Origin of the sequence: Methyloversatilis sp., from assembly GCF_030698125.1 — a bacterium.
Classification (GTDB): Bacteria; Pseudomonadota; Gammaproteobacteria; order Burkholderiales; family Rhodocyclaceae; genus Methyloversatilis.
The window spans coordinates 1-115,343 of the sequence record NZ_JAUYNV010000019.1 but is presented as its reverse complement, the minus strand read 5'-3'; the positions used below and the strand labels follow the sequence as shown (position 1 = coordinate 115,343).

At 63.7% G+C, this 115,343-nt stretch carries 97 protein-coding genes and 1 tRNA gene (1 of these 98 running past the window's edge); 48 read left to right on the top strand and 50 right to left on the bottom strand.

Features of this window, described 5'->3' with window-relative positions:
- From Q8Q80_RS08505 to Q8Q80_RS08475, 7 genes are all read right to left on the bottom strand, one after another.
- Window positions 1-535: the 5' end (the start) of a nucleotide sugar dehydrogenase gene (locus tag Q8Q80_RS08505; RefSeq protein ID WP_305632502.1), read on the bottom strand. The gene continues 746 nt to the left of window position 1, outside the view; 535 of the gene's 1,281 nt are visible here — the first part of the coding sequence; it begins with the start codon at window positions 533-535; the stop codon falls past the left edge of the window.
- Window positions 536-557: 22 nt separating this feature from the next.
- On the bottom strand, window positions 558-3,320 hold the full coding sequence (gene prsT / locus Q8Q80_RS08500; RefSeq protein ID WP_305632501.1) for an XrtA/PEP-CTERM system TPR-repeat protein PrsT: 2,763 nt from the start codon (window positions 3,318-3,320) through the stop codon (window positions 558-560).
- Between the two features lie 53 nt (window positions 3,321-3,373).
- On the bottom strand, window positions 3,374-4,723 hold the full coding sequence (gene prsR, locus Q8Q80_RS08495; RefSeq protein ID WP_305632500.1) for a PEP-CTERM-box response regulator transcription factor: 1,350 nt from the start codon (window positions 4,721-4,723) through the stop codon (window positions 3,374-3,376).
- 11 nt (window positions 4,724-4,734) lie between these two features.
- A complete protein-coding gene (gene prsK / locus Q8Q80_RS08490; protein ID WP_305632499.1) occupies window positions 4,735-6,822 on the bottom strand; it encodes an XrtA/PEP-CTERM system histidine kinase PrsK in 2,088 nt (695 codons plus the stop codon).
- A 118-nt stretch (window positions 6,823-6,940) separates the two neighbouring features.
- On the bottom strand, window positions 6,941-8,287 hold the full coding sequence (locus tag Q8Q80_RS08485; RefSeq protein WP_305632498.1) for a TIGR03013 family XrtA/PEP-CTERM system glycosyltransferase: 1,347 nt from the start codon (window positions 8,285-8,287) through the stop codon (window positions 6,941-6,943).
- A gap of 312 nt (window positions 8,288-8,599) precedes the next feature.
- Window positions 8,600-9,838 carry a pyridoxal-dependent decarboxylase, exosortase A system-associated gene (locus Q8Q80_RS08480; RefSeq protein WP_305632497.1) on the bottom strand — a complete coding sequence of 413 codons (1,239 nt, stop codon included), beginning with the start codon at window positions 9,836-9,838 and terminating at the stop codon, window positions 8,600-8,602.
- A 2-nt stretch (window positions 9,839-9,840) separates the two neighbouring features.
- Window positions 9,841-11,430, bottom strand: coding sequence for an acyl-CoA ligase (AMP-forming), exosortase A system-associated (locus Q8Q80_RS08475; protein WP_305632496.1), 1,590 nt, complete (start codon window positions 11,428-11,430; stop codon window positions 9,841-9,843).
- A gap of 122 nt (window positions 11,431-11,552) precedes the next feature.
- On the opposite strand from Q8Q80_RS08475, the gene Q8Q80_RS08470 reads away from it, so the two are divergent.
- Window positions 11,553-11,804, top strand: coding sequence for an acyl carrier protein (locus Q8Q80_RS08470; RefSeq protein ID WP_305632495.1), 252 nt, complete (start codon window positions 11,553-11,555; stop codon window positions 11,802-11,804).
- An 18-nt stretch (window positions 11,805-11,822) separates the two neighbouring features.
- On the opposite strand, the gene Q8Q80_RS08465 is transcribed toward Q8Q80_RS08470, so the two are convergent.
- Window positions 11,823-13,016, bottom strand: a complete 1,194-nt coding sequence (locus Q8Q80_RS08465) for a hypothetical protein (protein ID WP_305632494.1) — start codon at window positions 13,014-13,016, stop codon at window positions 11,823-11,825.
- 222 nt (window positions 13,017-13,238) lie between these two features.
- Here Q8Q80_RS08465 and Q8Q80_RS08460 point away from each other — a divergent pair, with 222 nt between their 5' ends.
- The 20 genes from Q8Q80_RS08460 to Q8Q80_RS08365 all read left to right on the top strand — a co-directional run bounded on the left by Q8Q80_RS08460 (window position 13,239) and on the right by Q8Q80_RS08365 (window position 38,898).
- The gene (locus Q8Q80_RS08460; protein WP_305632493.1) at window positions 13,239-16,679 is read left to right on the top strand and encodes a VanZ family protein; all 3,441 of its coding nucleotides are present in this window, start codon (window positions 13,239-13,241) and stop codon (window positions 16,677-16,679) included.
- A gap of 184 nt (window positions 16,680-16,863) precedes the next feature.
- Complete coding sequence (locus Q8Q80_RS08455; RefSeq protein WP_305632492.1) at window positions 16,864-17,865, top strand: hypothetical protein; 1,002 nt, start codon at window positions 16,864-16,866, stop codon at window positions 17,863-17,865.
- Window positions 17,862-19,289, top strand: coding sequence for an MBOAT family protein (locus tag Q8Q80_RS08450; RefSeq protein WP_305632491.1), 1,428 nt, complete (start codon window positions 17,862-17,864; stop codon window positions 19,287-19,289). Before Q8Q80_RS08455 ends, Q8Q80_RS08450 begins: the two co-directional genes overlap by 4 nt.
- A gap of 515 nt (window positions 19,290-19,804) precedes the next feature.
- Window positions 19,805-20,452 (top strand): M48 family metallopeptidase, encoded by a 648-nt coding sequence (locus tag Q8Q80_RS08445; protein WP_305632490.1) that lies wholly within the window; start codon window positions 19,805-19,807, stop codon window positions 20,450-20,452.
- A 3-nt stretch (window positions 20,453-20,455) separates the two neighbouring features.
- Window positions 20,456-21,916 (top strand): lipopolysaccharide biosynthesis protein, encoded by a 1,461-nt coding sequence (locus tag Q8Q80_RS08440; RefSeq protein ID WP_305632489.1) that lies wholly within the window; start codon window positions 20,456-20,458, stop codon window positions 21,914-21,916.
- A gap of 58 nt (window positions 21,917-21,974) precedes the next feature.
- Window positions 21,975-23,912 (top strand): hypothetical protein, encoded by a 1,938-nt coding sequence (locus Q8Q80_RS08435; RefSeq protein ID WP_305632488.1) that lies wholly within the window; start codon window positions 21,975-21,977, stop codon window positions 23,910-23,912.
- Window positions 23,913-24,015: 103 nt separating this feature from the next.
- Window positions 24,016-25,110, top strand: a complete 1,095-nt coding sequence (locus Q8Q80_RS08430) for a glycoside hydrolase family 99-like domain-containing protein (protein WP_305632487.1) — start codon at window positions 24,016-24,018, stop codon at window positions 25,108-25,110.
- Complete coding sequence (locus tag Q8Q80_RS08425; RefSeq protein ID WP_305632486.1) at window positions 25,107-26,081, top strand: glycosyltransferase; 975 nt, start codon at window positions 25,107-25,109, stop codon at window positions 26,079-26,081. Before Q8Q80_RS08430 ends, Q8Q80_RS08425 begins: the two co-directional genes overlap by 4 nt.
- A gap of 51 nt (window positions 26,082-26,132) precedes the next feature.
- Entirely contained in the window at window positions 26,133-26,942 is an 810-nt protein-coding gene (locus Q8Q80_RS08420) for a polysaccharide deacetylase family protein (protein WP_305632485.1), read from the top strand.
- A gap of 13 nt (window positions 26,943-26,955) precedes the next feature.
- Entirely contained in the window at window positions 26,956-27,879 is a 924-nt protein-coding gene (locus tag Q8Q80_RS08415) for a glycosyltransferase family 2 protein (RefSeq protein WP_305632484.1), read from the top strand.
- Entirely contained in the window at window positions 27,818-28,816 is a 999-nt protein-coding gene (locus tag Q8Q80_RS08410) for a glycosyltransferase family 2 protein (RefSeq protein ID WP_371132727.1), read from the top strand. Before Q8Q80_RS08415 ends, Q8Q80_RS08410 begins: the two co-directional genes overlap by 62 nt.
- A gap of 8 nt (window positions 28,817-28,824) precedes the next feature.
- On the top strand, window positions 28,825-29,754 hold the full coding sequence (locus Q8Q80_RS08405; protein WP_305632482.1) for a DUF6492 family protein: 930 nt from the start codon (window positions 28,825-28,827) through the stop codon (window positions 29,752-29,754).
- Window positions 29,755-29,918: 164 nt separating this feature from the next.
- Window positions 29,919-30,095, top strand: coding sequence for a hypothetical protein (locus Q8Q80_RS08400; RefSeq protein ID WP_305632481.1), 177 nt, complete (start codon window positions 29,919-29,921; stop codon window positions 30,093-30,095).
- Between the two features lie 51 nt (window positions 30,096-30,146).
- Entirely contained in the window at window positions 30,147-31,109 is a 963-nt protein-coding gene (locus Q8Q80_RS08395; RefSeq protein ID WP_305632480.1) for a sulfotransferase, read from the top strand.
- On the top strand, window positions 31,019-31,999 hold the full coding sequence (locus Q8Q80_RS08390) for a glycosyltransferase family 2 protein (RefSeq protein WP_371132726.1): 981 nt from the start codon (window positions 31,019-31,021) through the stop codon (window positions 31,997-31,999). Before Q8Q80_RS08395 ends, Q8Q80_RS08390 begins: the two co-directional genes overlap by 91 nt.
- Window positions 32,000-32,006: 7 nt before the next feature.
- A complete protein-coding gene (locus tag Q8Q80_RS08385; RefSeq protein ID WP_305632479.1) occupies window positions 32,007-32,855 on the top strand; it encodes a glycosyltransferase family A protein in 849 nt (282 codons plus the stop codon).
- Window positions 32,852-34,522: an asparagine synthetase B gene (locus Q8Q80_RS08380; protein ID WP_305632478.1), complete on the top strand. Its 1,671-nt coding sequence runs from the start codon at window positions 32,852-32,854 to the stop codon at window positions 34,520-34,522. The genes Q8Q80_RS08385 and Q8Q80_RS08380 overlap by 4 nt, the downstream gene beginning before the upstream one ends.
- A gap of 34 nt (window positions 34,523-34,556) precedes the next feature.
- Complete coding sequence (locus Q8Q80_RS08375; RefSeq protein WP_305632477.1) at window positions 34,557-35,783, top strand: glycosyltransferase family 4 protein; 1,227 nt, start codon at window positions 34,557-34,559, stop codon at window positions 35,781-35,783.
- Window positions 35,784-35,838: 55 nt separating this feature from the next.
- A complete protein-coding gene (locus Q8Q80_RS08370) occupies window positions 35,839-37,707 on the top strand; it encodes an asparagine synthetase B (RefSeq protein WP_305632476.1) in 1,869 nt (622 codons plus the stop codon).
- Between the two features lie 3 nt (window positions 37,708-37,710).
- A complete protein-coding gene (locus Q8Q80_RS08365) occupies window positions 37,711-38,898 on the top strand; it encodes a glycosyltransferase family 4 protein (RefSeq protein WP_305632475.1) in 1,188 nt (395 codons plus the stop codon).
- Between the two features lie 41 nt (window positions 38,899-38,939).
- Here Q8Q80_RS08365 and Q8Q80_RS08360 read toward each other — a convergent pair whose 3' ends face one another.
- From Q8Q80_RS08360 to Q8Q80_RS08275, 18 genes are all read right to left on the bottom strand, one after another.
- Entirely contained in the window at window positions 38,940-40,292 is a 1,353-nt protein-coding gene (locus Q8Q80_RS08360) for a putative O-glycosylation ligase, exosortase A system-associated (protein WP_305632474.1), read from the bottom strand.
- Window positions 40,293-40,307: 15 nt separating this feature from the next.
- A complete protein-coding gene (locus Q8Q80_RS08355) occupies window positions 40,308-41,666 on the bottom strand; it encodes a phenylacetate--CoA ligase family protein (protein ID WP_305632473.1) in 1,359 nt (452 codons plus the stop codon).
- Window positions 41,667-41,737: 71 nt separating this feature from the next.
- Window positions 41,738-42,844, bottom strand: a complete 1,107-nt coding sequence (locus Q8Q80_RS08350) for a glycosyltransferase family 4 protein (RefSeq protein ID WP_305632472.1) — start codon at window positions 42,842-42,844, stop codon at window positions 41,738-41,740.
- On the bottom strand, window positions 42,841-44,055 hold the full coding sequence (locus Q8Q80_RS08345; protein ID WP_305632471.1) for a TIGR04063 family PEP-CTERM/XrtA system glycosyltransferase: 1,215 nt from the start codon (window positions 44,053-44,055) through the stop codon (window positions 42,841-42,843). The genes Q8Q80_RS08350 and Q8Q80_RS08345 overlap by 4 nt, the downstream gene beginning before the upstream one ends.
- Before the next feature lie 13 nt (window positions 44,056-44,068).
- Window positions 44,069-45,982: an XrtA/PEP-CTERM system amidotransferase gene (locus Q8Q80_RS08340; protein ID WP_305632470.1), complete on the bottom strand. Its 1,914-nt coding sequence runs from the start codon at window positions 45,980-45,982 to the stop codon at window positions 44,069-44,071.
- Window positions 45,983-45,996: 14 nt separating this feature from the next.
- The gene (locus tag Q8Q80_RS08335; RefSeq protein WP_305632469.1) at window positions 45,997-47,145 is read right to left on the bottom strand and encodes a TIGR03088 family PEP-CTERM/XrtA system glycosyltransferase; all 1,149 of its coding nucleotides are present in this window, start codon (window positions 47,143-47,145) and stop codon (window positions 45,997-45,999) included.
- The gene (gene xrtA / locus Q8Q80_RS08330; RefSeq protein ID WP_305632468.1) at window positions 47,142-48,686 is read right to left on the bottom strand and encodes an exosortase A; all 1,545 of its coding nucleotides are present in this window, start codon (window positions 48,684-48,686) and stop codon (window positions 47,142-47,144) included. The genes Q8Q80_RS08335 and xrtA overlap by 4 nt, the downstream gene beginning before the upstream one ends.
- Complete coding sequence (locus Q8Q80_RS08325; protein WP_305632467.1) at window positions 48,646-49,920, bottom strand: TIGR03087 family PEP-CTERM/XrtA system glycosyltransferase; 1,275 nt, start codon at window positions 49,918-49,920, stop codon at window positions 48,646-48,648. The genes xrtA and Q8Q80_RS08325 overlap by 41 nt, the downstream gene beginning before the upstream one ends.
- 5 nt (window positions 49,921-49,925) lie before the next feature.
- Window positions 49,926-50,987 (bottom strand): FemAB family XrtA/PEP-CTERM system-associated protein, encoded by a 1,062-nt coding sequence (locus Q8Q80_RS08320; RefSeq protein ID WP_305632466.1) that lies wholly within the window; start codon window positions 50,985-50,987, stop codon window positions 49,926-49,928.
- A complete protein-coding gene (locus Q8Q80_RS08315; RefSeq protein WP_371132724.1) occupies window positions 50,977-51,822 on the bottom strand; it encodes an XrtA system polysaccharide deacetylase in 846 nt (281 codons plus the stop codon). The genes Q8Q80_RS08320 and Q8Q80_RS08315 overlap by 11 nt, the downstream gene beginning before the upstream one ends.
- 10 nt (window positions 51,823-51,832) lie before the next feature.
- Window positions 51,833-52,981: a non-hydrolyzing UDP-N-acetylglucosamine 2-epimerase gene (wecB, locus tag Q8Q80_RS08310; RefSeq protein ID WP_305632465.1), complete on the bottom strand. Its 1,149-nt coding sequence runs from the start codon at window positions 52,979-52,981 to the stop codon at window positions 51,833-51,835.
- Window positions 52,978-54,093 carry an XrtA/PEP-CTERM system-associated ATPase gene (locus tag Q8Q80_RS08305; RefSeq protein ID WP_305632464.1) on the bottom strand — a complete coding sequence of 372 codons (1,116 nt, stop codon included), beginning with the start codon at window positions 54,091-54,093 and terminating at the stop codon, window positions 52,978-52,980. The genes wecB and Q8Q80_RS08305 overlap by 4 nt, the downstream gene beginning before the upstream one ends.
- Before the next feature lie 68 nt (window positions 54,094-54,161).
- Window positions 54,162-55,757: a TIGR03016 family PEP-CTERM system-associated outer membrane protein gene (locus tag Q8Q80_RS08300; RefSeq protein ID WP_305632463.1), complete on the bottom strand. Its 1,596-nt coding sequence runs from the start codon at window positions 55,755-55,757 to the stop codon at window positions 54,162-54,164.
- On the bottom strand, window positions 55,711-56,706 hold the full coding sequence (locus Q8Q80_RS08295) for an XrtA-associated tyrosine autokinase (protein WP_305632461.1): 996 nt from the start codon (window positions 56,704-56,706) through the stop codon (window positions 55,711-55,713). The genes Q8Q80_RS08300 and Q8Q80_RS08295 overlap by 47 nt, the downstream gene beginning before the upstream one ends.
- An 8-nt stretch (window positions 56,707-56,714) precedes the next feature.
- Window positions 56,715-58,322: an XrtA system polysaccharide chain length determinant gene (locus Q8Q80_RS08290; RefSeq protein WP_305632460.1), complete on the bottom strand. Its 1,608-nt coding sequence runs from the start codon at window positions 58,320-58,322 to the stop codon at window positions 56,715-56,717.
- A 36-nt stretch (window positions 58,323-58,358) separates the two neighbouring features.
- Window positions 58,359-58,985, bottom strand: coding sequence for an XrtA/PEP-CTERM system exopolysaccharide export protein (locus Q8Q80_RS08285; RefSeq protein WP_305632459.1), 627 nt, complete (start codon window positions 58,983-58,985; stop codon window positions 58,359-58,361).
- A gap of 85 nt (window positions 58,986-59,070) precedes the next feature.
- The gene (locus Q8Q80_RS08280) at window positions 59,071-60,282 is read right to left on the bottom strand and encodes an ABC transporter permease (RefSeq protein ID WP_305632458.1); all 1,212 of its coding nucleotides are present in this window, start codon (window positions 60,280-60,282) and stop codon (window positions 59,071-59,073) included.
- Window positions 60,283-60,288: 6 nt separating this feature from the next.
- Window positions 60,289-61,518 carry an FtsX-like permease family protein gene (locus tag Q8Q80_RS08275; protein ID WP_305632457.1) on the bottom strand — a complete coding sequence of 410 codons (1,230 nt, stop codon included), beginning with the start codon at window positions 61,516-61,518 and terminating at the stop codon, window positions 60,289-60,291.
- A 118-nt stretch (window positions 61,519-61,636) separates the two neighbouring features.
- Here Q8Q80_RS08275 and Q8Q80_RS08270 point away from each other — a divergent pair, with 118 nt between their 5' ends.
- From Q8Q80_RS08270 to Q8Q80_RS08260, 3 genes are all read left to right on the top strand, one after another.
- Window positions 61,637-62,512, top strand: a complete 876-nt coding sequence (locus Q8Q80_RS08270; RefSeq protein ID WP_305632456.1) for a ThiF family adenylyltransferase — start codon at window positions 61,637-61,639, stop codon at window positions 62,510-62,512.
- 27 nt (window positions 62,513-62,539) lie between these two features.
- Entirely contained in the window at window positions 62,540-63,607 is a 1,068-nt protein-coding gene (locus tag Q8Q80_RS08265; protein WP_305632455.1) for a nitroreductase family protein, read from the top strand.
- A gap of 409 nt (window positions 63,608-64,016) precedes the next feature.
- Window positions 64,017-64,862 (top strand): PEP-CTERM sorting domain-containing protein, encoded by an 846-nt coding sequence (locus Q8Q80_RS08260; protein ID WP_305632454.1) that lies wholly within the window; start codon window positions 64,017-64,019, stop codon window positions 64,860-64,862.
- Window positions 64,863-64,965: 103 nt separating this feature from the next.
- Here Q8Q80_RS08260 and Q8Q80_RS08255 read toward each other — a convergent pair whose 3' ends face one another.
- From Q8Q80_RS08255 to Q8Q80_RS08240, 4 genes are read right to left on the bottom strand one after another with little or no spacing between them, the layout of a single operon-like run.
- Window positions 64,966-66,171 carry a nucleotide disphospho-sugar-binding domain-containing protein gene (locus tag Q8Q80_RS08255; RefSeq protein WP_305632453.1) on the bottom strand — a complete coding sequence of 402 codons (1,206 nt, stop codon included), beginning with the start codon at window positions 66,169-66,171 and terminating at the stop codon, window positions 64,966-64,968.
- Window positions 66,171-67,304 (bottom strand): NAD(P)-dependent oxidoreductase, encoded by a 1,134-nt coding sequence (locus tag Q8Q80_RS08250; RefSeq protein WP_305632452.1) that lies wholly within the window; start codon window positions 67,302-67,304, stop codon window positions 66,171-66,173. The genes Q8Q80_RS08255 and Q8Q80_RS08250 overlap by 1 nt, the downstream gene beginning before the upstream one ends.
- A gap of 19 nt (window positions 67,305-67,323) precedes the next feature.
- On the bottom strand, window positions 67,324-68,721 hold the full coding sequence (locus tag Q8Q80_RS08245) for a DUF1302 family protein (RefSeq protein ID WP_305632451.1): 1,398 nt from the start codon (window positions 68,719-68,721) through the stop codon (window positions 67,324-67,326).
- A gap of 2 nt (window positions 68,722-68,723) precedes the next feature.
- The gene (locus tag Q8Q80_RS08240; protein ID WP_305632450.1) at window positions 68,724-69,473 is read right to left on the bottom strand and encodes an ABC transporter ATP-binding protein; all 750 of its coding nucleotides are present in this window, start codon (window positions 69,471-69,473) and stop codon (window positions 68,724-68,726) included.
- 54 nt (window positions 69,474-69,527) lie between these two features.
- Here Q8Q80_RS08240 and Q8Q80_RS08235 point away from each other — a divergent pair, with 54 nt between their 5' ends.
- Window positions 69,528-70,349, top strand: a complete 822-nt coding sequence (locus tag Q8Q80_RS08235) for an outer membrane lipoprotein-sorting protein (RefSeq protein ID WP_305632449.1) — start codon at window positions 69,528-69,530, stop codon at window positions 70,347-70,349.
- 60 nt (window positions 70,350-70,409) lie between these two features.
- Window positions 70,410-71,159: a PEP-CTERM/exosortase system-associated acyltransferase gene (locus Q8Q80_RS08230; RefSeq protein WP_305632448.1), complete on the top strand. Its 750-nt coding sequence runs from the start codon at window positions 70,410-70,412 to the stop codon at window positions 71,157-71,159.
- Window positions 71,160-71,189: 30 nt separating this feature from the next.
- Here Q8Q80_RS08230 and Q8Q80_RS08225 read toward each other — a convergent pair whose 3' ends face one another.
- Window positions 71,190-71,801: a YceI family protein gene (locus tag Q8Q80_RS08225; RefSeq protein ID WP_305632446.1), complete on the bottom strand. Its 612-nt coding sequence runs from the start codon at window positions 71,799-71,801 to the stop codon at window positions 71,190-71,192.
- Between the two features lie 37 nt (window positions 71,802-71,838).
- Window positions 71,839-72,576 (bottom strand): CDP-alcohol phosphatidyltransferase family protein, encoded by a 738-nt coding sequence (locus Q8Q80_RS08220; protein ID WP_305632445.1) that lies wholly within the window; start codon window positions 72,574-72,576, stop codon window positions 71,839-71,841.
- A gap of 145 nt (window positions 72,577-72,721) precedes the next feature.
- Here Q8Q80_RS08220 and Q8Q80_RS08215 point away from each other — a divergent pair, with 145 nt between their 5' ends.
- Genes Q8Q80_RS08215 through Q8Q80_RS08195 form a run of 5 tightly spaced genes read left to right on the top strand, consistent with a single transcriptional unit; the run spans window position 72,722 to window position 77,091 of the window.
- Window positions 72,722-73,735, top strand: coding sequence for a zinc-binding alcohol dehydrogenase (locus tag Q8Q80_RS08215; protein WP_305632444.1), 1,014 nt, complete (start codon window positions 72,722-72,724; stop codon window positions 73,733-73,735).
- Between the two features lie 35 nt (window positions 73,736-73,770).
- Window positions 73,771-74,169, top strand: a complete 399-nt coding sequence (locus Q8Q80_RS08210; RefSeq protein ID WP_257092761.1) for a 6-carboxytetrahydropterin synthase — start codon at window positions 73,771-73,773, stop codon at window positions 74,167-74,169.
- Window positions 74,166-75,227 carry a glycosyltransferase family 4 protein gene (locus Q8Q80_RS08205; RefSeq protein ID WP_305632443.1) on the top strand — a complete coding sequence of 354 codons (1,062 nt, stop codon included), beginning with the start codon at window positions 74,166-74,168 and terminating at the stop codon, window positions 75,225-75,227. The genes Q8Q80_RS08210 and Q8Q80_RS08205 overlap by 4 nt, the downstream gene beginning before the upstream one ends.
- On the top strand, window positions 75,224-76,153 hold the full coding sequence (locus Q8Q80_RS08200; RefSeq protein ID WP_305632442.1) for a hypothetical protein: 930 nt from the start codon (window positions 75,224-75,226) through the stop codon (window positions 76,151-76,153). The genes Q8Q80_RS08205 and Q8Q80_RS08200 overlap by 4 nt, the downstream gene beginning before the upstream one ends.
- Window positions 76,150-77,091, top strand: a complete 942-nt coding sequence (locus tag Q8Q80_RS08195) for a lysylphosphatidylglycerol synthase transmembrane domain-containing protein (RefSeq protein WP_305632441.1) — start codon at window positions 76,150-76,152, stop codon at window positions 77,089-77,091. The genes Q8Q80_RS08200 and Q8Q80_RS08195 overlap by 4 nt, the downstream gene beginning before the upstream one ends.
- Here Q8Q80_RS08195 and Q8Q80_RS08190 read toward each other — a convergent pair.
- Entirely contained in the window at window positions 77,031-77,885 is an 855-nt protein-coding gene (locus Q8Q80_RS08190) for a RibD family protein (RefSeq protein ID WP_305632440.1), read from the bottom strand. The two genes, Q8Q80_RS08195 and Q8Q80_RS08190, sit on opposite strands and share 61 nt — an antisense overlap.
- A 109-nt stretch (window positions 77,886-77,994) precedes the next feature.
- Between Q8Q80_RS08190 and Q8Q80_RS08185 the strand changes: the two genes are divergently transcribed.
- Complete coding sequence (locus Q8Q80_RS08185; protein ID WP_305632439.1) at window positions 77,995-79,119, top strand: GTP cyclohydrolase II; 1,125 nt, start codon at window positions 77,995-77,997, stop codon at window positions 79,117-79,119.
- Window positions 79,120-79,135: 16 nt separating this feature from the next.
- On the opposite strand, the gene Q8Q80_RS08180 is transcribed toward Q8Q80_RS08185, so the two are convergent.
- Window positions 79,136-79,966, bottom strand: a complete 831-nt coding sequence (locus Q8Q80_RS08180) for a creatininase family protein (RefSeq protein WP_305632438.1) — start codon at window positions 79,964-79,966, stop codon at window positions 79,136-79,138.
- Window positions 79,967-80,115: 149 nt separating this feature from the next.
- On the opposite strand from Q8Q80_RS08180, the gene Q8Q80_RS08175 reads away from it, so the two are divergent.
- A complete protein-coding gene (locus Q8Q80_RS08175) occupies window positions 80,116-81,813 on the top strand; it encodes a sulfatase-like hydrolase/transferase (RefSeq protein WP_305632437.1) in 1,698 nt (565 codons plus the stop codon).
- Here Q8Q80_RS08175 and Q8Q80_RS08170 read toward each other — a convergent pair.
- Both Q8Q80_RS08170 and Q8Q80_RS08165 read right to left on the bottom strand, forming a co-directional pair.
- Window positions 81,785-82,678 carry a helix-turn-helix domain-containing protein gene (locus Q8Q80_RS08170; protein WP_305632436.1) on the bottom strand — a complete coding sequence of 298 codons (894 nt, stop codon included), beginning with the start codon at window positions 82,676-82,678 and terminating at the stop codon, window positions 81,785-81,787. The two genes, Q8Q80_RS08175 and Q8Q80_RS08170, sit on opposite strands and share 29 nt — an antisense overlap.
- Window positions 82,679-82,905: 227 nt before the next feature.
- On the bottom strand, window positions 82,906-84,552 hold the full coding sequence (locus Q8Q80_RS08165; RefSeq protein WP_305632435.1) for an NAD(P)/FAD-dependent oxidoreductase: 1,647 nt from the start codon (window positions 84,550-84,552) through the stop codon (window positions 82,906-82,908).
- 355 nt (window positions 84,553-84,907) lie between these two features.
- Between Q8Q80_RS08165 and Q8Q80_RS08160 the strand changes: the two genes are divergently transcribed.
- Window positions 84,908-85,831: a PEP-CTERM sorting domain-containing protein gene (locus Q8Q80_RS08160; RefSeq protein WP_305632434.1), complete on the top strand. Its 924-nt coding sequence runs from the start codon at window positions 84,908-84,910 to the stop codon at window positions 85,829-85,831.
- 134 nt (window positions 85,832-85,965) lie between these two features.
- On the opposite strand, the gene Q8Q80_RS08155 is transcribed toward Q8Q80_RS08160, so the two are convergent.
- Window positions 85,966-87,432, bottom strand: a complete 1,467-nt coding sequence (locus tag Q8Q80_RS08155) for a PEP-CTERM sorting domain-containing protein (RefSeq protein ID WP_305632433.1) — start codon at window positions 87,430-87,432, stop codon at window positions 85,966-85,968.
- 135 nt (window positions 87,433-87,567) lie between these two features.
- On the bottom strand, window positions 87,568-91,155 hold the full coding sequence (locus Q8Q80_RS08150; protein ID WP_305632432.1) for a BTAD domain-containing putative transcriptional regulator: 3,588 nt from the start codon (window positions 91,153-91,155) through the stop codon (window positions 87,568-87,570).
- Between the two features lie 9 nt (window positions 91,156-91,164).
- Between Q8Q80_RS08150 and Q8Q80_RS08145 the strand changes: the two genes are divergently transcribed.
- Together Q8Q80_RS08145 and Q8Q80_RS08140 are read left to right on the top strand one after the other, a co-directional pair.
- The gene (locus Q8Q80_RS08145) at window positions 91,165-91,770 is read left to right on the top strand and encodes a type IV toxin-antitoxin system AbiEi family antitoxin domain-containing protein (protein WP_305632431.1); all 606 of its coding nucleotides are present in this window, start codon (window positions 91,165-91,167) and stop codon (window positions 91,768-91,770) included.
- Window positions 91,767-92,630 (top strand): nucleotidyl transferase AbiEii/AbiGii toxin family protein, encoded by an 864-nt coding sequence (locus tag Q8Q80_RS08140; protein WP_305632430.1) that lies wholly within the window; start codon window positions 91,767-91,769, stop codon window positions 92,628-92,630. The genes Q8Q80_RS08145 and Q8Q80_RS08140 overlap by 4 nt, the downstream gene beginning before the upstream one ends.
- Window positions 92,631-92,903: 273 nt before the next feature.
- Here Q8Q80_RS08140 and Q8Q80_RS08135 read toward each other — a convergent pair.
- From Q8Q80_RS08135 to groES, 6 genes are all read right to left on the bottom strand, one after another.
- Window positions 92,904-92,979: transfer RNA gene (locus tag Q8Q80_RS08135), tRNA-Phe, on the bottom strand.
- 56 nt (window positions 92,980-93,035) lie between these two features.
- The gene (locus Q8Q80_RS08130; protein WP_305632429.1) at window positions 93,036-93,362 is read right to left on the bottom strand and encodes a hypothetical protein; all 327 of its coding nucleotides are present in this window, start codon (window positions 93,360-93,362) and stop codon (window positions 93,036-93,038) included.
- Entirely contained in the window at window positions 93,359-94,873 is a 1,515-nt protein-coding gene (locus tag Q8Q80_RS08125) for a sensor histidine kinase N-terminal domain-containing protein (RefSeq protein WP_305632428.1), read from the bottom strand. The genes Q8Q80_RS08130 and Q8Q80_RS08125 overlap by 4 nt, the downstream gene beginning before the upstream one ends.
- The gene (locus Q8Q80_RS08120; RefSeq protein ID WP_257092676.1) at window positions 94,860-95,534 is read right to left on the bottom strand and encodes a response regulator transcription factor; all 675 of its coding nucleotides are present in this window, start codon (window positions 95,532-95,534) and stop codon (window positions 94,860-94,862) included. Before Q8Q80_RS08120 ends, Q8Q80_RS08125 begins: the two co-directional genes overlap by 14 nt.
- Before the next feature lie 377 nt (window positions 95,535-95,911).
- Window positions 95,912-97,561: a chaperonin GroEL gene (gene groL, locus Q8Q80_RS08115; RefSeq protein ID WP_305632427.1), complete on the bottom strand. Its 1,650-nt coding sequence runs from the start codon at window positions 97,559-97,561 to the stop codon at window positions 95,912-95,914.
- 45 nt (window positions 97,562-97,606) lie between these two features.
- Entirely contained in the window at window positions 97,607-97,897 is a 291-nt protein-coding gene (groES, locus tag Q8Q80_RS08110; RefSeq protein ID WP_069038271.1) for a co-chaperone GroES, read from the bottom strand.
- 640 nt (window positions 97,898-98,537) lie between these two features.
- Here groES and Q8Q80_RS08105 point away from each other — a divergent pair.
- From Q8Q80_RS08105 to msrA, 6 genes are all read left to right on the top strand, one after another.
- Window positions 98,538-99,026 carry a VOC family protein gene (locus Q8Q80_RS08105; protein ID WP_305632426.1) on the top strand — a complete coding sequence of 163 codons (489 nt, stop codon included), beginning with the start codon at window positions 98,538-98,540 and terminating at the stop codon, window positions 99,024-99,026.
- A gap of 73 nt (window positions 99,027-99,099) precedes the next feature.
- Window positions 99,100-99,459, top strand: coding sequence for a YciI family protein (locus Q8Q80_RS08100; RefSeq protein WP_305632425.1), 360 nt, complete (start codon window positions 99,100-99,102; stop codon window positions 99,457-99,459).
- A gap of 79 nt (window positions 99,460-99,538) precedes the next feature.
- The gene (locus Q8Q80_RS08095) at window positions 99,539-99,952 is read left to right on the top strand and encodes a YciI family protein (RefSeq protein WP_305632424.1); all 414 of its coding nucleotides are present in this window, start codon (window positions 99,539-99,541) and stop codon (window positions 99,950-99,952) included.
- Window positions 99,953-99,968: 16 nt separating this feature from the next.
- Window positions 99,969-101,258 carry an RNA polymerase sigma factor gene (locus tag Q8Q80_RS08090; RefSeq protein ID WP_305632423.1) on the top strand — a complete coding sequence of 430 codons (1,290 nt, stop codon included), beginning with the start codon at window positions 99,969-99,971 and terminating at the stop codon, window positions 101,256-101,258.
- Window positions 101,259-101,611: 353 nt separating this feature from the next.
- Entirely contained in the window at window positions 101,612-102,112 is a 501-nt protein-coding gene (msrB, locus tag Q8Q80_RS08085) for a peptide-methionine (R)-S-oxide reductase MsrB (protein ID WP_371132730.1), read from the top strand.
- A 5-nt stretch (window positions 102,113-102,117) separates the two neighbouring features.
- On the top strand, window positions 102,118-102,735 hold the full coding sequence (msrA, locus tag Q8Q80_RS08080; protein ID WP_305632421.1) for a peptide-methionine (S)-S-oxide reductase MsrA: 618 nt from the start codon (window positions 102,118-102,120) through the stop codon (window positions 102,733-102,735).
- Window positions 102,736-103,363: 628 nt separating this feature from the next.
- On the opposite strand, the gene Q8Q80_RS08075 is transcribed toward msrA, so the two are convergent.
- Window positions 103,364-103,930, bottom strand: a complete 567-nt coding sequence (locus tag Q8Q80_RS08075) for a hypothetical protein (RefSeq protein ID WP_305632420.1) — start codon at window positions 103,928-103,930, stop codon at window positions 103,364-103,366.
- A 302-nt stretch (window positions 103,931-104,232) separates the two neighbouring features.
- Here Q8Q80_RS08075 and Q8Q80_RS08070 point away from each other — a divergent pair, with 302 nt between their 5' ends.
- Window positions 104,233-105,315 carry a glycosyltransferase family 8 protein gene (locus Q8Q80_RS08070; RefSeq protein ID WP_305632419.1) on the top strand — a complete coding sequence of 361 codons (1,083 nt, stop codon included), beginning with the start codon at window positions 104,233-104,235 and terminating at the stop codon, window positions 105,313-105,315.
- Window positions 105,316-105,418: 103 nt separating this feature from the next.
- On the opposite strand, the gene Q8Q80_RS08065 is transcribed toward Q8Q80_RS08070, so the two are convergent.
- Window positions 105,419-106,342 carry a PEP-CTERM sorting domain-containing protein gene (locus Q8Q80_RS08065; RefSeq protein ID WP_305632418.1) on the bottom strand — a complete coding sequence of 308 codons (924 nt, stop codon included), beginning with the start codon at window positions 106,340-106,342 and terminating at the stop codon, window positions 105,419-105,421.
- Window positions 106,343-106,681: 339 nt separating this feature from the next.
- Window positions 106,682-107,563: a LysR family transcriptional regulator gene (locus Q8Q80_RS08060; RefSeq protein ID WP_305632417.1), complete on the bottom strand. Its 882-nt coding sequence runs from the start codon at window positions 107,561-107,563 to the stop codon at window positions 106,682-106,684.
- A 95-nt stretch (window positions 107,564-107,658) separates the two neighbouring features.
- Between Q8Q80_RS08060 and Q8Q80_RS08055 the strand changes: the two genes are divergently transcribed.
- Genes Q8Q80_RS08055 through Q8Q80_RS08045 form a run of 3 tightly spaced genes read left to right on the top strand, consistent with a single transcriptional unit; the run spans window position 107,659 to window position 109,698 of the window.
- Window positions 107,659-108,486: a class III extradiol ring-cleavage dioxygenase gene (locus Q8Q80_RS08055; RefSeq protein ID WP_305632416.1), complete on the top strand. Its 828-nt coding sequence runs from the start codon at window positions 107,659-107,661 to the stop codon at window positions 108,484-108,486.
- Window positions 108,483-109,070: a cytochrome b gene (locus tag Q8Q80_RS08050; RefSeq protein ID WP_305632415.1), complete on the top strand. Its 588-nt coding sequence runs from the start codon at window positions 108,483-108,485 to the stop codon at window positions 109,068-109,070. Before Q8Q80_RS08055 ends, Q8Q80_RS08050 begins: the two co-directional genes overlap by 4 nt.
- A 52-nt stretch (window positions 109,071-109,122) precedes the next feature.
- Window positions 109,123-109,698 (top strand): YceI family protein, encoded by a 576-nt coding sequence (locus Q8Q80_RS08045; protein ID WP_305632414.1) that lies wholly within the window; start codon window positions 109,123-109,125, stop codon window positions 109,696-109,698.
- Window positions 109,699-109,784: 86 nt separating this feature from the next.
- On the opposite strand, the gene Q8Q80_RS08040 is transcribed toward Q8Q80_RS08045, so the two are convergent.
- The 3 genes from Q8Q80_RS08040 to Q8Q80_RS08030 form a co-directional block, all read right to left on the bottom strand.
- Window positions 109,785-111,878, bottom strand: coding sequence for a catalase (locus tag Q8Q80_RS08040; RefSeq protein WP_305632413.1), 2,094 nt, complete (start codon window positions 111,876-111,878; stop codon window positions 109,785-109,787).
- Window positions 111,879-111,940: 62 nt separating this feature from the next.
- Window positions 111,941-112,762 carry an alpha/beta fold hydrolase gene (locus tag Q8Q80_RS08035; protein ID WP_305632412.1) on the bottom strand — a complete coding sequence of 274 codons (822 nt, stop codon included), beginning with the start codon at window positions 112,760-112,762 and terminating at the stop codon, window positions 111,941-111,943.
- A 79-nt stretch (window positions 112,763-112,841) separates the two neighbouring features.
- Entirely contained in the window at window positions 112,842-113,387 is a 546-nt protein-coding gene (locus tag Q8Q80_RS08030) for a hypothetical protein (protein WP_305632411.1), read from the bottom strand.
- 229 nt (window positions 113,388-113,616) lie between these two features.
- Between Q8Q80_RS08030 and Q8Q80_RS08025 the strand changes: the two genes are divergently transcribed.
- Both Q8Q80_RS08025 and Q8Q80_RS08020 read left to right on the top strand, forming a co-directional pair.
- Window positions 113,617-113,775, top strand: a complete 159-nt coding sequence (locus tag Q8Q80_RS08025; RefSeq protein WP_305632410.1) for a DUF3309 family protein — start codon at window positions 113,617-113,619, stop codon at window positions 113,773-113,775.
- A complete protein-coding gene (locus tag Q8Q80_RS08020; protein WP_305632409.1) occupies window positions 113,772-115,109 on the top strand; it encodes a sorbosone dehydrogenase family protein in 1,338 nt (445 codons plus the stop codon). The genes Q8Q80_RS08025 and Q8Q80_RS08020 overlap by 4 nt, the downstream gene beginning before the upstream one ends.
- Window positions 115,110-115,343: the final 234 nt, after the last annotated feature.

Below are 115,343 nucleotides of genomic sequence, written 5' to 3'. Positions count from 1 at the left end.
ACACCTTGCGCAGCGTTTCCGGGCTGTCGCCCGACACCACCTTGACGATCTTGGTGACCGTGCGTTCCTTGTCGCCCGGGTTGATGCGCTCGGGCGAATAGCCGACGTTGAAATCCTGCGGCCACTTGAAGCCGGAAAACTTCTCGATGACCGGAATGCACATTTCCTCCGTCGCCCCCGGATAGACGGTCGATTCGAACACCACGGTAGCGCCGCGCTTCATGTGGCGACCGCAGGTTTCGGAAGCCCCCACCAGCGGCGAGAAGTCAGGCTGGTGTGCATCATCGACCGGCGTCGGGACGGCGACGATGATGAAATCCGCATCCTTCAGCGCCGCCCCGTCGGTACTCACCGTCAGCTGCGTCGCAGCCCGCAGGTCCTCCGGGCTGACCTCGCCGGTCGGATCATAGAATTCCCGGTAGGCCGCAATCTTGGCGGCCGACATGTCCACGCCGATGGTCGGCATCTTCTTCCCGAACTCGACCGCCAGCGGCAGCCCCACATAGCCCAGGCCAATCACGGCAACTGTCGTCATCGCACTATTCCCCAATTCAAGATCAAAGATTCTTCATCAGTTCGGACACTTCCGCCGATCGCGTAAACTTGTCACCCAGTGCCACCAGGGGTTCGAGTTCCTTGCGTGCTTCCGATTTCCTGCCTGCCTTGACCAGCCGCTGTGCGAGATTCAGTCGCAGATCGTGTGCGGCCGGAGCGGCGGCGACGGCCTGCTTCAGCATCGTCAGGCCGCGTTCGGTATCACCGCTGTCGAACAGGATGGTGCCGTAGGTGTCGAGCACGGCCGGATTGTCGGGCGACGCCGCATAGGCCCGCTCGGCGTAGTCCATCGCCTTGCTGTCATTGCGCTGCGCAGCCAGCCAGGCCAGATTGTTCAGGACGATGGGATCGTTCGGCACGCGCTTGAGCAGCGCTTCATAACGCTGGCTGGCCTCGTCATAGTGCTTCTGGGACAGCGCGTACTCCGCAAGGTAGGCGGGCACGGCGTTGTCTTCCGGTTTGTCCTTCATCCAGCCATCCACGACAGCCTTCGCCTCCGCAGCGCCATTGCTCGAACGACTGAGCGCGCCGTGCAGCCTTACGACGTTGCGTGCGTTGCGCTCACGCGCAAGCGCCTCGCGATAGGGCTTCACTGCCGCGTCAGTTTTGCCCGACCTGGCGAGCACTTCACCTTCCATCGCATACCCCAATGCCAGATCGGGATTCTGGCGCTGAATGTCCCGCGTGACCTTCAATGCATCATCAAGCGCGCCACGATCGAGGTGGATTGACATCAGCATGTTCTGCGCATCCAGCGACCTGGGCTCCAGTGTCAGCGCCTTGCGTACATTCTGAAGCGCTTCGGATTCGCGCTTTGCGACCATCTGTGTAGCGGCCAGACGCAGCAGCGGCTGCGCGCTCGACGGCGAACGCGCGACCAGCTTTTCCTGCGTCAGAATCGCTGCGTCGGTCTCTCCGGCGAGCGCCTGGGTCGATGCAAGCAATTCAAGCACTTGCGTGTCGTCCGGCAAGGCCAGCGCGGCGTCGTTTGCAGCCGCCAGCGCTTTCTTCTTTTCTCCCATGACAGACAGCAACTGGACGAGCGCTATGCGCGGCGCCACCAGCTTGGCGTTTGCCTTCACCGCCTGATCAAGCAACTGCACGGCTTCTGGCGCGCCTTCCTTGGTGCGTGCTTTCAAGCCGGCCAGCGCGAGCAGCGCATCCGGATGCTGTGGCGTCTTCGCCAATATGCTGCGGAAGCGGGACTCGGCAGCGGCCGCGTCCTTGTCCAGCAAATCCATCCGGGCAAGGTTGGATGCTGCCGGGAAGAATGACGGTTCTATTTCAAGCGCCTTTTGGAAGCTCTCGCGGGCCTTGGCGGAGTCCTTCTTCAACAGGTAGGCCGTCCCCCTCAGATTCGGCGTCATGGGGTCGCCCGGCTTCTTCTTTTCCAGTGCGTCGATTGCGACGAGTGCCTTGTCCGCGTCGCGATTGCGCAGATGTGCCACGATCAGAAGGACATCGGGGCGCGTGTCATCCGCCTCCAGGCGTACTGCATTCTCCAGCGCGGCGATGCCGCCCGTGCGATCGCCTGCCGCCAGGCGGCTCAGGCCCAGTCTGGACTGGGTCGCCGAGTCATCCGGCTTGAGGCGGGCAGATGCCGAGAAGGCCTTTTCGGCTCTTTCGGTATCCCCTGCCATCAGAAATACCTGTCCGGCCAGCGCCTGTACTTCGGCGTTTTCGGGGAGCTTCTGCAACAGCGGGTCCAGGGTCTGCTGCGCCTTCGCGATACGCCCCGTCTGCAGATACGACCCGATCAATATCTTGCGGATGAACAGCGAGTCGCCACCCGCGGCCAACACCTTTTCGCCGAACTGTTCGGCCTGAGCGTACGACTTCAGCTCGAATTCGGTCAGGGCCGCCATGCCGAGTGCCGGAACATAGTCCGGCGCAATTGCCAGCAGCTTGCTCAGCGTTTGCCGTGCCTCGGGGAACTTGCGTTCCTTGACCAGCAGAAAGCCTTCCAGATACAACGCTTCAGGCGCTTTGGGAACCGCCTTCTTCAATTCTGCGAGCTCGGCCCGGGCTTCGGCGAACTTGTCCTGGTTGGCGAGTGCGTGCACGACGATGTAGCGCGCACGAACATTGTCCGGCTTGATTTCATAGACTTTTCGATAGGACGCCAGCGCCTCGTCGGACTGCCCCTTTGCGGTCTTCAACTCGGCGTCGAGGAACCAGGCATTTTCGTCGGCCCTGTCGGCAGCAATCACGTTGTCGAGCAATCGACGCGCACCATCGACGTCCCTGGTGACCGCAGCCAGCCTCGCCTTGCCGAGACTGGCGTAGAGATGCTGACTGTCGATGGCGATCGCCTGATCGAAAGTCGCCGCCGCCGCTTCATTGTTCCGGGTTGCCATATACGCATAGCCGAGCGCCGCCTTCAGATCGGCTTCGGACTGCGGCGTGGGCATTTTCGTCGACGCGAAATTCGAAATGACATCGACGAAGCTTCCGCTTTCCACCATGGCACGCGCCAGCAGGGGAACGACCTCTCCCTCGTCATGGTTCAATTCGCGCGCTCGCTGCAGCTCCTTGATCGCTGACGGCATGTCACCCTGCTTGAAATGGACGCGTCCGAGTTCGTAGCGTGCGGCGGCGTTGCCGGCATCCTGCTGCAAGGCGTTCTTGAGCTGAATGGACGCCGTCTGATAATCGTTGCGCGAGATGGCAGCGCGCGCTTCGGTGACAAGTTCTGCAGGCGGCAGGTTCTTGTCGCATGCCGCAAGCAGCGCCACGCAACACAAGGCCGCCGCCAGGCGGCTCATCGGGACGCGTTCACGCGGTAGAAATCGATTCAAGACAGATACTCCTAGCGCTTTCAGCGCAAACCGAAACGGTTCATCAGGTCATAGAGGGTCGGACGGCTGACTCCGAGCACTTCGGCCGCCTTGACCATGTTTCCATCCACCCGCGCCAGCACGCTGACGACAGCGCGTCGCTCGGCTTCTTCGCGGATCTGCCGCAGATTGAAAAAAGCGTCCTCCTGATCGGCCGGCTTGAGCCCGAGATCGGCCGCCGTGATCTGGCTACCATCGGCCATGATGGTCGCCCGCTTGATGCAATTTTCGAGTTCGCGCACATTGCCGGGCCACTTGTGTGCCTCGATCGCGGCAACGGCCTCGCGTGACAGCGTCAGTGCGCTGCGCCCCTGCTCGCCGGAAAACCGTTTCGCGAAGGAATGTGCAAGCAGCGCGGCATCGCCCTCGCGTGCGCGCAGCGGCGGAATCGTGACGACGATTTCCGCCAGGCGGTAATACAGATCCTCACGGAACCGCGCTTCACCGATCAGTGCCTGCAGATCCTGGTGCGTGGCGCAGACCACGCGCACGTCGATCGGAATCTCGTCGCGACCGCCGAGACGTTCGATGACGCGTTCCTGCAGGAAGCGCAGCAGCTTCGCCTGGAGCGCACCCGGCAGGTCGCCGATTTCGTCGAGGAACAGCGTGCCCTTGTTGGCGACCTCGATCTTGCCGGGCGTCTGCTTGGTGGCGCCGGTAAAGGCACCCTTCTCGTAGCCGAACAGTTCGCTTTCGAGCAGGTTGTCCGGTATGGCCGCGCAGTTGATCGCCACGAAGCGCTCGTTCGCCCGATCCGAGCGGTCGTGCAACGTCTTCGCCAGGACCTCCTTGCCGGTCCCGCTTTCGCCGAGCAGCAGCACCGTGGCGCGCGTGGCCGATACCTTTTCGATCGTCCGCAACACGCGAAGCATGTCCGCGTCACGCGTGATGAATCGCCCTTCGACACCCAGATGCTGGTTGGCCAGCCGGATGTTTTCCGACTGCAGATCGTGCAGTCGGAATGCCCGTTCGATCAGCAGCGCGAGCATGTCAGGCTCGAACGGCTTGGCGTAGAAATCGTAGGCGCCCATGCCGATCGCCCGCAGCGCGTTGGCGCGGTCGTTCTGGCCGGTCAGCACGATGACCTTGGACTGCGGCGCAAGCGCCATGATTTCGCCGAGCAGTGCCATGCCTTCGGTCACGTCGTCGGGCGCCGGCGGCAACCCGAGGTCCATCGTGATCACGGAAGGTTCGTGGCGCCTGATCTGAGCCAGCGCCGATTCGCGGTCGCTGGCCAGTACGACTTCGTAGTCATCGAAACTCCAGCGCATCTGCTTCTGCAGCGCCGGATCGTCTTCGACGATCAACAGTGTCCGCCCCTTGTCTGCCATGTCACTCCCGGTCAAGCAACGGCTGCTTCAGCCGCCTGCAGAGGAAAAACGAGCCGGAACAGACTGCCCCGACCCGGTTCGCTGGTCACTTCTATCCGCCCGCCCAGATCGTGGACGTAGCGAAAACTTTCATATGCGCCGATCCCCATTCCGTTCGCCTTGGTCGACTGGAAGGGCTTGAACAAGCGCTCGCGCATGAACTCTTCGGTCATGCCGCAACCGGAGTCTTCGACCTCGATCACGACACCGGCTTCGATGCGGCGCGCACGGATACTGACTTTACCGTTTTGCGGCGTGGCATCCAGTGCATTCTGCACAAGATGCCCCACAACCCGCTCTATACGATCTTCATGGGCGCGCACCATCAGGCCGCTTTCCGCATCGAGTTCGAGTTCGCAGCCGCTGCGCGCACGGGCCCGATGCAGTCGCTCGAGCAACGGCGTCAGTTCGACCGGTGAGGCCTGCTCGATCGGCTGGGTGCCGGAGCGCAGCTGGAGCAGCATGCCGTTCATGCGCCCGACGGCGTGTTCGATGGTTTCCATCATGTCCTGCTGGAATTCGGGGTTGTCGTGGTGCTTTTTCGCATTGCGCAGCAGCAGCGACAGCTGGGCGATGAGATTTTTCAGGTCGTGCACGACGAACGCGCTCATCTTGGAAAAGGCTTCGAACTTCTTCGCCTCGATCAGCGCCTCCATCGCCTGGGTCTGATTGAGCACACCGGCCACCTGGCGCCCGGCTGTCTTCAACAGATCGCGCACCTCCCAGTTCAGATCCAGCAGCGCACGCGGACGGCACAGCACGACGAAGCCAAGGGGCATGTCCTCGCTGCCGAGCGGGCAGATGAGCCAGACGTCCGGCGTCTGCGCCACCCACTCAGGGAGCCTCAGACTGCCGTACACCCCGGGGCGCGAACGGTGCTCTTCCACATTGATCACCCACATCTTGCCCAGCAGCAACTTGATCAGCGGGCTGTCGGCCGGCTCGCGCGCATCGATCATGGGCACGTTCAGCCGCGCCGCGGGTGCGTAATGACCCGCTTCGCTGCGCAACCACAGCATGCCGCCCGGACTTTCGACCAGATCGGCCATGACGCGGATCGAGGCCTGACGGAGTGCGTCGACGCTGGACGCGCTGTACAGGGTGTCGGCCAGCTTCAGCCACTCGGCCCGGTAGTCGTAGCGCAGGCTGAAGAAGTGCTTGTTGATGAAAACACGCAGCCATGCCCGCACGCTGCCGGAGGCGATCGACGCAAGGAATCCGAGCGCGCCGGCCGCCAGCACAACCGTCTGCAAGGCCTGGCCCCACTCGCCCCCGAAGTAGCGCACGTAATAACCTGCCAGCGCGATGATGAGCAACGCGCCACCCGATATGACCAGTGCCGAGGTATGGAATACCGCGTCACGCGACACGTTCAGCCGGATCGACCACTCGCTGACGCGGGCCGAAGACACGGCGAACAGCGGTATCGCGAGCGCATGCACCAGACCGCGGGATGCCCACAGCGTCGAGTCCTGCTGCCTGAACATCAGCGATTCGGAGAAGAAATAGAGATCGAAGGTGATCGAGAACGCGAGGCCCAGCGTCATCGGCTTGATGCCCCAGCGCCACTGCACAGGGGTATTGCGGTAGAACTGCTCGATCATCACCGCGCCGAGCAGACTCAGTCCGAGTCCGCACGCCATCAGCCACATCACCGATGCCACACCGGTTGGCACCAGCCAGGACAGCACGACATAGCCCGCGCCGCAGGGCAACGCGGAAATCAGTACGAAACGGAGAAGCCAGGACGGCCGCTTGAGCAGTGTGGGCAACGGCCGGCGGCCTTCGGGATCGATGACGCACGCCGCGAGGAACAGCAGGAAAAGCAGTGTATGCAGCGCATCAGCCGCATAGACCAGCGTACGCAATACGGCGTAGCCCTTGAGCACGCTGGCCGCCGCAAGTGCGCACCACACGGCGCCCGACAACATGCAGACGGACAAAAGCCGGGCACGCGGCGACTGACGCGCGCCCATGATCAGCTGCAGCCCGAACAAGGCGAAACCGACCGCTGCCACGCCATAGGCGTACAGCGCAAACGTTACGGGGAAGGATTCCATCGACGGGCCGGTAGCGTGAGGGGTAACCGCTGCATTGTGCCCGCCGGCCGAGGGATCGTCACCGCAGGCGCGTCACCGAAGGCGCCCTGCCGCGCGCCTGGCGACGTGTCGCGTCGATTCAGCGCGCGCCGTCGCCGGTGAGCACGACACGTACCGTCTGCAGCAACACCAGCATGTCGAGGAACAGGGTGTGGTTCTTGACGTAGTACAGGTCGTACTGCAGCTTCTGCACCGCGTCATCCACCGAAGCACCGTAGGCGTAGCGCACCTGGGCCCAGCCGGTGATGCCCGGCTTGACCGAGTGACGCGCGGCGTAGAACGGGATCTGGTCGGTCAGCTGATCGACGAAGTAAGGACGTTCCGGACGCGGCCCGACAAAGCTCATGTCGCCGTGCAGCACGTTGAAGATCTGCGGCAGTTCGTCGATGCGCGTCTTGCGGATGAAGTGGCCGACGCGGGTGACCCGGTCATCGCTGTTGCTTGCCCAGCGCGGCTTGCCGTCCGCTTCCGCATCCAGACGCATGCTGCGGAACTTCAGCACCTTGAACGTACGGCCACCCTGGCCAACACGCTCCTGACGGTAGATGACAGGGAAACCGGATTCCAGCGCGATGGCGATGGCAGCCAGCAACATCACCGGCGCCGTCACGATCAACAGCACCGACGCCGCGAGCACGTCGAACAGCCGCTTCACGACGGTGCGGCCGATCCCCTGGCGGAAGCCGTCGCCGTAGATCAGCCAGCTGGCGCGCAGCGAATCGAGGCGCACCTGACCGCGCATCCGCTCGAAAAAGCTCGACAGGTCATTGACCGTCACGCCGGCCAGTTTGCAGTCCAGCAATTCACGCAGCGGCAGCACACCGCCCCGACGTTCGCGCACTGCAACCACGATTTCATTTGCACGGTGATCGCGCGCCAGCTGCATCACGCAACTGCCTTCCGGCATCACCATGGCACTCGGTACTTCCACTGAAGTGTCTGCCCCGACCGACACGAAGCCGACGATGGTGTGCGTCGCACTGGCCGACGTCGAAACACTGGCCCACACGGAAGCGGCCTCAGAGCCCGTGCCGACGACCAGAATGCGGCGGGTAAACATGCCGGCACCGTCGGCCTGCACGAAAGACGCCGCGCGCAGCAGCAGGATCCCGCCAAAGCCGAGACACAGCGAAACATCGAGCGCCGGCATTGCCATGCTGCCCTGCGGCAACAGCCGGAACACCATGTAAGCCACCGGGAGGCCCAACAGGAAGGCAAACAGCACGCGCCCGACAAGTTCCGAAAGATTGCGCGGCTGCTCACGCTGATACAGGCCGAGCGTGCTCATCAGCACGGTCATCACGGCAGCGAAGACCGCTGCCGGAACCAGCGCCGGCAACAGCGATTCGAGGCTGCCCGGTGCGCTGATCCACGCCGCACCGAAGCCGGCAATCAACAGGACCAACGCTTCGGCAACAAGTCTCATGAGCGTTACGGACGGAACATAGTGACTGAACAACCTGACCACGGTAGACCCCTTTTCGAGCTGCTCATCTTGATTCGCGTCGTGTCATGCAACGGGTTGCCGGAAGCGACGTCTTGAGCGGTGGAGCGCGAACGATATGTGCGGCGAGGCCTTTCGAGCGTGAATATCATCACGAGACGCAGCCGCACCAAGGGGATGTGATAACTGAAGCACGTTGCGAAGCCGTTTCAGGGCGCCACAACGCGCTTCAGGACACAAAAATCCACATAAACAGGGGGTGTTCTACCACTCTGTAGCGGCGACTGGATGCCTTCAGACGAGCAGTTCGGCAGGTTCCGGATGGGCGAGGAAGGCAGCAGGACTGGCGCTGTAGCCGTAGGCACCCGACTGAAATACAGCGATCAGGTCGCCAGGGCCGGCCTCGGCCAGATCGACCTTGTCCCCCAGCACATCAAGCGGCGTGCACAGCGGGCCGACCACATTGACCTTCTCGTTCGCAACGCCATCAATCCGGTTTGCCACGGCTAGCGGAAAGTTGCGGCGGATCACCTGGCCGAAATTTCCCGATGCCGCCAGGTGGTGATGCATACCGCCGTCGACCACGATAAAGATCTGTCCGCGCGAAACCTTGCGATCGAGCACCCTGCATATATATAACCCGGCCTCACCCACCAGGTAGCGACCAAGTTCGAGCACAAGATCCGCACCGGGCAGCTTCATGCGGGCGTCTGCCACCAAACCGGCCAGTGCAGCGCACACGGGTTCAAGTTTCAGCGGTTGCTCACCCGGGAAATAGGGAATTCCAAAGCCGCCCCCGATGTTCAGTGTTCCTGGACATGATGGTGCGTCCGAAGCAAGTCTGAGCATCAGTTCGAAGCTTCGTCGCTGCATGTCGATCAGCGCGTCGGCGTTCAGATTCTGGGATCCGGCGTATATGTGGAAGCCCTCGAACGCAAGACCAAGCGACCCGATGCGCCGAAGCAATCGGGGCACGTCCTCCGCATCGACACCGAAAGGCTTGGCCCCTCCCCCCATCCGCATACCCGAAGAACGTATTTCGAAATCCGGGTTGATGCGTACGGCGACACGCGCTGGCCAGCCGAATTCTTCCGACAGGCTGGCCAGCAGTTCAACTTCGCGACCGGACTCCACATTCAGCAGGACACCGGCCGCCAGTGCCTGTCGCAATTCGTCCGCAGTCTTCCCCGGGCCGGCAAAACTGATGTGCGACGGCGCCATGCCGGCGTCCAGTGCAATTCTCAATTCACCGCCGGATGCCACATCAAGCCCATCGACCCGCGGCGCCATGAAACCGACGAGTGCCGGCATCGGATTGGCTTTCATGGCGTAATGCAGTTGCACGCCGGCCGGCAGCAGCCGACGCAGCAAGCCCACGCGGGCGTCGATCAGGCTGCGGTCGTACGCGTAAAAAGGAGTGTGTCCGGCCATCGCGGCCACTCGGGAAACCTTCTGGCCGTTGATCAACAGTTCGCCGTCAGCGCGCGAAAATGCATTGGCAGGGGCGTACGGCACAGCATGGGTGGCGTTCACGATCAAGGTTTCATTCCGGCGGAAAAATTCAAGCGACGACAGGCGTCGGCTTCGATGGCGGTCCGATCCAGCTTGCCGTTCGGGTTGCGAGGCAGCGCATCGTCGAACACGATGAAATGGGCCGGCACCTGATATACGGGCAGCTGCGCGCGACACTGCGCGCGCAGCGCGTCGATGTCCGGCGCACCGGTACAGTGCACGGCGACGGCGATCACCTGCCCGAGACCGGCATCTTCGACGCCGAAAGCGACGCATTCAGCCACGCAACCGGTCAGCAGCAGCGATTCTTCTATCTCTGTCGGACTTACGCGGTATCCGGACGTCTTGATCATGTCATCGCGACGGCCCACGAAGTAGAGATAGCCTTCCTCGTCCATACGGACCGAATCTCCGGAGAACACCACGATCTCATCGCGCAGCAGGCCGGGGGGATTCACCTCCGCGGCTGCGGGCAAGGGACGGAAGCGTTCGGCCGTTTGCGCGGCATCGTTCCAGTAGCCCTGCGCCACCAGCGAACCCCGCTGTACAAGCTCCCCGACTTCCCCGGGCGCACACTGGCGACCGTCCTCCCGCAGCACGAGTACTTCAGCATTCGGAATGGCACGCCCGATGGAATCGGGCCGCAGATCCACCTGCTCGGGCGGCAGGTAGGTCGCACGGAAGGCTTCGGTCAAACCGTACATCAGGAAGGGCCTGGCGGAAGGCGCGCGTGCGCGCAGCGCGTCCAGCGTGACACGCGGCATGCGCCCGCCGGTACTTGCGAAGTAGCGCAGGTGCGAATCGATGGATTCCGGCCACGGCAACTGAACGATCTGCATATATAGAGGCGGCACGGCGGTCAGTCCGGTCACCCGCTCGGCAGCCATCGCCTTTACGACGTCGCGGGCCATCAGGTAATTGATCAGCACCACCCGGGCACCGCTCAGGAATCCGGTGGTCAGTTGCGAAAACCCTGCATCGAAGGACAGCGGCAGCGCCGCCAGAATCGTATCGCCTGCGTGGTTGCCGAGATAGCCCGCCACACTGCACGCGCCCGAAACCATGTTCCGGTGCGACAGCACCACGCCTTTCGGCTGTCCCGTACTTCCGGATGTATACAGGATGGCCGCCATATCGCTGTCGATCACGCGGTGCATCGCACGCGCCGGCGCATCCATGAAGGAGGCCCATGGCAGGGCACCTGGCGCATCGCCATCGACCAGCACGGTATGCGCCAACGCGGGACATTCGGGCGGAAGAGTGCCGAGCGCGGCAAGCCGGAACGTCGACGTGATGAGCACACGAGCACCGCTGTCGCGCAGGATGTGACCAATCTGCGCCGCCTTGAGTAGCGGATTGATCGGCACGAACACGGCGCCGCAGGCTGCGGCGCCAAAACTGGCCACCACGGCTTCGAAACGCTTTTCGAGGAAGATGCACACCCGGTCGCCGCGACACACGCCCAGTGCCAGCAGGCCATGCGCACACGCCTCAACCTGCTGCGCCAGCATGGCGTAGGAAAAATCGATGCCATTGGCGCGCAGCGCGCAAGCGTTGCCATCGCGTGCGGCTGCATGTTCGACCAGATGGTTCAGCAGGCTTGGAACGGGCATCGAGGGCAATCGGCAGGACGCAAACAAGGCAAAACCTATACTATCGTGCGCCCGGAGCGACGCCCCGGAGTGACAAATTCAAACCACACGCCCTCGAGACGGCGGAATACAGGGAGAGCAGAGTGGATACGCGGCATACCTTGCGCGAACTGCTTCGGCAAGTGCTGGATCTCGGTGCGCGCGCCGACACAATGGCTGACGACACGCCGCTGCTGGGCGCCATTCCCGAACTCGATTCGATGGCCGTCATCGCAGTGATCACGGCGCTCGAAGAGCAGTTCGGTGTGACACTGGACGACGCCGATATCGACGGCAGCACCTTCGCGACCTTCGGTTCGCTGCATCAGTTCGTCACCGAACATCTTGCTGACTGAAGCCGCCGGCAGGACGCGTCACACCGCGGCGACCAACGCCGCGAACGCGGCAGCCATGGTCAACGCGGCAAGTAGCCCGAAAATCTTGCGCCTGCGTCCTGGACGATCAAGTCGGTGAAGCAGCGCCAACAGCCGTGTCCGCAGACGCGGATCAATCAGGTCACCGCCCCGAACATAGTGTTGCGCCAGTTCGGCCACCGTCAGAAACCGCAAGCCGGGCTGCGCGTGCAATGCCGCCGACACCAGATCGCCGATGGCACGAACGCTTTCGGTGCGCTGCGCCGACGCGCCGACGAAGTTCGATCGATGGGTTTCCAGCAACAGTGGCCGTCGCTGTGCCCACTTCGCGGCCAGGCCCGCCAGCCCGCGCTCGGTCCGATGCCCCCGCACCGGTTCGAAGTAGTCATTGCGCACGATGGCGAGCAGACCGGATGCGCAGCGCTGACCGTTGCGATAGTAGACACCTGTATCCACCGGCAGGCCGTCTGTGCCGCGCGTCTCGTAGCGCTCGCCCGGCGTCACCAGCACGGCCAGGCCCTGCTCCGCCCAAGCACGCTCGACGCATGCGTTCCAGACGAAGGTGGGCGGCACCACCACTTCGGGAAGGGCACCAAAACACTGCCTGAACATCGCAACCTCGTCCGCGACGCGGGCGCGGATGTCGCCTTCGTCCAACGCCTTTGAAGGCAGCACGGAAGCATCGGTCCAGCGGCTCTGCAGGGGTGACGGCAGCTGTTCGGTTTCCACGAAGGGCGCGCCGGCCAACCAGACGCGCACCTGCGGATCCATTTGAACCGCGCGCGTCAGCACCGCCGGGTGGTAATGCTCCATGCCGTGCAGCTGCAGATCGAACACCCCGGCACGCACACCCTGGGCCATCGCGGCACAGACCGGCTCAAGCCGCGCATCCTCCAGCGTGACCCGCGCTGCGCCCAGCGCTTCTTCCGGCGTTCCCGCCGCCCCCGGACCCGCCAGGATCACGCCGAGCGTCATCACCGGATGTCGTCCGGTCAGATCACGATGCCGCGCCAGCTCCACCGCGATGTCGCGCAGCGCGTCGGCCTGCTCGAGCGGCCCGTAGCCCCAGTCGTCGCCTTCGAACACCAAGACGGGATGGCGCAGGCAGGGCTCAGCCCAGGCGGGGGCGATTTCGCGCCGCAAGAAGTAGATCGCCACCGCCCAAAAGAAAACCACAGCCAACAACCCGTACATGATGCGCAATCCTCCGGGCGCAGACTTTCTCACAGATCGAATGTGCGGAATGCGCCGAGCGGGTGCGTTCGTGATTCAGGGCACTACCCGGAGCAGGCCCGTCGCCCTAAGCTTCGGGTTGCAGCAATCGGAATCCCCCTCGCAGCCGATCAGCCGCCCGATCCTGCCGCACGGCGCGGCCGGATACTGCGCAATCGCAACGAACGACCTCACCGTCCGCCCATGTCAGACACCCCGAAGCGCGGTCAGATACTTATCGGCTTGCTGGCGTACGCCACTCTGATTGCCTACGGCAGTCTGTATCCGTTCTCCGGCTGGACGACCCACGAAGACACCTTTGCATTTCTGTCCACGTGGAACATCGGCGCGCTTTCACTTCCCGACCTGGTCGTCAATTCGCTGATCTACCTTCCATTGGGCGCAGGTATCCGGCTTGCAACCGCACGCTGGCCGCTCGTCGTTTCCGTCCTGGTCGCAACGCTGATCGGCGGAGCGCTGAGCCTGAGCGTCGAGGCGTTCCAATCCCATCTGCCGCAGCGCGTACCGTCGTTGTCGGACTTCATTCTCAACACCGGTGGAGCGCTCGCCGGCGCAGTGCTCGTCGGGCTGCTGAACCCGCGGGGTCAGCTCTACGCGACAGCGCATGCATGGCGCGTGCGCCGTTTCGAGCCGGGGCACGAAGCCAACCTGGTGCTCGCCGCACTATTCGGCTGGTCACTTTCCCAGCTTTCACCCTTCGTGCCATCGCTCGACGTCGGTTCGATCCGGTCCGGGCTTGCGCCCCTGGCATCCGTGTTGACGGACCCGTCGCGCTTCTCTTGTTCGCGTGCGCTGACCACCGCGCTGGAAATACTGGCGCTTGCGCTGCTCGTGCGCGATGTGCGCAAACACCCGGTACCGGTAGGTCGCACGCTGCGCCGGACCATCTTCGGCGTGCTTGCGCTCAAGGTGGTCATCGTCAGCCGGCAGCTGTCCGCCGAGGCGCTGGCGGGCGCCGCCATCGGCTTGTTGATCGCCCTCGCCTCACCCCGGGCGCTCAAGCCGCATCGCCCGGCAATCAGTCTGCTGGCCATCCTGATGTCGCTGATCATCAGCGAGCTGGCGCCCGAAAACGGCGCGCTGCGAGTGCTGAACTACGTACCGTTCGCGGCACATATGGAAAACCCGATGCTCGGCCTGAGCGTCATCGCCGATACCGTGTGGCCCTACCTGCTGATCGTCGCGGTGCTCTGCCGGCTCGCGCCTGCGTCGCACGCCTGGTCGGCGACCGTCGTGGCGCTGTGCGGGATTTTTGCCTTTGCGCTGGAATGGATGCAGCAGTACGTCCCGGGCCGCACGCCGGATATCACCACGGCGGTCATTGCCCTGATCACCGCCGTGGGTGCCGTCCGCTACCTGGGCGGCGGCGCAAAGCCTTCATCTGCGCCACGTTCCAGGCTTTTGGAAGCAAAACGCGCCTCATATCTTGGCGCAAACCTTGCCGTGATCGTGTTCGCCTCGGGACTGACCACGGCGTGGTCGCTCGGCCGCAGCCCCGACGAGATGGTCATGACGTCCCAGTCGAAACCCATGCTGCCCGCAGCCGAAACCTTGCGGGAACCGGATCTGCCCGGCTTTCGCACAGGCCATCCACGCCTGCCGCATCCCGATGCCCGCGACATCGCCCGCCTGCGGGCAGAAAACCCGGATTACATCCGGGAGGTTCTGAAGCGGGCCGGCGGCGGGCGCGGAAATCTGAATGACGCAATCCTCGCGGAAGCCCTTTCACCCGGCAGTCAGGATGTACGCGCCATCGTCGAACACGTGCTCCGGCTCCAGCCCACCTGGCGCGGCCACGAACAGACCAAGCCCATCGCCCTGGCCTATGACTGGCTTCACCACCGCATTCCCCCCGATCTGATGCCCAGACTCCGGGACAAGGTGATCGAAGCCTGCAACTACCAGATCAACGTCATCCGCGTCGAGCGGATGTCGCCCTATAACGTCTTCCTCTACAACTCGCCGCTGCAGGCCCTGATGGCCTGCACACTGTCGATCTACCGGGACGACCCGCGAGCGGCGCCCGTCATGGCCTTCACCCACGATTACTGGATCAACCGCGTGCTGCCGGTATGGCGTCAGGTGGGCGGGAAGAACGGCGGGTGGCACGAAGGCGGTGAATATGTGGGTATCGGCATCGGCCAGGCCATCTATCAGTTGCCCGCCATGTGGCGTTCTGCAACGGGCGAGGACTACATCGCCAGGGAGCCCGCCATCCGCGGCTTTCTCGACTTCGTCGTCTATCGGCAGCGGCCGGACAAGGCCGCATTCAGTTGGGGAGACATCGCCTTTGTCGATCGCAAGCCACCGGATGCCGTGGCGTTGGCAGTCGAATTGCGTCACTCCGCGGCCTATTCCGTCTGGGCAGGGCGCAGCGGCCCCCCGAGGCCGACCTCATGGCCCTGGGGCCCCTTGACCGACAACCTTCTGTTCGATGCGACCGCAGACCGCGCCCTCCCACTGAGCCACCATTTCGACGGGCTCGGCGTACTCGTGGCACGCAGCAGCTGGGAGCCGGATGCGACCTACGTGAGCTTCAAGGCAGGCGACAACTACTGGTCACACTCACATCTGGATCAAGGCGCGTTCATGATCTACAAGGCGGCCGATCTCGCGCTGGACAGTGGTTGCTACTGCGAGTACGGCAGCGATCACCACTTGAACTATACGTACCAGACCATCGCCCACAACACCCTCACCGTCACCGACCCCTCCGACACGGCGCCCATGCCTGCTCGCAACGACAAGCCGCCACGCGCCATCGCGAACGACGGGGGTCAGCGGCGCATCGGCTCCGGCTGGGGCGGCGACGCAGCGCCCCTCGACAGGGGGGAGTGGGAAAGCAAGCGTGAGGCCTATCACACCGGCCGCATCAGCCAATTGTTCGAGCAGGACGGCCTGACCGTTGCCGTTGCCGACATCACACCGGCCTATACGAACCCTTCATCCGGAAAGGGACGATTCGCCGAACGTACCCGACGTGTCGAACGGGCCTGGCGCGTCTTCGCTTATGACCGGTACAGCGACACCGTCGTCGTGTTCGACGACGTGGTTGCGACCCGGGCGGATTTCGTCAAGCGCTGGCTGTTGCACAGCCAGACCCGGCCCGTCGTGTCCGGACAGAAATTCACGATCGAACGCGCAACCCCCGCAGGCCCGAGCCGCCTGCTCGGTACCGTTCTTCACCCCGCCGCACCAGTGCTCTTGCCGATCGGCGGCCCCGGGTTCGAATTCTTCGTCGATGACCGCAATCACGACAACAGCGGCAAGGTGCTGCTCGACATCGCCAGACGCAAACCGGGCACGCTCGAAGCCGGAAACTGGCGCATCGAACTGAGCCCGTCACAAGCGAGTACAGGCGACCAGTTTCTGGTGGTGCTGCAGCCGACGCTGGGAGATCAGGTGCCGGCAACGGTGACGCCGGTGAAAAACGGAATTGGCGCCGAAATAAGAACTTCCGAACGTACGCTGCGCTTCACCTTCGAACCGGGACGCATCGGAACGACGATTGAGATTTCCGCTGACGGGAAGACCACCCGGCAGGAGGTTTTTGGCAGCAGCACCCCTGTTGAATCAACGGGATGGATTGCCGAAGTGCTCCGTAGAGTCAGAAGTTTTCACTGAGCGCGGCGGCGAATGCGCTCGATTGTGATCCAGTGCTGAGCGTCCCGTGGCCAAGGTCGAAGACACTCGCGAAGCGGGCACAACGCATACCGCGAAATCAAACCGATCCGGCGTGATCCCGAGTTTCTGGCGGATGACGCGACACGCAGACCTTGCACGCTCGTATTCACAAAACGACTGAACGATGAATGGCATCAGAAGAACGTGGCTTCCGTTCGCGCTTGGAGCGACCCCCTGGATCACTCTGGCACTCCTCCTTGTCTTTGAGTTGGTACTCCACAGCGATGCATGGGTGCTGCGCTATCGATCTGTGTTTGCCGTCGGGCGCGCCAGCGACAAAGTCGATTTCCTGGCAAGGCAACGACCAGAGGTGCTCTTCGTCGGGAACAGCCGTGCCGACAATGGTCTGTCGCCCGAAGCATTCACCGCCGGCGCCGGACTGATCAAGCCCGCGGGAGTTTTCAATCTTGGCGTGCCCGGCGCCAACACGCTGGTACTGAAGGGCGTCGTGGAGCGCCTGCTCGATGAAGGAATGGCTGCACCTGCACATGTCTTCATCACGCTCGACGAAACACTGTTTCAGCATGAAGACTCGCTTGGCTACTACGGATTCCTTGCCTCGCGCAGCGACATGCTCGAGCACGGCTTCTACGGCGCCTTGTTCGGTTCATGGCTTCGCACCTGGTACTACAGCGGCAATCTGCGCCAACTTCGCGAGCCGGAAAAGTTGCTGCGTTTCGTGAGTGCAACGTTCTCGAACATCGACCCCATCGGTGGCAGTGCAGAGCAGAGCCGCGGTTATCGCAGGGGCATCAGCGGGGGCTTCCAGACCCGCGCACAGCTCATTGCCCAGGAGGCAGGCACCCGTGCGCCGCCTGACCCCCGAATGGCGAACGCCCTCGGCGCTCTCGTAGAACGACTGGTCAGTTCGGGTAGCCGTGTCTATCTTGTTGCCGTGCCGATGTTCGAGCGTGCGTCGTCCTTCGGGCCGGCTGCTGCGCCCAGTGAATATTCGAAGGTTCTGTCACTGCTGGAAGCCCGCGGCGCACGCTGGCTCGAAGTACCCCTCGCCAAACGCCTGGGGCCCGAGCATTTCGCCGACCCCGGACATTTGAACGACGGCGGGGCAGTGCTGTTCAGTTCGGCACTTGGAGGTGCCTGGCAGAAGTTGGCTGACAAGCGATGATCTTCAGCCAGCCCATCTTCTTCGTCTTCCTCGCTGCCCTGCTATGCGTCTACAGCCTGTGTCGCACGCACACCGAGCGTGCCGTGACACTGCTCGTCGGCAGCCTCATCTTCTACGCCTCATGGAAGCCTGCCTACCTCATCCTGCTGGTCTTGTCGGTCAGTCTGAATTATCTGTTCTACAGCGCGCTGGCACGCACGCGCAGCAAGCGGCTGCTGGTGACCGCGCTGGTGCTCAACCTCGCCTTGCTCGGGTCGATCAAATATCTCGGCATGCTGATCGACAGCGTCATTGCCTTAGCCGCTTTTACCGGTCATACAGACACCGGGCTGGACAGCAGCTGGACGCATTGGGCACTGCCGCTGGGCATCAGCTTCTATACCTTCCACATGCTGTCGGTGATGATCGACGTGTATCGGGGCGAGTGGAACACGCGCATTTCCTTCCGTGCCTGGTGGCTTTACATCAGCTTCTTCCCGCATATGGTCGCCGGCCCCATCCTGCGCGCATCGGAACTGGTGGAGCAGCTGGAGCGTCTGGAGCCGCTACAAGCGCGCGATCTCAAGCTCGGTGCCCTCATTTTCATGGGCGGGCTGATCAAGAAAGTCCTGTTCGCCGACAACTTCGCCGGCCTCGCCGATGAACTGTGGACAAACCCGGAACGGCTCGACACCGCTACCGCATGGCTGGCGGTCACTGCGTTTGCGCTGCAGATCTATTTCGACTTCTCGGGCTATAGCGAAATGGCGATCGGCCTGGCACGTGGTTTCGGGGTGACGCTGCCGCGAAACTTCCTGTATCCGTACATCAGTCGCAACCCACAGGAGTTCTGGCAACGCTGGCACATCACGCTGTCGCGATGGTTGCGTGATTATCTGTACGTGTCGCTCGGCGGAAACAGGTCGGGTCAGGCACGCACGATCGTGAATCTGATGATCACCATGGTGCTCGGTGGCCTGTGGCATGGCGCGGCATGGAACTTCGTGATCTGGGGTTTCCTGCACGGTAGCTGGCTCGCCGCACATCGCCTTGCCAGGCCATGGCTTCCCAAGCCGCAGTCATCATTCGCAAGAACCGCTTACGCTTTCGCCAGTTGGGCGGTCAGCCTGACCATCGTATGGGTGACCTGGGTATTCTTTCGCGCGGCGGGGACCGACCTGGCTTTAACGATGTGTGCGCGAATGTTCGGATTATCCGCAAGCGATGGCTCGCCCCCGGAGGTGCGCACCTATGTATGGGCACTGACCGCACTCACAGGGCTTCTGGTGCTGCTCGAGCCAAGACTGGTCTCATTCGCCGATGCGAAGCTGAATCAATGGGCTCAAGTGCCGGCACTCGTTCGCAGCAGCCTTTACGCCACCATCATTCTTGCGGTGATTATCTTCGGCGGCAGCACTCAACGGTTCATCTATTTCGACTTCTGATAAATCCGCCGGTGCGACCTCACCCATCCCGATGTGGGAGCGGGCTGCCGAAAGGTGCGATGCGCTGGCGCCTTGTGCTACGCGACTCCAGAGTCACCCCGGCTCACCCGGACAGTGCTGGAAGGCAGACCCGATCTGCTACTGGACGACCGCGCACCTGAAGCGCCAGAAGCACACTTCAGCCGCCGAGCGAAATGAGAAGGCGCGCTCCGTATGGACTCAACCGTTTCACGCGAGCGACTAGGCGGCTCCCAACGTGACGCGCTAGGCGGACCTCCAAGTGGGCACGTGGCATCATGAAAGTAGTCGGTTGCAATGCGCCACAGACCGGATGTCGTACGCTGGAGTAACCGCCCCAGCGCATTGATTTCGCAACAAGACTTCTTCAAACGAGGTAGTCGCCCCTTATACAAGTGATCCGCCGGCAACTCAGCCGCCAGATTCCACTTAACTGGCTTCGAAACAGGAAACCCAGCATTTATGCGACCCGTCGAATGAGAACGCAATCGAACCTAATGGCACTGTCGATTGCCTGCTTTCTGTTTTTTACCCTTTTTTGGGCCTCTCGGCCCACTTGGGCACAGGCCGGACTTTCCGAAGCATATGTCCTAACGGAAGACGATCTGGCGTTCATGCCACAGTTCTGTCGCGCGAAAGTCAGCAAAAAACTACCGAAAAACGTATACGAGGGTTGGAGCAATAAATTCGGCCCCGAAAATTGGTTGCACATGCATCACTATTGCTTCGGACTGAAGGCACTCCAGCTTTCCTATTCGAATTTCCGGGATTTGACCTCTCGCACATACCAGGCACGCGTCGCTGAAACCGAATTCAATTATGTGCTCAGGCATTCTGAGGAAGATTTCTACATGCGTCCGGAGATATTGGTGCAGCGAGGTCGGGCTCAAACACTCGCTCGCGCATACGAACCTGCCAAGAAAAGCTTTGAAGAAGCACTGAAAATCAACCCGAAATCCGTCGACGCCTGGGTTGCCCTCGGAGATCTCTACAGCCTGATCGGTCGAAAGAACGACGCCATAAAAACACTTGAACAAGCAATCGAAGTCACCGGCGAGGAGCAAAACAAGAAAATTCTTCTCAGATTGAAAGATTTGCGCCCTTCTACCGCCTCAGGTAAAAAACCAAGCCTTCCCGCCGAATAATAAATGAGCCTAAAACAATCAATACGAAACAGCTCCAAGTGGCTGGTCGGAAGCAATCTCATATCCCAGATAATACAATTTTTGTTCGGGATAGTTTTGGCGCGCCTCCTGGTACCCGCCGATTTCGGAATGATCGTAACAATTCAAATATTCACTGGATTCGTAAGTCTCGTTGCATCGGGTGGATTAGGTCAGGCACTGATCAGATCAAAAGAAGCTGGAGAGCGCGACTTTCAGGTGGTATTCAGCGTACAACTGGCGGTAGGAATAGCAATCTATGCGGGATTTTTCCTGATCGCACCGTGGTTTGCGAAGTGGTTCGGATCACCGCTGTACGAAGACTTGCTCCGCATATCGGCGATAAGCTTCCTGATGCGCCCATTCCTCAACCTGCACAATGTCTGGTTGCACAGAGAAATGCAATTCAAGGCAACCTCCACCATCAGCTTGGCTGCCAACCTATTAAGCGGTGTTTCTAGCATAGCGATGGCGATGGCAGGTTTCGGAGTCTGGAGCCTTGTTCTGAGCGGTTTGCTGGGAAGCATATTGAACTGTGTCCTGCTCATGCGCATTACTCCAATGCGGACAAAATTTATTTTTGATCGCAGCATCGCCCGACGGCACAGTGGATTCGGAATCAAAATAACGCTCAATGATTTCATCAGCTACATGCGCCATCAGACCAGCAACTTCATTCTGACGAAATTGGCTGGTCCAACGACCGTAGGGCTGTTCAACAAGGGTGACAGCCTGGCCAAACTTCCGTTCAGCACAATCAGCGGGCCGATTTATCAACCTGTTTTCCGGTCAATGGCTGCGGAACAGGATAATCCCGACAGGATCAAGTACCTGTATTTCCGGATGGTCTCCCTTCTTCTGCTGTACACGATGCCGATTTATGTTGGGATGTGGTGGCTGGCGGAACCGCTCATTGTCACTCTGTACGGAACTCAGTGGGCGGGCGCCGCCATTCCGCTCGAGATCCTGTCGCCACTCGGTTTTCTCTATTGCATCGGCCACCCCTGTGGCGCGGTGCTCGGCGCGACCAATCGAGTAGGCCGCGAAGTCGTCGTGCAAACAATCACGTGGATTATCGTTGGCGTAGGTTGCTACGTCGGATTGCAATGGGGCCTGGCGGGAGTTTCATTCGGGATCGTCTTGAGCCAGGTGTATTCGACGACGCATATGTATCTGCTTTCCAATGCGGTGATCAAGGCCACCCCGCGCGAGCTGATATCAGCACTTGCACCGGGGATCATGCTTAATTCAGTTCTGGTGGGCACCATCATCCTGATCGATGCTGTCCTGCCGGCTGGCTTCCGGTCTGATTCGACGGTGTCGTATATCCTTGTAACGGCAGTGCTCGGCGGTCTGGTGTATGCAGCGGTCTTTCTTTTCTTTCCGATGGATGCCCTGCGTGACGAAGCGAACCGCTGGAAAAGAATGCTTCGAATCGCGGTTTGAAACAGCGTTCGAAACCGAATAGATCCGCCTTTAAAGTCAGCTAGAACAAGAATTCAGCATGCCCTCAATTGATTTGACATCGCTTTTCGCCAGACAGAGGGAAGTTGCCTCGGACCGAGGTTCGAAATCTCCTGGATTCAACCGCCTGGATTACACTACGGATTCAGGCGTATCTGTGCTGATTGACAGCTTTGCGGAGAGCACGGCGGCTTGCGTATTCATTCGCTGCACTTCAAGTGGATCGATTCGCTTGTCTCTGGAAGGTGAGTACCGCTTCGCCAGGTGCGCCGCTGGCGGCTGGCTGCTGAAACCATACCGGATCACAGACGATTTCTTCTGGCTTCCGGCGCCCCCCATGAGTCGAAGCCTGGACCACCACGGGCATATTCTTTCTCACAAACCAGCACTTGTCAGCGGCGCGGAAGTCAGCCCGGAATTTGTGTCACTGGAGTTTGAGAACACTGACACGAACGTCGTTGACATCGTGGTGTGGAAATTACCCGAGTATTTATTGGCCGATCTTCAGCAACTTGATCACATGGAGCGTCGTCCGTATTTCCTCTGGAGCTCGCACACTGCATACAAGATCCCTGCCGATGTGTATCTCCATCTGGTTAATGGGCATGTGTATGAAAATCACGAAGTCTGGCCAAAATACTGGCGCGTATGCTCGGAACTTGATGCCTATGCGCTTTACGTGACGCTGTCTGGCCTGTTGCGCGGAACCGGGAAAAAAATATACGAGCTAATGCGACGGCAGATTGTTTTTTCCGTCGTTGCCCGTCAAAGCAGCGACGGCGGCTGGTATCACGGCGAATGGACCGATGAAATGGAGTCGCACTATCGACTCCATGCGGCCGGAATGCTCCTGCTGGCGGCGTATTTCGAAGAAGCACAGGATCCCGTCGTGGGGGAAGCGATCAAGCGAGCATGCGCATTTGCGGCGGCGAGAATCGATCGCATCGATTCGGGTGTCTGGTACTTGCATGATTCGCTTGAGGAGACCGAGGAGACCCTCAAGCGTTATCCGTTCCGCTACGAGATCAGTCGTGCTCTCGGAAAGTCACGCAGCAATCTGATGGTCCTCAACACGCACCTCGACACGAATGTTGCGATGGAGCGATGCCGTCAGGTCACCGGCAGCGAGGAGTTTTCTGTATTGATCGAATCGGCACGTGAAACGTCCGTTGCCGTCTGCGCCCTGAAACCCGCAGAGTGGTTGTACCGCCCGCTTTTCCGTGCGGTTGCTCTTACCTTGCTTCCCCCGAGTGCCGGAGCAGCCTTGCCTTTGCCGCTTCGCGCCATCAAGAGAATCACTTGGAAGTACATCATTCCCCTGTTGCCGCGGATCAAGGCGCGCTTTCCGCGATTGGTGATGCCCGGGGGATTCATCGAACGGGACCTTGCCCAGCATTCTTTTTCGGTTCGTTATCAGCCAGTCAATCTGATGGATCTGGTTCGCACGCGGCGGATTTTCGGTGAAGTGGCGCTAGACCCTCTGCTGGAGGAGTGTTTTGCCTTCACGCAGCACAGCGGCATCAAGGAACGCTGGAAGGAACTTGCGGGCAAGGAAGATGATTCCCTCGGTTTTTGGGCAGAGGCGCTCTATCACATGTGCCTCCTTGAAGACGATCGTCGCTATCGCGCGTGGCTTGCCGATGCTGTGATCTATCTCGACGACGCCCGGCTCGGGCTGTCTCCTTCGTTGCTTGGCTGCAATGCTGAAGCGGTTGCGCCAAAGCTGCAGACCCTGTGCCCACGCCCCTCCGACCCGCGACTTTGCGTGACCAATCTGAGCAAGAGCCCACAACTTCTTGAGTATCTCGTCATCAACCCCAGCCACGACGACATCGTCCTCGAGTGGAAGCTCGCCCCTGTTGGGCCGGTCCAGTGGCACGACAGTGGAGATACTCGCCGCGAAGAGAAAGGCATGGTAGTGCCCGCGCGAAGCTGGGTGCAGGGTGTCACGGTTTCTCCGGTTGAAGTCGGGCGGTGACCTGGTCGTAAACGCTGGATGCGACAGTACGTGGTACCGGCTCGGCTTGCTCTTCATGGACAGGTTTGGTACCGCCCTTCCCTTAACGAATCTGAATCGATCGATGCCTTCAAACACTTCAACTGACTCGCCGCAGCGAGCCCGCCTGATCGCCTTTCACCTCCCGCAATTTCACCCTACGCCCGAGAACGACGAGTGGTGGGGCAAAGGCTTTACGGAATGGACCAACACGGCAAAGGCGGCACCACTCTTCCCGGGGCACTATCAACCGCACATTCCTGCTGACCTCGGGTTCTACGACCTGCGCTTGCCGGAGGCGCGCCATGCGCAAGCCGAGTTGGCCAAAGAGTACGGCATCGGCGGTTTCTGCTATTACCACTACTGGTTCGGTGGACGCCGGATACTCGAGCGTCCCGTGAACGAAATTCTTCTTTCTTCGGAGCCTGACTTTCCGTTCTGTCTGTGCTGGGCGAATCACAGCTGGAACACAGTCTGGCAAGGAACCAATTCGATGCTGGTCGAGCAGGTCTACCCCGGCATGGAGGATCATGCCGCCCACTTCGACTGGCTTTTGAAGGCGTTCACCGACCGCCGGTATCTGACGGTCGATGGCAAACCGATCTTCTTGATCTACAAGCCGGACGACATTCCCGAAATTGTGCGCATCACCGATTTCTGGCGCGAACGGGCCCTGCAGGCAGGTCTTCCGGGACTGTTCCTGATCGGCGTGTCCCATCGCAACGAGAAGTGGGATCCACGCACCCGCGGCCTGGATGCCTCGACGATGCAGGCGCTGCCCGCACGCGACGGACGAATCCCCCGCCGGTATCTCAGCACGAAGATGAAGCTCGCAATGCAGGGCAACAAGCACGAACTCACGATCTGGGACTATCAAGAAATACTGCCCAGCCTGCTTCGCTCGAACAAGCCGGAGTGGAGAGACTTCCCCCTGGTACTGCCGAACTGGGACAACACGCCACGCATGGGCATGCGGGGACTCGTGTTCCACGATGCGACGCCCGAACTTTTCCGGGGTCACCTTCGGGAAGCCCTCGACCGCGTGTCCCCTCATCCGGACAGCGAGAAGATCGTATTCCTGAAGGCCTGGAATGAATGGGCCGAAGGCAACCACGTCGAGCCCGATCAGAAATGGGGACGGGCCTGGCTCGAAGTCATCCGCGACGAACTTCGAGCATGAACGGTTCGGTCGCGGAGCGCCCGCTGATTTCGGTCGTCATGCCGTGCTACAACGCCGGACCCTATCTTGACGAAGCGGTGTCGTCGGCGCTTGATCAGATCAATGTCAGAACCGAAGTTGTGCTGGTGGACGACGGTTCAACCGACGATTCGCTCACCGTAGCCGAGTCGCTTGATGCGCGATATCCGGGGCGTATCACACTGCTGCGCTCGGATCGGCGTGGCCCCTACCCTGCACGCAACCTTGCGCTGAAGCGCGCGCGCGGCACATTTGTTGCCTTTCTGGATGCTGATGACTGGTGGGAGCCGGATGCACTTTCAAAGCTTCTCGATGCAATCAGGGCTGCCGACGCCGATCTGGCCTACTGCGGCTGGCAGAACGTGGGAGATGGCGTGGAATCGCAACCCTACGTACCACCGGCCTACGAACAGGAAGACATGGCCGCCCATTTCGTGCGCACTTGCCCATGGCCCATTCACGCAGCCCTGCTCAAGCGAGAGGTGGTCGATGCGGTGGGCGGCTTCTGCGAAGAACGCTTCTCATCCATGGATTACCACTTCTGGCTGCGTGTCTACGGTCGCACCGAGCGCATCGTACGGGTACCCGAAGTGCTGGCTTATTACCGTTGGCACGGCAGCGCCCAGGTGTCGGCAGTCAAATGGCGGCAAGTGCTTGATGCCCTCTGGGCGCAGAAGGACTTCCTGGCACGTTACCCGGGCCGCGTTGCCCACCTGGCGCCCCAGAAACTACTGGATTTAACCGAAGGTCGCATACTCAGGGAAGCGTATCGGGCACTCTGGAAGCGGGATCTGCTGTCGGCTCACACACTGTTCCGTCACGCGAGCCAGTCGGGGATCGGGAAAATGGCCGACATGCGGTACATCCTCACTGCAAAGCTGCCGCTCTCCCTGTACAAAGCCATATTTTCGCTGCGCGACAAATTCGGAAGCGGCACGCACGGCAGTCAGTGAGGCTCGGCCTGACCTTGGCGCCGCTTGGATGGAACGCACAAAGGAACCGCCGTGACAGCACGGAAGCAGACCGCAGAACGCGTCCCCGTACTGATGTACCACCGCGTTGGCGACACGAGCAACGCATGGGAAGCACGCTACGGAATCCGCCCGGAAGACTTCCGCGCCCACATGCAGGCACTGGCCGATGCAGGCTACCGTGCAGTCACAATAGATGACATGGTCAAGTGGCTTGAGGGCGACCTCACACTGCCGGAGGGTTCATTCCTGCTGACGTTCGACGACGGCTTCAAGGGCGTCATGGATCACGCCATGCCGGTGCTGCAGCAACATGGCTGGCCGGCGACCGTCTTCCTGGTCAGCGATCTCATCGGAAGCCGGGACGAATGGACACGCACATCCAACCCTTCAGGCCAGACCCACCCCCTGCTCGACGCAAACGATATCCGCACGATGAGCGCGGCCGGGTTCAGCTTCCATTCGCACACGCGTAGCCACGCCAGCCTGCCGACGCTGGACGATGATGCCCTGGCTGACCAGCTGGCCGGATCGCGGCGCGTGCTGCAGAACCTGCTCGGTCATGATGTGGATTACATCGCCTACCCGTTCGGCCATCTGGACGAGCGGGTCGAGGCTGCAACGCGCGCTGCCGGCTACAGGGCTGCGTTTTCGACACAGCCCGGATTCAACCGCAGCGACGTGAACCGCCTGCGCATCCGCCGCCTCGACGTGTTCGGTACCGACACGCCTGCGATGCTGCTGCGAAAGGTCAGGCTCGGCAGCAACGATGGCACGCTGGGCAATGCGGTGCGCTATTACTTCCGGCAAATCACCCGACGCCTGCCTGGCGCGAGCCGATAAGGGGCCGCGCGACATGACCCAGCCCCGCTACTCCGTTGCATTGTGTACGCACAACCATGCAGACCGTCTTGAATGGACGCTTGCAGAGCTTGCGTCGATACGGTTGCCGCAGGCTCCGATCGAGTTTCTGGTCATCGACAACGGCTGCCGCGACGACACGCCTCGGCTTCTTGCCGCGCACCGCTGGCCTCCGGGATTCAGTGCGCGCATCGTCCGCGAGGACAAGCTCGGACTGTCGAACGCGCGCAACCGCGCAATTGCCGAAGCGCAAGGCGAATACATCATCTTCATGGACGATGACGAAACCGCTGATCCGGACTGGCTCTGTGCTTTTGAACGATTGATCGATGCCCATGCACCTGATGCCTTCGGCGGCCGCATCAAGGTGCTGTTCGAGGACTCTCGGCCGCCCTGGCTGAGCGACGAACTGCTGGGTTTTCTGGGCGAATTGAACAGATCGGACTCGATCGTGCCACTGACATCTCCCGATACGTCTTTCTATGGCGGCAACTTCGGGTTCAGAAAGACCGTGTGCGAAAAAGTCGGCGGATTCGATTCGATGCTCGGACGCAAAGGCGGCGACAACACCGGCGGCGAAGAAGTCGACTTCTACCGCCGGCTCCTGGCAGCAGGATTCGGCGTGTGGTGGACGCCCGATGCCGTCATTCATCACCGCATCCAGGCAGTAAAGCTGAATCGTGGCTACTTTCTTGACCTGCACTACAAGCAGGGGCGTGTCGACGGCACGCGCAGCCGCCGGACGGAATCGCGCTGGCCGCCAATCTATATCTACGGTCAATTGTGGCGTGCGTTTTCCGTGGCCATGCGTCAGGCGCTGTCGCAAGGACGTGACACCAGCCTGCGCAAGGAAATGAATGTGGCTTACTTCATCGGTACGCTGTCGGGCTGGATCCGCCCACGCGATGCAGGCCGCTGACATGGAAACGCGACCTGCTTGCGACGTAACGGTCGTCATCTGTACGCATAACCGGATGTCGCTGCTGCGGCAGGCGCTTGACGCGCTGCGTGTCGCCCCCCCTCCGGACGACCTGACCGTGGATCTTCTGATCGTCGCGAACGCCTGCAACGAAAGCACCCTGCGCGAACTGCACGATATCGAGGCGCAGTGGGCGCCTCACTCACTCGGGCTACGTGTTCTCGAAGAGCCGGTGGCCGGGAAGTCGCATGCACTCAACTCGGCACTCGCAACGCCGCTTGCCCGGCACGTGTGCTTCATCGATGACGATCAGGTGGTCGCACCGGACTACTTTCACGCGCTGTCGGCGTTGATCCGGCGAAATCTCGACTACGGCATGTACTGCGGCTGGATGCTGCCTGCGTGGGACGGGTCCGAACCTTCCTGGGTGCACCGGCGCGACGAGTACAGGATTCCGGTGCGCCCTTTCCCCGAATACGACTTCGGCGAGACGGAGACGGAAATCACCGGGGAAATGAAGATACCGAGCGGCGGAAACATCATCATCCGGCGCGATGTCATCGAACGCACGGGCCGCTTTTCTGCTGAGCTGGGTCCGACCGGACACAACCTGATGGGCGGCGAGGACATCGACTACATCCGGCGCGCCCTGCAGGACGGATGTCGCCTGCTCTATGTACCTGGCCTGCGGCAGCGCCATCTGCTGGAACCGGAGCGGATGACCACCCGATACATGATGCGGAAATGCTTCCTGCGCTCGTATTCATCCATCCTGATACATGGCGGAGCCGAAGGGATTCGCATGGTGCCGTCGCTGCTGCGCAAAGGCGTTACCTATACATTGCATGCGGCATTCAGCACGAACCGTGACCGTCGCTTCTACTGGCTGATGAGACTGGCAGCCACAGCAGGCGAAATGCGGGCGCAATTCGGATGATGACCAGCATGAAAAAGGAAATCGCCCCGAAGCGCCCGGGACCGCACGCATCCGACTCGTCGCTGCTCTTCTTCACGCCGTCCTACCGCAACGATATCGACCGGCTGGTGCTGCTTCGTCGCAGCATGCGCAAGTTCTATCGTGGCTCCGCCCAACATGTGGTGGCCGTTCCGGAATCCGATCTGGCCCTGTTCCGAACTGCGTTGCGCGATGACGACTGCACGCTGGTGTCGCAACAGAGCCTTGTCGACCGTCGTTTCTTTCCGACAGCCCTCTACAGTCTGGTCGACCGCTACGCGCCTGGTCAGGCGTGGCGCTTCGCGAAGCATGCAGGCAAAGGCGGCTGGATCATTCAGCAGATTGCAAAACTGAACGCAAAAAGCCTGCAGGAACGCGGGCCCATCCTTGTGCTTGATTCTGACCTGTTCTTCTTCCGGTCATTCGACGATGCCGATCTGCTGGCGGATCGAGGGCGGGTGCTGGTGCGCATCACGCCGACGACGGAATCGGGCAGACACCGCAAGCACATCGCCGGCGCACGCAAGTTGCTGCGTCTGCCCGAAGGAAGCACCGAGCACCACTACATGTCCTGCCCGGCCATCCTGCAAGCGGAGTGGCTGCACGAACTGGGCCGCCATCTGGAACAGCTCCATGACAAACCCTGGCAGGACGTGCTGCTGGCCGAAGAAACCATGTCCGAATATTCGATCTACGGCGTTTTCGTCGAAGAGACATTGAAGCCGTCCGACCTCGTCATCCATGAACGAAGTTTCAATCACATGCTGTGGGACACCCATTCGTACGCACGTTTCTTCGCGGACCCTCAATCGGTGCTGACCGAAGATCCATCAAAGGTCTGTGTCGTTGTGCAGTCTGCGTTGAAAGTACCCGCCGACGAGTACACGCAGGCCCTCGAAAAGATACTCGGGCATCCATGAATCGATCCCCATGCGCTCGTGCTTGTTTCGCCGACCCAGTCGTGGACGAACGTCGCCGCATCAACGTTTTCAAGGAAATACGTATCACGACCCGCATCGGACATGACGCTTTGCGCCGTCTGCGCAGTTCCTGAAGGGGTACCGAGGCCGCTGATTCACGAGCAATGGAAGTGATCGCCCGGATGAACTACGCATCTGGCGAGATCCAGATATTGATCTGCAGACCTGGTGATCCGCTCTCGGGACTTTTGTTCAAGGCCGGCAGTCACCCGATTCATCGTCGGATCCTGACCGGCACTGAATGGATTCATTGGCTTTGGGCATCAGGATGGAAATCGTGATCTACCGATCGAAAAGCTCGCCGGCTCAGCGACCATAGCCCGGACAGGAACATGAACCGCAAAATCATTTCAAAGCTCCTCAAGGTCACGGACCCTGAAATCGTCCGAAAGAACCTCGTTCATCTGAAGCGCGAGATGGCCGGGCTGTATTGGGACCTTACCCGTCCGACGCCGCGCCCGCCCGTGTTTCTGGTCGGCTGTTCGCGCTCGGGCACCACAGTCACCTTCGAAACCATCGGCGCGTCGTCGGAACTGGTCAATCTCGGCTTCGAAATCCCGCAGTTCTGGAATGACCTGTACGGGCCGCTGAACAACGGCTGGCATTCCGAAGCAGCGGGCCCGGAACACGCCCGGCCAGAACATCGCGATGCCGCACTGCGCTTCTTCTATCGCCGGTTGGGCGGCGGGCGAATCCTGGACAAGACCTGCATAAACGTCATGCGCGTCGGCTACCTGCATGCTCTGTTTCCGGAAGCGAAGTTCGTTTTCATTCAGCGTGACGGACGCGACAATATCAGTTCGATGATCGACGGCTGGCGTCTCGGCCGTACCGATGGTGATTTCCACCTCTCGCAGTTTCTCGGCGATTTCCCCGAGCCGGTGGCGATCAACCATGGCGAGTACACCGACTGGGCTTTCTTCCTCGCGCCCGGATGGCGAACCTACAACCAGGCGCCGATTGAAGAGGTATGCGCCTTTCAGTGGATCAGCGCCAACCAGCTCGCGCTCGATGCCGCGGCGCTGCTTCCTCCCGATCGCTGGATACATCTGCGCTACGAAGATCTGTTCGAACGCCCTGTCGACATGTTCCGCGACGTCTACGCGCGGCTTGACCTCGCATTCACATCGGACATCGAGCAGCGCTGCCGCACCCTGGATCAGCGCCCGACCAGCATCGTAAAGGGCAAGCCTGCGAAGGCGAAGTGGAAGCAGCAAAACCCGGAATTGGTCGAGCGCATTCTCGATCGTATCGAGCCGATGCAACAACGTCTCGGCTACGACACTGGCGCATGAACACACCTCACATCAGCGTCGTCATCCCCGCCTACAACGCAGCATGGTGCGTGGCACGGGCAATCGACTCAGTACTCAGCCAAACCTGGCACGATTACGAGGTCATCGTCATCAATGATGGATCGACCGACGATACCGCTGCAGTCCTCTCTGGCTACCGCGATCGCATCAACGTACTGACGCAGAAGAATGCCGGCCTCTCCGCCGCGCGCAACGCAGGCATTGCTGCCGCGCGAGGAGAGTGGATAGCGTTTCTCGACGCCGACGACTGGTGGCTACCCGCCAAGCTTGACGCGCAGGTGGAGTTGGTCAGGACCTGCCCGAACATCGGTTTCTGCTCGACTGCGGCGCTCATTGTTTCTCCTGAAGGGAAGACACTTGAGCGCTGGGATGACGCAGGTGCCGAGGGTGAAATCCTCCGTAACATCTTCGTGACAAACGCGACCGTCGCCGGCAGCGGTTCAGCCGTGATGGCACGACGTAGCCTGTTCGATCAGATCGGTGGCTTTGATACCGCGCTGCGCAGTCTGGAAGACATCGACATGTGGATGAGGCTTGCCGCCGTCACCCGCTATGCCTGCGTGCGCGAGGCGATGACCTGCATCGTTCGCTCACCCGGCAGCATGAGCCGCAACCGCGAAGTGATGCGCAGCAGCGCCGTGAATGTGATGACCAAGAACCGTGATCTGCTGGGGGCGCGCGATCGCGGTGCCTTCTGGCGCATGGCGATGGCCGGCGTACTGGCCGACTACGCAAAATGGCGCTATCGCGACGGGGAGCGTGCGGCCGCATTGTTCGATCTGGCCGAAGCGTTCGCTCTTGCACCGGTTTCACGCGGTCGCCTGCTGGTATCGCTGGCGCTGGCGATGCTGGGTGGCCGCAAGGTCTGACGATCGCATGCTCAGCGTCGTCATACCGGCGCACAACGCTGCCCGATGGATTGTTGAAGCGATCGCCAGCGTGAAGGCGCAGTCGTTTTCGCCACCGCCGGACATCATCGTTGTCACCAGCAACTGCACCGACAATACGGCGGACCTGGCGCGCGCGGCCGGCGCTCGCGTCATCGACAGCCCCGCCCCCGGCCCGGCCGCAGCACGCAATGCCGGCGTCGCTGCCAGTAGCGGTGAATTCATCGCCTTTCTTGATGCGGACGACCTGTGGCCACCGAACAGCCTTGCCTCCAGAGTCTCGCTGCTGAATGACAAGACGGATGCAGCGATGGTGTTCGGTGACTGTCGCCAGTTCGACGACATCGACGGCAAATATGTTCTGCGCCCCGAAACCCTGTTTGCAGAAAGCGGGCTCGACGCACACTTCTTCGGAGATACGGCGTATGTGACTGCTCCGCTCGACAAGCTGCTCGACGCGGGTTTCGTGACCACCGGCGCAGTCGTGATGAGACGCCATGCATTCGACGCACTCGGCGGTTTCGATGAATCGCTGCAGCACGTAGAGGATCTCGACCTGTGGTTGCGCGCTGCCGCGCGCTTCCCCCTGCTGTGGCACCCCGATCTGGCACTGCTGCGGCGCCGGCACGACGCCAACCTGTCTCATGACACGCCCAGCATGCAGATCGCCTACATCCGTGTGCTGACGAGGCTGGCAAAAACGCTGCCGGCTGGTCACCTCACGGTCCGCATCCGCGCGCTGCGCCAGCGTGAGCACCGTGCCCTGGCGCGGCAAGCGCTCACCAGCGGGCATCCACTGAGGGCCATGAAGCATTGCTGGCTGGCTGTCACACGATGAACGACGGGGCCTACGGCTGTTTCGATCCGCGCACCGGCTCGCTGTCTCCGGCCACGGGCTGGGTGTCGCTTGGCGGTGCGTTACCGAACCTGATGATCGCGGGCGCGCTTTTCTGCTCGGACCGCATGCTCGATCCGCTCAGGTCCGGAATGGCAACGGACGCCGACGGTCACTACGCGCTGGCCGCCATTGATGGATTGCGTCGCACACTGGTTCTGGCGCGTGATGCAGCAGGGGCGGTGTCGCTGTTCCATCATCGGGACGCATCGGGTTGCATACATTTCGCCACCCGGCTCGATGCGCTGCTCACCCGGCTGCGGGCTGTCCCGACGCTTTCGCAGCGCGGGCTGGACGAATACCTGCGCTTCCTCGACATCGCTGCACCCAACACCCTCTACGAAGGCGTTTTTGCGCTTGAAGCCGGCCAGACTCTGGAATTCACGGCGAGCGGACACCGCGAACTCGGTGCTGCATTACCTGAGGTCACGCCCCCGGCCACTTACGATGCGGCGTGCGATGAGGTCGAGCGACGCCTGCAAGCAGCGATAGACCGCCGCCTCGCCGGCAGCGTCGCACCCGCGGCGTTTCTCAGCGGTGGCATCGACTCGGCGCTGCTTTGTGCTCTGGCGAGCAAAGCCGGTCATCGCGTCGCTGCGTTCACGGTCGGCTTCGATACACCGTCACTCGACGAATCGGCGACGGCGGCAGCCATTGCAGGTCATCTGGGCCTTGAACACCACGTACTTCGACCTGATGGCGACGCGCTCGAAGCCGTGTTCGAACGAGCACATGCTCAAGCCGAGCAGCCCTACTGCGACCCCGCAGGCATGCCGACGCGGCTGCTGTTCGAAGCCTGCGCCCGGCAGTCCGATCGCGTGCTGGACGGCACCGGCGCCGAGGCGCTGCCCGGCATGATGCCGGCGCGCTGGCGGCGCATCGCACACGACTGGGTGGCTCACCTTCCCCCGGCTTCGCGACACGCGATTGCGCGCGCGCTCGGCAGGCTGCCGGCAATAGCCGGCTATGCGCGACTGTTCGAATTCAACGTGCAGCAGGATCTTTTCATACGCTGGAGCGGCTTTACCGCGGATGACATCACCCGCCTGACCGGCCGCTCGCCCGACTTTTCCCTGACGCGCTTCTATACCGCGCACGCCGCACTGCGCGGCGCGTCGCACCTGAAGCGGCTTTCGGTGCTGCAGGGAACGGCAACCCCGGACGATCGCATCCACCAGGCTTCCATCGCAACGGGCCTGCGTGTCGAGCATCCCTTTGGCGCGCCCGATGTCACGCACCTGCTGCAGGCACTGCCCGAGGACTGGTGCTGGCGCCCCGACAGGCCGAAGCGACTGCTGCGCGACCTGCTCGCGCGTCACGTACCTGAAACCATCTGGAATACACCGAAGCGTGGCTTCAACATCGATCTGACCGGATTGCTGCGCAGCAATGACCACCGTCTGCTGCGTCGTCATCTGGGAGATCCCTCGGTCATCGCACACATGCCGCTGGACGCGACTGAGGTCATTCGATGGCGCGATCGGTTCATCGCAGGCGACGATGCAGTGACTCACCGTGTGTGGGCGCTGATGAATCTGTCTGCGTGGCTGTCAAGCCGCCGCACTGCGGCATCCTCCCTCGTCGGCGACACCTTGTCTCGGCTACAGTAGCGCCCAGTCAAGTACCCGTCCGCCCCCGGCCTGCATGAGCCTGCCCAGCGCATCGACCACCCGCCATCTGCAAGACAGCACGCCGGTTGCGGAAGACCCGGCGCGCCCGCTGCGCGTACTCATGTACTCGACCTACTTCCCGCCGGAATTCAGCGGTGCGGCGCAGCAGGCGCTGATGCTGGCACGGCAGCTTCGGCGGCTGGGCCACCACGTCGAGTTCGTCACCGTGCGCTGGCGCGGCCTGCCGGAGCAGGATGTCGTGGATGGTTTTCCGGTCACGCGCCTCTATGCAGGGCGAGGCAGCAAACATCGCGAGCTGCGGCTGTGGGCGAACCTTTGGGCCTACGTATGGCGACGACGGAAGGATTTCGACCTGTTGCACAGCCACGGCGCCTATTACACGAATGCCATCGTCGGGCCGCTCGCCCGTGCCGCGGGTCTCAAGTCCATCGTCAAGGCAAGTCTGGCCAGCGATGACCTGCACAGCGTGGGCACTTCGCTGTCCGGTCGGCTGCACCTCGCGCTGCTGCGGCAGGTGGACGCCTGCGTGGCGATCAGCGGCGATCTGACCCGCGAATTCCGGGACTGCGGCGTTTGCCCGGAGCGCATTCACTATCTGCCCAACGGGGTGGATACGACGCTGTTCCATCCAGCCGGCGATGACACCCGGTCCGCCTTGCGCGCGCAGCTCGACCTTCCGCTCAATCAACCACTGGCGCTTTACGCCGGAGTCATGGACGGACGCAAGAACATCGAGTGGCTGGCCACACAATGGGTCGCGCACGATGCCTTCGGCACCGAAGCGCTGCTGGTCGCGATCGGCCCGCAAAGTCGTGAAGATCCGGAAGGCAAATTGCTGGCGCGCCTGCAGGCCCTGCAGGACAGCGCGCCTCGTCGCTTCCGTCTGCGCCCCTACAGCGCGGGCATCGACACCTATCTGAGGGCGGCCGACCTGCTAGTGCTGCCGTCGCGCCGCGAAGGCCTGCCCAACGTCGTGCTCGAAGCGATGGCGTGTGGTCTTCCCTGCGTCGCCGCCGACGTGAGCGGAACGCGCGAACTGATCAAGCCCGGCGAAACGGGTTATACCTATCCGCAAGATGACGTCGCTGCACTGGCGACCGCCGTGACCGATGCCTTGTCACCCGATGGCCGCAGACTCGGCGCCAACGGTCGACGCGTCACCGAACAGTTGTTCTCGCTGGAGGCCGTCGCGGGCAACTACTGCCGGCTTTACGCCGATCTGCTTGGAACAAAACAATGAAGATGCGCCGTGGCACCACAGTCACCGGCTGCGTCCGGCTTGAAAAGGAACAATGATGAGCAAGATTTGCGGCTGGCTTGAGGGCACGCGTGCCGGCTCGCCACGGATGTCCGACCCATCGGCTGGCATACGCCTCATGGGCGATCGGCTCGGCGGTCTGTCGTCGTCTGCGCTGCAATACCGGCTCGGCGCAGGGTGCGCGACTGCCGTGCGCGCGACGCCCGGTGAAACGGAAGTGTGCAAGGACGGCGGGCTGTTGCTCGCGCTGGCCGGACGCCCCACCTGGTCTGACGCAGCGTTGCGCGAGCGCGCCGCGCACACCGGCATGGCCCAGTCGGTGCTGCATGCCTGGAGAGAGCGCGGACATTCGCTGCTTGAACACCTGCACGGTAGCTTTTCGATTGCCCTGCTCGACAGTGACCGCGGCGAGGCTCTGCTGGCAATCGACCGCGTCGGCACGCACACGCTCTGCTACGCACGACGCGGATCGACGCTGGTATTCGGCGCCACCGCTGATGCCGTGACGGCACACCCCGAAGTCGCGGCCGACGTCGACCCGCAGTCGGTCTATGACTATCTCTACAGTCACATGGTCCCGGCACCCGCGACGATCTACCGGGATGTGTGGAAACTGCTGCCTGCGCAATACCTGCACCTGAGCGGCACGACGGCAGAAACCGGCTTTTACTGGAGCATGCCTTACGACGAAGCGGCGGGCGACGACTACGAACGCCACGCGGCGCGCTTCCGCGAACTGCTTGAACAGTCCGTTCGAGGCATCGGCACCGGAGAAGAAGTAGGCGCCTTCCTGAGCGGTGGCACCGACAGTTCGACGGTCGCCGGCGTCATGGCACGCGTCGCCGGACACGGTCCGCACACCTACTCCATCGGCTTCGATGCGGACGGCTTCGATGAAATGGAGTACGCCCGCATCGCGTCCTCTCATTTCGGCTGCAGGCCCCATGAATACTATGTGACGTCCGCCGACGTGACGGAGGCAATCCCCAGGATCGCGGCGCTGTACGACGAGCCGTTCGGCAATGCGTCGGCCGTGCCGACCTTCCTGTGCGCCCGCATGGCGCGCGACAGCGGTCGCACGCTGATGCTCGCCGGCGACGGCGGTGACGAAATCTTCGGGGGTAACGCCCGCTACGCCGATCAGGAGGTTTTCGAACGTTACGGGCGCCTGCCTGGGCCGCTGCGCGGTGTGCTGGACGGCGTGTTCGGCAATCTGCCCGATGCACTGGCGATCGGTGTATTCCGGCGCGCGCGCAACTACGTCAATCGCGCCCGCATACCTCTGCCCGATCGCATGGAAGTGTTCAATCATGTCGAACGCGAAGGTGCCAGCCGGATATTGCAGGATCGCCTGCTGTCCGGACTCAATCCGCACAGACCCCGGGAATTCGCACGCGAGGTTTACGGGCGCACCCGTTCGACCGCGATGGTCGACCGCATGATGCATCTTGATCTGAAACAGACGCTGGCCGACAGCGATCTGCGCAAGGTGTCGCGCATGTGCGAACTGGCGGACATCGACGTGCGCTATCCATTGCTCGACGAGCGGCTCATGGCGTTCTCGGCCCCATTGCCCGCGAACTACAAGGTACGCGACGGTCAGTTGCGCTGGTTCTTCAAGGATGCGCTGAAGGACTTCCTGCCGCAGGCGGTCCTCACGAAATCGAAGCACGGATTCGGGCTGCCGTTCGGACTGTGGATGCAGCAGGATGCACAACTTGGCCGCCTGGCAAAGGATTCGCTCGATGCACTGGTAGAGCGCCGCGTGGTGAAACCCGAGTTCGTGCAACATCTTCTGGAACGACACCGCAGCGAACATGCCTCGTATTACGGCGTGATGATCTGGGTGCTGATGATGCTCGAACAATGGCTGCAGTCGCATCCGCAGGCCCGACTGGACACCTGAGTCATGACAGCGACCGACCCTTCCGCGAAGGCGCCCGACGCGCGCTATCTGGTGATCACCGAGCTGTTCCAGCCGACCAAGGGCGGAACAGCCGTGTGGTTCGACGAGGTCTATCGCCGCATGGGCGGCACCGGCACCCACATCCTGACGGCAGACGTCGAAGGTGCGGACGATCACGACCGCTCGAGTCCGAACACCATCCATCGGCTCGGGCTGAAACGCTACGAATGGATGCGCCCGGAATCCCTGCCGGTCTATGCGGAGTTCTTCCTCAAGGCCATGTCGGTCGGATGGCGCAATCCGGTCACGCAGATCCATGCCGGGCGTGTGCTGCCGGAGGGACTCGTGGCCGTGCACGCCGGACGCCTGTTGCGCCTGCCGGTCGTCATCTACGCCCACGGCGAGGAAATCACGACCTGGCGGCATCCGCGCCGGGTAAAGGCGATGACCAAGGCCTACACGTCCGCGCAACTGGTCATCGCCAATGGTGAATTCACGCGCAACCTGCTGCTCGACATGGGCGTAGCGCCCGACCGCGTTGTCATCATCAATCCGGGGGCAGATACCCTGCGTTTCCGACCCGGACTCGATGGCAGCGCGCTGCGCGCCTCAATCGGGCTGCAACCGTCGTCCCGGCTGGTGCTGTCGGTGGGGCGATTGTCGCGCCGCAAGGGCTTCGACCATGTCATGCAGGCCATCCCCGACCTGGTCAGGCGCGGACTCGATGCTCATCACGCAATCATCGGCAAGGGAGAGGATCAACAGTATCTCGAGGACATGCGCGCCAACTCGCCGATGCCGGGGCGCATTCACCTCCTGGGCGGCGTCAGCGCAGACGATCTGCCGCTCTGGTACGCCGCGAGTGATCTTTTTGCGATGCCGAACCGCGACGTGGGCAACGACACCGAAGGTTTCGGCATGGTCTACATCGAAGCCGCAGCCTGTGGCCGGGCCTCACTCGCCGGCAATGCAGGCGGCACCGGCTCGGCGGTGCTTCATGGCACAACCGGCTTGCGCTGCGATGGCGAATCGGTCGCCGCGATCGGCGAGGCACTGTTCGCCCTGCTCGATCCCGCCAGCGACTTCGGCGCGCAATGCGCCGCGCGTGCGCAGGAGCGGGCACATCGCGAGTTTTCATGGCAGGCGGTTATGGAAAAGACACGCATCGTCTGCGACCAGTTACGTCGCTGAGCCGCGAGGCCGTTCAACCCATCGACGTCCTTGGCACAACGCTAATAGTCCTGACGGGCAAGCGCTGACCCGCGCTTTTTCCAGGGCCACGGAAGATCAAGGCGACCCCCCTTCAGGAAGCCTTCGGGACGGGTTCTGGACCATTCGTCGTCGGAAAGGCCTGCGAGGCGCCGCTTGATGAGCCAGGTTGTCGAGGCGACTGCCACGATCAGCATGTAGTAATAATCGAAGTATGCGAGACCGAGAAACTGGCCGGCTGTCGCATAGGCGATAAGACTGACCTGCACCATACGCATCATGTCGGCCACCCACGCGATGTCCGGCATGCGACGTGCCTGTCGGGCGGACCAGCCGGCACTGAGCCAGGTAAGCAATCCCAGGGTGAAGAACAGCGCCAAACCAATGAAGCCGTGTTCTCCCAGGACTTCGAAGGTAATGCTGTGGACGTCCCGGACATTCGATGGATCGGGCGCGTACATGGAGAAAGTCAACGACTGCCAGCAATCGAAGCCTCCGCCGAATATTCGGTCCTTGGCCATGTTGAAACTGGTCCACCACGCATTCACACGGCCAATCGCCGATGCATCCTCGTCGTGCGTCTTGATGGTACCCATGCGCTCATACCATGACTCCGGCATGAAGGCCGCTATCGAAAGCCCTGTCAAAGCGATCAGGAATCCACTGAACAACTTGTTCCGGCTGTTGATCCAGACGAACGCCGTCATTGCTGCCATGCCCAGCAGGGCGCCGCGCGACTGCGTACCGATGGCAGCGAACGCGGTCAGCACAGTCCATACCGTCATGAAAAGTTTGAGCGTTGGATTGACGACACGCGAACGAACGAAGAACAGCAGTGGCACGGTCATCGCCATGGCCAGGCCGATCTCGTTGTTGCCCTCGATGAACGTTCCGGGTGGTCCCTGAACACGATTCGAACCACCTTTCAGAATCGTGAAGATACCGCCCTTGAAACCGTAGAAGCCGATGGATGCTGCGCACATGCAGATCAAGGCTTCGATGCGGTCGAAGCTGCGCATCAGGATGAGCGCCACGAAGATCATCAACTGAATCTTCAGCACTTTTTCCAGCTGTGCGACAGCCACCACTGGATACATCGAAAAAATGGTTGTGACGCACATCCACAGGACGAAAATCAACAGGACCACCGTTTCGCGGGTCCAGATTATCTTTTTGATTTCCTTGGAGAAAAGCAGCGCCACGAGCGTGGTCAGCGCGACGATCATCGCAAACGGCAGATTCAGTGCAAAGCCATAGGCCATGCGGTGCGGATTCATCAGGCTGAGCCAGGTGAACAGCAATATGCCCAACCATGGAAAGCGCAGCACGAAAGGCAACACGCCGAAGACGGCGAGCGTGACGACGATGTCACGCATGTCCCACCACCGCCATCACGTCTTCACCTTGCTGATGACATAGCGGAACTTCCCCGACCCCTCGGCCGGGATCTGGACGACGTGTTCAACCACGACATCCACCGCACTTCCGAGACGCGCCTTCATACCCGCCCGTATCCGTTCATCGCCGTCCTGCGGAAAGTCGTCATCGGTGACGATGCGTACGCGCGTGAGTTCGAGACTTTCCTGCTCGATGCGAAAAGCGCTCACGCCGGGCATGTCGCGCACCACGTAGATGAGCGCCAACCCGTGCATCACGGTACCGTCCTGCGCGACGATGAAGTCCGTGCTGCGGCCTTCGATTTTCTGCAGTACCGGCAGCGTGCGGCCGCAGCCGCAGGGCTGTTCGCCCAGCGTGCCGACATCGCCGGTGCGATAGCGGATGAAGGGAAAATCGCCTGTCGCGAGGTGGGTCACCACTATCTCCCCGGACTGGCCGGGCGGCAACACGCGCCCTTGCGCATCCACGATTTCGACAATGATGTCTTCGGCGGTGATGTGCATCGATCCGTGCGGGCACTGGTGCGCGATAAACCCTGCGTCGCGACCGCCGTAACCGTTCGCCACCGGGGCGCCGAATACCTGCTCGATCAGTGCCCGCTGATGGTCGTACAGCCGCTCGGACGTCACGAACACCACTTTGATGCCCAGATCGTCCAGCCGCTCTCCGGTGCGTTGCGCGTAGCGGGCAATGTGCGCGAAAGCCGATGGATAGCCGAACAGCATGCGCGGACGCATCGCGCGAAACTGCGCAATGAAATCGACCACTTTCCGGTCCGACATTTCGAATGCGGGAAACAGCCGGGTACGCATCAGGGCGTCGCGCCAGCGGCGGATCCGGTCCTGCGAACCGAGCTCGATCGGACTGCCCCACAGCACCACTTCCGGATCACCGATATCGACGCCCCACCAGCGCGTCGCCCGCCACTTGGCGGCGACATCGCGACTGACGCGCTCGGAACCGATGAAGAAGATCAGCGGTACGCCGCTTGAGCCACCCGTGTTGAAGCGCACCAGTCCGCGCGCGTCATCGGCCTTGAGCGCCTCCGTGTGCTCGCGGATCAGCGGCTTGTCGAGAAACGGGAGCCGCTGCAGATCGGCGGTTGACGCAACGCGTGCCGGATCAAGCCCTATCCGGGCAAACAGATCGCGGTAATACGGCACATGAGATCCGGCGCGGACAAGCAGGGACCGCAGCCGCTCGACACGATGCGCTTCGAGCCTTTCGGGCGACCACCATTGCGACTGCTCAAGCGCGCGCCGGTCCGCCACTGTGGTGTGTCCCTTCAGCTTTTCCTGCAGCGGAAAAATGACCGAAGAGATTAAATTCGGGAAGCGCCGCGCCTGTGACATCGATGAGGGAATGTGGATTGTTCGGGCCTGCTGCCGGGCGCAGGAAAACCGCTGCACCGGGAGGACGAAGACTACCTTTTGTCGGGCCTGCGGTCTGTGGCTGGCAGCACGGTGCTGTAGGTATCGGCCAGGCGCCGGCGCACCGCTGGCCAGGAAAACTGTGCGACGTGCGCCAGCCCGGCTTCGTGCAGTCGATGGATCAGCCCGTCGGTGGTGAACAACCGGATCAGCGCATCGCACATGGCCTGCGGATCACCGGGCGGCACCAGAAGCGCAGTTCGGCCATCTTCCACGAGGAAGGGCACGCCGCCGACATCGGTGCTGACGACAGGTACGCCGCAAGCGAGGGCTTCGAGCACGGAGTTGGGCGTGTTGTCCACGCGGGAAGGATTGATCATCACGTCCGCGCATCCATACAGGGCGACCACGTGATCCCGGTCGAGGCGGCCGGCGAAAACGATGGCTTCACGCAGTCCGAGTTCGAGCGCGAGTGCTTCGAGCCTTGGTTTTTCCGGTCCTTCACCGGCGAGCGTCAGACGCGCCCCGGTGAATTGCCTGCGAAAGAGATCGAGTGCGCGAATGGCTGTTTCGTTATCGTAGATCGCTTCGAGATTGCGGGTGACCACCAGATGCGGGGCGGTACCGCACGGACGGGGCGGTGTCGACGAGAAGCGCTCGACATCAACGGCATTCGGCAGGATGGTGGCCGTCATGCCGAAACGCCCGAAAACGCCCTGCAGGAAACCGGATGGCACGACCAGCAGGGCCGCCTTTGCCATGCTCAGTCTGACCACGGAGGCGTGCTTCATGAGAAAGGGTTCAGCCTCACCGCCGCGATAATTCACGATGACCGGACAAGCACGCAGCCAGCCGATCCAGATGGCGGGTGCCGCGAAAAGGTGCCACGACCAGCCGGAATTGGCCATGACATGCATGACGTCGTTGCGAGCGGCAGCGCGCCACAACGCAGCCAGGTAGGGCAGCAACCGCGCGATGGCGCGGACGCCCGGCATGCCGCCGAGCCACGCCGGCCGGTAGGGCGCGTTGGTCTGGACCAGTTCGACCTTTGCGCCCTCCAGGGCAAGTTTGTCGGCCAGCTGACGTGTCTGGTTTGCCATGCCGCCCGCCGGTGGGGGCAACGGCCCGACCAGCATCAGCCGCAGGCCGTCGAAGCTCATGCGGCGGCAGCTCTCCGCAGGGCGCCGTATACATCGCCATAACGCGCAACGGACGCCTTCCATGTGCGCTCGTTCTCGACGAAACGTCGGCCGGCCGCACGCAGCAACGGCCAGCTTTCGTGCATGCCGAGCAGACGCAGCACGCTGCGCGCGAGATCGTCGGCGTCACCGGCACGGAACAGGATGCCGGTCTCGCCGTCGCGAATGAGTTCGCGGTGGCCACCGACATCGGACGCCACCAGCAGCCGTCCCTGGGCCATCGCCTCGAGCGGTTTGAGCGGTGTGACGAGCTCGGTCAGACGCATCGAATGGCGCGGATAGACCAGCACATCGACCAGGTTGTAGTAACGCTGTACATCGGCGTGCGGTACCCGGCCGGTGAAGATCACGTGTTTCTGCAGACCGAGCTCCCCGGCGAGTTGCTTCAGATTGGCTTCCTGCGGGCCGCCGCCGGTCAGCAGCAGGGCAACATCGGGTGCCATCTCGAGGATGGCCGGCAGCGCGCGCAGCAGCAGGTCCAGCCCCTCGTAGGCGTAGAAGGACCCGATGAAGCCGAGCACGCGTTTGCCGACCAGGCCGAGTTCGGCGCGCAGCGCCTCGTCGCCCGGGACGCCGAAGGCGAAATTCTCGACATCGACCGCATTGGGAATGACGGTGATCTTCGATGCGGGTATGCCCCGCCCGGCGAGATCGAGCCGCAAGCCCTCGCAGATGGTCGTGACCGCATCGACTGCTCGCACGGCACGCGTTTCCATTGCGCGGGTAGCGCGATAACGCAGGCTGCCTTCGGTGGTGGTGCCATGATCGACCGCCGCATCTTCCCAGAAGGCGCGTATTTCGTAGACCACGGGGATGCCCAGTTGCCGGCCGACGCGCAGTGCCGGAAAGGCATTGAGCACCGGTGAGTGCGCGTGCAGCACATCGGGCCTGACGTCGCGCGCGACCTCGAGCAGGCGCTGTTCCAGCGCACGCATCTGTGCGCGCTCACGCAGCACCGGCACGCGTTCGAGCGTGCCTGGCGACCACGGTGTACGGTGAAAGATCAGTCCGTCGACGTCTTCCACCAGCGGCCCGGGCGCCGTGTGCTTGACGCCGGTGACGTGGTGCGTGTCCCAGCCCAGTTTGCGCTGCTCGCGCAGGATGGCGGCGGTACGGAACGTGTAGCCGCTGTGCAGCGGAATGGAATGATCGAGTACGTGCAGGATGCGCATCGCGGTGGACTCCTCAGGCGGCGTCGCGCAGGGTCTGACGCTCCTGATTGCGCAGGAAGGCGTCGAACATCAGCAGGGTCCACAGCGACGCGCTGTAGTCGCTGCGTCCGGATTGATGCGCGTCCACCAGATGTTCCAGATACGGGCGATTGAACCAGCCGGTATCGGCCAGCCGGCTGCCGAGCACCGCGTCGCGCACCCGCTGCTTCAGCGGACCGCGGAACCAGCGCGCGAGCGGCACCGAAAAGCCCATCTTCGGGCGATACATGATGTCATGCGGCAGATGCGGTTCCAGCGACTTCTTCAGCAGGTACTTGCCTTCCTGTCCGCGGATCTTCAGCGATGCAGGCAGCGTGGCCAGCCATTCCACCAGCGGGTGATCCATCAGCGGTTCGCGCACTTCGAGCGAATGCGCCATGCTCGCGCGGTCGACCTTGGTGTTGATGTCGCCCACCAGATACGTATTCAGGTCGAGGTACTGCACCAGCGACAGCGGCTCGTCCGACCGGTGGCGCGCCGCGTGGCGGTGGAACACCTCCACGGCGTTGTAGCCGCCGAGTTCCGACTTCATGCGCGCACTGAACAGTTGCCTGCGCATCGGATCGCGCAGGATGGAAACAGAGTGGAAATAGGCTTCGACGGACGTGCGGGCCAGCGATTCGAAGGTGCTTTTGGCGCGGAACACGCGCGGCGCCCAGTCGGCCTTCGGATAAAGCTGGCCGAGCGTGCCGAACAGTGGGCGGCGCACACCCAGCGGCAGGCGCGAGCGCAGCTGTTCTTCCATCATGTGCAGCCGATAGCGGCGATAGCCACCGAAGCTTTCGTCACCGCCATCGCCTGACAATGCGACCGTCACATGCTTGCGTGCAAGCTGGCAAACGCGATAGGTCGGCAGCGCCGAACTGTCTGCGTATGGCTCGTCATAGAGCCAGGCAAGCGTATCGATGAGATCGAAGTCGTCGGATGCGACCATTTCGACGCGATGATTGGTGTGGTAGCGGTCAGCCACCTGCTGGGCGAAGCGCGATTCGTCGAACGCCGGATCGTCGAAGGCGATGGCACAGGTATTGACGGGCGTGTCCGACGCCTGGGCCATCATCGCGACCACGGCACTCGAATCGACACCCCCCGACAGGAACGCGCCGAGCGGCACTTCGGAAATCATGCGCAGGCCGACCGACTCGCGCAGGCGGCGGATCAGTTCTTCCTCCGCTTCCACCGCGTCGATCGCAATGACCGAGCCGAAATCCACGTCCCAGTAGCGACGCGGCGCCGGCGCCACTTCACCGCGCCGGATGCACAGACTGTGTGCTGGTTCCAGCTTGAACGCCTGGCGGTAGATGGTGCGCGGATCGGCGACATAGCCGAGTGCGAAGTATTCCTCGACCGCATGCGGATCGAGCGCGAGCGACAGACCGCCATGCGCGGTCAGGGCCTTCAGCTCCGATCCGAAGATGAGCTGGCCGTCCGGCAGCAAGGCATAGAAGAGCGGCTTGACGCCGAGCCGGTCGCGCGCCAGGAAAAGCGTACCGGTGTTGCGGTCGAACAGCGCAAACGCGAACATGCCGCGAAAGCGCTGCACGCAGTCTTCGCCCCACTGTTCCCACGCATGCACGATCACTTCGGTATCGCTGCGCGTGCGGAAGGTATGTCCCAGTGCCGTCAGTTCGGGTATCAGCGACTGGAAGTTGTAGATCTCGCCGTTGAACACGACGATGACCGATCCGTCTTCGTTGGCCAGCGGCTGCTGGCCGCTGGCGACGTCGATGATGGACAGGCGGCGATGCCCGAGGCCGACACCGGGCTCGATATGCAGGTCGCCTTCGTCCGGGCCGCGGTGATGCTGCGACTCGTTCATCCGGTGCAGTACGTCACGCACGATGTCGCGACGGTTGCGCGTGTCGAAAATGCCAACGAAACCGCACATGCAGGAAGGTCCGATCAGAGGGTGGATGCGTCAGGGCAACTTTGCCTGCCCGACAGCGTGAGATAGGTATTACGGTAAGCCGCAACCATCGCTTCAATGCTAAAGGACGACTCGATTCGCTGCCGTGATGCACTGCCGTGAGCGGCGAGCAGCGAGGGTCTGGCTGCGTAATCCACAATGATCGAAGAAAGGGTGGCACTGTCGCCGGGGGCAAACAGACGTCCGTTGACGGTCTCGTCAACCAGTTCCGGCGTGCCGCCGACCCGGGTCGACACGATGGGCAGACCACACGCCATGGCCTCGAGAATCGTGTTCGAGATGCCTTCGCCCAGCGAGGGCAGCACGAACAGATCGAAGCACGTCATCAGTGCAGGAATATCGCTGCGTTCGCCGGGAAACCACACCTGTGCAGCCAGTCCGGCGTCGTCGACCATCCGCTGGCAGGGCTCTCGGGCCACGCCATCCCCGATGATCACCAGCCGCAGCGCATCGCCGCCCGGCTGCGCACAGGCGCTGATGAAGGCAGACACCAGCGTCGGATAATCCTTCACGCCGACCATGCGCCCCACGCTGCCGATCACGAAGCAGTCCTGCCGGAAGCTGTCCGGCAACAGGTTGCGCGACCTGTCGGTGGGTGGGCAGAAGCGCTGCTTGTCGACGCCGTTGTAGATCTGCGTCACGCGTGATGCATCGACCCCGATGGCGTCAACCAGCCAGTTCTGAAGATCGCGACTGACGGTCAGATAGCGGTGGACGAAGGGGCGGGCGATGCGGCGCAGGCGGTTGTAGCGGGCATTGCTGCCATCGAGGTCGAACACGTCGCGGCCATGCTCGCCATGCACGCGTATCGGCACCCCGGCCAGCCAGCCCACAAGCACACCTTCGATCGCAGACAGGTTGCGGGTGTGCAGGATATCGGGGCGAAGCGCGCGCAGCGTGCGCCACAGGCGGAAGTAATGTGCCGGATCCTTGCCCGGCTTTTTCTTCACATCGTGAAAGATCACGCGACCCGGATGGATGCGCTCCGCAAAATGGGAATGCCCCTGCAGGCACACCACATGGTGCTCGAAGTCGCCCTCGGGGAAATTGTTGAACAGGTTGACCATGCCGTTCTCGAGGCCACCCGTGCCGAAATGATGAACGACATGGGCGATGCGCATCACGGCGACACGGCCTCGTCGATCGTCGGTTCGAGCAAGGCCGCGAATTCGCGCAGCAGCGCCCGGGACTTTGCCCGGTCTTCCGATTGCGGCGTGTACAGCACGACCCCGTAGCCTGCATCATCACGGGTCAGCAACAGGTTGCGTGCGAACAGCAGCTTTGCGATGACGCCGTTCGCAGTCGGCGTGTCGCCCACCACGTACCAGTCGTGGATGAGCAAGCGCAGGCGTGACGAGCGCAGTTCCGTCTCACGCAGCGCATGCGGCGAACTCGAAACGATGCGCTCGCCGACGTTCGACCACACGTCATGCTCCTGCTCGATCATGTAGTTGCCGGAGTTGATCAGTTCGGCGTCCTGACGCTGACGCCCGTACCAAGCCAGATGCACGACGATCACTTCGTCGTTGCGGCGGTACTGCAGCGTGGTTTCACGGTCGGGATTCTGGAACGTCGGACGCCAGTCGGTCAGCGCCGCCCCCTCATCCAGCGTCCAGCCCGCACCCGGCTCGACCGGCAGAGCCAATCCGGGCAGCGGCGGCAGCGGACGCTGCGCGAGTTGAGCCACATAGAGCAGCGGACCCGCCAACAGTGCTGCAGCGGCGATGCCGACTGCCGCTGTCCGGAGCGTCGACACCGGTCGCCACGCGGCCGAACCGGCTTCTGGCGGAACATCCTCTGCCTCGCGTTCCTGCCAGAAGGATCCGACCCAGAACAACAGCAGCATGATTACGCCGAAGAACACCCAGCCGTAGATGATGTGATCGACACCGGTGGCGATCTTCATGTCGGAGTAGTGGGCGAGCAGCACGATCATCAGCGCCCGGAAACCGTTGGCGATCACCGGAACGACAAAGGACGCAACGATGAAGGCTGCGCGCCGCCAGATCGAGCGATAACTCACATAGGCGAACAGCGCTCCGACGGTGACCGACGAAATGAGGTAGCGCAAGCCGCTGCACGCCTCGACCACAGACCAGCTGCCCGACGGCAGTTCGAAGAAGGTGCCTTCGCGGTAGACCGGGAAGTTCAGCAGCTGCAGCGCACCCACGGTGAAGTCGGCGGTGAAATTCATCAGCGGCAGCATCAGGTTCTCGCCCATCGGCACGCCGAGGAACAGGAAGGCCAGCGGATAGGCAATTACCCACGCAATGCGCCAGCCCAGCACGGCGATGATCAGAGCCGGAATGGACGCAACGAAAGCAAGCTGGCGCACCACCTGCACGCCGGCGACCTCCGCTGCCAGCCAGCCTGCGAGACTGAGCGCGAGTGCGGCCAGACCCCAGAGGCACGGCTGCGGCGACACGTTCGACAGCGCCACCCGTTTGCGCCACACCAGCCAGGTAAAGATGGGCACCACCAGAAGGCCGTGCGCGAAGGTTTCGGATCGCAGCCAGATTTCGGCCATGGAACGGGCCGTGTCCCAGTACAGGACCAGCATAACCGCAAGCAGCAGCACAAACAGCGGGCCCGCGCTGCGCCACGCACCGTTGACCGGGCGCATTTCAGCCACGGGAGTGAAGGATGCCGGGTTCAGCATTGACATGACTTTCCTTGATGAATGACTGCAGACCTGCGTCGCGCGCGGGCGCATCGAGGCAAGTATCCAGCGCAGCCAGTGCGCTGTCCCAGCGATAGACCTGTTCGATGCGCGCACGGGCGTGCGCGCCGATGGCGCCGGCATGCACCGGATCAAAAAGAGAAAGCACTGCGTCGGCGAACGAGCGGGCATCCGACGCGACGGCGAAATCGCGCCCGGCTTCGGCATCAAGGCTGCCGGCGCAGGTCATCGACACGACGACCGGCCGGGCCATGGCCATGGCTTCGAGCACCTTGTTCTGGATGCCGCGTGCCACGCGCAGCGGCGCCACGGCGCACGTCGCATGGGCGACCCACGGCCGCACGTCGTCCACCCGCCCGGTCACGGTGACGTAACCCAGTCGCTCCAGATCGCGTACCTCGACCGACGGATTCATGCCAACGATGTAGAAACGCGCCGCCGGCCGGGCGGCCCGGATGTGCGGCATCACGTCGGTGGCGAACCAGCTCGCGGCGTCGATGTTGGGCCAGTAGTCCATTGCGCCGGTGAACACGATCGCCTGCTCCGACGCCGGATAAGGATTCGCGCCTGCCTGGCACGGATGGAAGAAATCCACGTCGACCCCATTCGGCAGGGGCGTCACGCGTCCTTTGAGTGCAGGCGAAAGCGACTCGAACAACGCGACCTCGGCCGGTGTCACCAGCAGACTCATGTCCGACGCATCGACCACGCGCATTTCATGCTGCAAAAGGGTGCGCGCCTCCCGGCGGTAAAGCCAGGACATCGGCCAGCGATGACGCGCGGCGTACTCGGACCACTTTTCCGAGTCGACATCGACCAGATCGACGATGCGCCGCACGTGCGGATGACGATCGAGGTATTGCGCCATGGTCGAACAGAACACGACCACCTTGCGGATGTCGTGTCGTGCAATCGTGTCGTCGACCCAGCGCTGCATGGCCGCCGATCGATAGTAGGCAACGCTCAGCGATTCGCCGGTCGCCAGCGCGCGCAGGGAGGCGAACTTCCGGCTGCGCGGATGAATGCGCTCGGTGTGCAGCTGCGCGCATGTCGCGGCCAGCGTCGGTACGTGCGGAAGGTCCGCCGCGTCGTCGACGAACGCTCCCGCATGGATTTCGTAGCGCCGGGCCAGATGCTTCAGCAGGTGATGCGAGCGGATCTTGTCGCCCTTGTTGGGCGGATACGGCAACCTGTGCGCGAGGAAAAGCAGCGGTTCCAACCGGGTCAGCCCAGGTTGCGGACGATCAGCGGCCCGAGCGTGTTGGCAAAACTGCGCGGCATGCGGCGCCAGACTTCGATCATCAGCTTGTACTTGGGGTTGGACGGGTTGTTGCGCGGCAGGCTGTCGCGCTTGTACAGGCAGTATTCGTAGTGCAGCGGTGTCGGCTCGAAACCCCAGTTCTTCTTGAACGAATAGGAACCGGTGCCCTGCTTGCTGCGGCCGTAGTCGAACACCCGGATGCCGCGCTCGCAGGCGTGGCGCATCAGTTCCCAGTACTTGAAATCATTCGCCGCCAGATCGCGTGCCGCTTCGGCGTCACCCGCGTAGTAGGGCAGGATTTCGTCGCGGAAGTAGAAACTCATGACGCTGCTGAGCAAGGCGCCGTCGGGGCCTTCGACCGTCATGACCGAACAGCGCTCGCCGAAGGTGGCGCGCAGCGTGTCGAAGTAGCGACGCGACATCGCGGGCGTGCCATGACGATGCACGTTGTCGGAATACAGCTCGAAGAAGCGGGCATTGTCGGCGTCGAATTTCGCGACCAGACCGTTCTTGATGCCCTTGCGCACCATGGCACGCTGCTTGCGCGGAATGGCGTTCATGTTCGCTTCGACGTCGGGCGACAATTCCTTCCGGAAGGTCACGTAAAGGTCTTCGGTCGGCCAGTCGGCGTGACGCGCGGTGACGTTGCGGAATTCGAGGTGGTCGACGCCGAGCGACTGCGCGATGCGTTGCGCTTCGGTTTCGAGCGCCAGCGCCGCGGATTCAAAATCCGCTGCCACGCCGCCATAGACGCCGAAAGGCAGGGACACCAGGGAGTGTCCGAACAGCCGGCTCTTGACCTGGGCCAGCGGCAGAACGCCGCAGATGCGTCCGGCCTGTTCGGCCAGCAGGTAATGCGTGCGGTGGCCGAACACGTCGCGCATGATGTCGCGCCACTCGAACAGGTGGAAGAAGCTTGCCGCCGGGCTCGCTTCGACAAAGGCGTTCCAGTTTGCGCGGTCCGCATCGGTCGCGGCGCGCACACTCACGCTGGCAGCAGTCATGAATTCCGCCTCAGGTCGCACGGGCTATCTCCGGAAACACCTCGTCCATCCGGCCCCAGCGGAAATCGCGCATCAGGCGCGTCAGCCGGCCTTCGGTGCGGTCGAGGTTGATGTAGTGACGAAAGCGCGACTTCGCATCCACGCCGGCAATGCGCGGCTGCGCGGCGTCGATCTCCCACGGGTGGCAATAGAACATGGCCGGCCGGCCGTCGCGCCGGTTCACCTGCTGCAGCAGCCAGCGCGACGCCGCATACGGCAGCAACCTGAAATAGCCGCCGCCGCCGGCGGGCAGATTGCGGCTGCCGACACGCACGGTGGTGACCGGCACTTCCATCAGGCCGTCGCGCGAGGCGAACGGAAAGCGCGGCGCATCCGGCATGCCGTAGTGATCGTGCTTGACCGGATAGATGCTGGAGCTGTAGCGGTAGCCGGCTTCGGCCACGCAGTCGAGCGCCCACGGATTGGCGTGGCCGATGGAAAAGCTCGGCGCGCGGTAACCGCGCACTTCCGCGCCGGTAATGTCTTCAAGCAGCTTCTTGGCACGCGAAATGTCGTCGAGGAAGTCGGCCGGCGACTGGTCGGTGGCACGCAGGTGCGCACTGCCGTGGCTGGCAATTTCGTGCCCGGCGCGGGCAATGCGTTGCACCATGGCCGGATGGCGCTGCGCAATCCAGCCCAGCGTGAAGAAGGTGGCGCGGTTGCCGGACGCGTCGAGCAGCGCAAGGATGCGGTCCACGTTGCGTTCGACGCGACATTCGATGCGATCCCAGTCCGCGCGGGCGATGTAGGGCGCGAGCGCCGACACCTGGAAGTAATCTTCCACGTCGACGGTGAAAGCATTGCGGATGGCCGTCACGACGTCCGGCTCACGATGCGGCGCGCGCCTGCAACCAGGCGTACAGGTCGGCGGCGATGCGCGGGGCGGCGGCGCCGTCCCAATATTCGGGGACGCGACCGCGCTTGCCACCGGTTGCGAGCGTGTCGTCGAGGCAGCGCACGAACAAGGTTTCGTCCGACCCCACCACGGTGTTGGTGCCCTGCTCCGCCGTGATCGGCCGCTCGGTGTTTTCGCGCAGGGTGATGCACGGCACCGACAGCGCCGTCGTCTCTTCCTGCAGACCACCGGAGTCGGTGATCATGACCGTTGCCCCATCCATCAGACCGAGCATTTCCAGGTAACCCAGCGGCGGCAGCAGCGCGATGCTCGGATTGTCCAGCAAGGCGCCCAGACCGAATTTTTCGAGATTGCTGCGGGTTCGCGGATGGATGGCGAACACCAGCGGCAGACGCTCGGCGGCCTGGGACAGCATGCCGGCGAGGCGCTTGAGCTGTTCCGGATCGTCGACATTGCTCGGGCGGTGCAGCGTGACGACGCCGTATCGGCCGCCGGCGATCAGCGCGGGGTCGATGCCGTGCTCGCTCAATGTCGCCGCCGGGGGCACCGCCAGCGAGCGACTCGACAGCAGCGAGTCGATCATGACGTTGCCGGCGAAATGCACCCAGGATGCATCGACGCCTTCGCTCACCAGATTTGCCAGCGCGCTGCGTTCGGTCGTGTACAGCCGATCGGAAATGCGGTCGACCAGGATACGGTTGATCTCTTCCGGCATCGCCCGGTCGCCGCTGCGCAGGCCGGCTTCGACATGCACCACGGCGATGTGCTTCTTCACCGCGACCAGTGCGCACGCCAGCGTGGAATTCACGTCGCCGACAACCAGCACACACGACGGCCTGATGTCGTCGACCAGGGGTTCGAAGCGCTTCATGATTTCGGCCGTTTGCACCGCGTGCGTGCCCGAGCCCACTTCGAGATTGTGCTGCGGTGTCGGCAGGCGCAGGCCGCTGAACAGGCGTTCGTTCATCGCGTGGTCGTAGTGCTGACCGGTGTGCACCAGCACCCACGGAATGGCAGGAACGTGTTCGTCGAAGGCGCGCAGGATGGGCGCCATCTTCATGTAGTTCGGGCGGGCGCCGACGATGCACAGCACCGGCGAGAGCGAGGAGGCATCAGTCACTCCGCCTCCCTCGAGGATGCATCAAGCGAGCGGTCAGCCAGTTCTCCGAGCATTGCGATGGTTTGCTCAAGCGTACGCTCGATACGTGACAACCGGTCTTCGAGGTAGCCGGCCTGCTGCGCATTGACGAAATCACGCACCCGTTGCGCGGATGGTGCATCGAGCTTGAACTGCGACAGATCCATGTCGAAAAGGGCCGGAGCGCCGACCATGTGCGAACCGCCGAAGGCAGCGCGCCCGGTCGCAGCCGCACCCCCCGAATCGCCATGCTTGGCCACTGCCGCAGCAGCGGCGGCGTCACCCGCTTCATCGCGGATTTCACTGACCACCACGGCCACTTCTTCCGTCGAGAATGCGGTCGCGCCAGTGAGAAACCCTGCCAGCATGAGCCGGTCGCACAGCGTGTTGATGCGCCGCGGCACCCCGTCGGTCGCCTTGAATATGGCTTCGTGCGTACCCGCCAGGAAGGCAGGCGATCCGCGCCAGCCGACATGCTTGAGCCGGTGTTCGATGTAGGCCTCGGTTTCGGCCGGGTCCATCGGCCCGAGGTGATAGGACGCAATGACCCGTTGCCTCAGCTGCTGCATGTCCGGGCTCTGCATCGTTTCGCGAAACTCGGGCTGACCGACCAGGAAACTCTGCAACAGCGCATGCTCGCCAAGCTGGAAGTTGGACAGCATGCGCAGTTCCTCGATCGCGCGTGGCGTCAGGTTCTGTGCCTCATCGACGATCAGCAGTGCGCGCTTGCCGGCCGCGGTCAGCGACAGCAGGAACATTTCGATCGACAGCAGCAGGTCGGCCTTCTTCAGCTGCTTGTTCGGCAGGCCGAACGCGGCAGCGACCAGACGCAGCGTGTCTTCGGCATCGAGATGGGTGCTGACCAGCTGCGCCGCCACGACCTTCTTGACGTCGAGCTTCTGCAGCAGGCTGCGTACCAGCGTGGTCTTGCCGGCACCGATTTCACCGGTGATGACGATGAAGCCTTCACTCTGGTGCAAGCCGTACTCGAGGTAGGCGAGCGCGCGGCGATGTCCCTTGCTGCCGAAGAAGAAGGATGGATCGGGGTTGAGCTGGAAAGGCTTGCCAGAGAGGCCGTAGAAGGATTCGTACATTGAACAGGGATTGTGAAGTGAAGGCCACCTGTCCGCCCGCGCAACTTCGTCCGGCTAGCGCCAACCGGTCAGTTGAATCGAGTGTTCAGGGTTGCAATGACAGCATTTTCATCCACATCCCCGCTGATGACTGTGGCACGTGTCATGCGCAAGCCGATCGAGCCGTTCGTACGCGCCCCGAGAGCGGTCGACAAAGTTGCGTTCAGCACATCCCTGTTGCTGCTCAGTCCGGAAAGCGATGTTGAGCGTCCATTCGACTGCGTCGAAGAGTAGCTGAATGCGAGCGACGATTTCGACCCGATACGGTGTGAGTAAGAGGCATTCCAGCCGTGTTGCCGAATGACGCTGGCGCGCGAGAAATCGTCTCCAGTCGCCGCCAGGGGCGACCCGACACCGCTATCACTTTCAGTCAGAAACAGGCTCAGCGACATCGTGTTGCGCGCGCCAACGCGGCTGAGTGATATCTGGGACCGGGTTTGCAGAAACTCGCTGTCGGTCAGAATGGGGCTGAGTCCGACGATGTATCGGCTGATGCCTTGACTGTCGAGGAAGGCAGTCATGAGTTGCTCACGCTGGATCGGATCAGTCAGGCTTGCAAACGGTTCTAGCAGACTGAGGCTGTCAAAGCGATCGACTACGCCCGACGGCTGGAGCAACTGCTGTGCGCGATTGGTAAGCGTACGCGCGTGCGTGGCGCTGAAAGACATGCGCGCCATACGATGCGTCGCACTCAGCGAACTGGTGTTGGCGAAAGGCCGGTTGTCGATATCAGCCCTTATCGAGGTCCGCGGCGTTGGCGTCCATACGATGCCTGCACCGTAAGTACCCTGGAAACCCTGGTCACCAGGACTTCGCCCACTGTTGAACACATTGCCCTTCTCGAAGCCGTATCGAACGGATAACTGAAACGAAACATCAGGTCGATAAATCAGCGATCCGGTAATACGCTCTCGCTTTGTGCTCCCACGATCCGATTCGGTGGAGGTAGAGCTTACATCGACGCGCCAGCCGAGTTTTGCAGGTAAGCCTTCCAGCGCTCCGTTGAACGTCTCGGAACTCACGCTGCCCAGATTACCTGTCGATTCAGTTCGCACTGTCGAAAGGCTGGAAGACCACGTCGCAACTTCGCCCAACCGCACCTTGCCACGAAACGAAGGCGTGATCGAATAGGTGCGTGTGTTGCTGAGCTGGTTCGGTGAAAGTGTATTGTCGGTAGGTACGGCATTGAAAACAGAAGTATTTTGCTGTCCGGCCACAGCACGCACATCCATGAAGAACAGGTCGTCAATGACTTCAAACCGTCCATTCACATTGAACGCGTGTGAAACCCTCGAAGAAAACGTCTCATCAACATAATGAAAATATCGAGGCGTGTAGGCGGCAGTCAGATTGATGCGCGGGCTCACTCGCCTGACACTGACACCTGGATTGACTTCGACGAGCGTATCCGACGCCGGATCATTAGGCGAAAAATTGATGTTGTCGGACGTGATCGCACGCGTTGTCAATGTCGGCGTCACCCTCCAGTTCTCGGCGTGCGCATACTGGGCAGGAACGACAAGCGTCCAGCCAACAATCAAGGCAGTCACAGGGCGACTGCAAAAGGCAGCCTGCTTCTTAGTCAAGAACCTTGTCGCCGGGCACTCGGGGGCGGTCAGCGCCATAACCGTAACCGTATCCGTAATAACCATAGTAGCCGTCCGTACGTGCGTAGCGCGCCTTGTTGAGAACCACCATTCTGACTGGACAGTTACGAACCTTGTTCAAGGCCTGCTTGACCATTGTGTGCGTGGTGCGACCCGCTTCTACGACGATCAGCACTTGTCCCATTGATTGCGCGAGTACGGGCGCTTCCGTTGTGACCATCAACGGAGGAGAGTCGAAAATGATGATGCGATCAGGATATCGGTGTGCGAGCTCGACCAGCAGCATATGCATTGCACCGCTTGCAAGCAATTCGGTTGCGTTCTTGTGAGGCATTCCCGCCGGAAGCAGTGTCAACTTCTCTATATTTGTGCGTAACAGGACATCGGGCAAACTGACGTTCTTGTCCAGCAACACGTCCATCAAACCCTTGGCTGGAGGCAATCCCAGAAGATTCAGAATGGATGGTCTCGCAACGTCAGCATCGACCAGGAGCACTCGATTATCAAGCTCCATTGCAATGCTCATCGCGAGGTTGATGGAATTGAAACTTTTCCCCTCCCCCGGAACCGAGCTCGTCACCATTATCAGATTTCCGTTATCGACCGGCGCGGCGCCCTTCCCGTGAGCGTTGGCAAGAATCGGCCTCTTTATAACGCGAAACTCCTCGGCAATCTGGGACCGCGGCGATGAGGGCACCACAATACCCATCGAATCCAGTCGCTTCAGATCAAGCTCGACAATGCGCGATGCCGCTTCCGGCGACTGGATCGAAGCCCGCACTTCGGGCGCGGACTGATTCGACGAAACGGGATTTGCCGGAACGACAGCCGAAGCACTCGCCACCGTCCCTGCGTTGTGGAGTGTATTCAATGGCTCCGGCGGTACGGCAGTATCGGTCGAACCAATATCGACACCCGCCTTCTTCAGCAGGGTGATTCGCTCAACCGCCTGTTCGATGATGCTCATGATTTTCCTTAAGCGCTACGCATCACAAGCGACACGAAGGCCAATATGGCGGCGTACGCAGCCAACAGGCCGCTCACTCCGCCAAAGAAAAAAACACTTCGCCGGCGTTCGTATTTCTTGCGATCGTCCGAAAGCAGCATGGAGACCGAACCCAGAACTGGCACACCCGAGATTTCAGAGAGTTTTTGCCCATCATGAAATACGGGGCGCAGTTGCGATACGACAAAGGATGCCGCAACACCGCCGAGCAGTGCAGCGACGATGACGGCAGTGAGGAGAATAAGCCGGTTGGGCGCGACGGGTTGTGGAGCAACTCGCGGCGGCTCTATGAGCCGGAACTCCGCAACACCTGTCGCGTCCATTTCTTCAGCCATTGATGCCGACTCTCTACGCGACACAAGATTGTTGTAATTCGTTTTGTGAATATCGTAGTCTCGATTCAGCTGCGCAAACTCCGCTTCCAGCTCCGGCACGAGGCGCGACGATTGACGAAGCTTTTCCAGCCGCCCCTGGTATTCGGCAACCCGGGCTCCCAGAGAGGCAACAGATGCCTCCGCCGAGGCAAGAGCGATCTTGATCTGCAAGTAAACCGGATTTGGCATCTGCTGCGACCCCGCCACTGGCTTTCTGGCAGCCACGGGTTCTTCTTTAGCCGCTGCCGCAGCGGCTTCAGCCTCATATTTATCAACGATTTCCTTCCGCTCTACTTCAAGTGCGCGAATGCGTGCCTTTGAAAGAACAATATCGGGATGGCGGTCGGTGTAACGTTGAAGAAGTGTCTCGATATCGTTATTGATCGCCGAGATCCGCGCATCTATCTCTGCGGTGGACGGGCCACCCTTTGACGACTGCATTCCCTGGAATGTCGACTCCGCGGCAATGGTGGGCTCTTCTCCGAGCAATTGTCTCGCAAGTGAGTCGCGTGAGTTCGACGCCTCGCGCAACTCAAGCTGAGCCTGGCTTAATTGATTCTGCACCTCTCCGAGGCTTCCGAAATAATCCTTCTGCCCACCGCCCGGGCGTTCAAGATTTTTCAGTCGAAACTCTTTGACCCGATTCTCGGCTTCAAGAAGTTTCGCTTCGTAGGATTTGATTTGTTCTTCGATAAACTTCCTTGCCTGGTCGGAATCCAGCCTCTTGCTACCAAGACCAGACTCAACGAACAGGGATACCATAGCCTGCACGACTTTTTGCGCACGCGGTGGTTTTTCATCGCGAAATGAAACAAAGTACAAATTATCCCTTCCCGAACTCGACAAGGTAATCTTTGTTATCAATTCGTCGATCAGCTTGTCCTTTTCCGTTTTGGTCTTCGCCTCAAGATCAAGATCTGCCATGCGAATGAGTTTTTCGATATTCGGACGACTGATCAGCGTCCGGCTCAGCATATTGATCTGCTGGTCAATATTCGGCTGAACAGCCAAACCTGTCATGAGCGGGCGCAAGATCGACTGAGTATCGACGTAGATCTTTGCAGAAGCCTGATATTGATCGGGAAGGATCAATACGACACCCATTCCGATGACACCGATCAGCCAGGCCGTCACCAGACCGACCCAGCGGTAGCCCCAAGCCTGCCGCGCATACCCCGACAACTGGCCAAGAAGGTCATCCACGAGCGATCAACTCCTTGTTGAAGATGTACATGAGACTCAGAACCAGCTCTGCGGGATGATCAGGATGTCGCCCGGCTTGACATCAACGTTTGCGCTGACGTCGCCGCGACGGATCAGGTCTTTCAAACGCACGTTGTACTGCTTGTCGCCTTCGGAGGTGCGCAGGATGGTTGCCGCATTGCCGTCGGCGAAATCGGTGATGCCGCCCACGGCGATCATCACGTCGAGCAAGGTCATCTTCTGCTTGTAGGCCAGCGCCTGCGGTTTGGCCGCTTCGCCGATCACGCGGATCTGTTCGCTGTACGGGCCGATTCCGCCAGCGACGATGACGCTGACGATGGGGTCGCGGATGTACTTGGACAGTACCTGCTCGATCTCGCGCGCCAGTGTCGTGGGATCACGGCCGGCGGCCGGCAGGTCTTCGAACAGCGTGCCGGTGATCTTGCCGTCCGGCCGGATGGTGACCGTCGACGAAATCTCCGGATTTCGCCACACGACGATGCTGACCGAATCGCCGGGGCCGAGAATGTAGTTGTAGCCGTCACTGTAGGCCTGCGTCGGAGCGGCCGGATACGGTGACGAAGTGCACGCCACGAGCGCCAGCGGCGCAAGGAGCAAGGCGCACCTGCGCAGTACGGACATCATAAAGGTCGAACGAAACATTGCATCCTCCAGAAGGACAGCGGCGAGACAAGCCGCGAATCATAGCCAATGCGCCCGACAGCGCGCTCTATTCCGTCACGGCTCATCAGATGTTGTAGCGCAGCGCATCGACAATCGGCGTACGCGATACCCGGTGGGCCGGCAGTAGCGCAGCCACCAGGGTGGCAATCAGACCGACCCCGAACGCCAGCAACACGGTGTTGGGCAGCACCCTGACGGTAGCGGTGTAGGCGACATTCGAGTTCGGCGGAGGCGGCATCGGTATACCGACCTCGCTGATCGCCAATGCCGCGAGTGTACCCAGCACGACCCCCACCACGGCGCCGAACAGACCCAACATTGCGTTCTCCACCATGACCAGCCTGAACACATAGCCACGGGTGTTGCCCAGCGCCATCAGCGTACCGAATTCTCCCACACGCTCGAAAACACTCATATTCACCGTGTTGAACACGCTGAGCAGCACCATGATCAGCACGATCCACTGCAGCACGCCGAACTGCGTGCGGTACAGCTCGACCGTCTTCGAGTAGAAATCAGACAGTTCCACCCAATCCCGGATATCGAACCCCAGGGACTGCAGCCGCGGGACGAGCAGATCCTTCACCAGCGCGGTGTCGGCCGTGCGATGCAGCAGCAGCACGATCGAATTGGCACCATCGCGCGCCAGGAGCTCCCTCGCTGCTGCGATGGGAATTCTTACGGCACGGGTATCGAAATCTTTCGAAAAGCTTTGAAAAACGCCCACCACGTTCAGTTCTGTCGTGTTCAGGGCGCCGTCCGCAGTATTCATGATCAGCGTGACCGTGTCGCCCGGCTCAAGCGCAAGCGCCTTCGCCACACCGTCGCCGATCAGCACGCCCGACGCATCTTCATCCTTGAGCTGTCGGCCCGCCGTGATCCGGACAAAGGTACCGAGGTGATTTTCCTTGTCCGGTTCCACGCCTTCGCCGACGATGGCCCAGTCGGCCTTGCCGTTGTTGAGCAGGCCGGCGAAGCGGATGCGCTGAAGCACCGTGTCAGCTTCGGGCATCTTGGCCGCAAAGCGCGCGATCTGGTCGGCGTCTTCAATGACGTACTTTTCCGGCGAGCGTGAACCCTTCTCGTAAAACCCCTGCTTGAACACCTGCACATGGCCGAGCTGACTGTGGATCGTGGCCTCGCCGAGCTGGGTCAGCACATCCGCCACGAAGCCACCGGTCAGAATCAGGCCTGACACACCGAACACGATGGCAGCCAGCGTCATCGCGGTACGCGATTTCTGACGGAGGATATTGCGCAGGGCGAGCTTGAACATGGCGGCTCAGCGACTCTGGCGCAACGCGTCGACGATGTTCATGCGCGACGCTCGCCAGGCGGGATACAGGCTGGACACGAAGCTGCTGACCACCGCAACCAGCATGGCCTGCGCCACGATATCGAAGGTCAGCATGATCTTGCCGTCAAACCCCTCCTCCATGCCGGGCGGCGGCGGCAACGGGATGCCGACCGCCGAGATTCCGAGCGCCAGCAGGCAACCCAGCACCACGCCCAGGCCACCGCCCACGACACCCAACATCAGGCCCTCGGACACGAAAATGCGCAGGATGCGACTGCGCGTGAGGCCCAGGGCCATGCAGGTGCCGATTTCACTGACCCGCTCCATGACGCTCATCGACAACGTGTTCGAAATGCTCAGCACGATGATCATCAGGATGATCAGCCGCACCACGTTGATCTGACTGGAGAAGAGGTCGCGCGTCTTGTTGTAGAAGTCGGCCAGTTGATACCAGGGCACAAGTTCGAGCGTGGCGGCGGGCAGCACCTTGCGCAACTCTTCGATCTTGCTGTCGGTGTCGTCGGTGCGTTCAAGCAGCACCAGCCACTGCTGCGCACCGGACACCTTGACCAGCTGTTGAGCCAGCGCGATCGGCATGCGAAGCGCCGAATCGTCGTATTCCTTGCTGACCGAATTGAACAGACCGACGATGGGCGCCTCGATTGCATTGATACTGCCGCCGGCTGTCGTGGTCAGCAGCACGATGGTGTCACCGACCTGGGCATCGAGATTGATCGCCAGCCCGCGCCCCATGATCATTTCGCTCGCACCGTCAGCGGAGAGGTTTCGACCGCGACTGATACGGATCGAACTCGACAGCACGGCCTCGGCTTCCGGCGAGACGCCCTGCCCGAGAAATGCAAAGGTATTTTCGCCCTTGCTCGCCAGACCATTGAAACTGAGTCTGGGCGCGATCACCTTCACACCACTGCTGGTTTGCACCGCGGTACGGGCAGCTTCCTCGCCTTCGATCATGAAGCCGAACGGATCCGATGTGCCGCGCTCCACATACCCTGGCCTGACGACCTGGATGTGGCCGAGCTGTGACTTGATCGTCGATTCGCGCATCCCGTCCATCAACCATTCGATGAATCCGGCCGAAAGGATCATGGCGACAACCCCGAAGCTGACCGCTCCGATCGCAATCATCGTGCGCCGCCCCTGCCGCAGCACGCTGCGCATGGCCAGTCGCAGATCAAGCAGCCAAAACTTCATGCGGATTCGAAGGGTAAGATGCTAAGGTATTGCCAGCATAACAGTTTTTCACTTTCCAGCAGCCGTGAGCCTTCAGGGCAAAAATCCTCTCGAGCGAATGCCGAATGGCAGGACGATGATGAATCACTCCGCATTTGACTATAACGAAGCATTCAGCCGGAATCTTGGCTGGTTTACAGAGGTTGAGCAGCAAAAACTGCGCAACAGCACAGTCGCCATCGCCGGGCTCGGCGGTGTCGGCGGCATCCACCTGCTGACCCTGGCGCGACTTGGGGTCGGCCGCTTCCACATTGCAGACTTCGACACCTTCGACGTCGCCAACTTCAACCGGCAGGTGGGCGCCACGATGAGCACACTGGGCCAGCGCAAGCTCGACGTGCTGGCCGCGCAGGCGCGGGACATCAACCCTGAAGTCCAGCTGAAACTTTTTCCGCAGGGTGTATCGGCCGAATCCCCCGACGACTTTCTGCGCGGCGCGGATGTATATATAGATGGACTCGATTTTTTTGCCTTTTCGGCACGCCGCGCGACCTTTGCGGCCTGTCATCGGCTGCGCATTCCGGCCGTCACCGCGGCGCCGCTCGGCATGGGGTCGGCCCTGCTCGTCTTTCTGCCCGACCGGATGAGTTTCGAGGAGTACTTCCGGCTCGAAGGGTGCGACGAAACCGAGCAGGCGCTGCGTTTTCTCGTCGGTCTGGCGCCGGCAGGCCTGCACCGCCCGTATCTGGTCGAGCCCTCGCGCATCGATCTGGCGGCACGGCGCGGCCCCTCAACCATGATTGCGTGCAATCTGTGCGCGGGTTTCGCCGCCGCCGAAGGCATCAAGCTGCTGCTCGGTCGCGGCGATGTGCGCGCCGCGCCCTGGGGCCTGCAGTACGACGCCTTCCGCAACAAGCTGGTGCGTACCTGGCGGCCGGGTGGCAACAACAACCCGCTGCAACGGCTGATCATGTCCATCGGTCGTCGGCAGCTCGCACGCAAACCTTCGGCCTGACACCTCATCCAACGCGAGGCACTTCCCATGCGCGTCATCGAACAGATCCTCGACCTCGCCCGCTGGGCGCCCAGCGGCGACAACACCCAGCCCTGGCGCTTCGAAATCCTCGCCGACGACCATGTCCTGATCCACGGCTTCGACACGCGACACGACTGCGTGTATGACCTCGAAGGCCACGCCAGCCAGCTTGCGCACGGCGCACTGCTTGAAACACTGCGCATCGCCGCCACCCGGCATGGCCTGAACGCCGCCTGGACACGGCGCGCCGGAACGCCGGACACCCATTTGCTGTACGACGTACGACTGCAGCCGGACCCGACGCTGACGGAAGATCCACTCCTTGCATATATAGAGCGACGGAGCGTTCAGCGACGCCCGATGCCTGGCGCGCCGCTGACGAGTGCCGAGCGCACCGCCCTCGAAACCGCCGCCTATCCGTTCAGGGTGCGCTGGTTCGAATCAAGATCGGAGCGATGGTCGATCGCCCGCCTGAACTTCGCCAATGCCAAGATCCGCCTGACCATCCGCGAGGCGTACGAGGTGCACAAGCGGGTCATCGAATGGGGCGCGCGGTTCAGCGAGGACCGCATCCCCGAAGCGGCGGTCGGTGTGGATCCGATGACGGCGAAAATGATGAAGTGGGTCATGCACAGCTGGTCGCGTGTCGAGTTTTTTAACGCGTGGCTCGCCGGTACGTTCGCGCCCCGCATCCAGCTCGACCTGATTCCCGGCATTGCGTGCTCGGCACATGCCTGCCTGATCGCGCCGGAGCCCATGACGACAATCGAGCAGAGGGTGGCCGCCGGGGCCGCGGTTCAGCGCTTCTGGCTGAGCTGTGAGCAACTTGGCCTGCAGCATCAACCGGAAATGACACCCCTCATTTTCAGTCACTACACGCGCAGCGGGCTGCGCTTCACAACGTCCGACAGCGCACTGACCAGCGCTCGCGCGCTGAGCGACTCGCTCGAATCCATGCTCGGCAGGACTGATCTGGATCGCGCGTCCTGGCTCTGCCGCGTGGGCCGGTCTCGCAGCGCGCCGGGACGTTCCCTGCGCAAATCCGTGCAGCGCCTTCGGCCAGAGTCGAACTGAGCACTTCGCGCACCGGGCGAGCGGATACGCCAGCGCTGTCGGAATACTTTACAAATCCCGATCAGCACTTGAACGGGCACGCGTCGATCCCGAATTATTTAAAATAAACCCTTTTATATTCATACTCTTATGTAACTCGTTAAAAACTGGCCCGGTGATTGCTTTAGTAGTTCCGTGGGTTCAGTAACCAACCAGTCGGAGTTAAAAAATGATCAAGTTCTCGAAAATTGCGATCGCTGTGGCAATCGCCAGTGCGTTCTCGGTTGCGGCGCACGCTGCGCCGATCAGTGTCACAACGCCGAACGGCGTCGTCAGCGGCATCACGTCGTTCGACTGGGCACCGTCGCCGGTGCTGGCTCAAGGCGGCAATGAAGCGTTTGTCAAGCTTGTAAATGGTACGAATGACGGCGTGCTCGGCACCAATCTCACCACCGCAGGCACGCCGCTGGTTGGCAATGCCTTCACGGTTTATTCGCAAGGTCGTCTGAATCTGTTCCAGGACGGAACGGGCGCAGCCACCTCGGGTCTCTGGACCGGTGCCGGCAGTACCGCAGGCAAGTACGAAGTGACGTTTGAACTGGCTTACACGGAAATCGTTGGTGCAGCATCGACGTTCCCGACCAATCAGGCATTCTTCGACTTCGCTGCCGTCCAGACGACGAACTACTTCCGCATCTACGTGCAGGATCTGGATGCAGGCGGTGCAGTCGCTTCCAACTACGCTTCCGGCCTCGGTTTCTCTGACGGCCTCATGGTATTTGAAGGCAAGGTCGCTCCGGCCGCGTCACAAGCCGGCGTATTCTCGAGTTTCGCGACCGGCGCAGGCATCTTTCCGCTGGGTGGTGATGGTGACGCGTCGAATGGTGTGTCAGCGTTGTCCGCAACGCCGAGTGTGACCGGCAGCGGCAGCACGCCGATCATCGACCTGTTGTCGGTTGTTCCGACGACCTACGACAATTCCTTCTGGAATGGTCAGCTGATCGAGTTCCTGATTTCCAACATCAATCAGAACCTGCCCTTCACGTCGGTTGATCCGTCGGAAACCTTCATCGGCGGCACGATCATCCCGGACGTCGGCACGACCAACGGCGGCACGTCGTTTGGCCCCGGCGGCCTGGTTGCAGCTGGCCCGGACATCCTGTTCCAGACCGACCCGAACGGCCCGGTACAACAACGTGTTCCGGAACCCGGCACGCTGGCTCTGGCTGGCCTCGCTCTGGGCGCCCTCAGCCTGGCACGTCGCCGCAAGGCCTGATCGGTCAAAGCCGATCGAAAAAAACGGGAGCTTTCGCTCCCGTTTTTTTTTCGTCCTGACACAATGAACAATGGCGCTTGAAGCGAGGTTGAAGGCGCGCTTTTCAGGCCTTGAGGATCGTGCCGATCAGATCGTTCAGCCGTTTGCCGGCAACGAAACCTGAAAAATCAGCGCGCACGCGCCCGGCTGCAGTGGCGAAACCCGGGTCCCGGACCATGCGGTCAACCGCGACCTGCAACTCATCCTGTTTCACCGTACCCGCACGCAGGCAAATGCCGGCGCCGGCATCCTGCACCCGCGACATGGTAAGGAACTGATCCATGTTCGAACAGATGCCGATCACCGGCCGCCCCTCAGACAGCGCCTGATAGACGGTCGCGCTGCCACCATTGCAGATGACGAAGTCCGCGCGCGCTGCGGCTGAAGCACCGGGCAGATAATCCGCGACGAAACACGAGGCACTGCTGACCGCAACGTTCGAACGACCGGCGGTGGCCGTCATGCACTGCACGCCTTGCCGTTCGAGCACATCGAACAACATCGGCAGCAGGTCGACGCGTCCGGTCGAACCCAGCGTCAGGTAAGCCAGCGGCCCATCGGGAATCTGCGTCCACCACTCGGGCAGCGGCGTATCCGGTGACCAGACGATGGGGCCGATGAAATGATGATTCGACGGACAGTCGGCTGTGACCGGCACCAGAGACGGCGTATCGGCATACAACGTGAAATCGCCGTCGGTATAAGCGTAGCGGACATCCGGAAAGGTCGACAAGCCGTGCTTGCGCCGCAGCGCATTCAGCGGTCTTGCATGCAGGCGAAACGCGATGGGCTGCGCCATCTGGAAGATGGGCGTTGCCAGGGCCGGGCCGAGCAGACGGGTGAGCGTGATGTCGGGCAGAGGAAAGCGCCGGTGCACGGACCACGGACTCCAGTGCGCATTGCACAGCGCCATGTAGGGGATGCCCGCCACCCGCGCCGATACGCTGAGCGACAGGCGAAAATCACCCACCACGACATCCGGCTTCTGTCGTTGGAGCAACTCGACGTCCTGTTCGATGTATCGCGCAAGTTCGGCCTGAGTGTACAAAGGCGCGCCTTCAGCGAGACGTTCAAGGAAAAGCGCGGGCGCAATGCTGTCGAGACCGACACGCGCCAGATCTGTACCGCGCAGGCACAGGTCAAACGCCCCGGCCGACGCAATGCTGACATCGCACGCGGGCGCGAGCGCCTGAGCGAGCACGACCGGGCGCGCAACATGCGCAAGCGAGACTGCTTCCGCCACGAACAGCACGCGGCGGCGCTCAGCCATCAGGCGCTCCCGGCGCGGCCGAACAAACCGAAACGGGTCAGCTCGGACACCGTCTGTAGATAACGGTCTTCGGATGCCTGAGTACGCGCCCATGACTCGAACTCGGCCATGCCGGAATCGAGTGTGCAGGCCGGCACGTAGCCGAGTTGCGCGCGGGAGTTACTCAGATCTGCAACACAGCCGAAGATGTCGCCCACCCTGAACTCGCCCTTGTCTTCCATCGATACCGGCTTTCCGGCGGCGCGGGCGAGCGCATTCGCGATGTCTGCGATGGTGCTGGACACCCCCGCACCCACATTGAAGACGGCGCCGGGCGCCACGTCCTGCGTGAGCGACAGCAGGTTGGCGGCCACCACATCCGATACATGCACGAAGTCGCGCACCGGCAGGCCGCCTTCGTAGACCGAGATCGGCTGACCGGCGCAGATGCGCGAGTAAAAGATCGACACCACACCTGTGTAGGGATTGCGCAAGGACTGGCGTGAGCCGAACACATTGAAGTAACGCAGGATGGTGGCCGGGATACCGAAGGTCGATGCGGCGTACCGCACGTAATCCTCCTGCTGCTTCTTGGTGATCGCGTAGACGGAAAACGGCTCTGACAGCTTGTTTTCGGGCGTCGGAATCACTTCGAGGTCAGCCCCGCACACCGGACAGGGCATGGCGAACCTGCCCGCCTGCAGACGCTCCCGGGCACGGGCGCCGGGAAACTGCACGCCATGTTCGGCGCACCGATAGGCGCCCTCGCCGTAGATGGCCCGCGATGACGACAGCAGGAAGCGCTTGAGCGTGTGTCCGCCCTTGACGATGCCCTCGATCAGGGTCGTCGTGCCGAGGCAATTCACGCGCACATAGTGGGCCATGTCGTACATGCTTTGCCCGACGCCGGTCAATGAGGCGAAGTGGAACACGGCATCCACGCCTTCCAGTGCGCGAGCGACATCGGCTGCATCGCACACGTCCCCGACCATCAACTCGACTTCAGGCGCAAGGTAGACCGGTCGCTGCCGGCCCTCTCCATGTATCTGCGGATCGAGTATGTCGAGCGCACGCACGCTGTGACCACACGCGAGAAGCGCATCGGCAGTATGCGAGCCGATGAAACCAGCCCCCCCCGTAATCAGTACTCGCATTGACGACCCCGCTTTCGGCTCAGAATGAGTAGCGCATTTCGCCGTAGTAGCGATCCGATTCGCCGTAACGACCGAAGAAACCATTCGAGTTGCCGCCGAAAAGGTCGGCGCCGAACATGGCACGCAGATTCGACTGCACGCGCCAGATGACCTTCGGCCGGAACATGTAATCGTTGCGCACCAATGACTGCACCCACAGCACCTCGCCTTCCACGCGTTCGCCGAACTTGTGGTGATACAGCAGCGACATGCCGTTCTCGCGCCTGGAGGCCAGCAGCTCCGGTGGGCGATCGTTGTGATAACGCTCGAAGTACTGGACGTTGAAACGCGCTTCGTTCTCAAGCGGGAAGTCGAGGCCGACCGCGTAGTCGACCATGTTCTGCTTGACCAGGCCATCCGCGCCGGGCAACGACGTCGGCGCGCGACGATCCAGCGTCAGCACGCCTTCGGCGCGCAGCAATACCCGGCCGAAGTCCTTGCTCAGCGTGGAACCATACTGATGTATCCAGTCGTGTTCCGGCGTATACACCGCGGTCGGACCGACGATCTGGCGGGCGAAGGTCGGATTGACGTCCAGGCTGCGGTAATAGAACGCCGACAGGTCCCAGCCCTTCATCAGCGCGCTGACGCGCAGACCGTAGTTCGAGTTGCTCAACTTGCGATCCGGTCGCACCTGATCGTTGTACACGGCTGTCAGCCCGGAGATTTCCGGCTGGACAGGGTAATAGTCGCCACCGAAACGCCCGATGTTGTCGACGCTGACGTAGGGTATCCACACGACTTCGGCGTGCACGTTGCCCATGAAGTACTCGGCGCGCGCTGCCCACTGTGGAATGCGCAGCTGGTCGAATTCAGGGTTGAAGAATTCGCGGGTGTCCTTGGCCGACACGACATCGGCGAAGAAAAGACCGACCATTTCGCCCCACACGATGTGCTGGCGTCCGAGCCGGAGTTCCATATTGCCCAGCGGCACATCAACGAACACTTCGCGCCACTGGAACTCGCTGCGCTTGTCGTCGCGCACATTCGCGTTGTAGAAGTCGTCTTCCCAACCATAGGCGAAATCGTAATCGACGCGGCCGAAGGCCTTCCACTTGATGCCCTGCCCGAAACTGCCGCTGCGCCCCAGCTCGTTGCGCCAGCGCGCCTTCGACCAGTGGCTTTCGCCGGCGACCGTACGGGCCAGTTCGAACTGGGTGAATCCTTTCCAGCCGGAAGTCGCGGGCGCAGACGCTTCGCCCAGATCAGGCAATGAACCCCCTGCGTCCGGCTTCCCAGGCGTGTCGGACGCCGGTGCGTCGAGGAAGAGGTCGTCCAGCGGATCTGCGGCATGCACAGCGGGAAACGCGACAAGCAGCGCGACGACCAGCGATGGAATGACCGCATTCCGCTTCATCGGGAGCATGACTCGGGACATCATCACGCCGCCTTGTCGGCAGCCGGCTTCGGCGGCTTGACATATGACCACTCACCCGGCGATTTCTGAACACCCAGTGCGGTCAATTCGCCGTCCTCGATGCGGACCAGACGGTCGGCCATCGACATGACGCGCTTGTCGTGTGTGGAAAAAATGAAGGTTGTTTTCAAGGTACGGTTGATCTCACGCATCAATTCAAGAATGGCGTCACCCGTCTTGCGATCGAGGTTGGCGGTCGGTTCGTCTGCCAGCACGATAGCGGGCTGCGCGGCCAGCGCCCGGGCGATCGCCACACGCTGGCGCTGGCCGCCCGACAATTCGTTCGGTCGATTATTCATCTTTTTGCCCAGTCCGACCACGTCCAGGAAATAGCGGACGCGCCGGTCACGTTCTTCCTTGCCGACTTCCGGCAACTGAAGCAACGGATATTCGACGTTCTCGTAGGCGGTGAGTACCGGCAGCAGATTGAAGGTCTGGAATATGAAACCGATGGTGCGTGCGCGCAGCCCGGCCAGCTGATCCGGCGTCTGGCCGGACACATCCTGACCGTTGATCAGTATCTGCCCGCTGGTCGGCGTATCGATGCAACCGATCAGATTGAGCAAGGTCGACTTGCCGCTGCCGGAGGGACCGGCGATGGCGATGAACACGCCGTCCTCAATATCGAGCGTGATACTCTTCAATGCGGTCACCAGCTGGCCGCCCAGCATGTAACTGCGGCTCACGTTCCGGATCTGGACGACGTTATTCATCAATACGCCCGGCTAGAGTTGAGGGCGAGACGCCCGCCACTGGAGACATCACGAATGGCATTGCTTTCCTGCATCCGTCTGGCTGCACGACCGACACGCTCATTGCGCGCTGCTGCAGCCCCGAATCGCCTGGCATCGCTTGCTCGCTGCGTACTCGCTTCGGTCGCATTGGGTTCGGCATTTCTTGTTGCCCAGCCTGCCTTTGCTCAGGATGCCGCGAGTATAGTGGAAAAGGCCGACACGATCCGCTTCCCGCGCGAGGCCTTCCAGGTCGAAGTCAGCATCACGTCAAAAAGCTCGAGCGGTGAAGAATTCCGCAAGTTCAGGATTCTGTCCAAGGGCAGCAGCAACACGATCATCCAGACCATGGAACCGGCGTCCGAGCGCGGGCAGATACTGTTGATGAAAGAACGTGACCTGTGGGCATTCCTGCCGACGGTATCGCAACCCGTACGCCTCTCCCTCGCTCAGCGTCTGACAGGTCAGGTGGCCAACGGTGATCTTGCGCGCGCCAATTTTTCCGGTGACTACACGCCGAGACTGATCGGCGTCGAGAAGATTGACGGCGCCGATCACCATGCGCTGGAGCTCACGGCAGTGGATCGCTCGGTGACCTATGCACGCGTGCTGTACTGGGTCCGTGTGAGCAATGGCGCGCCACACAAGGCCGAGTTTTATTCACTTTCGGGAAAACTTCTGAAAACCTGCGTATATGACGAGTACAAGACCTTGGGCGGAAAATTGCGCCCGACGCGGCTGGTCATGCAGGATGCCCTCAGGGAAGGCGATCAATCTGTGCTTGAATACAGTGCATTGCAGTTGCGCGAACTCCCGGACAAGATATTCACGAAGGAATATCTGAAGAAGGTGGAGTAGCCGCATCCTGCCGTTACGTCGCGGAACGGATCCAGCGTCGTCTTTCGTGGTCAGATCATCATGTTTCTGCTCGAAGTCGGAAACCTAAAAGATAATTTCGCCAAGTATTTCTCGGTGGAAGCGGCCGTCACCGACGAACTCAAGCACGAGGTGTTTCGCGTCAGGCACGCGGTGTATTGCGAAGAGCTTGGCTACGAAAACACCAATCCCGAACACCAGGAAACCGACAGCTACGATGCGCGGTCACTGCACATTGCGCTGCGCGCACAGGCACACGGCCGCATCGTTGGCTGTGTCCGATTGGTCCAGTGCGACCCCGATACGCCGGAAAAGCTGCTGCCATTCGAAAATCTCTGCACCGACGCCATAGACCGGTCGATCATCGATCCGGCAAAGGTGGATCGACGCGCCATGGTCGAAATTTCGCGCCTGGCGGTGTTGTCCGATTACCGCAAGCGCAAGGGCGACAGCGGCAGCCCGATGGCAATTTCCGAAGAAGACATGGGCACGCGCGATCAGCCGCGCTTCCCGTACATACCGGTCGGCCTGTATCTGGGCCTGCTCGTGGCCGCGGAACTGCACGGCATCGAACACCTGTTCACGCTTACCGAAGCGCGGCTGGCGCGACACCTGTCGGCGCTGGGTTTCCGCATCCATCTGATCGGCCGGGCGATCGAACATCGCGGCAAGCGGGTGCCTTCGGTCATCTACCGCACCGAGTTGATGGCACACCTGCCGCCCTTCATGCAGCCGCTGTACGACCAGATGAAGCAGGACATGTCGCGCCAGTACGCGTGCGAGCCGGCCTGATTCAGGTCCGCTGTGCCAGCGGCGAGCCGGCTACTGCCTGATCGCCTCCAGCTCGAACGTCAGCGCCACTTCATCGCCGACCAGCCCCTTTTCCACGCCATAGGTCATGCCCCATTCGCTGCGCCGTATCGTCGTGCGCGCCGAAATGCCCAGCGTGTGCTTCTTGTGGCCGAACGGGTAGCTGGCCGCCTTGTTCAGCGTCACATCCAGCGTGACCGGCCGGGTCTGGCCGAGCAGCGTGAGCTTGCCGGCCAGCTTGCCGGCTGTCGCGCTGGTCGTTTCGTATCCCGTGGCTTCGAACACGATGTCCGGATGCTGCTTGGCGTCCAGAAAATCGTTCTCGCGAATGTGGTTGTCGCGCGCCTTGTGATTGCTGAACACGCTGTCGGCCGACACGACGACGCGCCCTGAACTCAGTTTGCGGGTCTGTTCGTCATAGACAAAGCTGCCCTTGCCCTTCAGGAACAGGCCGAGGATGTCGGCGTAGCCGATATGTGCGACCCCGAAACCGATCGAAAAGTGATCGGGATCGATGTCATAGGTGCGCGGTTCGGCCTGTGCAGTGGTGCCGAATGTGCCGCAGGCCAGCGCGACAAGCAGCGGGCGATACAGGTGCTGCAGTAGCGGATGCATCGTTTTCATGGAAAGCCCTCCCGGTTCAATCGGAAATCCGACGAAGTCATGCGCGTGTCCGCCGACCGTACAGCCAGCGGATGTCGATGAAAAAAGAGGCCGCGAGCGCCAGCAACGCGAGCCCGAGCAATGCGGCGGTGGTGCGCGCATCGACCGCCGGCAGCAGGCACACCAGCAGACAGGCCACCTGCACCACGCACACCGTCTTGCGGCGCAGGCTGTCCGGCAGCGGGCGATCGAGCCAGCGCCAGACCGGCATCGCGGCGACGAAGGCGTAGCGCATCGCGCCGATCGCCAGCACCCAGGGCCCGACCTTGCCGAGCAGTACCGGCGCCATACACAGCACTGCGATCAGGAAGGCGTCGAGTTCCATGTCGAAACGCGCGCCGAAATCGCTGGCGGCGTCAAAGCGGCGGGCGACCCAGCCATCGACCCCGTCCAGCAGCAGCGCGGCCAGCGCCAGCATGGCGAATGGCGTCGCCTGCGCCGCGAGCACGGCCGGGCTCGCCAGCGTGCCCGCCAGCAAGGCCACCAGCAGCGCACGGAACAGCGTCACCCGGTTCGCCGCGCCCAGCGGTCGGCGCCTGTCCGGCCCGTGGCGCAGCAGCAGTGCCGCCATCACCACGTATACACACAGTGCAGCACCACCGACCCGCGGCGGCAGATCGAGCGCGTGCGTGAGCGCGGCTGTCAGGATGGCGAGCAGCGCACCACCCGCCAGCAGATCCACCCACATCGGCGGCACGGTGTCCAGCGGTCGCGCATTCCCCAGTCCTGCTGCCAAGCCGATCTCCCTGAACGCTGTCCCGAGGCCTGCATGTCGGTCGCCGTGCAACCTTCCGGTGTGGCGGCACGTCCATCGGCCTGCATACTTCAACTCGCGTTTCGATACCCTGAAGCATCGAATCGTTCGCTCACGACGAAAAACCATGCCTACTGACACGTCCATCGACCACACGTCTGCATTCTGGACCGTCGCGCCCGGCATCGGCGAACTGCGCACCGAAGCGCTGCCGGCACTGCGCGCCAGTGAGGTGCGCGTGCGTGCGCTGTACAGCGGCATCAGCCGCGGCACCGAAAGCCTCGTGTTCCGCGGCGAAGTGCCGGCAAGCGAATACCAGCGCATGCGCGCGCCGTTCCAGCAGGGCGAGTTCCCGGGCCCGGTGAAATACGGCTACATCAGCGTCGGCATCGTCGAGGACGGCCTGGGCGAACAGGCTGCCGCGCTGCGCGGCCGCAACGTGTTCTGTCTGCACCCGCATCAGCAGCGTTACGTGGTGCCCGTCGACGCGGTCGTGCCGCTGCCCGACGGCCTGCCGGCCGCGCGCGCGGTACTGGCCGCCAACATGGAAACCGCGATCAACGCCGTGTGGGACGCCGCACCTTCGGTCGGCGATCGCATCGCGGTGATCGGCGCCGGCGTGGTCGGCACGCTGGTCGCCTGGCTGTGTGCGCGCATTCCGGGCACACAGGTTTCGCTGATCGACATCGACCCGGGCCGCGCCACGCCGGCCGCTGCGCTCGGCCTCGCCGTGCTCGCGCCGGACGCGGCCGACTGCAGACAGGAATGCGATCTGGTCATCCACGCCAGCGGCAGCGCCGCCGGTCTGCGCAGCGCGCTGGCGATGGCCGGCTTCGAAGCCACCGTGATCGAAATGAGCTGGTTCGGTCAGCTGGCGGTCGCATTGCCACTGGGCGAAGCCTTCCACGCAAAGCGCCTCACGCTGCGTTCCAGCCAGGTCGGTCACCTGCCACCCGCGCGGCTGCCGCGCTGGTCTTATCGGCGGCGCATGGAACTCGCGCTGTCGCTGCTCGTCGACCACAGTCTGGATATCCTGATCAGCGGCGAAAGCGATTTCGCCGATCTGCCCGACCTGATGCCCGCGCTGGCCGCGGATGGCGCGGGTGTGCTGTGCCATCGCATCCGCTACGCGCCCGGCTGAGTATTCATTCCTGTTTCCGTTACCAAGGACCTCCCATGTACAGCCTCACCGTCCGCGACCACATCATGATTGCGCACAGCTTCCAGGGCGAAATCTTCGGCCCGGCGCAGCGCATGCACGGCGCCACCTACCTGATAGACGTGTGCTTCCAGCGCGCCGAACTCGACGCCGACGGGCTGGTGATCGACATCGGTCTCGCCAGCACCGTGCTGCATGACGTGCTGGCCGACCTGAACTTCCGCAATCTGGACGAAGAGCCGGCGTTCAGCGGCAAGAACACCACCACCGAATTCATGGCGCGCGTGGTGTTCGACCGCATCGCCGCCGCCACGCGCGACGGCCGGCTTGGCGACAGCGGTCGCGGGCTGGACCGGCTGAAGGTGACGCTGCACGAATCGCACGTCGCCTGGGCCGGCTACGAAGCGGATCTGTGACGCTGCATTTCATCGTCGCGGGCGACCCGGCGCAGCACACTGGCGGCTACCGCTACGACGCACGCATCGTGGCCGCGCTGCGTGCGCGCGGCTGGACAGTCGAGGTGACCGGCCTGCCCGGCCGCTTCCCCGACGCCGACGACACGGCGCGCCGTGCATTGCAATGCACGCTGGCCGCGCTGGCCGACGACAGCACCGTGGTGATCGATGGTCTGGCACTGGGCGGCCTGCCCGACGTCGCGGCCGCGCACGCCGGGCGGCTGCGCCTGATCGCATTGATCCACCATCCGCTGGCCGACGAGACCGGTCTCGACGCCGACCGGCGCCGTGCCCTGCTGCGCAGCGAATGCATGGCGCTTTCGCACATGGCCGGCATCGTCACCAGCAGCCGGTTCACCGCGCGCCGGCTGGCTCACTACGGCGTCGGCGGCAGACCGCTCGCCGTCGTCGAGCCGGGCGTCGATGCCGCGCCACTCGCCGCTGCCGACCAGCAACCGCCGCGCCTGCTGTGCGTCGCCACGATCACGCCGCGCAAGGGCCACGATGTACTGGTGGCGGCGCTGGCATCGGTCGCCGACCTCGACTGGACCTGCGACTGCATCGGCTCGACCACGCGTACGCCGGGCCATGCAGCGCAGGTGGCCGCGCAGATTTCCGCCGCCGGCCTCGACGCGCGCATCCGCCTGCACGGCGAATGCAGCGACGCCGCACTGGCCGCCGCCTGGCGGGCGGCCGACCTGTTCGTGCTGCCGTCGCACTACGAAGGCTATGGCATGGTGATCATCGAAGCGCTGGCGCATGGTCTGCCGGTTCTCACGACGACCGGCGGCGCGCTCGCCGACACCTTGCCGCCGGGCAGCGGTGTCGCCGTGCCGCCCGGCGACCCGGCAACGCTGGCGGCGGTGCTGCACCACCTGATCGGCGACGCCTCCGCCCGCCACGCGCTGCGCGCAGGCGCACGCGCCCTGCGCGCCGACCTGCCGGACTGGACTGCCGCCGGCGACGCCTTCGCCGCCGCGCTGCGGAACCTGCTTGCGGTGAAGGACCACGCCGCATGAGCGTCCCGCCCCGGCGCCTCGACGCACCGCACCCGGACACGGTCTTCGACGCCGGCTGGCTCGCCCTGCGCCGCCCGGCCGACACCGCCGCCCGCGCCGACCCGCTGAACCGGCTGGCGCACGACTGGCTGTGCGCGCGAGCCGGCCGGCCGCTGCGACTGATCGATCTGGGCAGCGGCAGCGGCGCCAATCCGCACTACCTCGCACCCCGCCTGCCCGGGCCGCAGCACTGGCAGCTGGTCGATCACGACCCGGCGCTGCTCGCGCTGGCGCAAGGCAGCTGCGGTGCGCTGTACGACAGCGACGGCCGGCCGGTCGGCGTCGACATCCTGCTGCGCGCGCTGAACACGCTGGCCGAAGACGACTTTGCCGGCATCGATCTGGTCAGCGCTTCGGCGTTGATCGATCTGGTCGACGAGGGCTGGCTGATCCGCTTCGCCGACGCCTGTGCCGATGCCGGCTGCGCGGTGCTGATCACGCTCAGCGTCGATGGTCACTGGGCGATCGACGATGGCGAGGTGGCCGATCCCGATGACGCCTTCGTGCGGACCGCCTTCAATGCACATCAGCAACGAAACAAGGGCCCCGGAGCGGGAAGCGCAGCGAGCGACGGCGTGGGCAGAAATGCCGGCCCCGCACTCGGCGCCCGCGCAGCGCCGCGGCTGGCCACCCTGCTGGAAGCGCAGGGGTTTCGCGTCACGCTGGCCGACAGCCCGTGGCGGCTGCATGCCGCCGACGCCGGCCAGCGCGCGCTGGCCGCCGCCCTGCTCGACGGCTGGCGCACGGCGGCCGCCGAACAGTGCCCGCATGCGGCTGCGCGCATCGATGCGTGGCACGCACGCCGGCAGCTGGCGCTGGCTCTCGAATCGACCCGGATCGAAGTCGGGCACTTCGATCTGTACGCCGAACCCGGCGTAGAAATATGAGGACAGGCGGCGCCATCTGGCGCTATGCGATCGGTGCCGCGTTGCTGATCGGCCTCGCCGTCACGCTGGACAGTGCGGCGATCGGCGCGGCCATCAGCGGCGCATCGCCCGGCTGGCTGATCGCTGCCGTGCTGCTGAGCGTGCCGCAGGTGGCGCTTTCGGCCTGGCGCTGGCGCTACACCGCCGCGCGGCTGGGCGCCCCACTCGGCAGGCGGCAGGCGTACGCCGAGTACTACCTGGCCACCTTTCTGAACCAGGTGTTGCCGGGTGGCGTGGCCGGCGATGCGGCGCGTGCCTGGCGACATGCGCGGAACCTGGATGCCGGGCACGCCGCCTGGCAGGCCGTCGTGATCGAGCGCGCATCCGGCCAGTTCGTGCTGCTGCTGTGCGCGCTGGCGGCACTGGCCGCATCGGTGCCGCTGCAGTCCGCACTCGTGCGCGCGGTCGACGGCATGGCCGGCTGGATCATCGCCGCGCTGATTGCCGGTGCCGTGGGTGTTGCTGTGCTTCGCCGCCGTGGTCAGCTGTCCGGGCACATCGCTGCCGTGCTCGGGCGCAGCCTGCTGGCGCGCGACGTGTGGCCGGTGCAGCTCGCGGCGTCGGCGGGCGTCGTGCTGAGCTACATCACCGTATATATATGCTGTGCGCGCCTGATCGGCGTGACGCTGCCGACGGCCGAACTGTGGCCGCTGGTGCCCTGGGTGCTGTTCGCGATGGCGATCCCGCTGTCGGTCGCCGGCTGGGGCGTGCGCGAAGGCGCAGCCGCCGTGATCTGGGCGGCTGCCGGGCTGGACCCGGCGCAGGGCGTGGCGATTTCCGTGACGTACGGTCTGGTGGTGCTGCTGTCCAGCCTGCCCGGCGCGCTGGTGCTGCTGCGTCAGCGCGCCCGCGTCGCGTCCAGTTCCAGATCGAACAGCGTGTCGCTGCCGCAGGCATAACTGCGACAGCGCGGCCGCAGCGCCTCGTCGAGCGTACCGATCGGCGGCAAGGTCAGACCCGGTCGGCCGGAGCCGATCAGCAGGGGCGCGACCATGACGTGCAGCCGGTCGAGTGCGCCGGCGTGCAGGAAGCGCGACACGGTCACCCCGCCCCCTTCGATCAGCACCCGCTTGAGGCCGCGCGACGCGAGCAGCGCGAGCACTGACTGCGGCGCGAATCCGTCTGCATCCGCGGTCAGCTCAATGCATTCGACGTGAGCCGGCGTTGCGACGGTGCCCTGACCCGATGCGACCACATGCAGCGTCGGCGCATCCGCCTGTTCGAACAGCGGTCCGCTGCGCCGTGCGCGCCCGCGCGGATCGAGCACCACGCGCACCGGATGCGGCCCGGCGACATGGCGTACGGTCAGCTGCGGCTGATCGGCATCCGCCGTACCGACGCCCACCACGACCGCATCGACCACGGCACGCACCCTGTGCAGGTGACGACGCGCCTCGTCGCCATTTATATAGTGCGAATGACCGCTTTCGGTGGCGATGCGTCCGTCCAGGCTCTGGCCGATCTGCGCGATGGCGAGCGGCGCGCAACGCGCCAGCAGCGGCAGAAAGATGTCGAACAGTGCGGCGGCTGCAGGGCTGGCCGGAGGGGTGCTGGCCCACGCGCCGCCCGGTGTCACGTCGAGCGTGACGTGCTCATGACGGAAACTTGTCAGCCCGATTGCGGACCAATCGACGCAACGGGCCTGAAGGACGAGGGCCCACGCTTCATCTTCGGCGACTTCGGTCAGCGACATCCGCACTGGATTCCTTCACGGGGTGACTGCCGCGACACGACAACGGACGGGCAACGGGCATCTTCAGACAACATCAATATCGAATCCAACATCAATTCGGAAAAACGACATGCGCCAAGCCGAACGAGCCCTGTTTGACCTGCGACGCGGCGTCCCGGTGCTGCTGGCCGACGTCGGCAGCGACACCCTGATCCTGCCGGTCGAAGCACTGACCGACGATGCGCTGACCGATGCACAGCTGCTGACCGGCAGCGTGCCGCAACTGGTGCTGTCGCGCCATCGCCTGGCGGCACTCGGCCACCCTATCAGCGATGAGGCGCAGTCGCTGACGCCGACCGGCCTGACCGACAGTGCGCAGCTGCGCCGGCTGGCCAGTGCGCGCGACGTCCGGCTGCCGGACGGCCTGCTGCGCGCGCCTGCCAGCACGGCTGCCGCGGCTGCGCTGCGCCTGCTCGGACGCGCACAACTGCTGCCGGCGGCCGTCGCCTTTCCGGTGCTGCCGGCACGCGCCGCGCTGGTCGCCGCCGAAATCGCCAGCGGCCATCTGCTGTCGGTCGGTACGGCCGACGTGCTGGCACTGTGCGACGGCGGCCACGGCGTGCTGACGCGCATCAGCGAAGCACGCATACCGCTGGCCGACGCCGACGAAGCCCGCTTCGTGCTGTTCCGCGAAGCCGACGGCCTGCGCGAGCACGTCGCCATCGTCATCGGCGATCCGGACGACTGGGCCGAGCCGGTGCCGGTGCGGCTGCATTCGTCCTGCCTGACCGGCGACCTGTTCGGCAGCCTGCGCTGCGACTGCGGCGAACAGCTGCGCCGCGGCGTGGCGGCGATCAATGCGCAGGGCGGCGGCGTGCTGCTCTACCTGTCGCAGGAAGGGCGTGGCATCGGCCTGGCGAACAAGCTGCGCGCCTACGCGCTGCAGGACGACGGCCTCGACACGATCGATGCCGACCAGGTCATCGGCTTCGGCGACGACGAACGCGATTTCCGCATCGCGCACCAGATCCTCGACCAGCTGGGCGTATCGCGCGTGCTGCTGCTGACCAACAATCCGGGCAAGATCGACGCACTGCGCCATGCCGGCATCAATGTGGTGGCGCGGCAGGCGATCTACGGCGACCTCACGTCGCAGAACAAGCGCTACCTGGAAACCAAGGCGCGCCGTCAGGGGCACAGTCTGGGCGAGTTGCTCGGCGTGCGAACGCTGGCCGACGGCGCCGGCCGTGCCTGAGTACGTGGTCGGCGGCTCAGCGCGGCGCCGGCTTGAGCTGCGCCAGATCGAAGTCGTACGCCTCGTCGATCAGCTGTGCCAGCCGGGCGGCGAAGTGATCGACCAGCCGCGCGCCCAGTGCGGCGGTGGCGTTCAGCGCGTTGCCGGTGGCACCCGAGCCGTGCAGGTCCTGCGCCATCCAGCCGAAGCCCGCTTCACCTTCCGGACCGAGCAGGCAGCCGTCGGCCGCCATGTTTGCCCCCAGACTGCGGAAGTCACCGAGCGCCTCGCGGCGCACCGCGTGTGGCGCCAGATGCAGCATCATCGACGTTTCCAGCGCGCCGCCGTGCAGGCCGTGACGAAGTTCGTCCGCATCGAGCACACCGGGCGGCAGTGCGAAGCGGAAGTAATTGGCGCGCACCACCAGCATGCCGTGTGCGGCACGCAGCTTCAGCGCGGCCAGATCGACCAGGGACTTGTTGCCGCCATGGCTGTTGAACAGCACCAGCCGCCGGAAGCCGGCGCGCGCCACGCTGTCGCCCATTTCGCCCAGCGCGGCCAGCGCGGTTTCCGGGCTCAGGCTCAGGGTGCCGGCGAAACCGGTGTGTTCCAGACTGAGCCCGACGGCCAGCGGCGGCAGCACGCACACCGGCACATCGGCGCGCACACGCGGCAGGGCCGCCGCGACCAGTCCGTTCGCGATATCGAGATCGGTGCTCAGCGGCAGGTGTTCGCCATGCTGTTCGATCGCCGCCAGCGGCAGCAGCGCCACGCCACCGCGCGCGGCGCACTGCGCAATACGCTGCGGCGTCAGGTCCTGCCACCAGGAGCTGTCGCCCGACTGCCCTTCACCTGCACCGTCTGCCATGCCGTGTCTCCGTTGAATGCCGTGGCGGCGCCTGTCCGGCCCGATACTACCGGGCGGTCCGACAAGACAGCGAAATCTGCACCACGCCTGCTGCCCTGACCACGCAGCGTGAGCCACGAAATCAGAGCCCCCGAGGCCCGAGCCCAGTGATGCCCCACCCGACCGCACCGCTTCAAAGCCTTCTTCGACTGCTGCTTGCGCTGATCGTGCTCAATGCGCTGCTCGCCTTCGGCAATCTGTGGCCGAGCGCCTGGCCGCGGCCGGAGGCGCGCCTGTCGGTCGATCTGTTCGCCGGCCTGCTTGTGCTGGTGCTGTGGGCGCGCTGGCGCGGCGCCGTATCGGCGCGCGTGACCGGCATCGTCGCCGCGCTCGCCAGTCTGTGGGTGCTGCTGCACTACATCGACGTGACCATTCCGGCGCTGCTCGGCCGGCCGGTCAATGCCTGGTGGGATGGCCGGCACCTGTGGCAGCTGGCCCGCATGGGTGGCGAATTCGCCGCCGGCTGGCAGATTGCCGCCGTACTGCTCGCCACCTGCGCCGGGCTGGCACTGCTGTTCATGCTGGTGCGCGCCTGCGTGCGCGCACTGGGCGCCGCGGCCGCCACGCCACGCTGGCAGGCGCCGCTGGCCGCGCTCGGCTGCGCCGTACTGCTGACGCACGGCGCTGCATCGGTCGCCCACCATGACCTGCAACGGATGTTTGCGCCGCCGGTCGGCACGATGGTGGCGGCGCAGGCCAGCCTGCTGAGCCGCGCGCTGTCACGCAGCGCGGGTGAGCGAGAGCTTGGCCCCGGACCGGCGTTCGACCGCAACGTCGCTGCGCTCGGCGGTGCCGACGTGTTCGTGCTGTTTGCCGAAGCCTATGGCGCAATTACGCTGGACCGGCCGGAACTGGCTGCGGCGCTTGCCGAACGGCGCCGCTTGCTGCAGCAGGCACTCGACGCCGGCGGCCGGCAGGTCGTGTCGGCGCGCGTCACCTCGCCGACCTTCGGCGGCGCCTCCTGGCTGGCGCACGCGGCGCTGCTGTCCGGCATCGACACGCAGGACCCGGACGACTACGCGCTGCTGCTGACCACGCAGCGGCCGACGCTGGTCAGCCACTTCGCGCAGCACGGCTACCGCACCATAGGCTGGATGCCCGGCCTGCAGCGCCCCTGGCCCGAGGGTGCCTTCTACGGTTTCGACCGCCTGGCCGATGCCGACAACACCGGCTACGCCGGCCTGCCCTTTGGCTACTGGCGCATTCCGGATCAGGTGTCGATCGCGCTGCTGCAGCAACAGGAGCTTAACCGCGCGGACGATGACACAGGCGACGCCGGCCTGCGCACCGTGTCGCTGCACGGCGTCGACCCGTCGACGCCGCGCGCGCCGCGCTTCATCGTGTTCCCGACGCTCACCACGCACGCGCCATTCCGGCCGGTGCCACCGTATCTGGCCGACCCGCAGCGACTGCTAGCAGCCGACGCGTTCTCCGATGAGGACGTCAGTCGGGCGCTGACCGCGCCGGTGTCGTGGACCGACCCGACGCCGGCCTACATCGACGCGATGCACTATCAGTTCGACTGGCTGACCCGCTGGCTGCGTGAAGAGGCGCCCCGCAACATGCTGCTCATCGTGATCGGCGACCACCAGCCGGTCGGCGGCGTCACCGGGCCAAATGCGTCATGGGATGTGCCGGTGCACGTGATCGGCACCGACGAGGCCTTGCTGGCGCGTCTGGAGGTGGCCGGATTCCGTCGCGGACTGCAGCCCGACGTGACGGCGATCGGGCCGATGCATGGCTTGACGCAAACGCTGATCGACGCGTTCGCCGGCGATCTCAGCCGGCGGAGCGCCCTGATGCCCTGAGCTTTGCCGGCGTCAGACCGAGTCGGGCGTGCAGCACGCGCGTCATGTGCGCCTGATCCGAAAAGCCGCACGAGGCCGCGATTTCCTTCACCGCCAGATCGCCTATCGTCAGCAATTCGCGCGCCCGCTTCACACGCTGGTCGATGACGAAGGCGTGCGGCGCGCGGCCCTGGGTTTCGCGGAACCGGCGACTGAAGGTGCACACGCCCAGCCCCGCCGCTTCGGCCATGTCTTCCAGCGTCAGCGCCTCGTGCAACCGCGCGTGGATCAGATCGAGCACGCGCCGCAGCTGGGCGGACGACAGCCGCCCCGGGTCGTGCGATGAACGAAAGCGCACGTCGGCGTAATTGCGCAGCAGGTGCACCGCAAGCTGGGTGCCGAGCGCCTCGACGTACAGCGGACCGCCCATGCCGTGCTGCTTTGCCTCGCTGGTGATGGCGTCGGTGATGGCGACCAGCGTCGGGTCTTTTGCGCACAGCACGTCACGCAACCTCACTTCGGCCACCGAGCGTTCGGTGACTTCGCCGGCCACGCGGTCCATCAGGGTGTTCGACAGGTAGACGTGCGACACGTCCAGATCATGCGTCCAGCGCCAGTGCGACGCCTGCGACATCGTCAGCAACGAGGCGTCGCCCGGCGCACAGTGCGCGCGCGACCAGCGCTCGTCGAAGCAGCGGTTCATGGGCGTCTGGCCGGCGCTGTAGCGCACGACCATGAAATGATCCAGCGGGGGGATGGCCACGTCCAGCCCGGTGTAATGATAGGCCCGGTGAGAAACGCCCTTCCAGCCGAGCTTGTCGCTCGACGACAGTACGGTTCCGGGCACCCAGTCAAGCAGCTCTTCCGGTGTGATGGCGCGTCCCATCGTTTTTCTCCTCCTGCCGGTCCGGTGCGGCCGGTCGCCTGCCCTGAACGGTGTTGTCGGGGCGGCTTTCGCGTTCGACACGTGCCGACGCCATGCATTCCCCGGAACGAGCTTACCAGAGCGTCGCCGGCCCGGCTGTGACCGGGTCGCGAACGGCGCGTGCCGCGGCGGACATGAAAACGGGGACCCGAAGGCCCCCGTCCCGTGCGTCCGCGACCGGCGACGCCTTACCGCATCCTGAACCCGGCGTAGCTCGACGCCGTCACCTCGTCGCACTTCTGGCGATAGGTGCCGACACCGCCGATGTAGGACAACAAACGGCGCGGTTTGCCATCGACGTTCGAGCCCATGTACCAGGAGTCGGTCTTGGTCACCAGCGTCGCGTTGGCGATCTCGTCATGGTGCTCGACCCACTTGTCTTCCGTTTCCTTCGTCGGCTCGATCACCTTCAGGTCATGGCTTTCCATGTACTGGATGCAGTCGGTCACCCAGTCGACCTGCTGCTGCAGGCAGGTGGTCATGTTGCAGAATGCCGCCGACGGCGCCAGCGGCGCGGCGGTGGTGAACAGATTGGGATAGCCGTTCACCATCAGGCCCATCGTGCTGCGGATGTCCTTGTTCCAGTCTTCGGTCAGCGAGCGGCCGCCGCGACCCCGGATGTCCATGCGGGTCAGCGCACCGCTGCCGGCGTCGAAACCGGTGGCCAGGATGAGCACATCCAGTTCATGGATCTTGCCGTCGGCCGTCTTCACGCCTTCCGGTGTCACGCACACGATGGGCGAGGCCTTCACGTCGACGATCTCGACATTCGGACGCAGGAAGGCTTCGAGGAACTGCGTTTCCAGCGGCACGCGGTGGGTGCCGAAACCGTAGCTGGTCGGGATCAGCTTTTCGGCCAGCACCGGGTCCTTGATGCGTTCGCGCATCTTCTCGCGCACGAATTCCGACACTTCGTCATTCACCTTCTGGTCGGTGAACATTTCCGGGTACAGCGTGAGCCAGAAGCTCAGCGAGCCGTCGGCCCACACCTTTTCCATCAGCTCGCGCCGCGCTTCGGGCGTCATGTCGTAAAAGCTGTCGCCGGCGAAGTCGTAGTCGAACCCGGCGAAGGTGCGCTGCACGCGCTGGCGCATGTCCTGGAAACCTTCCTTCTGCGCCGCGCGGTCGCTGTCGCCGTACTTGTGGTTACGCATCGGAATGATGTACTGCGGCGTGCGCATGAACACCTTCATGTGGCCGACCTGGCTGGCGATGGTCTGGATGACCTGGATGCCGGTCGCTCCCGTGCCGACGACGCCGACGCGCTTGCCGGCGAGCTGCACCGGCTCCTTCGGCCAGCGTGCAGTATGGAAGATCGGGCCCTTGAAGGTTTCCTGCCCCGGGAAGGTCGAGGTCAGCGGCGCCGACAGCATGCCGGCGCACGACACGAAATACTTGGCGTCGAGCACTTCACCAGCATCGGTGCGGATCTGCCAGCGGTTCGTCGCCTCGTCGAAGCGGGCGCCGACGACACGGGTGTTGAAGCGGATGTCCTTGCGCAGATCGCAGCGGTCGGCGATGAAGTTCAGGTAGGCCTCGGTTTCCGGCTGGGCCGGGAAGCGCTCGCTCCAGTTCCATTCCTTCGCCAGTTCTTCGGAGAACCAGTACTGATAGATGTAGGCCTGCGAATCGACGCGCGCGCCGGGGTAGCGGTTCCAGTACCAGGTGCCGCCGACGGCCGAGCCGGCTTCGATGGCCACCACCTTGAGCCCCTGCTGGCGCAGCCGGTACAGCTGGTACATGCCGGCCACACCGGCGCCGATCACCACCGCGTCGAAAGTCGTTACCTTGCCCTGCATGTCGGCTGCCTTGGTAGCCACGGTAGATGTTGTCATTTTTCCTCCTTATGGGTCTGTGTGCCGGTTCCTGGCGTGCCGCTTCGGTGTCGGAAGACTAACCGGCCCACCGGACGAACGCCATTGGAGCCCGACTGTAGAGACACGCGCGCCGCGCGGCTTGAACAAAAGCGGCGATTGCTTGAACGATCCGGGCGCGCGCTGCGCGGCGGCGGCGGGATGCCGCGCTTCGTCGCCGCTGAGGGTGGGGTGACAACAGGTTCTCTCGGCTCACGACCCGCTACGCCGGCGAAACAGGATCCATCAACTGCAGGGCTCAGGCGGTCAGTGGCGTTCCTGTACTTGTCGTGGCGGTGACCTACACTGCAGTCAGACAGCCTGAGGAGTCGCCCGCATGCGAATCGCCATTGCAAGCTCATCCGTTGCGCTCCTTTTCGCGTTTGCCAGCCCGACCGTCCACGCCGCAACCGCCTCCGTGTATGCGCACGTCGAGACGAAATACGAGCCGAACGTCATCGGTCCCGGCAACACGTCCTGCACCACCAACAACGACACGCGCGAGTGCAACCGCTTGCTCGACCAGCCGCTGCTGGTCACCGACCAGAATGGCGTATCGACCGGCAGCCAGCTGCTGCGCGAAGTGTATGCACCGGGCAACACCAGCGGCTCTCCGAACTTCCGGCTGACCGGCGATGCCTTCGCGCTCGCGCTGCCGGGTTCGCTGCACGCCTCTGTCGCGGTCGAAGTCACCGGCACGGGTGGCGCCTTCGTGCCGGGCATCAGCGGCTACGGTTATGCGGCCGTCGAAGACCGTATCAGGATCAGGTCCTCGACACTCGCCAACGGAACGGCCGTCACGCTGAGCACCGTATTCAACATCACCGGCATCGGCGAGGGCACGCTGTATCTGAACGTGGTCGCCAGACGCGACGGCATCGAGACAGTCCTGTTCGGCGATACCGAATCCTCGAACAGCGCGCAGAGAAGCATTGCGGGCATGGGTGGCTCGTTCATCGCCTACATCGGCGAAACGCTGGATGTCGACTACAGCCTGCGCGCCTCGACCGGTGTCAGCACTGCCGCCTGGCAGGCGGACGAGGTGGCGAACGGTCGCACGTCGCAGTCGAGCTACGGCAATTCCGCGTACCTCTATTTCGCTTCAGCCGACCCTGGCGTGGATGTGTACATCGACGGCGTGGGCGGCTACGACTACGTGCAGCCACCCGCCATTCCCGAGCCGCACACGGCGCTGCTCATGCTGCTTGGCCTGGCCTTCGTGGGCACGCGCACCCTGCAGCGCCGGCGCAACACACCCTGACGCTGCCCGGACACGGTGCCCGATCGGCGCGCGCCGATCGCCTTCGATGCTCTTCGAAATTTGACGAACCTCATTACCAGCGACGCGTTGCTGCAACCTTCGGCGCCGGGCGGATGCCCTGCTGAAAACCCGGGTCAAATCCGTTGTCTGCGCACCGCCAGCCCCAGCACGAGCAGACCCGCGCAGAGCAGTCCTGCTGTGCGGGGCTCTGGCACCGCACTCAGCACGAAACTGCCGCCGTCGACCGACTGGAAACCGCCCAGCGCGAATTCGTTGTCGAACACGGGGATTTCCAGTGCGTTCGAGGCGGACGACCACTGATACACGGGGCCATACCGCGCATTGAGGAACTGCCCGCGACGATCGGATCCGAAATAGGACACGTCATAGCTCGCGCGGGCGAACAGCTCCAGCAAGGTCAGGTCGAGGGACGCGCCGAACGTGATGCCGGTCCGGTTGGACAGCGTTGCATCGACGAGGAACCGGGCATCCACCGTCACATCGTCACCCAGCACGGCGATCGCCGGAAGTTCGTCGATCCGGCCGATCCATTGCGTCATTTCGCCGATATTCTCCAGCCGCACAGCCTCACTGAAGCTGAGCTGCATGAGCACGTCGCCGGACACCTCGAAGCTCTGCTGCAGCCCGACGGTCAGTGCAGCGTCCAGATCCACGATTTCGTAACCGAAATCGATGTCGATGACGCCGAAATCCCTGCGCAGCCGCGTACCCAGTACGTCCGATCCGCTCAGCAGAAACTGGTCCACGTCGATATCTGCGGTGAGCAGCGTTGTCTGGCCTGCACCGGTCAGCGTATCGGTGCCGAGCGCACCGTTCGCCGACACCCGCCAGTCGCCGGCGGTCACACGCGTGGAGCCGTTCAGGGCCGCAGCAGGCAGCGTGTAAACACTGCCGACGCCGCCCACATCTCCGGCTCCGATGATGCGCAGTCGGCCGCTGTCATCGCGATTGAAGGACACGATTTCCTTGCGCACATCGACATTGGCCAGCGTGGTGGTCAGGCGATAGTCGTGATCGCCGAGATCACGTGCCGTCTCAAACCGGATGAAGCTCTGGGCATACACGTCCAGAATGCCATCCACCCAGGCCGATGCGTTGGCCGGGCGGGTCGCAAAGGCGCTGCTGCCGCGGGTGCTGGCGACCGCCTCGAGCTGGAAATACTCACCCCGGACGATAGGCCCGGGCGCGGAAATGGCGATGGTGTAGTCGAGGTTCGCATCGATGGAGCCGCCATGAATGTTGGCGCCGACTTCGATGCCCGCCGTCAGATCCGTGGTGAGGGAAAAGTACGGATTCACGTACCAGTCGAAGTCGGGCAGCACCTTGATTTCCACCTTGCCCGACACCGCCCTCGGGTCGTACACGCTGGTCTTGCGCGGCGATGTGGCACCGAAGAACTGGGCGTAGCTGAAATCGAACGCATCGCCTTCACTCCAGATGCTCTGGCCGGCAGTGTTGAACGACACATTCTGTGTGAGCAGTTCAAGCGCGCGCGCGTCGGATGCCGCGGCGCCTGCAAGCAGTCCGGCCATCAGCGTCGCAAGGGCGCGACTGCGACTGCATAAAGGATTGATCTTCATTGTGGTCTCCAGAGTCCGGTGGGCACATCGACCGAGCAGACGACGGCGCGGTGCGGGATCCAACAATGAAGAACAGGTCGTTAGTTGCGCGTTAGTTTGCGAAGATCGCGCCGTTATTTTTTTATCTCATTGATTTTATTTACGTCCTTCACGGGGCAAATGCAGTCCGGCCGAGAATCCGGCACGATCGATGCCGGCCGGCAGATCGTTCAGCACCCGCGCCAGCCGACGTTCGCCGCGTGTGCGGCGACCGCTCGCCATCCACCACAGCGCCTGCAGATACCTCACGCGCGACCGTGCTGCGGGCAGCAGGCGCGCAAAACGCAGCGCGCGCCCGATCAGGCCTTCGCCGGCCGCGACCAGGGCTCGTCGATCGCCGGTCTCATGATGCGCCACCACCACCAGCGCCATGGCACAGCCGGTGAAGCCGTTCAGGGCATAGATGGACGTCATCGTTGCCCGGTCGAACACGCGGCAAAAGGTGTCGATCGATGACAGCGCCTCTGCCTTGCGCCCGGTTCGCGCAAACCACCAGGCAAGCACGCCGTGGCGGAGCAACTGGGTATTCGGATCCACTACCCTGGCGGCCAGCCGGTCGATGGTGTGCAGGTCAACATGCGGCGTGGAGGCCGCGATGCGAAGGTCCATCGTGCACAAGGCGAGCAGCCCCCAGAGTTCAGACGCGGCCTCGCGGACACGCCGTCCTTCCTCGCACAGCGTGAGCATATGCGTGCGCGCCGTTTCGAGCCGGCCTGCGAACTCGTGGGCATAGGAGACCAGTGCCGTGCATTCGCCCCAGTTCCTGTACTGACGCAGCCGCCAGAAGATGTCGGCACCGGTCTGTCCGTGCCCCCGGGCGGCGTCCAGGTCGCCACCGGCAAGCCGGTAGAGACAGAGCTGCTCGTGGGTCCATGCCTGCTCGGCCATCCCGGCTTGATCCAGGCAGCGCTCCGCCCTGGCCGCATAGCGCGCGGCCTCTGACTTGAACGGTGTGTAGCTGAGCACGAGCGCACCGGAGGCAAGATGCTCGGGGAGGCTGCCGGCGCGCACGATGTTGATCGAACGCAGGGAGCTTGCGACGAATCGCGGCCGGTCGCCTTCGAAGAAATAGACCTGTGCAAGCCTGTTGTGGGCACGGGAAACGAGCACTTCGGCGTCGGCATCGAGGTTCCCGTACCGCCACCAGCGACCGTTCAGCGTACGCGCGAACTCGCGCAGCATGTGCCGGTTCGGCGAGCCCTGCTCCATGTCGATGTCACCCTGCCGGGCCAGGCATTCGAGCGCCGCGGCGCGGCACTCCGCGTGACGGCCGAGCTGGAAGAAAACATCGCTGAGCCAGAGTTGCCAGCTCGAAGCGCAAGCCGATGGCAATCCCTGCATGGCGAGGGCCCGCTGCAGCAGACCGGCAAGTTCGTCGAACCAGCCCTGCATCCGGTACAGGGCACACAGTCCCGGCAGCAGGCGCGCAAGCGCGTCAATGGCCCCGGAATTCACGAGATGGTCGAACACCACTCGCAGATTGCCTTGTTCCGCGCGCAGCTCGTCCAGCGCGACGGTGTCCGCCTGGGACTCGAAACGCTGATGGCCAGCCTGCAGAAGCGCCAGAAAATGCCGCGCATGGGCATCACGCACTGCGCCGTTCGCCCCGGATTGCAGCAATTTGCGCTCGCCGAAATCACGCAGCAGCGGATGTACGTCGAGCCGCCCATGCCGAGCGGGCTGCAGCAGCGACTTGGCGGTGAGGCCCGCGAGAATCGCGAGCGTGCCACGACAGAAAGCCAGGGCGGAATCAGGCGTAAAGCCGCCCCGGCACATGCACAGGGCGCTGAGTACCTGCTGCTCCGCCGGTTCCAGCAGACGCCACGAATGATCGAACACCGAAGCCATGTCGCTGTGGCGGGGATTTTCCGGCAACGTGGCCGGCGCCTCGCCGAGCACGTGAGCGCCCGCACAAAGTCGTTCGGCCACGTCTCGGCACGACAGCGTTGCGAGCCAGCGGGCCGCCAGCACCAGACCGAGCGGATACCCCTCGACTGCGCGGCAGAGTCGCAGGACGTGAACGCCGTCTGCGTCCGCATCGAAGCCGGGCTGCTGGCGACGCGCGAGTTCGCAGAACAGGCTGGGCGCGGGCGCGCTGCGCAGCTCCGGTGTCCATTGATCGGTGTCCGGGAACGGCAAGCCGCAAAGCCTGACGACCCATTCGGTGGCCAGCCCGAGCTGATGGCGGCTGGTGACCAGAATGCGCAGGCCGGTGGCATGGCGGGCAAGCATCGCCACCAGATCGCGTGCATCGGCCACCTGCTCGAAGTTGTCGAGAATCAGCAACTGCCGGCCTGGTGCGAGCACTTCGAGCAACGATTCGCGCTCGCGCCCCGCTGGCAAGGCGATGCCCAGCGCAGCCGCCACCCGGTGCGCGACCAGCGCCGCGCACTCGGCACCGGTCTGCGGCGCCAGATCGGACAGGTCCACGAAGCAGGCGCCATCCTGAAACTGCCCGGAAAGCGCCGCACCCACGGCCAGTGCAAGATGTGTCTTGCCGATGCCGCCCGGCCCCACCAGCGTAACCACGCGGGCATCGGCGCTGGACAGCAGGGACACGATGCGCGCCTGCTCTTCGCCACGCCCGACCCATGGAAGGGTTTCGTCCAGCGTCACCCTGCGCACTGGCCACGGCTGTGCGCCGGACGCGCTGGCGACCGACGTTCCCGCCACCGGTGCCGGCCCGGCTGCGCTGCCTGTTTGCAGCGCAAATTCGTAAAGTGCGTCGGTCGCGGCGTCCGGTGCAGCATCGAGCTCGCGCTGCAGGGCCTTTCTGCATGCTTCGTACTGGGCAATCGCCGAAGTGCGCTGCCCCATGCCGATGTAGCTCCGGATCAGCGCCTGATGATGCTGTTCGGACCAGGGCGCAACGGACAGCGCACGCCGCAGTATTTCTGCCTCGCCCCGTTGATCCCCGGCGGCACGCAGCGCATCGGCTGCCTCGTCAAGACGGGCAAGGTATTTCCTGCCCAGCGTTTCGCGCTGCAGGGAGAGCCAGTCCTCGAATTCCGGGGCCTTGCGCAAGCGCAATCCGGCGAGAAAATCCTCGATGCGCAGTGCAAGCAGCGCGGCAACGCTGTCTGCGGAAGCGGAAAACGGCGTATCGAGCGCGGACAGATCGAGCATCCAGCGCGCATCGGCCGGCACGCTGACGGTGGTGCGGTCGGCCTGAACATGAGCGGGGAGTTCCTGCCGCAAACGGGTCAGAACGAAGCGAAGATTTGCGCGAGAAGCGGCCTCGTCGAGTTCACCCCAGAACATCCGGGCCAGCACGGCGCGCGAGCACGCGCTCCCGCTGAGCGCCACGTACAACCACAATGCGGCCGCCTTCGAATTGGTCAGCGAGGCAACGGCTGCACCGTCCACGACCACCGTCAGGTCTCCAAGGCACTGCAATTGCAGCATGTTCGTCTCGCCTGTCCCTTGAGCGAGGGCGCGGGGCGTTTGCTGTCTGCACGCGGTCGATGATAACGAGACGATATGCAGCGAACAAGTCAGGGGCCGACTTCGAGCGGCGCCAATCCCGACGACATGCCCACGGCCTGCTTCGTCGACGCGACGCAGGCTCGCCGCACGAAGCCCTGCACACCACGGCCCGGCCCGGCCCGGCGGCGAGGCCCGGAGACATGGGAAAATGTTTCGTTTTATCTTCCGAAAATTTCCTTCGACGAAATAAAGGAACATACTTCACCCATGCACTCCAGTACCCACACTCAGCGCGTCCTCGATCTGGCCAGCCAGAAGGGGCTACTGCGCGCCAGCGATCTGGACGCCATCAGTGCGCCTCGGGTCGTTCTGACGCGCCTGACCGCCGCGGGTCTGCTGGAGAAGGTGGGGCGTGGCCTGTACCGTCTGCCGGATGCACAGGTTTCGGAATTCGAGAGCCTTGGCACCATCGCCACCAAGGTACCTCAAGCGGTGTTCTGCCTGCTCACGGCGCTGCAGTTTCATGAGCTGACCACGCAGCTGCCGCGTCAGATCTGGATCGCCATGCCTCGGGGCAGCCACCCGCCCCGTATCGACTACCCACCCGTCAAGATGGTGCAATTCACGGGCGATGCCTACTCGGCAGGGATTGAGGAGGTCGAACGCGACAGTGTCAGGCTCCGCGTGTACAGCGTGGCCAAGACCGTGGCGGACTGCTTCAAGCACCGCAACAAAATCGGTCTGGATGTGGCGCTGGAGGCGCTGAAAGACGCCCGTGCGCGAAGCAAGGCCTCCGTCGACGACATCTGGCGTTTCGCCAAGATATGCCGGGTGGCCAACGTGATGCGCCCCTACCTGGAAAGTGTCGGATGAGCGCGTCCACCCCGAATGTCTCGGCATCCGTCCGTGCGCGCCTGCTCAACGTCGCCAGGGCACAAGGTGTCGATTTCAATCAGGTGCTGGTGCGCTTTGCCCTGGAGCGCATTCTCTATCGCCTGACCCAGTCGCCGCACGCGGATCGCTTTCTGCTCAAAGGTGCGCTGCTGTTCACGCTCTGGTACGACATGCCACACCGGGCAACACGCGATGCCGACCTGTGGGGGTCTGGTGCCAGCGATCTTGCGTCAGTGTCCCAGGTATTCCGGGACATCGCAGCTGTAGCGGTCGACGACGGCATCGTGTTCGACCCTGCCTCCGTCACGGTCGAGGAGATCCGCAAGGAAGCTGGCTACGGCGGCGTTCGCGTGATCATTGCGGGCGATCTGGCCAGAGCACGCTGCAAAACCCGGATCGACGTCGGCTTCGGCGACGCAGTCACCCCGGCGCCTGTTGATTCGGTCTATCCGGTACTGCTGGAGGAAATGCCCGCACCGCGACTGCGGGCCTACCCAACGTACACCGTCATCGCGGAAAAGCTCCACGCCATCGCTTTGCTGGGCATGACCAACAGCCGCTTGAAGGACTACTTCGATCTGTCGGTGCTGTTGGAACGAGAAACTCTGGACACCGATCTGCTGGCCCGGGCGATCAAGGCCACGTTCGCTAGACGGGGCATGGCGATTCCTGAAGCGCTGCCAGCCGGTCTGACGGACGAGTTTGCGCACGACGCTTCGCGGCAGGCCCTGTGGCTGGCATTTCTCAAGAAGAACGAACTTCCGCCAGAACCTTTGCCTGACATCGTCGGCCGCTTGAGCGTGGCATTGGCACCCGCGTTGAACGCCGTCGCTCGTTGAATATCCCTTCATAGGGCAGCCGCTTCGCGCCCTTCGCCACGGTCAGTGGTGGTCTTGATGTGCCTGGATTCTTCGGCCCAGTCCGAGAGTTGGTTTTCGGAGCTGTAATGTGCCTCGGAACATCCGGCCGGACTTCAGGTGATCGGAGAACGTACGAGCAGGTCATCAGCATCCGGGGAAGGTCCGCGGAAGGACGTCACCGCTTTTGTAGAACACCGGCGCCACATGTAAAAAGCCGGCTCGCGCGTTGTAGCGGGAACCGGCTTGCATGCGTGGTGGCCTGGGGCGGAATCGAACCACCGACACGCGGATTTTCAATCCGCTGCTCTACCAACTGAGCTACCAGGCCACGCGAGGCCGCGATGGTAATGCGTCGGGCAGGCAGTGTCAAAGAGTTTGGCGTATTCAGGCGGCGGGGCGGGCCTGCAGTTCGAGCACGAGGCTGATCTTGGCGATGATGAGCAGCAGTTCGGCGAGCAGCAGCCAGAACAGTGCGACCGCCGGCAGGTGGCGGTCGGGCACGAAGGCGGGGGTGATGCGGCGGGTGATGGCGAGGATGCGCGCGCCGACCAGGTTGAAGGCGTTGTAGATCAGGTTGTGCTGACGCTGGCTGCCGGCGAGCAGCCACAGCGCACCCTGGGCGATGAAGGTGAGCAGCAGCAGCTCGTTGAGCCCCTTCAGGACGACGACGACGCGCAGGGCGAGTTCGAGGGTATCGGCGCCGGCGGTCATGCCGGGCGTCCGGCCCCGGCGGGGGCCGAGTGCCAGCTGGGCGCGTCGTCGTCGCGCGGCGCTTCGGTTTCAGGCATGACGCGCGGGAAGGACACGCGCACCAGCAGGCCGGACTCGCTGCGCGCGTCGAGCAGTTCGACGTCGGCGCGGTGCAGTTCGGCGATTTCGCGCACGATGGGCAGGCCGAGGCCGGATCCTTCGACCTGGGTGCCGAGCACGCGGTAGAAGCGCTCGAACACGCGCTGGCGGTCTTCGGCCGGCACGCCGGGGCCGGAATCCTCGACTTCGAACAGCGCGCGGATGTCGGCCCGCAGACGCACGGTGACCATGCCGCCGATCGGCGTGTACTTGATGGCGTTGTCGATCAGGTTCTTGAACATTTCGTTCAGCAGCACCGGATTGCCGTCGACATGCAGCGGCACGTGGGCGCGCTCGAAGCCGATGTCGATGCGGCGCAGGCGGGCGGCAGGCACCCAGTCGGCCACCAGCCGCTCGACCAGAGCGTTCAGTTCCAGCCGCTCGACCACATGCACCTTCTCGGTACTGGATTCGGCGCGTGCCAGCGCGAGCAACTGGTTGATCAGGTGGGCCGAGCTGGTGGCGCTGACGAAGATCTGCTCCATGCAGGCGCGGATCTGCGCCGGGTCGTTTTCCAGCAGCGCCAGTTCGGCCTGGCTCTTGAGGCCGGTCAGCGGGGTGCGCATCTGGTGCGCGGCGTCGGCGATGAAGCGTCGCTGCGCCGCCAGATTCAGCTCGAGCCGCAACATCATGTCGTTGAGCGCACTGATCAGCGGCCGCAGTTCTTCGGGCGCGCGCCGGACTTCGATCGGCGACAGGTCGGTCGGGCGGCGCTTCTCGATCATGCGCTGCAGCCGGTTCAGGGGGCGCAGGCCGCGCGCCAGACCGAAATACACCAGCACCACGGCGATCGGAATGATGACGAACTGCGGCAGCAGCACGCCGGACAGGATGCGCGACGTCAGCGCCTCGCGCTTGTTCAGCGTTTCGGCGACCTGCACCGTCACGTAGGAATCCGGAATGGTGGTAACCGGCTGGAACGTGTAGGCAATGCGCACGTCTTCGTTGTTCACGCGGCCTTCGCGGAAATACAGTTCGCCGGCTTTCCACGGCAGGTCCTGCGGCACGTCGGGAATTTCGGCGTCGCCGGCCAGCAGGCGGCCGCTGCCGTCGAGCACCTGGTAATAGATGATGTCTTCGCCATCGATGTGGAACAGGTCGCGCATCTGCGGCGGCGTGACCAGCGCGGCGCCGACCGGTGTCGAACGCACCTGGCGGCTCAGCTCATAGACGCTGTCGCCGAGCACCTTGTCGTAAGGCGCGTGGGCGATGTCGTCCGCCACGTTGTGGATGATGGCAATGCTGATCGGCCACACGAACATCAGCGGCGCGAGCATCCAGTCGAGGATTTCGCCGAACAGCGAGTTGTGTTCGCCGGCCGCCCTCTCGTCGGCCTTGTTGCGCCGCTGCCTCAGCTTTTCACGCGACGGCATCCGGTCGTTCCAGGCAGTAGCCGAGGCCGCGCAGCGTCACGATGCGCAGGCCGCTGTGCTCGATCTTCTTGCGCAGCCGATGTACATACACCTCGATGGCGTTGTTGCTGACCTCCTCGCCCCAGCCGCACAGATGATCGACCAGTTGCTCCTTGTTCACCAGACGGCCGGCGCGCAGCAGCAGCACTTCGAGCAGCGCCGTTTCGCGCGCCGACAGCTCGATGGCCTGTCCGTTGACGCTGGCGACATGGTCGGCCTGATCGTAGGCCAGCGGGCCGACCTCGATGCGCGTCGGCATGCCGGTGCCGCGCCGGGTCAGCGCGCGCACGCGCGCTTCGAGTTCGGGCAGTGCGAACGGCTTGCACATGTAGTCGTCGGCACCGGCGTCGAGTCCGCGCACGCGGTCATCGATGCCGTCCTGCGCCGTGAGGATCAGGATGGGTACGGTGCATTTGCGGGCCCGCATGCGTTTGATCACCTCGATGCCGGACAGGCGCGGCAGCCCGAGGTCGATGATGGCGAGATCGAAGCCCTGACCATGCAGCACGGCGTCGGCTTCACTGCCATTGGCCACGCTGTCCACCGCGTAGCCGGCGCGCTTGAGCGCGCGTACCACGGCGTCGGAAATGACCGGATCGTCTTCTGCAAGCAGTATGTGCATGTCGCTTGCGGCCTCGCGGCCGCCTCCTCGATGAGCGCGTGACTGCATTCGTCATTCAAGTGTAAGGCAGATGTAAGCCCACCTGAATATTCTGCAGTTCTCCGTCTTTTGGTCTTCGGGGGCGTGGCCGGCATGCCGGCGCTCGCTCCGGAGGGTGCCCCATTTCCCTGCACGGGGCACCCTCCGCCACCTTTTCTTCCAAGCGTCGCTTTCCGTATTTCTCCCGATTTTGTTCCCGGCTCGGCCCGTCGTCCGGACCGACACTTCCGTCCGCACACCTGCCGCAGACCGATTGTTAACGAAAAAACCCGCTCGCGCGGGTTTTTTCGGAATCGGGTGACCGGGTCGCAGCCACCTTGCGGTGGCTGCGACGGACATTACATGTCCATGCCCATGCCGCCCATGCCGCCCATGCCGCCCGGCATGCCGCCGCCAGCCGGCTTGTCTTCAGCCAGCTCGGCCACCATGCAGTCGGTGGTGAGCATCAGCGAAGCAACCGATGCGGCGTTCTGCAGAGCGGTGCGCGTGACCTTGGTCGGGTCCAGCACGCCCATCTCGACCATATCGCCGTACTCGCCGGTGGCTGCGTTGTAGCCGTAGTTGCCTTTGCCTTCCTTCACGTTGTTCACCACGACGCTCGGCTCTTCACCGGCGTTGGCGACGATCTGGCGCAGCGGTTCCTCGACGGCACGCATGATCAGCTTGATACCTGCATCCTGATCGGCGTTGGCGCCCTTCAGGCTGTTGCCCAGATTCTGCAGGGCGCGGACCAGTGCGACACCGCCGCCAGCCACGATGCCTTCTTCGACGGCAGCACGCGTTGCATGCAGCGCATCTTCGACGCGGGCCTTCTTTTCCTTCATTTCGAACTCGGTCGCAGCACCAACCTTGATCAGCGCAACGCCGCCGGCCAGCTTGGCCTTGCGTTCCTGCAGCTTTTCACGATCGTAGTCGGAGGTGGCGGCTTCGACCTGCGTGTTGATGTTGGCAACACGGGCCTTGATCGCGTCTTCCGTGCCGGCGCCGTCGATGATGGTCGTTTCTTCCTTGCCCACTTCGATGCGCTTGGCCTGGCCCAGATCCTGCAGCGTGGCCTTTTCCAGCGTGAGGCCGACTTCTTCGGCAATCACGGTGCCACCGGTCAGGATGGCGATGTCTTCCAGCATGGCCTTGCGACGGTCGCCGAAGCCCGGTGCCTTGACGGCGACGGTCTTCAGGATGCCGCGGATGTTGTTCACCACCAGGGTGGCCAGCGCTTCGCCTTCGATGTCTTCGGCGATGATCAGCAACGGACGACCGGCCTTGGCGACTTGTTCCAGGATCGGCAGCAGATCGCGGATGTTGCTGATCTTCTTGTCGTGCAGCAGGACCAGCGGGCTTTCCAGCACGGCGATCTGGCGATCCGGGTTGTTGATGAAGTACGGCGACAGGTAGCCGCGGTCGAACTGCATGCCTTCGACCACTTCCAGTTCGTCATTCAGGCTCTTGCCGTCTTCGACGGTGATGACGCCTTCCTTGCCGACCTTGTCCATCGCCTCGGCGATGCGCTCGCCGACCGACGTGTCGGAATTGGCCGAGATCGAACCGACCTGGGCGATTTCCTTGGTGGTCGAGCAGGGCTTCGAAATCTTCTTCAGCTCTTCGATGATGCCCGTGACGGCCTTGTCGATGCCGCGCTTCAGATCCATCGGGTTCATGCCGGCAGCCACATACTTCATGCCTTCGCGAACGATGGCCTGAGCCAGCACGGTGGCGGTCGTGGTGCCGTCACCGGCAACGTCGGAGGTCTTGGAAGCGACTTCCTTGACCATCTGTGCGCCCATGTTCTCGAACTTGTCCTTCAGTTCGATTTCCTTGGCGACCGACACACCGTCCTTGGTCACGGTCGGGGCGCCGAACGAACGCTCGAGCACCACATTGCGGCCCTTCGGGCCCAGCGTCACCTTGACCGCATTGGCCAGAATGTTGACACCCGCCACCATCCGCTCGCGAGCGGAATCACCAAAACGTACTTCTTTTGCAGCCATGTCCAACTCCTTGAAAGTTTGAAAGATTCAGGTTGCAGGAGGCGATCAGGCCTCGACCACGCCCATGATGTCTTCTTCGCGCATGACCAGCAGTTCCTCGCCATCGACCTTGACGGTCTGGCCCGAGTACTTGCCGAACAACACGCGGTCGCCTGCCTTGACTGCCAGCGGGCGGATCTTGCCGTCTTCGAGAATCTTGCCTGCGCCCACGGCGATGATTTCGCCCTGATCCGGCTTTTCTGCAGCGGCATCGGGAATCACGATGCCCGAGGCGGTCTTGCGCTCTTCTTCCAGACGCTTGACCAGCACGCGGTCGTGCAACGGACGGATTTTCATGCAATGACTCCTTGAAAAATAAATCGCGACAAGGTCGCGAGATGATCGATATTCGGTGCGGCGCGCTAAGGCACCGCTTTGTTAGCACTCACTGCCAACGAGTGCTAATGATAGGGGCTGGGTGTTGCAATTTCAAGTCCTCATCGCAGACGGCACCACGGTGCCACGGTGTTTGCAGCCGCCTTTCACGCATGGAAAACCGGCTCCAGCGCCAGCGAGGTGGCGTCGCACTGCTGTCCGATGACCGGTTCAGGAAGGTTTGGGGGAGCCTCCCGTGTGGGAGCTCTTGCTGTGGGAGCGGCTCCCCGCCGCGACCTGTACTGCGATGATCGCTGATCAAAGTGAGTAGCGCGGCGAGAACGCGGCTCCCACAAGAACAGAACCCGGCTCGGAGTGGGCGCCGCTCCAACGAGAACAGTGCCCGTACCGACAATCCGCCGAGTACCTGTATCCATGCGGCGGTGTCAGCCACCGCGTCCCGCCACCGGACCGCCGCGGCTGAACGGGTCCGGCGCGGGAATCGGCAGTCGTCCGCAAAAAATGCGGGCGTATCGTGTCGATCCGGTGCCGTCTGCTTCGTCGTGATGGTGACGCGCCCCGAATGGTGGCGGCGCCCGACACCTGCCAGGAGAACCCGACCATGTCCCACGTCAAGCCCATCCCCGACGGCATGCACACCGTCACCCCGCATCTGGTGTGCGCCGATGCCGCCGCGGCCATCGCCTTCTACCAGACCGCCTTCGGCGCCGAGGAGCAGATGCGCCTTGCTGCGCCGCAGGGCAACATCATCCATGCAGCCATCCGCATCGGCGATTCGACGGTCATGCTGGTCGACGCCTTTGCCGGCTGCGGCCTGTTCGACCCGATACACCTTGGCGGCTCACCGGTCACGCTGCATCTGCAGGTCGCCGATGTCGACGCGGTCGTCGCCCGCGCTGTGGCGGCCGGTGCTACCGTCACGATGCCGGTCGACGATGCGTTCTGGGGCGACCGCTACGGCAAGCTGAAAGACCCGTTCGGACATGAGTGGTCGGTCGCCACCCACCTGCGCGACGTCAGCCCCGATGAATTGCAGGCCGCGGTGCGGGCGATGTGCAGCAACGATGCGGGCAACCCGGACGGCCACTGAGGTAGCGCCGGCAATCGCCTGCATCCCGTCACCGACCCGACCGGCGCCACCGGTCCCGCACAAGGAGCACACCATGCCGCACATGTTGTTGATCGTCGAACCGGTCGGCCAGCGCGCCGAACGCACCGAAGAAGAAGGACGCGCGCTGTACGACAGCATGATGCGTTTCGGCGCCGACCTGCAGGCGCGCGGCCTGTTGATCGCCAGCGAATCGCTGCACTCGACGGCCACCGGCGCGCGCGTGGAGACGCGCGAAGGCCGTACCAGCGTGGTCGACGGGCCGTTCGCCGAAGCCAAGGAAATGGTCGGCGGCTTCTTCCTGCTGGCCACCGACAACCGGCAGGAGGCGATCGACATCGCGCGCGCCTGCCCGGCCGCCTCCTGGTCGACGGTGGAAGTGCGCGGCGTCGGACCGTGTTTCGAAAAAGGATGAGTGACCCACGCGACGGCGCCGGGCCGTCCGGGCATCGTCCGTCTGTTGCGTGCTCAAGCAACCGCGAAGGAAGCCCGCCATGCGCTACATGATCATCGTCAAGGCCACGCGCGACACCGAAGCCGGCGTGATGCCCGAAGAACCGCTGCTGGCCACGATGGCCGGCTATCACGAAGCGCTCATGCGGGCGGGCGTGCTGCTCGACGCCTCGGGGCTGAAGCCGAGCGCGCACGGCTGGCGCATCCACTACCGCGGCAGTACGCGCAACGTGACCGACGGGCCCTTTACCGGGGGCACGGACATGATCGCCGGCTACACGCTCATCCAGGTGAACAGCCGCGAAGAAGCGCTGGAATGGACGCGCCGCTTTCCGAACCCGGCCGGCGAAGGCGTCGACGCCGAAATAGAAGTGAGGCAGCTGTTCGAGCTGGACGACTTCGCGCCGGGCGAGGCGATCGACCGCTTCCGCGCGATGGACGCCGGCGCCTCATGACGCACAGGCGCGGCCGATGAGCGCGCCCGACATCCACCGCACGCTCGATGCGGTGTGGCGCATCGAATCGGCGCGCATCGTCGGTGCGCTGGCGCGCCGGGTGCGCGACATCGGCCTGGCCGAAGAGCTGGCGCAGGACGCGCTGCTGACGGCGCTCGAACAGTGGCCGCTGAAAGGCATACCCGACAATCCGGCCGCCTGGCTGATGACCGCGGCAAAGAACCGCGCCATCGACCTGTTGCGCCAGCGCACGCTGCACGCACGCAAGGCCGACGACATCGCGTTCGAACTCGAAGGTCAGTTGCAGGACGGCGCGCCGCCCGCACCCGACGCCGCGCTCGAAGCCGCCGTCGACAATCCGCTCGGCGACGACGTGCTGCGCCTCGTGTTCATCGCCTGCCACCCGGTGTTGTCGCTCGAAGCGCGCGTGGCGCTGACGCTGCGCCTGATCGGCGGCCTGGGCACGCCCGACATCGCGCGCGCCTTCCTGGTGCCTGAAGCGACGATCGCCCAGCGCATCGTGCGCGCCAAGCGCACGCTGGCCGAGGCCCGCGTGCCGTTCGAACTGCCGCCGCCAGCCGAACTGGCGGCACGGCTGTCGTCGGTGCTGAAGGTGATCTACCTGATTTTCAACGAAGGCTATTCGGCCACCGCCGGTGACGACTGGATGCGTCCGACGCTGTGCGAAGAGGCGCTGCGGCTGGGCCGCATCCTGGCCGTGCTGGCGCCGGCCGAACCGGAAGTGCACGGACTGGTGGCGCTGATGGAAATACAGTCGTCGCGGCTGCACGCGCGCGTCGATGCGGCCGGCGCGCCCATCCTGCTGCTCGAGCAGGACCGCAACCGCTGGGACCGGCTGCTGATCCGGCGTGGCCTGGCGGCACTGGAACGCGCCGCGTCACCCGACGGTTACGGCCCGTATGCGCTGCAGGCCGCCATCGCCGCCTGTCACGCGCGCGCCGCCACCGCCGCCGATACCGACTGGGGCCGTATCGCTGCGCTGTATGACGCGCTGGCCGAGCTGGCGCCGTCACCGGTGGTCGAGCTGAACCGGGCCGTCGCCCTGGCCATGGCCTTCGGGCCGCAGGCCGGGCTGGACATCATCGACCGGCTGCTCGATGACCCGGCGCTGCGTCACTATCACCTGCTGCCCGGCGTGCGTGGCGATCTGCTGGACAAACTCGGTCGGCAGGACGAGGCAGCAGCGGAGTTCAGGCGCGCGGCGGCACTGACGCAGAACGGGCGCGAACGCGCGCTGCTGCTCGAGCGCGCCGCACACTGCGCGCGCAATGCAGGGGGCGGCTGAGCGGACGCAACTGAAGTCGCACCCGATCCGGCGGCGGGTGCCGGGTCCTGTGCCGGCGCCGCAACCGGTCGCAAGGTCCGGGTTCCGCCGCCCGCGCACCGCCCCGGTTCGCACCCTCTTTCACACCGCGGGATTTCGCGGCCATCCGCACTGTCCGAGACAACACAGCGCATGCCAGCCCGAAGATACGCATGGGCTGCGTGTCGCAGTGCGCACCCGTGCCGCCGGCCGTTGTAAGCCTGACCCTGCCCTGCCGGTCTGATCCTGCATGAGCCGGCCCGACCCGGGCACGTCCACTGAGGCGCCCTGCGCCGCACCGCATACCCACGAGGAGATTCTGCATGAACCGACACATCAACCGACGCGAATGGCTGAGCGTGATCGCCGCCGGCGCGCTCGGCGCAGTCGCCGCCCGCGTGATCGCGGCCGACGCACCTGCCGCCGCCGCCAGCGGCGCTCCCATCCCGCTCAAGCTCAGTGACGCCGAGTGGCGCAAGCGCCTGTCGCCCGGCCAGTACGCGGTACTGCGCAATGAAGGCACCGAGCGCCCGCGCAGCAGCCCGCTGAACGACGAGAAGCGCCGCGGCACCTATCACTGCGCCGGCTGCGATCTGCCGCTGTTTTCGTCCGACACGAAATACGAAAGCGGCACCGGCTGGCCCAGCTTCCATACCGCGCTGCCCGGAGCACTCGGCACCAAGACCGACTTCAAGGCCATCCTGCCGCGCACCGAATACCACTGCGCGCGCTGCGGCGGCCATCAAGGTCATGTGTTCGACGACGGCCCGGCGCCGACCGGCAAGCGCTACTGCAACAACGGCATCGCGCTGCGTTTCGCGCCCGCCGAGGCGTGAGCGCCGTGACGAAACAGCTGATCGGCGCACTGGCCGGCGCCGCGCTGTGCGCGGTCGTGTTCGCGCAAGCGCCTGCCGCTGCACCGGCCGCACCGCCCGCGGTTGCGAAAGCCACTTTTGCGGGCGGCTGCTTCTGGTGCGTCGAGGTCGATTTCGACAAGGTGCCGGGCGTGCTGTCGACCACCTCGGGCTACACCGGCGGCAAAACCCCCAACCCGACCTACAAGACGGTGTCATCCGACACCACCGGCCACGCTGAAGCGGTGCTGATCGAGTACGACCCGGCGAAGGTGAGCTACGAACAGCTGCTGGCCCATTTCTGGCGCAGCATCGATCCGACCACGAAAGACCGTCAGTTCTGCGACGCCGGGCACTCCTACCGCAGCGCCATCTTCACGCACGACGCCACTCAGCTCGAAGCCGCACGGCGTTCGCTAGCCGAACTGGAAAAGACCAAGCCCTTCAAGGCGCCCATCGTCACCGAAATCAACACGGCGAGCACCTTCTACCCGGCCGAGGACTATCACCAGGACTATTACAAGAAGAACCCGGCGCGCTACCAGTACTACCGCTGGAGCTGCGGCCGCGATGCGCGGCTGAAGGAGCTGTGGGGCGGGAAGTGAAGTGCCGGGACGCCGGAAGCCAGGACGATGCGCGCGTTCAGGCGCACGGTGTCGCCTATCGCGGGCAGGGCCCGCTCCGAAGGGCAACACCGTCGCGGTATTCGTAGGAGCCGTCCCACGGTCGGCCCTGCATGGCCGACCGGCTCTGCGGGCGGCGAGCAATGCTCGCCGAAACCCCCGCTCCGCCCCCGCAGGCGATTCCGGTCTCCGAAATGGCGGCACCGCTTGATCGACGCGCCCATCGCGGACAGGGTCCGCTCCTACGAAGGGCAGCGCCGTCGCGGTTTTCGTAGGAGCCGTCCCACGGTCGGCCCTGCATGGCCGACCGGCTCCACGGGCGGCGAGCCGTGCTCGCCGAAACCCCCGCTCCGCCCCCGCAGGCGATGCGGTCTCCGAAATGCGGTATCACGTGATCAACGCACGGATCGCGGGCAGGGTCCGCTCCGAAGGGCAGCACCATCGCGGTTTTCGTAGGAGCCTGCCCTGCAGGCGATGCGGTCTCCGAAATGCGGTATCACGTGATCAACGCACAGATCGCGGACAGGGTCCGCTCCTACTAAGGGCAACACCGTCGCGGTTCTCACAGGCGCCGGTCCGCGGCGGGCCTTGCGCGTCCCTCAACAAGCATTCACTCCGGGTGCCGGATCAGGTTCGGCGTGTCGCGCGGGTCGAAGTCACCCCAGTCGCCGGCAGCGATCGTGCCGTCGGCGCGTTCGATCTGGTCGGCACCGAGTGCTTCGAGAATGGCGATCACCTGTGCCTCGCTGCCCTGCCCGTTCATCGCCACCGCCACCACCATTCCGGACGCTCTCTGGGGCAGCGCGTTATCGGTACCCGCCTCCTCCTCGTCGCCTTCCTTCATCTGCGACAGGCTGCCCACCAGCGTGCCGATGTGGGCACCGACTGCCGCGCCCAGGACCGAACTGACCGGACCCATCACGGCGATGCCGGCGACGCCCACCGCAGCGCCGATGGCGCCGCCGGTGGCCGCCCCGCGGACCAGCCCTCCGTCGGCCTCGCTGGTTCCCGGTGATTCGTCTCGGTCGCCGCCGACCGGATACAGATCGTGCTGCCCGGCCGGATTGACGTAGAAGGTGCTGATGCCGTCGCGCGGGAAACCGGCGGCCAGCAGTTCGGTGATGGCGAGTTCAACCTGATCCTGACGCTGCAGGCGCCCGGCGATGATGGATGTCATGACTGCCCTTTCCTGTGGAGGCCTTGCGGAAGCCGGGTCGTGGCGCGGAAGGCGCTCAACGACGTCCGCGCTGGACGCGCGCCCGACCATCGGGCGCTTCGACCCCCATAGCGTGGCGGCTGCGCCGTGCAGGGTCTGTACGCTGGCGAACCGGCACGCTCGCCGGGCATGCGCATGTCGGAATCCGGTTCGGGTACGCCCCACCGTGCGTAAGGAAACTGAGTTAAGCGCCGCTTAATGTGCTGCGCTCAGGATGTGTCGATCAGTCACGATAGTCGGGCAACTTTCCCGTCAGCCACCCCATGACTCAACATGACATCCGACAGGGCGTGCAGCACGACACCGCCGTCGTCATGGCGTGCGACGCAAACTACGCGCCGTACGCGTTGTTCATGGCAGAGCAGATCGCGTTGCTGCACCCCGACCGCACGTTCGACATCTGCCTGTTCTCACAGGACGAGCTGGAGCTGCCGCCGTCGTTGGTTGCCACCGGACTCAAGCTGATGAAGATGCCGCCCGGCAACCCGTTCCACACCGGAACCCATGCTGATCGCCACGGCGCGGCGGCCTACCTGCGCTTGCTGATCCCCGGCGCGGTCACGGGCCGCTACCGGCGCGTCCTCTACCTCGACAGCGACATCATGCCGATGAGTGCCGGCATTGATCAGTTGCTGGGCATCGACCTGCTCGGCGCGGTCATCGGCGCGGTGCGCGACAACGTGCAGTGGCGCACGCCCGGGCGACGCGTGCCTGAGAACCGCAAGCTCGGCCGGCCGGCGTCGCCCTACTTCAACTCGGGCATGCTGCTGATCGACGTCGAGCGTTACCAGTCAGAACGCATACTCGGGCGCTGCCTGCAGGTGCTCGCCGACTCGCCCGAAGCCGTGCTGCGGCACGACCAGTCGCTGCTGAACCTTGTACTTGACGGCCACTGGACCGAGCTCAGCCCGGTGTGGAACTGGCAATACACGTGGTCGTCGCGATTCTTCGCCGATCTGGTGGAGCCGAAATTCGTCCACTTCATCGGCCCGAACAAGCCCTGGCGCGACACCGCATGCACCTTGCCGCCGCGCTTTCGCCGCGCCTACCGGATGTTTGCCCAGCGTCATTACCCGGGTCGAACCGAGCTTGCCGTCATCGACCCGGCGCGCCGCGGCTGGCCGCCGAAACTCGCGCGCGCCTACCTCAAGCACCTGCTGAGCATCGGCGCCATGACCGACTACCTCAACGGCTTCGACACCGACCTCTCCTGCCGTCCCGCCACGTTGAAGCCAGCGGTCGGGTCGCGCCGGAAGGTTGCCGCGACCTTCAAGCTGCCGGCAGAGACCGGCGTACGCGCTGCCCGGCATCCGGTTGCGCCGTGCAGGGCAAGCGCGAGCCGGTAACTCCGACGACGTTCAGCCGAGCCGCGCCGGCTTTCGCGTCATCTCATCAGCCCTTCCGCGTCATGACCGGCGGTGCGGGCAGCAGCGGCGCTCGACCGGATGCTCAGTTCCGGCGGGCGCGGGCAGCGAATCCGGCCAGGCCGAGGCCGGCCAGCAGCATGGCCCAGGTCGAGGGCTCGGGGATGGGCGGGGCGACCGTGAGCGAGCCGACGAAATGCACGTCGTCGGCCAGACCGTTGCCGGCCGTAAAGCCAAAGTGGATGCCGCGGCCGAGGAAGTTCGACTCTTCGTCATACACGTCGGTCGCGACGGAGCTCCAGTCGGCAGAGGACCACTCGACGCGATAGCTCTGATTGGTGAAGGCCTGCAGGATTTCGAAGGACAGCGTGCCGGTTTCGTCGTCATCACCCGACGGCGTGAAGCCCACCGTACCGAACCACTGGTAGTAGTCAGCCGGCTGAATGTCGGGCAGGCCGGTTTCCGTGAATGCCAGGGGGGTGCTGCTGCCCTCGCCCAGAATCTGCACGCTGACCGCTTGCGGTTCGTTGTCGAAATTGAACGTGTCGACGGCAAACGCGTAGCCGTTCATGCCGCTACCGCCATAACCCAGGTCGGAGCCGCCCTGGCCGAGCGCGGGTGTGTTGCCGGTCATGAAGAAGGTCAGGCCGTCGCCTTGCACCCCCACCGGGTTGCCCTCGCCATCGACGCCTCCGGAATGCGAAACAAAGAACCGGAACGAAACCTCGAACGGCGCATTGAAATCAACAATTACCGGCCCGGGCGCGAACGCTCCCCCGACCGATCCGCCGCCGATGCCGCGATTCAGCCGCGCATAGCTGTCCGTTGCATCGCCAAGATCGTTGTTGAATGCAGTCGCATCGCCCGACAAGGTCCAGGTGGTGAAATCGACGCCGGTCCTGAGGTCGAAGAAGTTCGCGAACGCAGTCTGTGGCACGGCGGCGAGCGCCAGGGCGCACAAGGGCGCGGCAGTCAGTCTGCGGAAGGAGTCGGTGGCTGCGCTGTGCATCTTCATTCCTCTCTAGATATCCGTTATGGAACGGGAAATGGGCGTGCCGCCGGGGATTGCCGGTAGCGCCCGAACGAGGCTGTGACGTGAAGTCACACCGGCGCCGGTCGTGCTTGCTCGTGCGCCCATCCCGCTGCACTGGATCCGTAGCAACGACAGTGCCAGACGCTCAAAATCTTTCCATATCAATGATTTATCAAGACTTTTCAGCCCTTCGCAAGTGACGTGGCGAACGACACGATGACAAGTGTCAAATTTGCCGACAACGGCATCAGTCCGCAGGCCAGGCGACGCGCACCCCGGTTCATCAGCCCGGCGCGACACGCTCCGGCCGCGGCCCTACGCTGCGAGGCGCGCCGCCAGATCATCGATCAGCACCCGCACCCGGTGCGGCACGTGGCGGTTGCCGGGCAGCACGGCGTACACCCCGAGTTCAGGCGTGTCGAAGGCGTCCAGCACCGGCACCAGCCGGCCGTCCGCAAGCCACGGGTCGAGGATGAAGTCGGGCTGGCAGGTGATGCCCATGCCGAGGGCGGCGGCTTCGGTCAGCACGTCGCCGTTGCTGGCGCTCAGGCGGGCGCGCAGCGGGATGGTGACGGTCTGGCCGTCGATGGTGAAGGTCCAGCTCGGCGTGGCGTTGGCGGTGTAGCCCAGACATTCATGGTGGATGAGGTCGTCCGGCCGTTGCGGCGCTCCGTGACGCGCAAGGTAATCGGGTGACGCGGCGACGATGAGGCGGCTGGTGGCCAGGCGCCTTGCGACGGTGGCGGGGTCGAGCCGTGCGGTGACACGGAGGGCGAGGTCCATGCCCTCTTCGATCAGATTCACCCGCCGGTCGTTGTAATCGATGTCGAGGCTGACTTCGGGGTAGCGCTGCGCGAAATCGAGCAGCAGCGGCGACAGGCGCTTCAGACCGAAACTCAGCGGCGCGCCGATGCGGATCGCGCCGCGCGGCGTCTGCCGCGCTTCGCCGATGCCGGTTTCGGCCGCTTCGACCAGGTTCAGGATGACGCGACACTTTTCCAGATAGGCGGTGCCGGCCGAAGTGAGTGACAGGCGGCGCGTGCTGCGCGCCATCAGCTTCACGCCGAGGTGGGCTTCGAGCCCGGCGATCTGCCGTGTGACCACCGAGCGCGCCACATTGAGCTGCTGAGCCACGGCTGAAAAGCTGCCCAGCTCGGCCACCCGCACGAACAGCTGCATCGCATCCAGCCGGTCCATTGTTGTCATTCCAGCAACGATCAATTACTGATTGTGGCCTATTTCGTCGCAACGATGACGGCTATGGTTCGGTCATGGACTTCAACGCCGCCCTGATGACCGCCCCATCCCGCACCGCCGCCGGCCTTGCATCACTGTTCGTGCCGCACGGCGCACCGACCTTCGCACTGCAACCCGGTGCTGCCGGCGCGGCGCTGGCAGCGATGGCCGCCCGCCTGCCCCGGCCGCGCGCCGTCGTCATCGTGAGCGCGCACTGGGACACCGCCGTGCCGACCGTCGGTGCGGCCACCCGTTTCGACACGATCCACGATTTCAGCGGCTTCCCGCCGGCGCTGCGCGCGCTGCGCTACCCGGCCACCGGCTGCCCGGAACTGGCGCGCAGCGTGGCGGGGGCGATCGAAGCGGCCGGTCTGCCGGTGCAGCTCGACACGACGCGCGGGCTCGACCATGGCGCATGGGTGCCGCTGCGCCTGATGTATCCGGACGCTGACGTACCGGTGATCGCGCTGTCGATCCAGAGCGCGGGCGGGCCGGATCAGGCGTGGCGGCTCGGCCGCGCGCTGTCCGCACTGCAGCCGGGGCTGCTCGTCATCGGCTCGGGCAACCTGACGCACAACCTGCGCGACTGGCACGCCGTGTCGCGTAGCGGCACCGACACGCCTGCCTATGTGCGCGGCTTCGCCGAGTGGGTGGCCGAAAAGTTGAGCGCGGGCGACACCGCTGCGCTGATTGACTACCGGCGCCGCGCCTCCGACGGCGTGCAGGCGCACCCGAGCGAAGAACATCTGCTGCCGCTGTTCGTCGCGTTGGGCGCGGCGGGCGACGGTGCACGGGCGACGCGTTTTCATGCAGGCATCGACGAGCACGTGCTGGCGATGGATGCCTGGTCCTTCACCCCCGCGTTACAGGGAGACACGCAATGAGCCTCACGAACACCCGCGACAACTACGGTCGCATCGCCCGATGGCTGCACTGGACAACCGCCGCGCTGTTTCTCGCTGCCTACTGCTCGGTCTATTTCCGCCAGTGGTTCACCGAAAAGCAGACGCCGGAAAACCTGACCGCGCTGCAGATCCACCTGTCGGTCGGCGTGACGATCGCGGTCATCGTCGTGCTGCGCGTGCTGTGGCGTCTGGGCACCACGCAGCCGGCCGACGAGCCGGGTACGCCGCTGGCGCACCGTGCCGCGCATCTGGGCCACATGGCGCTGTATGCGGTGATGATCGTCGCGCCGATCACCGGCTATCTGGGTACCGGCGTCGATACCGACTTCTTCTTCCTGTTCGACATACCGAAATTCGAAAGCACGGCGCTGTTCCAGACCGTGGTGGCCAACGGCATGGGACTGGATTTCAAGACCTTCGAGAAGCCGATCGACTTCATCCACAAGGATGTGCTCGGTGCCTGGCTGATCTGGCTGCTGATCGCGGGCCACGCCGCGGCGGCGCTGTACCACCACTTCGTCAGGCGTGACCGCACGCTGCTGAAGATGACCACCGGCGGCTGAGCCGCCAACCACAACACACTCTATATATATGCAAGATCACTGGAGCACCGCCATGACCCCGCTGAAAACCCTCGTCGCCGCACTCGCCTTGGCCACCGTCACCGCGCCCGCACTGGCGGCCCCGGAGACGTACAAGCTCGACGCCGGCCACACCTTCCCGCGCTTTTCGTACAGCCACTTCGGATTGTCCACACAGCTGAGCCGCTTCAACAAGACGACAGGCACGGTGACGCTGGACCGCGCAGCCCGGACCGGCGCCGTCGACATCACCATCGACACGACGTCGGTCGATACCGGCTTCGCGCTGTTCGACGAACACATCCAGGCGGAAGATTTTCTCGACACCACCCGGCACCCGACCGCGACCTTCAGGTCGAGCAAGGTGCTGTTCAGCGGCGACGCCCCCACCGCGGTCGAAGGCGTGCTGACGCTCAAGGGCGTGAGCCGGCCGGTCACGCTGAAACTGACGTCCTTCCAGTCCATGCCGCACCCCATCCTGAAAAAGGACGCCATCGGCGCCAACGCCACGGTCACCGTCAAGCGTACCGACTTCAACATGGGCAAGTACGCCCCGCACGTCGGCGACGACGTGACGATCGATGTCGCAGTCGAGGCGATCCGGGAATAGGCCATCCGTGTCGCAGCGGACAGGCGGGCCGCGCCTACACGACGCCGCTCCACCGCCCGCGCCTGCAAGGCGCGAGCAGCTGGGTGTCAGGCCAGCTTGCGCACCGTCTTTTCGCGTGCCCACTGACGGGTGCCCGCGGCGGCAATGAAGCCGGCGTGATCATCGACATCGAACACGCCCGCGTCGGCGACGACGCCGGCGGCCTTCAGCAGCGTGCGGCCGCCTTCGTCGAGCATCAGCGCCTTCAGGTGACCGAAGGCATCGCGCACGAAATCGATGGCCGCAGCGTCGGCCGAAAGTTCGACGGCACCCGGCGACGACAGCACGATGGCCACCGCGTCGAACATGACCGACGGCGTGCCGGCGAGCTGGCCGTCGGCGGCGAATGTCGAACCGTCACGCAGCTTCGCACCACCGACCTTGGGTGCGACGAGCTTCACGGTGGCACCGGCTTCGACCAGCGCCGTGTGCAGTGCTTCGATGGCTGCATCGTCCGTCCCGTCGTTCATCAGGATGGCGACGACGCGTCCGGTCAGCGTGTTGCGACCCTTGCCGATGGTGCGCAGCGCCGGTGACGGCTCGCGATCCTGCACCGGGCGTGCCGCAGCGGGCGGCGCCGGCAGGTCGATCATGCCGAGACCGTCGGCCACCCGACGCGCCAGCGCCTCGTTGATGTGGCGCAGATGTCCGACCATCGCGGCGCGGATGTGCGGGTGTTCGACCTTGGACAGTTCGAACACGAACGCCGAGGCGATGTGCGCCTGTTCATGTTCGGTCTGGCTGCGCCAGAACTGGCGCGCCTGGCTGTAATGATCGGCGAATGTGTCAGCGCGGATGCGGCCGCGCTGGCCGCTCTCGTCGAGGGCCGTGCTGCGGAAGCCCGTGTCCGGTGATTCGCGCGCCACGTCCGGTGCCAGCGTATTGGGTTCATACGCCACGCGCCCCTTGGGCTGACCCATCTGCATGTGGCCGTCGCGCTGCTGGTTCGAGAACGGGCACTTCGGCGCATTGACCGGAATCTGGTGGAAATTGGCCGAGCCGAGGCGCGACAGCTGGGTGTCGAGATAGGAATGCAGACGCCCCTGCAGCAGCGGATCGTTCGAGAAGTCGATGCCGGGCACCAGATGCGACGGGCAGAACGCCACCTGTTCGGTTTCGGCGAAGAAATTGTCCGGCCAGCGGTCCAGCACCATGCGGCCGATCTCCTGCAGCGGCACCAGTTCTTCCGGAATCAGCGTGGTCGAGTCGAGATGGTCGAACGGGAAGGCGGCCGCCTCTTCTTCGGTGAACAACTGCACCGAAAAGGTCCATTCCGGAAAATTGCCGGCGGCGATGGCCTCGAACAGGTCGCGCCGGTGAAAGTCAGGGTCGGCGCCGGCGATCTTGACCGCTTCGTCCCATACCGTCGATTGCAGGCCGAGCACCGGACGCCAGTGGAACTTGACGAAGGTCGATTTGCCGGCGGCATTGATCAGCCGGAAGCTGTGGATGCCGAAGCCTTCCATCATGCGCAGCGAACGCGGCAGCGTGCGGTCGGACATGGCCCACATGACCATGTGCATCGATTCCGGCGTCAGCGAAATGAAGTCCCAGAAGGTGTCGTGCGCCGAGGCGGCCTGCGGAAAGCCGCGGTCCGGCTCCATCTTCACGGCGTGGATCAGATCGGGAAACTTGATCGCGTCCTGGATGAAGAACACCGGGATGTTGTTGCCGACCAGATCCCAGTTGCCCTGTTGCGTGTAGAGCTTGATCGCGAAGCCGCGCACGTCGCGCGGCGTGTCGACCGAGCCCGAGCCGCCGGCCACCGTCGACATGCGGCAGAACACCGGCGTGCGGGTGCCGACTTCGGTCAGCACTTCGGCGGTCGTGTAGTCGGCCAGCGAGTGCGTCAGTTCGAAGTAGCCATGCGCGCCGCTGCCCCGAGCGTGCACGATGCGTTCCGGAATGCGCTCATGGTCGAAGTGCGTGATCTTCTCGCGCAGGATGAAGTCTTCCAGCAGCGTGGGCCCGCGCGGATGGGCCCGCAATGAGTTCTGATTGTCGGAAATCGCCAATCCGTGGTTCGTGGTCAGTACCGGATGGTCTGCGCCGGCCTGCTGATGCAGCTCACCCCCATTGCCCGGGCAACCCTTGCCGGACCCGGATGTGGCGCCATCGGCCTTGCTGTCATGCTTTTGCATGTGATGTGTCCTTCGGATGTCTGTGGAGCGCGGACGCTCGCGGAAAATTGGAAGCGCCGGGGTCAGTCACGCAGGAACGCGAGCACGTCGGCGATGAAGCGCTCCTTGTGGCTGGCAAACAGGCCGTGCGGCGCGTCGTCGTATTCGATGAAGTGGGCGTGCAGGATGGCGCGCGCGGTCAGACGCGATGACGATTCGATCGGCACGATCTTGTCGTCACGGCCGTGGATGATCATTGTCGGCACCGTGAACGACGCGAGGTCGCCGCGGAAGTCGGTACTCGAAAAGGCCTTCGCGCAGGCCAGTGTCGCCTTCAGGCTGGCCTGCATCGACACCGAACAGGCCCAGGCCATCACCTCGTCGCTGACCGGATGCGACACCATGCCGACACCGAAGAAGTTCTTGAAGAAAGGCGGCCAGAAGGCTGCGCGATCCTGTGCGATGGCGGCAGCGGTCTCATCGAACTTCGCCTGCTCGACGCCATCCGGGTTGTCGTCGGTCTTCAGCCGGAACGGCAATGTCGAGGCCACCAGCACCGCCTGCCTCACCCGAATACCGGCGTGGCGTGACATGTAGCGCGCCACCTCGCCGCCACCCATCGAAAAGCCGAGCAACGTGGCGTCCCGCGCGCCGGTCTGTTCCAGCACGTCGCCCAGGTCGTCGGACAACGTGTCGTAGTCATAACCGGACCACGGCTGGTCGGAGCGGCCGAAGCCGCGCCGGTCGTAACTGATGGCGCGCATGCCGGCGTTGGCGATGGCCATCGACAGGTCGTCGAAACTGTCAGCCGACAGCGGCCAGCCGTGGGTCATCACGACCGGGCGCCCCTGACCCCAGTCCTTGACGTAAAGCTTCACGCCGTCGCGCGTGGTGACATGGTTCATGGTGATCTCCGATCAATCGATGCAGTGCATGCGGGCGTATGGAGCGCGGCCGGACGTTCATTTCCGGCGTGCTGGAACTTCAGATCCTGCCGGCGTTCTTGCGGACTGTCGTGAGGCAGTGGCTGCGCGTATCGCTGGCCATGGCTTCGCATTTCGCGACCGAGCGCTGGTATTCGGCATCACGGCGGGTGTTGACCGGCATCTGCGCAACGCGGCCTCCGGCTGCGCCCCTGGCGCCGGCCAGCGCGCTCGCCTGCGCTGCCTTCGCTACGGCAAGACAGCGCGCCTTGTCGGCGCCCACCTGTTCATCGCAGCGTTCGCGTGCCACGGCATAGGCGGCTTCGGCGCGTACCACCGGTACCGTCGCAGCGTCCGCCAGGTGACCACTGCGGCGGAAGGCGAGTTCAGCGTGCGCCACCGCCTGCACGGCACGCGCTTCTTCGACGCAGATGTCCTTGGTATTGCTGGTCAACTCGTCGCAAACGGCCCTTGCGTGCGTGAAGGTCGACGCGATGCGCCCTGTTTCAAGTTCAAACTCGAAGCGGCTCATCGGCCCGGCGGCCAGCGCCGGCCACGACAGCAGCACGAGTGCGCCCGGGGAAAGGATCACGAACAGAGATTTCATGGTGCGGTCACCGGATGCAGAAGGTGCGGTTCGCTGGAGGATGCGCACCGTTTTATTCACCCGTCGCCGTCAGGTCTGTTCGCCAGCGCACAAGTTGCCGGCCGATGATCCGGACTTCAGCCTTCAGACCGTGAATGTCCCACCCGCGCTGTGTCCGTCAGCGCACAGACAAAGGTTCAACCGATGACCACGATACAAGCCCGTATACATATATGTCGGAGAACAATTCATGAGTCTTGGAACCATACTGCTGATCGTGCTGGTGTTGATCCTGATCGGCGTCATTCCGACCTGGGGTCACAGCCGCAACTGGGGCTACGGCCCGAGCGGCGCACTGGGTCTGATCGTCATCGTACTCATCGTGCTGTTGCTGATGGGCCGCATATGACGCAGCGCAGGGCGGCGGCATCGCGTCCGGGCTATCTGACGGGTGCGATGCTGGCGCTCTGCGTGCTGCTCGCCAGCTGCGGCGAAGCGGCGAAACTGCCGGTCAGTGCCGGCACCGGACCCGATCCTGTGCTGCCGGCGCCCGTCGGAACACTGTTGCCCACGGTGAATATCGCGCCCGCCATCGGCTGGGCACAGGGAAGCACACCCCTCGCCGTACCCGGCACACAGGTCGCCGCCTTTGCGCGCGGCCTTGATCATCCGCGCTGGCTGCACGTACTGCCCAACGGCGACGTACTCGTGGCGGAAAGCAATGCGCCGGCAAGATCGGGCGACGGCTTCAAGGGCTGGATCAGCGGACTGGTCATGAAGCGGGCCGGCGCCGGCGTACCCAGCGCCAACCGCATCACCCTGCTGCGCGACAGCGACGGCGACGGCATTGCCGACCTGCGCAGCGTGCTGCTCGCCGGCCTGAACTCGCCCTTCGGCATGGCACTGGTCGGCGACACGCTGTACGTCGCCAACACCGACGCAGTGCTCGGCTTTCCTTACGTCACCGGCAGTACGGAAATCACTGCGCCCGGCGTCAAGCTGGTCGATCTGCCCGGCGGGCCGATCAACCATCACTGGACGAAGAACCTGATCGCCAATCCGGAAGGCAGCCTGCTCTACGTCACGACCGGTTCGAACAGCAACGTCGCCGAGCGCGGCATGGACGCCGAAGAAGGCCGCGCCGCCATCTGGGAAGTGGATCTGGCAACGCGCACGCACCGCCTGTTCGCGACCGGCCTGCGCAACCCGAATGGTCTGGCGTGGGAACCGCATCGCAACACCCTGTGGACGGTGGTGAATGAACGCGACGAAATCGGCAGCGACCTGGTGCCCGACTACCTCACGTCGGTGCGCGACGGCGACTTCTACGGCTGGCCGTACAGCTATTTCGGCCGGCATGTCGATGTGCGGGTGCAGCCGCAGCAGCCGGCGCTGGTGGCGCGCGCCCGCAAGCCCGACTATGCACTGGGGCCGCACACCGCCTCGCTCGGTCTGGCGTCGTCAGTGGGCACCACGCTGCCGGCGGCATTTGCCAACGGCATGTTCATCGGCCAGCATGGCTCGTGGAACCGCCGGCCGCACAGCGGCTACAAGGTGATCTTCGTGCCGTTCGACAACGGCAAGCCAACTGGCGAACCGGTCGATGTGCTGACCGGCTTCCTGAGCCCGGACGGCGAAGCCTATGGCCGGCCGGTCGGCGTCGCACTCGACCGGAAAGGCGCGCTGCTGGTGGCCGATGATGTCGGCAACACGATCTGGCGCGTGACGGCAGCGGCGAAATGAGCACGACCATGAGCACGACCCTCAGGCTTGCTGCCGCATGCACGACCACGCTCATCGTGATGGTCGTGCTCGACCTCATCTGACTTGGCGTCGTCGCGAAATCGACCTGCCAGCAGGGCATCGATCACCTGATGGCCGAGGGGACGGTCAGACCAGCTCCACGGGCGGCGAGCCGTGCTCGCCGAAACCCGCGCTCCGCCTCCGCAGGCGATCCGGTCTTCGAAATGCGGCATC

Coding starts and splice junctions, on each gene's coding strand:
- prsT (WP_305632501.1), bottom strand. CDS start 3,320: ATGAGCCGCCTGGCGGCGGCCTTGTGTTGCGTGGCGCTGCTTGCGGCA.
- prsR (WP_305632500.1), bottom strand. CDS start 4,723: ATGGCAGACAAGGGGCGGACACTGTTGATCGTCGAAGACGATCCGGCG.
- prsK (WP_305632499.1), bottom strand. CDS start 6,822: ATGGAATCCTTCCCCGTAACGTTTGCGCTGTACGCCTATGGCGTGGCA.
- Q8Q80_RS08485 (WP_305632498.1), bottom strand. CDS start 8,287: ATGAGACTTGTTGCCGAAGCGTTGGTCCTGTTGATTGCCGGCTTCGGT.
- Q8Q80_RS08475 (WP_305632496.1), bottom strand. CDS start 11,430: ATGCCCGTTCCAAGCCTGCTGAACCATCTGGTCGAACATGCAGCCGCA.
- Q8Q80_RS08465 (WP_305632494.1), bottom strand. CDS start 13,016: ATGTACGGGTTGTTGGCTGTGGTTTTCTTTTGGGCGGTGGCGATCTAC.
- Q8Q80_RS08460 (WP_305632493.1), top strand. CDS start 13,239: ATGTCAGACACCCCGAAGCGCGGTCAGATACTTATCGGCTTGCTGGCG.
- Q8Q80_RS08455 (WP_305632492.1), top strand. CDS start 16,864: ATGAATGGCATCAGAAGAACGTGGCTTCCGTTCGCGCTTGGAGCGACC.
- Q8Q80_RS08450 (WP_305632491.1), top strand. CDS start 17,862: ATGATCTTCAGCCAGCCCATCTTCTTCGTCTTCCTCGCTGCCCTGCTA.
- Q8Q80_RS08445 (WP_305632490.1), top strand. CDS start 19,805: ATGGCACTGTCGATTGCCTGCTTTCTGTTTTTTACCCTTTTTTGGGCC.
- Q8Q80_RS08440 (WP_305632489.1), top strand. CDS start 20,456: ATGAGCCTAAAACAATCAATACGAAACAGCTCCAAGTGGCTGGTCGGA.
- Q8Q80_RS08435 (WP_305632488.1), top strand. CDS start 21,975: ATGCCCTCAATTGATTTGACATCGCTTTTCGCCAGACAGAGGGAAGTT.
- Q8Q80_RS08430 (WP_305632487.1), top strand. CDS start 24,016: ATGCCTTCAAACACTTCAACTGACTCGCCGCAGCGAGCCCGCCTGATC.
- Q8Q80_RS08425 (WP_305632486.1), top strand. CDS start 25,107: ATGAACGGTTCGGTCGCGGAGCGCCCGCTGATTTCGGTCGTCATGCCG.
- Q8Q80_RS08415 (WP_305632484.1), top strand. CDS start 26,956: ATGACCCAGCCCCGCTACTCCGTTGCATTGTGTACGCACAACCATGCA.
- Q8Q80_RS08410 (WP_371132727.1), top strand. CDS start 27,818: ATGTGGCTTACTTCATCGGTACGCTGTCGGGCTGGATCCGCCCACGCG.
- Q8Q80_RS08405 (WP_305632482.1), top strand. CDS start 28,825: ATGAAAAAGGAAATCGCCCCGAAGCGCCCGGGACCGCACGCATCCGAC.
- Q8Q80_RS08400 (WP_305632481.1), top strand. CDS start 29,919: ATGGAAGTGATCGCCCGGATGAACTACGCATCTGGCGAGATCCAGATA.
- Q8Q80_RS08395 (WP_305632480.1), top strand. CDS start 30,147: ATGAACCGCAAAATCATTTCAAAGCTCCTCAAGGTCACGGACCCTGAA.
- Q8Q80_RS08385 (WP_305632479.1), top strand. CDS start 32,007: ATGCTCAGCGTCGTCATACCGGCGCACAACGCTGCCCGATGGATTGTT.
- Q8Q80_RS08380 (WP_305632478.1), top strand. CDS start 32,852: ATGAACGACGGGGCCTACGGCTGTTTCGATCCGCGCACCGGCTCGCTG.
- Q8Q80_RS08375 (WP_305632477.1), top strand. CDS start 34,557: ATGAGCCTGCCCAGCGCATCGACCACCCGCCATCTGCAAGACAGCACG.
- Q8Q80_RS08370 (WP_305632476.1), top strand. CDS start 35,839: ATGAGCAAGATTTGCGGCTGGCTTGAGGGCACGCGTGCCGGCTCGCCA.
- Q8Q80_RS08365 (WP_305632475.1), top strand. CDS start 37,711: ATGACAGCGACCGACCCTTCCGCGAAGGCGCCCGACGCGCGCTATCTG.
- Q8Q80_RS08360 (WP_305632474.1), bottom strand. CDS start 40,292: ATGCGTGACATCGTCGTCACGCTCGCCGTCTTCGGCGTGTTGCCTTTC.
- Q8Q80_RS08355 (WP_305632473.1), bottom strand. CDS start 41,666: ATGTCACAGGCGCGGCGCTTCCCGAATTTAATCTCTTCGGTCATTTTT.
- Q8Q80_RS08350 (WP_305632472.1), bottom strand. CDS start 42,844: ATGAGCTTCGACGGCCTGCGGCTGATGCTGGTCGGGCCGTTGCCCCCA.
- Q8Q80_RS08345 (WP_305632471.1), bottom strand. CDS start 44,055: ATGCGCATCCTGCACGTACTCGATCATTCCATTCCGCTGCACAGCGGC.
- Q8Q80_RS08340 (WP_305632470.1), bottom strand. CDS start 45,982: ATGTGCGGTTTCGTTGGCATTTTCGACACGCGCAACCGTCGCGACATC.
- xrtA (WP_305632468.1), bottom strand. CDS start 48,686: ATGTCAATGCTGAACCCGGCATCCTTCACTCCCGTGGCTGAAATGCGC.
- Q8Q80_RS08305 (WP_305632464.1), bottom strand. CDS start 54,093: ATGTACGAATCCTTCTACGGCCTCTCTGGCAAGCCTTTCCAGCTCAAC.
- Q8Q80_RS08300 (WP_305632463.1), bottom strand. CDS start 55,757: ATGGCGCTGACCGCCCCCGAGTGCCCGGCGACAAGGTTCTTGACTAAG.
- Q8Q80_RS08295 (WP_305632461.1), bottom strand. CDS start 56,706: ATGAGCATCATCGAACAGGCGGTTGAGCGAATCACCCTGCTGAAGAAG.
- Q8Q80_RS08285 (WP_305632459.1), bottom strand. CDS start 58,985: ATGTTTCGTTCGACCTTTATGATGTCCGTACTGCGCAGGTGCGCCTTG.
- Q8Q80_RS08280 (WP_305632458.1), bottom strand. CDS start 60,282: ATGTTCAAGCTCGCCCTGCGCAATATCCTCCGTCAGAAATCGCGTACC.
- Q8Q80_RS08275 (WP_305632457.1), bottom strand. CDS start 61,518: ATGAAGTTTTGGCTGCTTGATCTGCGACTGGCCATGCGCAGCGTGCTG.
- Q8Q80_RS08270 (WP_305632456.1), top strand. CDS start 61,637: ATGAATCACTCCGCATTTGACTATAACGAAGCATTCAGCCGGAATCTT.
- Q8Q80_RS08265 (WP_305632455.1), top strand. CDS start 62,540: ATGCGCGTCATCGAACAGATCCTCGACCTCGCCCGCTGGGCGCCCAGC.
- Q8Q80_RS08255 (WP_305632453.1), bottom strand. CDS start 66,171: ATGGCTGAGCGCCGCCGCGTGCTGTTCGTGGCGGAAGCAGTCTCGCTT.
- Q8Q80_RS08250 (WP_305632452.1), bottom strand. CDS start 67,304: ATGCGAGTACTGATTACGGGGGGGGCTGGTTTCATCGGCTCGCATACT.
- Q8Q80_RS08245 (WP_305632451.1), bottom strand. CDS start 68,721: ATGTCCCGAGTCATGCTCCCGATGAAGCGGAATGCGGTCATTCCATCG.
- Q8Q80_RS08240 (WP_305632450.1), bottom strand. CDS start 69,473: ATGAATAACGTCGTCCAGATCCGGAACGTGAGCCGCAGTTACATGCTG.
- Q8Q80_RS08235 (WP_305632449.1), top strand. CDS start 69,528: ATGGCATTGCTTTCCTGCATCCGTCTGGCTGCACGACCGACACGCTCA.
- Q8Q80_RS08230 (WP_305632448.1), top strand. CDS start 70,410: ATGTTTCTGCTCGAAGTCGGAAACCTAAAAGATAATTTCGCCAAGTAT.
- Q8Q80_RS08225 (WP_305632446.1), bottom strand. CDS start 71,801: ATGAAAACGATGCATCCGCTACTGCAGCACCTGTATCGCCCGCTGCTT.
- Q8Q80_RS08215 (WP_305632444.1), top strand. CDS start 72,722: ATGCCTACTGACACGTCCATCGACCACACGTCTGCATTCTGGACCGTC.
- Q8Q80_RS08210 (WP_257092761.1), top strand. CDS start 73,771: ATGTACAGCCTCACCGTCCGCGACCACATCATGATTGCGCACAGCTTC.
- Q8Q80_RS08200 (WP_305632442.1), top strand. CDS start 75,224: ATGAGCGTCCCGCCCCGGCGCCTCGACGCACCGCACCCGGACACGGTC.
- Q8Q80_RS08195 (WP_305632441.1), top strand. CDS start 76,150: ATGAGGACAGGCGGCGCCATCTGGCGCTATGCGATCGGTGCCGCGTTG.
- Q8Q80_RS08190 (WP_305632440.1), bottom strand. CDS start 77,885: ATGTCGCTGACCGAAGTCGCCGAAGATGAAGCGTGGGCCCTCGTCCTT.
- Q8Q80_RS08185 (WP_305632439.1), top strand. CDS start 77,995: ATGCGCCAAGCCGAACGAGCCCTGTTTGACCTGCGACGCGGCGTCCCG.
- Q8Q80_RS08180 (WP_305632438.1), bottom strand. CDS start 79,966: ATGGCAGACGGTGCAGGTGAAGGGCAGTCGGGCGACAGCTCCTGGTGG.
- Q8Q80_RS08175 (WP_305632437.1), top strand. CDS start 80,116: ATGCCCCACCCGACCGCACCGCTTCAAAGCCTTCTTCGACTGCTGCTT.
- Q8Q80_RS08170 (WP_305632436.1), bottom strand. CDS start 82,678: ATGGGACGCGCCATCACACCGGAAGAGCTGCTTGACTGGGTGCCCGGA.
- Q8Q80_RS08165 (WP_305632435.1), bottom strand. CDS start 84,552: ATGACAACATCTACCGTGGCTACCAAGGCAGCCGACATGCAGGGCAAG.
- Q8Q80_RS08160 (WP_305632434.1), top strand. CDS start 84,908: ATGCGAATCGCCATTGCAAGCTCATCCGTTGCGCTCCTTTTCGCGTTT.
- Q8Q80_RS08155 (WP_305632433.1), bottom strand. CDS start 87,432: ATGAAGATCAATCCTTTATGCAGTCGCAGTCGCGCCCTTGCGACGCTG.
- Q8Q80_RS08150 (WP_305632432.1), bottom strand. CDS start 91,155: ATGTTCCTTTATTTCGTCGAAGGAAATTTTCGGAAGATAAAACGAAAC.
- Q8Q80_RS08145 (WP_305632431.1), top strand. CDS start 91,165: ATGCACTCCAGTACCCACACTCAGCGCGTCCTCGATCTGGCCAGCCAG.
- Q8Q80_RS08140 (WP_305632430.1), top strand. CDS start 91,767: ATGAGCGCGTCCACCCCGAATGTCTCGGCATCCGTCCGTGCGCGCCTG.
- Q8Q80_RS08130 (WP_305632429.1), bottom strand. CDS start 93,362: ATGACCGCCGGCGCCGATACCCTCGAACTCGCCCTGCGCGTCGTCGTC.
- Q8Q80_RS08125 (WP_305632428.1), bottom strand. CDS start 94,873: ATGCCGTCGCGTGAAAAGCTGAGGCAGCGGCGCAACAAGGCCGACGAG.
- Q8Q80_RS08120 (WP_257092676.1), bottom strand. CDS start 95,534: ATGCACATACTGCTTGCAGAAGACGATCCGGTCATTTCCGACGCCGTG.
- groL (WP_305632427.1), bottom strand. CDS start 97,561: ATGGCTGCAAAAGAAGTACGTTTTGGTGATTCCGCTCGCGAGCGGATG.
- groES (WP_069038271.1), bottom strand. CDS start 97,897: ATGAAAATCCGTCCGTTGCACGACCGCGTGCTGGTCAAGCGTCTGGAA.
- Q8Q80_RS08105 (WP_305632426.1), top strand. CDS start 98,538: ATGTCCCACGTCAAGCCCATCCCCGACGGCATGCACACCGTCACCCCG.
- Q8Q80_RS08100 (WP_305632425.1), top strand. CDS start 99,100: ATGCCGCACATGTTGTTGATCGTCGAACCGGTCGGCCAGCGCGCCGAA.
- Q8Q80_RS08095 (WP_305632424.1), top strand. CDS start 99,539: ATGCGCTACATGATCATCGTCAAGGCCACGCGCGACACCGAAGCCGGC.
- Q8Q80_RS08090 (WP_305632423.1), top strand. CDS start 99,969: ATGAGCGCGCCCGACATCCACCGCACGCTCGATGCGGTGTGGCGCATC.
- Q8Q80_RS08075 (WP_305632420.1), bottom strand. CDS start 103,930: ATGACATCCATCATCGCCGGGCGCCTGCAGCGTCAGGATCAGGTTGAA.
- Q8Q80_RS08070 (WP_305632419.1), top strand. CDS start 104,233: ATGACTCAACATGACATCCGACAGGGCGTGCAGCACGACACCGCCGTC.
- Q8Q80_RS08065 (WP_305632418.1), bottom strand. CDS start 106,342: ATGCACAGCGCAGCCACCGACTCCTTCCGCAGACTGACTGCCGCGCCC.
- Q8Q80_RS08060 (WP_305632417.1), bottom strand. CDS start 107,563: ATGGACCGGCTGGATGCGATGCAGCTGTTCGTGCGGGTGGCCGAGCTG.
- Q8Q80_RS08055 (WP_305632416.1), top strand. CDS start 107,659: ATGACCGCCCCATCCCGCACCGCCGCCGGCCTTGCATCACTGTTCGTG.
- Q8Q80_RS08050 (WP_305632415.1), top strand. CDS start 108,483: ATGAGCCTCACGAACACCCGCGACAACTACGGTCGCATCGCCCGATGG.
- Q8Q80_RS08045 (WP_305632414.1), top strand. CDS start 109,123: ATGACCCCGCTGAAAACCCTCGTCGCCGCACTCGCCTTGGCCACCGTC.
- Q8Q80_RS08040 (WP_305632413.1), bottom strand. CDS start 111,878: ATGCAAAAGCATGACAGCAAGGCCGATGGCGCCACATCCGGGTCCGGC.
- Q8Q80_RS08035 (WP_305632412.1), bottom strand. CDS start 112,762: ATGAACCATGTCACCACGCGCGACGGCGTGAAGCTTTACGTCAAGGAC.
- Q8Q80_RS08030 (WP_305632411.1), bottom strand. CDS start 113,387: ATGAAATCTCTGTTCGTGATCCTTTCCCCGGGCGCACTCGTGCTGCTG.
- Q8Q80_RS08025 (WP_305632410.1), top strand. CDS start 113,617: ATGAGTCTTGGAACCATACTGCTGATCGTGCTGGTGTTGATCCTGATC.
- Q8Q80_RS08020 (WP_305632409.1), top strand. CDS start 113,772: ATGACGCAGCGCAGGGCGGCGGCATCGCGTCCGGGCTATCTGACGGGT.